Annotated in this window: 102 protein-coding genes and 2 pseudogenes; 46 read left to right on the top strand and 58 right to left on the bottom strand. The window is 68.5% G+C overall.

Going from position 1 to position 104,317, the window contains the following annotated elements; genetic code table 11:
* Nucleotides 1-149 precede the first annotated feature (149 nt).
* The 10 genes from Q7W02_00975 to Q7W02_00930 all read left to right on the top strand — a co-directional run bounded on the left by Q7W02_00975 (nt 150) and on the right by Q7W02_00930 (nt 5,713).
* Nucleotides 150-1,100 carry a transposase gene (locus Q7W02_00975; GenBank protein MDO8474763.1) on the top strand — a complete coding sequence of 317 codons (951 nt, stop codon included), beginning with the start codon at nt 150-152 and terminating at the stop codon, nt 1,098-1,100.
* 265 nt (nt 1,101-1,365) lie between these two features.
* Entirely contained in the window at nt 1,366-1,515 is a 150-nt protein-coding gene (locus Q7W02_00970) for a hypothetical protein (GenBank protein ID MDO8474762.1), read from the top strand.
* On the top strand, nt 1,515-2,009 hold the full coding sequence (locus Q7W02_00965) for a hypothetical protein (GenBank protein MDO8474761.1): 495 nt from the start codon (nt 1,515-1,517) through the stop codon (nt 2,007-2,009). Before Q7W02_00970 ends, Q7W02_00965 begins: the two co-directional genes overlap by 1 nt.
* Nucleotides 2,010-2,028: 19 nt before the next feature.
* Entirely contained in the window at nt 2,029-2,367 is a 339-nt protein-coding gene (locus Q7W02_00960) for a hypothetical protein (GenBank protein MDO8474760.1), read from the top strand.
* 102 nt (nt 2,368-2,469) lie between these two features.
* Nucleotides 2,470-2,832, top strand: coding sequence for a hypothetical protein (locus Q7W02_00955; protein ID MDO8474759.1), 363 nt, complete (start codon nt 2,470-2,472; stop codon nt 2,830-2,832).
* 9 nt (nt 2,833-2,841) lie between these two features.
* Nucleotides 2,842-3,309: a hypothetical protein gene (locus Q7W02_00950; GenBank protein ID MDO8474758.1), complete on the top strand. Its 468-nt coding sequence runs from the start codon at nt 2,842-2,844 to the stop codon at nt 3,307-3,309.
* Nucleotides 3,302-3,913: a hypothetical protein gene (locus Q7W02_00945; protein ID MDO8474757.1), complete on the top strand. Its 612-nt coding sequence runs from the start codon at nt 3,302-3,304 to the stop codon at nt 3,911-3,913. Before Q7W02_00950 ends, Q7W02_00945 begins: the two co-directional genes overlap by 8 nt.
* A gap of 12 nt (nt 3,914-3,925) precedes the next feature.
* Complete coding sequence (locus tag Q7W02_00940; protein ID MDO8474756.1) at nt 3,926-4,186, top strand: hypothetical protein; 261 nt, start codon at nt 3,926-3,928, stop codon at nt 4,184-4,186.
* A gap of 52 nt (nt 4,187-4,238) precedes the next feature.
* Nucleotides 4,239-4,847, top strand: coding sequence for a DsbA family protein (locus Q7W02_00935; protein ID MDO8474755.1), 609 nt, complete (start codon nt 4,239-4,241; stop codon nt 4,845-4,847).
* A 707-nt stretch (nt 4,848-5,554) separates the two neighbouring features.
* Nucleotides 5,555-5,713, top strand: a complete 159-nt coding sequence (locus Q7W02_00930; protein ID MDO8474754.1) for a hypothetical protein — start codon at nt 5,555-5,557, stop codon at nt 5,711-5,713.
* Between the two features lie 533 nt (nt 5,714-6,246).
* Here Q7W02_00930 and Q7W02_00925 read toward each other — a convergent pair.
* Nucleotides 6,247-7,212, bottom strand: a complete 966-nt coding sequence (locus Q7W02_00925) for a DMT family transporter (GenBank protein ID MDO8474753.1) — start codon at nt 7,210-7,212, stop codon at nt 6,247-6,249.
* A 381-nt stretch (nt 7,213-7,593) separates the two neighbouring features.
* Here Q7W02_00925 and Q7W02_00920 point away from each other — a divergent pair, with 381 nt between their 5' ends.
* The 3 genes from Q7W02_00920 to Q7W02_00910 all read left to right on the top strand — a co-directional run bounded on the left by Q7W02_00920 (nt 7,594) and on the right by Q7W02_00910 (nt 9,668).
* Nucleotides 7,594-7,914, top strand: a complete 321-nt coding sequence (locus Q7W02_00920; GenBank protein ID MDO8474752.1) for a hypothetical protein — start codon at nt 7,594-7,596, stop codon at nt 7,912-7,914.
* 212 nt (nt 7,915-8,126) lie between these two features.
* The gene (locus Q7W02_00915) at nt 8,127-8,471 is read left to right on the top strand and encodes a hypothetical protein (protein MDO8474751.1); all 345 of its coding nucleotides are present in this window, start codon (nt 8,127-8,129) and stop codon (nt 8,469-8,471) included.
* A gap of 24 nt (nt 8,472-8,495) precedes the next feature.
* Nucleotides 8,496-9,668 carry a cation:proton antiporter gene (locus tag Q7W02_00910; GenBank protein MDO8474750.1) on the top strand — a complete coding sequence of 391 codons (1,173 nt, stop codon included), beginning with the start codon at nt 8,496-8,498 and terminating at the stop codon, nt 9,666-9,668.
* Between the two features lie 796 nt (nt 9,669-10,464).
* On the opposite strand, the gene Q7W02_00905 is transcribed toward Q7W02_00910, so the two are convergent.
* From Q7W02_00905 to Q7W02_00870, 8 genes are read right to left on the bottom strand one after another with little or no spacing between them, the layout of a single operon-like run.
* Nucleotides 10,465-11,256, bottom strand: coding sequence for an SDR family oxidoreductase (locus Q7W02_00905; protein ID MDO8474749.1), 792 nt, complete (start codon nt 11,254-11,256; stop codon nt 10,465-10,467).
* Complete coding sequence (locus Q7W02_00900; GenBank protein MDO8474748.1) at nt 11,256-12,113, bottom strand: amidohydrolase family protein; 858 nt, start codon at nt 12,111-12,113, stop codon at nt 11,256-11,258. Before Q7W02_00900 ends, Q7W02_00905 begins: the two co-directional genes overlap by 1 nt.
* Nucleotides 12,110-13,741: an AMP-binding protein gene (locus Q7W02_00895; protein MDO8474747.1), complete on the bottom strand. Its 1,632-nt coding sequence runs from the start codon at nt 13,739-13,741 to the stop codon at nt 12,110-12,112. Before Q7W02_00895 ends, Q7W02_00900 begins: the two co-directional genes overlap by 4 nt.
* Before the next feature lie 12 nt (nt 13,742-13,753).
* The gene (locus tag Q7W02_00890) at nt 13,754-14,449 is read right to left on the bottom strand and encodes an ABC transporter ATP-binding protein (protein MDO8474746.1); all 696 of its coding nucleotides are present in this window, start codon (nt 14,447-14,449) and stop codon (nt 13,754-13,756) included.
* The gene (locus Q7W02_00885; GenBank protein ID MDO8474745.1) at nt 14,449-15,204 is read right to left on the bottom strand and encodes an ABC transporter ATP-binding protein; all 756 of its coding nucleotides are present in this window, start codon (nt 15,202-15,204) and stop codon (nt 14,449-14,451) included. The genes Q7W02_00890 and Q7W02_00885 overlap by 1 nt, the downstream gene beginning before the upstream one ends.
* Nucleotides 15,185-16,111: a branched-chain amino acid ABC transporter permease gene (locus Q7W02_00880; protein MDO8474744.1), complete on the bottom strand. Its 927-nt coding sequence runs from the start codon at nt 16,109-16,111 to the stop codon at nt 15,185-15,187. Before Q7W02_00880 ends, Q7W02_00885 begins: the two co-directional genes overlap by 20 nt.
* Nucleotides 16,111-16,956: a branched-chain amino acid ABC transporter permease gene (locus Q7W02_00875; protein ID MDO8474743.1), complete on the bottom strand. Its 846-nt coding sequence runs from the start codon at nt 16,954-16,956 to the stop codon at nt 16,111-16,113. The genes Q7W02_00880 and Q7W02_00875 overlap by 1 nt, the downstream gene beginning before the upstream one ends.
* Nucleotides 16,957-16,983: 27 nt before the next feature.
* Nucleotides 16,984-18,207, bottom strand: coding sequence for an ABC transporter substrate-binding protein (locus Q7W02_00870; protein MDO8474742.1), 1,224 nt, complete (start codon nt 18,205-18,207; stop codon nt 16,984-16,986).
* Between the two features lie 324 nt (nt 18,208-18,531).
* On the opposite strand from Q7W02_00870, the gene Q7W02_00865 reads away from it, so the two are divergent.
* Genes Q7W02_00865 through Q7W02_00850 form a run of 4 tightly spaced genes read left to right on the top strand, consistent with a single transcriptional unit; the run spans nt 18,532 to nt 21,846 of the window.
* Complete coding sequence (locus Q7W02_00865; protein MDO8474741.1) at nt 18,532-18,975, top strand: tripartite tricarboxylate transporter TctB family protein; 444 nt, start codon at nt 18,532-18,534, stop codon at nt 18,973-18,975.
* Nucleotides 18,976-20,505, top strand: coding sequence for a tripartite tricarboxylate transporter permease (locus Q7W02_00860; protein MDO8474740.1), 1,530 nt, complete (start codon nt 18,976-18,978; stop codon nt 20,503-20,505).
* The gene (locus Q7W02_00855; GenBank protein MDO8474739.1) at nt 20,502-21,497 is read left to right on the top strand and encodes a tripartite tricarboxylate transporter substrate binding protein; all 996 of its coding nucleotides are present in this window, start codon (nt 20,502-20,504) and stop codon (nt 21,495-21,497) included. The genes Q7W02_00860 and Q7W02_00855 overlap by 4 nt, the downstream gene beginning before the upstream one ends.
* A 4-nt stretch (nt 21,498-21,501) precedes the next feature.
* Entirely contained in the window at nt 21,502-21,846 is a 345-nt protein-coding gene (locus tag Q7W02_00850) for a DsrE family protein (protein ID MDO8474738.1), read from the top strand.
* Nucleotides 21,847-22,013: 167 nt separating this feature from the next.
* Here Q7W02_00850 and Q7W02_00845 read toward each other — a convergent pair whose 3' ends face one another.
* Nucleotides 22,014-22,145, bottom strand: a complete 132-nt coding sequence (locus tag Q7W02_00845; GenBank protein MDO8474737.1) for a hypothetical protein — start codon at nt 22,143-22,145, stop codon at nt 22,014-22,016.
* Here Q7W02_00845 and Q7W02_00840 point away from each other — a divergent pair.
* Nucleotides 22,144-22,551 (top strand): hypothetical protein, encoded by a 408-nt coding sequence (locus Q7W02_00840; GenBank protein ID MDO8474736.1) that lies wholly within the window; start codon nt 22,144-22,146, stop codon nt 22,549-22,551. The genes Q7W02_00845 and Q7W02_00840 overlap by 2 nt on opposite strands.
* 43 nt (nt 22,552-22,594) lie before the next feature.
* On the opposite strand, the gene cysK is transcribed toward Q7W02_00840, so the two are convergent.
* Both cysK and Q7W02_00830 read right to left on the bottom strand, forming a co-directional pair.
* On the bottom strand, nt 22,595-23,527 hold the full coding sequence (gene cysK / locus Q7W02_00835) for a cysteine synthase A (protein ID MDO8474735.1): 933 nt from the start codon (nt 23,525-23,527) through the stop codon (nt 22,595-22,597).
* A gap of 79 nt (nt 23,528-23,606) precedes the next feature.
* The gene (locus tag Q7W02_00830; GenBank protein ID MDO8474734.1) at nt 23,607-24,482 is read right to left on the bottom strand and encodes an MBL fold metallo-hydrolase; all 876 of its coding nucleotides are present in this window, start codon (nt 24,480-24,482) and stop codon (nt 23,607-23,609) included.
* Between the two features lie 196 nt (nt 24,483-24,678).
* Here Q7W02_00830 and Q7W02_00825 point away from each other — a divergent pair, with 196 nt between their 5' ends.
* Entirely contained in the window at nt 24,679-25,305 is a 627-nt protein-coding gene (locus Q7W02_00825; GenBank protein ID MDO8474733.1) for a periplasmic heavy metal sensor, read from the top strand.
* A gap of 319 nt (nt 25,306-25,624) precedes the next feature.
* Here the strand turns inward: Q7W02_00825 and Q7W02_00820 are convergent.
* The 12 genes and pseudogenes from Q7W02_00820 to Q7W02_00765 all read right to left on the bottom strand — a co-directional run bounded on the left by Q7W02_00820 (nt 25,625) and on the right by Q7W02_00765 (nt 41,356).
* Nucleotides 25,625-29,056: pseudogene (locus Q7W02_00820) on the bottom strand (type I restriction endonuclease subunit R).
* Between the two features lie 6 nt (nt 29,057-29,062).
* Entirely contained in the window at nt 29,063-29,929 is an 867-nt protein-coding gene (locus tag Q7W02_00815) for a nucleotidyl transferase AbiEii/AbiGii toxin family protein (protein ID MDO8474732.1), read from the bottom strand.
* A 2-nt stretch (nt 29,930-29,931) separates the two neighbouring features.
* Nucleotides 29,932-30,735 (bottom strand): hypothetical protein, encoded by an 804-nt coding sequence (locus Q7W02_00810; GenBank protein MDO8474731.1) that lies wholly within the window; start codon nt 30,733-30,735, stop codon nt 29,932-29,934.
* A 66-nt stretch (nt 30,736-30,801) separates the two neighbouring features.
* Nucleotides 30,802-31,890, bottom strand: a complete 1,089-nt coding sequence (locus tag Q7W02_00805; GenBank protein MDO8474730.1) for a restriction endonuclease subunit S — start codon at nt 31,888-31,890, stop codon at nt 30,802-30,804.
* Between the two features lie 205 nt (nt 31,891-32,095).
* Nucleotides 32,096-33,118: a PDDEXK nuclease domain-containing protein gene (locus Q7W02_00800; GenBank protein ID MDO8474729.1), complete on the bottom strand. Its 1,023-nt coding sequence runs from the start codon at nt 33,116-33,118 to the stop codon at nt 32,096-32,098.
* Entirely contained in the window at nt 33,115-35,238 is a 2,124-nt protein-coding gene (locus Q7W02_00795) for an N-6 DNA methylase (protein ID MDO8474728.1), read from the bottom strand. The genes Q7W02_00800 and Q7W02_00795 overlap by 4 nt, the downstream gene beginning before the upstream one ends.
* Nucleotides 35,239-35,442: 204 nt before the next feature.
* Nucleotides 35,443-37,158: an AIPR family protein gene (locus tag Q7W02_00790; protein MDO8474727.1), complete on the bottom strand. Its 1,716-nt coding sequence runs from the start codon at nt 37,156-37,158 to the stop codon at nt 35,443-35,445.
* Between the two features lie 107 nt (nt 37,159-37,265).
* Complete coding sequence (locus tag Q7W02_00785) at nt 37,266-37,574, bottom strand: hypothetical protein (GenBank protein MDO8474726.1); 309 nt, start codon at nt 37,572-37,574, stop codon at nt 37,266-37,268.
* A 112-nt stretch (nt 37,575-37,686) separates the two neighbouring features.
* The gene (locus Q7W02_00780; protein ID MDO8474725.1) at nt 37,687-38,058 is read right to left on the bottom strand and encodes a calcium-binding protein; all 372 of its coding nucleotides are present in this window, start codon (nt 38,056-38,058) and stop codon (nt 37,687-37,689) included.
* Nucleotides 38,059-38,191: 133 nt separating this feature from the next.
* Complete coding sequence (locus tag Q7W02_00775) at nt 38,192-38,554, bottom strand: VOC family protein (GenBank protein ID MDO8474724.1); 363 nt, start codon at nt 38,552-38,554, stop codon at nt 38,192-38,194.
* A 72-nt stretch (nt 38,555-38,626) separates the two neighbouring features.
* On the bottom strand, nt 38,627-39,406 hold the full coding sequence (locus Q7W02_00770; GenBank protein ID MDO8474723.1) for a maleate cis-trans isomerase: 780 nt from the start codon (nt 39,404-39,406) through the stop codon (nt 38,627-38,629).
* A gap of 393 nt (nt 39,407-39,799) precedes the next feature.
* Entirely contained in the window at nt 39,800-41,356 is a 1,557-nt protein-coding gene (locus tag Q7W02_00765; GenBank protein MDO8474722.1) for an ABC transporter substrate-binding protein, read from the bottom strand.
* A gap of 168 nt (nt 41,357-41,524) precedes the next feature.
* Between Q7W02_00765 and Q7W02_00760 the strand changes: the two genes are divergently transcribed.
* Together Q7W02_00760 and Q7W02_00755 are read left to right on the top strand one after the other, a co-directional pair.
* Nucleotides 41,525-43,792: a xanthine dehydrogenase family protein molybdopterin-binding subunit gene (locus Q7W02_00760; GenBank protein MDO8474721.1), complete on the top strand. Its 2,268-nt coding sequence runs from the start codon at nt 41,525-41,527 to the stop codon at nt 43,790-43,792.
* 29 nt (nt 43,793-43,821) lie between these two features.
* Nucleotides 43,822-44,625, top strand: a complete 804-nt coding sequence (locus tag Q7W02_00755; protein ID MDO8474720.1) for a PIG-L deacetylase family protein — start codon at nt 43,822-43,824, stop codon at nt 44,623-44,625.
* A gap of 138 nt (nt 44,626-44,763) precedes the next feature.
* Here Q7W02_00755 and Q7W02_00750 read toward each other — a convergent pair whose 3' ends face one another.
* Both Q7W02_00750 and Q7W02_00745 read right to left on the bottom strand, forming a co-directional pair.
* A complete protein-coding gene (locus tag Q7W02_00750) occupies nt 44,764-45,036 on the bottom strand; it encodes an HU family DNA-binding protein (GenBank protein MDO8474719.1) in 273 nt (90 codons plus the stop codon).
* A 12-nt stretch (nt 45,037-45,048) separates the two neighbouring features.
* Entirely contained in the window at nt 45,049-49,329 is a 4,281-nt protein-coding gene (locus Q7W02_00745; GenBank protein MDO8474718.1) for a GAF domain-containing protein, read from the bottom strand.
* A 61-nt stretch (nt 49,330-49,390) separates the two neighbouring features.
* On the opposite strand from Q7W02_00745, the gene Q7W02_00740 reads away from it, so the two are divergent.
* Genes Q7W02_00740 through Q7W02_00725 form a run of 4 tightly spaced genes read left to right on the top strand, consistent with a single transcriptional unit; the run spans nt 49,391 to nt 52,923 of the window.
* The gene (locus Q7W02_00740; protein MDO8474717.1) at nt 49,391-49,900 is read left to right on the top strand and encodes a permease; all 510 of its coding nucleotides are present in this window, start codon (nt 49,391-49,393) and stop codon (nt 49,898-49,900) included.
* Between the two features lie 4 nt (nt 49,901-49,904).
* The gene (locus tag Q7W02_00735) at nt 49,905-51,356 is read left to right on the top strand and encodes a menaquinone biosynthesis decarboxylase (GenBank protein ID MDO8474716.1); all 1,452 of its coding nucleotides are present in this window, start codon (nt 49,905-49,907) and stop codon (nt 51,354-51,356) included.
* A complete protein-coding gene (locus Q7W02_00730; protein ID MDO8474715.1) occupies nt 51,356-52,207 on the top strand; it encodes a UbiA-like polyprenyltransferase in 852 nt (283 codons plus the stop codon). Before Q7W02_00735 ends, Q7W02_00730 begins: the two co-directional genes overlap by 1 nt.
* A gap of 47 nt (nt 52,208-52,254) precedes the next feature.
* Entirely contained in the window at nt 52,255-52,923 is a 669-nt protein-coding gene (locus Q7W02_00725; GenBank protein MDO8474714.1) for a ubiquinone/menaquinone biosynthesis methyltransferase, read from the top strand.
* A 98-nt stretch (nt 52,924-53,021) separates the two neighbouring features.
* Here Q7W02_00725 and Q7W02_00720 read toward each other — a convergent pair whose 3' ends face one another.
* The 3 genes from Q7W02_00720 to Q7W02_00710 all read right to left on the bottom strand — a co-directional run bounded on the left by Q7W02_00720 (nt 53,022) and on the right by Q7W02_00710 (nt 55,451).
* A complete protein-coding gene (locus tag Q7W02_00720; GenBank protein MDO8474713.1) occupies nt 53,022-54,545 on the bottom strand; it encodes an aldehyde dehydrogenase family protein in 1,524 nt (507 codons plus the stop codon).
* Nucleotides 54,546-54,909: 364 nt separating this feature from the next.
* The gene (locus Q7W02_00715; protein MDO8474712.1) at nt 54,910-55,248 is read right to left on the bottom strand and encodes a DUF5615 family PIN-like protein; all 339 of its coding nucleotides are present in this window, start codon (nt 55,246-55,248) and stop codon (nt 54,910-54,912) included.
* A complete protein-coding gene (locus Q7W02_00710) occupies nt 55,245-55,451 on the bottom strand; it encodes a DUF433 domain-containing protein (GenBank protein MDO8474711.1) in 207 nt (68 codons plus the stop codon). The genes Q7W02_00715 and Q7W02_00710 overlap by 4 nt, the downstream gene beginning before the upstream one ends.
* Before the next feature lie 964 nt (nt 55,452-56,415).
* Between Q7W02_00710 and Q7W02_00705 the strand changes: the two genes are divergently transcribed.
* Nucleotides 56,416-56,565, top strand: a complete 150-nt coding sequence (locus tag Q7W02_00705; GenBank protein MDO8474710.1) for a hypothetical protein — start codon at nt 56,416-56,418, stop codon at nt 56,563-56,565.
* 289 nt (nt 56,566-56,854) lie between these two features.
* Nucleotides 56,855-57,733, top strand: a complete 879-nt coding sequence (locus tag Q7W02_00700) for a metallophosphoesterase family protein (GenBank protein MDO8474709.1) — start codon at nt 56,855-56,857, stop codon at nt 57,731-57,733.
* A 600-nt stretch (nt 57,734-58,333) separates the two neighbouring features.
* Here the strand turns inward: Q7W02_00700 and Q7W02_00695 are convergent.
* The 3 genes from Q7W02_00695 to Q7W02_00685 form a co-directional block, all read right to left on the bottom strand.
* Complete coding sequence (locus Q7W02_00695) at nt 58,334-59,377, bottom strand: IS110 family transposase (GenBank protein MDO8474708.1); 1,044 nt, start codon at nt 59,375-59,377, stop codon at nt 58,334-58,336.
* 246 nt (nt 59,378-59,623) lie between these two features.
* Nucleotides 59,624-60,166 carry a chalcone isomerase family protein gene (locus Q7W02_00690; protein MDO8474707.1) on the bottom strand — a complete coding sequence of 181 codons (543 nt, stop codon included), beginning with the start codon at nt 60,164-60,166 and terminating at the stop codon, nt 59,624-59,626.
* A gap of 117 nt (nt 60,167-60,283) precedes the next feature.
* On the bottom strand, nt 60,284-60,559 hold the full coding sequence (locus Q7W02_00685; protein ID MDO8474706.1) for a hypothetical protein: 276 nt from the start codon (nt 60,557-60,559) through the stop codon (nt 60,284-60,286).
* A gap of 91 nt (nt 60,560-60,650) precedes the next feature.
* Between Q7W02_00685 and Q7W02_00680 the strand changes: the two genes are divergently transcribed.
* The 5 genes from Q7W02_00680 (at nt 60,651) to fdhF (ending at nt 67,392) form a co-directional block, all read left to right on the top strand.
* On the top strand, nt 60,651-61,079 hold the full coding sequence (locus tag Q7W02_00680) for a 6-carboxytetrahydropterin synthase (protein MDO8474705.1): 429 nt from the start codon (nt 60,651-60,653) through the stop codon (nt 61,077-61,079).
* Nucleotides 61,076-61,753: a 7-carboxy-7-deazaguanine synthase QueE gene (locus Q7W02_00675; protein ID MDO8474704.1), complete on the top strand. Its 678-nt coding sequence runs from the start codon at nt 61,076-61,078 to the stop codon at nt 61,751-61,753. Before Q7W02_00680 ends, Q7W02_00675 begins: the two co-directional genes overlap by 4 nt.
* Complete coding sequence (queC, locus tag Q7W02_00670) at nt 61,753-62,442, top strand: 7-cyano-7-deazaguanine synthase QueC (GenBank protein ID MDO8474703.1); 690 nt, start codon at nt 61,753-61,755, stop codon at nt 62,440-62,442. Before Q7W02_00675 ends, queC begins: the two co-directional genes overlap by 1 nt.
* Before the next feature lie 715 nt (nt 62,443-63,157).
* Entirely contained in the window at nt 63,158-64,714 is a 1,557-nt protein-coding gene (locus Q7W02_00665; GenBank protein ID MDO8474702.1) for an NADH-ubiquinone oxidoreductase-F iron-sulfur binding region domain-containing protein, read from the top strand.
* A gap of 5 nt (nt 64,715-64,719) precedes the next feature.
* Nucleotides 64,720-67,392, top strand: a complete 2,673-nt coding sequence (fdhF, locus tag Q7W02_00660; protein ID MDO8474701.1) for a formate dehydrogenase subunit alpha — start codon at nt 64,720-64,722, stop codon at nt 67,390-67,392.
* On the opposite strand, the gene Q7W02_00655 is transcribed toward fdhF, so the two are convergent.
* Nucleotides 67,389-68,240 (bottom strand): alpha/beta hydrolase, encoded by an 852-nt coding sequence (locus Q7W02_00655; GenBank protein MDO8474700.1) that lies wholly within the window; start codon nt 68,238-68,240, stop codon nt 67,389-67,391. The two genes, fdhF and Q7W02_00655, sit on opposite strands and share 4 nt — an antisense overlap.
* Before the next feature lie 74 nt (nt 68,241-68,314).
* Here Q7W02_00655 and Q7W02_00650 point away from each other — a divergent pair, with 74 nt between their 5' ends.
* Nucleotides 68,315-69,730 (top strand): putative glycoside hydrolase, encoded by a 1,416-nt coding sequence (locus tag Q7W02_00650; protein ID MDO8474699.1) that lies wholly within the window; start codon nt 68,315-68,317, stop codon nt 69,728-69,730.
* A gap of 2 nt (nt 69,731-69,732) precedes the next feature.
* Nucleotides 69,733-70,686 carry a polysaccharide deacetylase family protein gene (locus Q7W02_00645; protein MDO8474698.1) on the top strand — a complete coding sequence of 318 codons (954 nt, stop codon included), beginning with the start codon at nt 69,733-69,735 and terminating at the stop codon, nt 70,684-70,686.
* 7 nt (nt 70,687-70,693) lie between these two features.
* Here the strand turns inward: Q7W02_00645 and Q7W02_00640 are convergent, their stop codons facing one another.
* Nucleotides 70,694-73,018, bottom strand: a complete 2,325-nt coding sequence (locus tag Q7W02_00640; protein MDO8474697.1) for a DUF1343 domain-containing protein — start codon at nt 73,016-73,018, stop codon at nt 70,694-70,696.
* A 73-nt stretch (nt 73,019-73,091) separates the two neighbouring features.
* Between Q7W02_00640 and Q7W02_00635 the strand changes: the two genes are divergently transcribed.
* Nucleotides 73,092-73,994, top strand: coding sequence for a complex I NDUFA9 subunit family protein (locus Q7W02_00635; protein MDO8474696.1), 903 nt, complete (start codon nt 73,092-73,094; stop codon nt 73,992-73,994).
* A complete protein-coding gene (locus tag Q7W02_00630) occupies nt 73,991-74,458 on the top strand; it encodes a hypothetical protein (GenBank protein ID MDO8474695.1) in 468 nt (155 codons plus the stop codon). The genes Q7W02_00635 and Q7W02_00630 overlap by 4 nt, the downstream gene beginning before the upstream one ends.
* On the opposite strand, the gene Q7W02_00625 is transcribed toward Q7W02_00630, so the two are convergent.
* Nucleotides 74,455-74,733, bottom strand: coding sequence for a hypothetical protein (locus Q7W02_00625; protein MDO8474694.1), 279 nt, complete (start codon nt 74,731-74,733; stop codon nt 74,455-74,457). The two genes, Q7W02_00630 and Q7W02_00625, sit on opposite strands and share 4 nt — an antisense overlap.
* Nucleotides 74,734-74,948: 215 nt before the next feature.
* On the opposite strand from Q7W02_00625, the gene Q7W02_00620 reads away from it, so the two are divergent.
* From Q7W02_00620 to Q7W02_00600, 5 genes are all read left to right on the top strand, one after another.
* Nucleotides 74,949-75,875, top strand: coding sequence for a chromate resistance protein (locus Q7W02_00620; protein MDO8474693.1), 927 nt, complete (start codon nt 74,949-74,951; stop codon nt 75,873-75,875).
* Nucleotides 75,872-77,041: a chromate transporter gene (locus tag Q7W02_00615; GenBank protein MDO8474692.1), complete on the top strand. Its 1,170-nt coding sequence runs from the start codon at nt 75,872-75,874 to the stop codon at nt 77,039-77,041. Before Q7W02_00620 ends, Q7W02_00615 begins: the two co-directional genes overlap by 4 nt.
* A 79-nt stretch (nt 77,042-77,120) precedes the next feature.
* Entirely contained in the window at nt 77,121-77,522 is a 402-nt protein-coding gene (locus Q7W02_00610; protein MDO8474691.1) for a hypothetical protein, read from the top strand.
* Entirely contained in the window at nt 77,519-77,953 is a 435-nt protein-coding gene (locus tag Q7W02_00605) for a chromate resistance protein (protein MDO8474690.1), read from the top strand. Before Q7W02_00610 ends, Q7W02_00605 begins: the two co-directional genes overlap by 4 nt.
* Complete coding sequence (locus tag Q7W02_00600) at nt 77,943-79,094, top strand: MFS transporter (protein ID MDO8474689.1); 1,152 nt, start codon at nt 77,943-77,945, stop codon at nt 79,092-79,094. Before Q7W02_00605 ends, Q7W02_00600 begins: the two co-directional genes overlap by 11 nt.
* Nucleotides 79,095-79,109: 15 nt before the next feature.
* On the opposite strand, the gene Q7W02_00595 is transcribed toward Q7W02_00600, so the two are convergent.
* The 10 genes and pseudogenes from Q7W02_00595 to Q7W02_00550 form a co-directional block, all read right to left on the bottom strand.
* Nucleotides 79,110-79,886, bottom strand: coding sequence for an SDR family NAD(P)-dependent oxidoreductase (locus tag Q7W02_00595; protein MDO8474688.1), 777 nt, complete (start codon nt 79,884-79,886; stop codon nt 79,110-79,112).
* A 16-nt stretch (nt 79,887-79,902) separates the two neighbouring features.
* Entirely contained in the window at nt 79,903-81,258 is a 1,356-nt protein-coding gene (locus Q7W02_00590) for an aspartate aminotransferase family protein (protein MDO8474687.1), read from the bottom strand.
* 20 nt (nt 81,259-81,278) lie between these two features.
* A complete protein-coding gene (locus tag Q7W02_00585) occupies nt 81,279-81,668 on the bottom strand; it encodes a gamma-glutamylcyclotransferase family protein (protein MDO8474686.1) in 390 nt (129 codons plus the stop codon).
* Nucleotides 81,658-82,479 (bottom strand): alpha/beta hydrolase, encoded by an 822-nt coding sequence (locus tag Q7W02_00580; GenBank protein ID MDO8474685.1) that lies wholly within the window; start codon nt 82,477-82,479, stop codon nt 81,658-81,660. Before Q7W02_00580 ends, Q7W02_00585 begins: the two co-directional genes overlap by 11 nt.
* 171 nt (nt 82,480-82,650) lie before the next feature.
* A pseudogene (locus Q7W02_00575) lies at nt 82,651-82,866 on the bottom strand (thioredoxin family protein).
* A gap of 12 nt (nt 82,867-82,878) precedes the next feature.
* On the bottom strand, nt 82,879-83,304 hold the full coding sequence (locus Q7W02_00570; protein MDO8474684.1) for a hypothetical protein: 426 nt from the start codon (nt 83,302-83,304) through the stop codon (nt 82,879-82,881).
* Between the two features lie 14 nt (nt 83,305-83,318).
* Nucleotides 83,319-84,959, bottom strand: a complete 1,641-nt coding sequence (locus Q7W02_00565) for a thiamine pyrophosphate-binding protein (protein MDO8474683.1) — start codon at nt 84,957-84,959, stop codon at nt 83,319-83,321.
* Nucleotides 84,959-85,393, bottom strand: coding sequence for a MaoC/PaaZ C-terminal domain-containing protein (locus Q7W02_00560; protein ID MDO8474682.1), 435 nt, complete (start codon nt 85,391-85,393; stop codon nt 84,959-84,961). The genes Q7W02_00565 and Q7W02_00560 overlap by 1 nt, the downstream gene beginning before the upstream one ends.
* Nucleotides 85,390-85,887 carry a MaoC family dehydratase N-terminal domain-containing protein gene (locus tag Q7W02_00555; protein ID MDO8474681.1) on the bottom strand — a complete coding sequence of 166 codons (498 nt, stop codon included), beginning with the start codon at nt 85,885-85,887 and terminating at the stop codon, nt 85,390-85,392. The genes Q7W02_00560 and Q7W02_00555 overlap by 4 nt, the downstream gene beginning before the upstream one ends.
* Nucleotides 85,888-85,895: 8 nt before the next feature.
* The gene (locus Q7W02_00550) at nt 85,896-87,065 is read right to left on the bottom strand and encodes a pyridoxal phosphate-dependent aminotransferase (protein ID MDO8474680.1); all 1,170 of its coding nucleotides are present in this window, start codon (nt 87,063-87,065) and stop codon (nt 85,896-85,898) included.
* Between Q7W02_00550 and Q7W02_00545 the strand changes: the two genes are divergently transcribed.
* Complete coding sequence (locus Q7W02_00545) at nt 87,064-87,756, top strand: SUMF1/EgtB/PvdO family nonheme iron enzyme (protein ID MDO8474679.1); 693 nt, start codon at nt 87,064-87,066, stop codon at nt 87,754-87,756. The two genes, Q7W02_00550 and Q7W02_00545, sit on opposite strands and share 2 nt — an antisense overlap.
* On the opposite strand, the gene Q7W02_00540 is transcribed toward Q7W02_00545, so the two are convergent.
* The 9 genes from Q7W02_00540 to Q7W02_00500 form a co-directional block, all read right to left on the bottom strand.
* Complete coding sequence (locus tag Q7W02_00540; GenBank protein MDO8474678.1) at nt 87,757-88,164, bottom strand: hypothetical protein; 408 nt, start codon at nt 88,162-88,164, stop codon at nt 87,757-87,759.
* Between the two features lie 63 nt (nt 88,165-88,227).
* Nucleotides 88,228-88,617: a Rid family detoxifying hydrolase gene (locus Q7W02_00535; GenBank protein MDO8474677.1), complete on the bottom strand. Its 390-nt coding sequence runs from the start codon at nt 88,615-88,617 to the stop codon at nt 88,228-88,230.
* 14 nt (nt 88,618-88,631) lie between these two features.
* The gene (locus Q7W02_00530) at nt 88,632-89,189 is read right to left on the bottom strand and encodes a DinB family protein (GenBank protein ID MDO8474676.1); all 558 of its coding nucleotides are present in this window, start codon (nt 89,187-89,189) and stop codon (nt 88,632-88,634) included.
* 11 nt (nt 89,190-89,200) lie between these two features.
* The gene (locus Q7W02_00525) at nt 89,201-90,547 is read right to left on the bottom strand and encodes a hypothetical protein (protein MDO8474675.1); all 1,347 of its coding nucleotides are present in this window, start codon (nt 90,545-90,547) and stop codon (nt 89,201-89,203) included.
* A 4-nt stretch (nt 90,548-90,551) separates the two neighbouring features.
* Nucleotides 90,552-91,340 carry an enoyl-CoA hydratase-related protein gene (locus Q7W02_00520; GenBank protein MDO8474674.1) on the bottom strand — a complete coding sequence of 263 codons (789 nt, stop codon included), beginning with the start codon at nt 91,338-91,340 and terminating at the stop codon, nt 90,552-90,554.
* 22 nt (nt 91,341-91,362) lie between these two features.
* Entirely contained in the window at nt 91,363-92,781 is a 1,419-nt protein-coding gene (gene pyk / locus Q7W02_00515; protein ID MDO8474673.1) for a pyruvate kinase, read from the bottom strand.
* Entirely contained in the window at nt 92,778-95,546 is a 2,769-nt protein-coding gene (gene uvrA / locus Q7W02_00510) for an excinuclease ABC subunit UvrA (GenBank protein MDO8474672.1), read from the bottom strand. Before uvrA ends, pyk begins: the two co-directional genes overlap by 4 nt.
* A gap of 12 nt (nt 95,547-95,558) precedes the next feature.
* Nucleotides 95,559-97,094, bottom strand: a complete 1,536-nt coding sequence (locus Q7W02_00505; GenBank protein MDO8474671.1) for a hypothetical protein — start codon at nt 97,092-97,094, stop codon at nt 95,559-95,561.
* Nucleotides 97,091-97,270 carry a hypothetical protein gene (locus Q7W02_00500; GenBank protein MDO8474670.1) on the bottom strand — a complete coding sequence of 60 codons (180 nt, stop codon included), beginning with the start codon at nt 97,268-97,270 and terminating at the stop codon, nt 97,091-97,093. The genes Q7W02_00505 and Q7W02_00500 overlap by 4 nt, the downstream gene beginning before the upstream one ends.
* A gap of 66 nt (nt 97,271-97,336) precedes the next feature.
* On the opposite strand from Q7W02_00500, the gene Q7W02_00495 reads away from it, so the two are divergent.
* The 4 genes from Q7W02_00495 to Q7W02_00480 are packed head-to-tail and all read left to right on the top strand — an operon-like array spanning nt 97,337 to nt 101,550.
* Nucleotides 97,337-98,038, top strand: coding sequence for a PIG-L deacetylase family protein (locus tag Q7W02_00495; GenBank protein ID MDO8474669.1), 702 nt, complete (start codon nt 97,337-97,339; stop codon nt 98,036-98,038).
* Nucleotides 98,039-98,086: 48 nt separating this feature from the next.
* Nucleotides 98,087-99,691 (top strand): AMP-binding protein, encoded by a 1,605-nt coding sequence (locus Q7W02_00490; protein ID MDO8474668.1) that lies wholly within the window; start codon nt 98,087-98,089, stop codon nt 99,689-99,691.
* A 3-nt stretch (nt 99,692-99,694) separates the two neighbouring features.
* Nucleotides 99,695-100,612: an LLM class F420-dependent oxidoreductase gene (locus Q7W02_00485; GenBank protein ID MDO8474667.1), complete on the top strand. Its 918-nt coding sequence runs from the start codon at nt 99,695-99,697 to the stop codon at nt 100,610-100,612.
* Nucleotides 100,613-100,626: 14 nt separating this feature from the next.
* The gene (locus Q7W02_00480; protein MDO8474666.1) at nt 100,627-101,550 is read left to right on the top strand and encodes an LLM class F420-dependent oxidoreductase; all 924 of its coding nucleotides are present in this window, start codon (nt 100,627-100,629) and stop codon (nt 101,548-101,550) included.
* A 69-nt stretch (nt 101,551-101,619) separates the two neighbouring features.
* On the opposite strand, the gene Q7W02_00475 is transcribed toward Q7W02_00480, so the two are convergent.
* From Q7W02_00475 to Q7W02_00460, 4 genes are all read right to left on the bottom strand, one after another.
* A complete protein-coding gene (locus Q7W02_00475; protein ID MDO8474665.1) occupies nt 101,620-102,333 on the bottom strand; it encodes a 2OG-Fe(II) oxygenase in 714 nt (237 codons plus the stop codon).
* Nucleotides 102,330-103,043 (bottom strand): methylated-DNA--[protein]-cysteine S-methyltransferase, encoded by a 714-nt coding sequence (locus Q7W02_00470; GenBank protein ID MDO8474664.1) that lies wholly within the window; start codon nt 103,041-103,043, stop codon nt 102,330-102,332. The genes Q7W02_00475 and Q7W02_00470 overlap by 4 nt, the downstream gene beginning before the upstream one ends.
* Nucleotides 103,040-103,528, bottom strand: coding sequence for a sigma-70 family RNA polymerase sigma factor (locus Q7W02_00465; protein MDO8474663.1), 489 nt, complete (start codon nt 103,526-103,528; stop codon nt 103,040-103,042). Before Q7W02_00465 ends, Q7W02_00470 begins: the two co-directional genes overlap by 4 nt.
* Before the next feature lie 284 nt (nt 103,529-103,812).
* Nucleotides 103,813-104,317: transaldolase family protein (locus tag Q7W02_00460; protein ID MDO8474662.1), on the bottom strand; the 505-nt coding region annotated here is incomplete at its 5' end.

Genomic DNA, 104,317 nt, shown 5'->3' with positions numbered 1-104,317 from the left:
CTCGCCATAGAGCGGATGAACTGGCAACCGGATCGTCGCCATCGGCCCGCTCGCGAGCTCACCCGTCCGAGGCCGAAGGGGCTTCGTCGCGTTCTGCTTGGCCTTGGTAGTGCGCTTTGTCTTAGTTTGTCTGGTGCTTCGGCAGCGGGTTGAACGTGAACCTGCATTTTCACACCCTCGTGCTGGACGGGGTGTTCACCGAAGCGCCCGGGGGCGCGCTGGCGTTTCATCCGGCGCCGGGGCCGAGCGACGCTGAGGTCGCGGCAGCGCTGGCCATGATCCGCCAGCGGGTGCAGCGGCTCCTCGTGCGCCGGGGCCTCGAGCCCGGTGATGACGCGACGGGCCCGGCGGATCCCCTCGCGGACGAGTCCCCCGTGCTGGCGGGGATCGTCGGGGCCTCGGTGCAGGGGCGAGTGGCGCTCGGCCCACGCGCGGGGGCGCGGGTGCGCCGGCTCGGCGATGCGCGCGACACGCCGACCGTGACGTCGCGCGGGCCGCGGCAGGCGCACCTGGACGGGTTCGATTTGCACGCCAACGTGTGGGTGTCGGCGAACAATCGGGCGGGGCTGGAACACCTGAGCCGCTATGTCTTGCGCCCGCCCTTCGCGCAGGAGCGCCTGCGGCTGCGGAGCGACGGCCGCGTCGCGCTGGAGCTCAAGAGGGCGTGGCACGACGGCACGCGGGAGCTGGTGTTCGAGCCGCTGGAATTCCTGGAACGCTTGGCGGCGATGACGCCGCGGCCGGAAACCAACCTGCTCATTTGCCATGGCGTGTTGGCCCCGCGCGCACGCTGGCGCACGCGAGTGGTCGTCTATGGACGGCGCGTGACCGAGCCCACGGCCTCGACGGCGCCGCTGATCGCAGGTCCGGACGATGCCGGGGTGAAGCCCACCCCGCGCGCCTGGACCTGGGCGGCCCTGATGCACCGGGCGTTCGGCATCGACGTGCTGGCGTGTGCCCATTGTGGGGGCCGGCTACGCCTGATCGCCACGCTGCACGATCCCGCGGTCATCCGGAAGATCCTCGCGCACCTCGCCCTGTGCCTCTCGGGGCCGAGTCCCGGCCCCGCCCCACCCGAGTCCGGCACCGCCGCGTCCTGATCGGATCGGCTCGGGAGCGCGGCGGACGCCGTCGTGCCTGCGCCGCCAGGGGCATTCGTGCTGATTCGCCGGTCCGCCGGCCGATTGACGGCGGCGGTGTGTCTGGCCTAGCATGTCGCTCACCCGGGTCGGTTCGCTCGACCCGCGAGGAGGCCGCTGATGTGCGCTGTGGCAGCGGCTCCTGGGGCGGCCAGTGTCTGAGTATGGGCGATTATGTCACGGGAACGGGGGCCCCGAGGGGGGCGGGCGGTGCCGGAGGGGGCTAGTGTTGGCTATCCTCAACGAGCAGGCCGCGCGCGTGCTCAAGTCTGAGCGTGAGGTGAAGGCGGCGGAGCAGGCCGGCGACGTCGTCATCGAGCGCCCGGGCGTCGTCGTGAACATGCCGCTCGTGACGTGGCCCGGAGGCCGTCGGTGATGCCGACCGAGTTGCGACGGCTCCTCATCATCGCGCTGCCGGCGTATTTCGTCTGGGAGATGCTCCAGGCTCCGGCCTTCACGGGCATGCCCCCGGGCTGGTGGGCGGCGACGACCGTGTGCGCGCTGGCGGCCGCGGGCGACGGCGTGATCGTGCTGGCGGTGTTCGCCATCGGCGCGGGACTGTACCGGGACTGGCGCTGGTTCGCGCCGCCCAGACCAGGACGATTCGCCGTCGTCGTGCTGGCCGGAGTCATCGTGCACGTGGCGATCGAGTGGGTCATGGTCCATCGCCTGGGACGCTGGGGCTACCAGCCGTGGCATCCGATCGTGCCGCTTCTCGGCATCGGTGTCGTGCCTCTCCTCCAGCCGGTCGTGGTGTTGCCGCTCGTGTTCTGGGCGCTGGCCCGCACCGAACCGCGTGGCAGGGTGGCTGCGGCAGGGCCTCGGAAGAGCGATCGAATGAATTGCGCCCCCGCAAGGACTGGCATATAGTGGCGCCATGGGTCGTGTCGTGAGATCGGTCCGGTTCCAGACACGCGCGATCGCCGTGATCCTCTTGGCGTTGACCGCGTTGGCGTGCGTGGCCACTGTCGCCCACGCCGGCATGGGCGTGATGCCGGGGCAGGATTGCTTCGGGCCCGCCTGCACCCAGCAGATCACCTGCAATCGCACCGATCAGGTCCCCGCGCCGTCCTCGAGACAGCTCGCCGGCCCGCTCGCAACAGCCGTCTCCTTCGCGATCGAGGTGGCGCTGCCGCAGAGCCGGGCGACGACCCCGGCACCGACCCTGGCCGCGCCCGACCAACGACCCGTCAGCCCGCTCGCTCCGCGTTCGCCTCCCGCCGCCTGACCTCCGCCTCGTCCCGCTAAAAACCTAAACCCGACAGGCACACGTCGCATTCGTCTCGGGACCAGCGTCCCGGGATGAGGAGCGGCGTGATGGAGGATCTCGATGAACAAGGCGATGACACGCGCATTGATTGGCATTTGGGCACCGCTGTTGCTGGCAATGGGGGCGGTCGCCGATGAGAAGACGCCTGACGCCCGACCCGGCGACCCGATGGTCTCGTGCGCCCAGATGATGCCGGGCACCGGGGTCACGGAGGAGGGGAAGAAGGCGATGCAGGAGTTCATGCAGTCTCCCCGCGCGCCCGAAGCGATGAACAACATGATGGCAATGGCGCGCCGGATGGGCAACGGCGACGTGATGCTCGGCATGACCCGGATGATGGAGATGATGGGCTCGATGGGCGGCGGCATGATGGGTGGCAAGGGCGGCATGATGACGCCCGGTGCCCGCCAGCCGGCAAAGTGAGGTAGCGCCATGACAACGAGATCGATCGAGACGGCCACTCGCTGCGCCTACTGCGGGCATCCGATCCACGGTGATGCGGATGCCCCCGAGCGGTTCGGCGGGCGCTTCTGCTCGGACACCCATGCCGAGGAGTTCGTGGCCGGGGTGCGCGCCGCGAGAATGGACAGCGCGGCGCGCGCCCAGGATCGAGCCGTGGAAGAGACCGCGCGTGGAGCCTGCGCGCTGATGGCGCCAGGTCAGCGGAGCCGGCGCAACTCGCTGGGGCGCGCCGTCGGCTGGGGCGCGCCATTGCTTGCGCTGGTCGCGATCCCGCTGTTCTGGAGCGGCGGCTTGGCGGCGACCGGGGGCTCGCTGCTCACCGGGCTAGCGCTCCTGGCCTGCCCGCTCGGCATGTACTTCATGATGCGTTCGATGACGGGCATGCGCCAGGACGGCGGGTCCGCGGCTGAGCGCTCCAAGGGGGACCGCCATGCGTAGCCCTAAAACAGCAGCCGTTCTGGCCTTCGTCGCGGCTGCGCTTGGCCCGGCACTCGCCCTCGGACAGCAGCCCGGCGGCGCCACACCGGGGTTCGTCCACGTCCACGCGCTCGCCTTCGACGCGGAGGGCCGGACCCTCTGGCTCGGCGCGCACACCGGGCTCTTCCGCTCTGAGAATGGCGGGCAGACGTGGGAGAAGGTCGCGCTGCCTGCCGCCGGCGGTCATGGTCCGGACGTCATGAGCGTGACCCCGCACCCGGCGGAACCGGACGTGCTGTACGTGGGCACGCACGAGGCCGGCGTGCTCAAGACCAGCTCGGCAGGTAAGACCTGGACCGCGGTGAATACGGGCCTCCGCGGCCTCGACGTGCACGGCCTCGCCATCGATCCCAGCATCCCGTCGAAGCTCCACGCCCTTGTGCGCGAGGCCGGCGCCGGGCTCTACCGGACGACCGACGCCGGCCAGAAATGGGTCCGCGTCGATGACGGGCCCGCCGGCGAGACGAAGGTGCTCGCTTCGGTCAACATCCCCACGGGTATGGGTGGGATCTTCCTCTACGCGGGCACAGGGGATGGGCTCCAGCTCAGCCCCGACTGCTTCTGAGGGTGGCGCGCCGTGGGCGGTCTGCCCACCGGGACGATCAACGGGTTCATCGTGGATCCGAAGAATTCGAAGGTGATGTACGTCGCGCTCCGGGACGGAGTCTTTCGCAGCGACGACGCGGGCAAAGCCTGGAGACGGGTGGCAGGCGGCCCGAAGAACGTCGCCGCCCTCACCATGAACCCTAAGAGACCGGGCGAGGTCTTCGCCATTACGGCAGACGGGAAGCTCTACGTCAGTAGAGACGCAGGCGGTCAGTGGGGCGAGGCGCGCTGATGCAGAACCGGCCGGAACGACGGTGATGCAACGGGTAAGGAGCGGCGGTCCCATGGTCCGATACGTTGGCCTGTCGTTGGCCGTCATGGTTCTTGCGAGCATGGACCAGGCGTGGGGCCAGTCAGTGCCCGTCACCCGGCAGTCGTTGGTCAGGGCAGTCGAACGGGGCCCAGGGCCCGCGAAAGGTCGTGAAGACGCGCCTATCACCATCATGGAGTTCTCGGACTTTCAATGCAGCTTCTGCTGGAAGTTCTGGAAGGAGACGTTGCCGAGGATCGAGGCCGAGTACATCAATACGCGGAAGGTGCGGTTCATCTACCGTCACCTGATCGTGTTCGGGCCGGCCTCGGAGCACGCCGCCGAAGCGGCTAGCTGCGCGGACGAGCAAGGGAAATTCTGGGCTTACCATGATGCGCTCTTCGAGCGACATGGCCGCCTATCCCCCGACGCGGGGCTTTGGGAGCAGCTGCGGTTGGATCCGGCGGCGTTCACTGCATGCGTGGATTCGGGCCGACACAAGGAGCGGATCCTCGGCGAGTCGACCGTGGCCCGCGCGCTCGGGGCAAGCGGGACGCCAGCGTTCTTGATCAACGGCAAGCTCCTGGTCGGGGCGCAACCGTTCGAGACCTTCAAGCAGATTCTGGACGGGCTCGCGAAGTAGCTGCCGGGTCCGACAGCCTCCTGCAAGGCGTGACGCGGGCGAATATGCTCCGGCAGCCCTGCCCCGCAGGCTCGCGCCGCAGGGAGTCATCGATCCGCACTCGGTTTAGACCCCTGGAATACGCGGCCATCTGCGCAGCCCGGGGCGTGCTCAATGCGACGGGACGTGCCCGCCGACTTCGCGCTGAACGATCTGAAAGGTCGGGCTCAGGTCGAATTCACGCGAGAGGTCTGGGAGTAGTGGCGCATCATAAGGCGGTAGGGTTCATCGTTTGAGGCCTTGCCACCGCCGGCTGGACACTCGCGGCGCGCTCCGCATGCACGCGCTCGGCGGCGCCCGTACGATCGGGAATAACGACATCGGGCACCGTGTTCACGTGGCATAGGGGGGACAACGGGGCCGTCGGCGCGAGGGCGTTGCCCACTCTCGCGATGGTCCGGTCCGAGGCCGAGAAGGCCAAAGCCCCGTGAGACCGTCAACCTGCGAGCCTCGTCTCCGCGCTGCGAAGACGCCGGTCGCCTTGGAGATGGAACCATGAGCCACGAGCTAGACGTCCGAGAGCACAAGCCCCCGTCCGATTCGCGGTGCGGCACCTGACCGACTACCCTTCTTGCCCTTCTCGTGTGGAAGGGAATGCGGGGGATGTGGCGACATGGCCGCGCGCTTGGCGCTCGGTTGCTCACCGCTTCAAAGGGAGGATCCGCAACATGACCTGGCTGAGCTTGCTGCTTCTGTTTGGCGGGCTCATGGCCCTCTTCGTGATCTGGGACCTCGCTTTTTGCGGTGGCCGGCGTTGCAGGGAGCTGGGCTCGCGCACGTCGAATCTCTTCCAAGAGCCCGGCGGCCAGCGGCCGCCGTCGGACTGACCCGGGCGCCGCCCTCCCCCACGCTTTTCACACCCAGGGCATTCCGCGGCGAGACCGACTCCATGGGGATGGTCTCGATGAACGGCACCTCGTCTGATGGCCATCTGCGCGTCATCGCCACCGTGCAAGATCCCCTTGCCATGCAGGCCATCCTCGCCCACCGTGCCCGCGCCGCCCGGCCCCGCCCCACCCGCGACGGCCGCCCTCACGTAACCCGCAGCTCAGTTGTTCTGTGGAGGCTGCCCCTGCCAGACGGCGGCGGCCCCCGTTCGCGCAGCAGCGCCCCTCCACCCACCTCTGACCGCGAGCCCGGCGCGGTGCAGGCGGTCTGGGACTGGGTGCAGGTCTACAACTGCCTTCGCTTCTTGATGGCCCTCCACGACCGGACGCTAGCTGAAAACCTCGCCGCCGTTCTCCCGGCCGCCTGAACCATGTCGAACGTCATTTCACTCACCGTCCACAACGTTCACCGGGGTTCCACTCTTGACTACGCATTACATGGGCGCGAGACGGCTCGACGGTATGAATCGGGGCTACGGTTTCGATTCCGTCGGCGCGAAACGGCCAGAGGGGCCGCTTGCGGAGCAGTCCGCCGCCTGTGGCGAAGACGGAGGTGGCGCGGATTTCCACTGCACAAGAAGGACTCCCAGGACGGCGACCACCAGGCCTGTCACCTGCAGCACCGCCAGCTGTTCCCCCAGGAAGAGGCTCGCGAGCAGCGCCGTCCCCAGCGGAGAGAGGCTCAGCAGCACGTTCGACTCCAGGGCGGTGAGGATCCGGATGCAATGGTTGTAGAGGACGTAGGCGAGCGCGGTATTGACCGCCGCCAGCCAGAGGACGACCACCCAGCCTTCGAGAGACGGCGATGCCGGTCGCTCCAGCGGCAGGGCGACCAGAAGGAGCAGGCCCCCTCCAAATCCCAACGGAAGGGCGGTCAAGGGCACCGTGGGCACGTGCCCCGCCCGAGCAAGAGCGCGGCTGAGGACGACGAAAACGGCGAACGCGAGGACGCCGAGGCTGATCACCGCCAGTGCCAGCGGATTCCCCGCGCTCAGGCCCGGCGAAAAGAAGAGGGCACTGCCTGCCAGGGTGACTGCGAGTCCAACGACCTGCAGCCGAGTGGGAACCTCGCGCAGCCAGACCAGAGCGAGGAACAAGCCCGGCAGCGGGAGCAGGCTGAACAGGAAGGCGCCAGTGGTCGCCGTCACGTACTGGAGCCCCCAGAAGAGCGCACCGTTACTCAAAGGGTAGGCGCAGAGCCCCATCAGAAACAGCTGACACCAGTAGCCGCGGGCGGAGTTTCGTGTGAGGCCGCCGTTCAGGGCCATCGCCGGGAGGAGCAGCAGGAAGGCGGCGAAATAGCGCACGCCCGCCAGGGTCAGCGGCGCCATGTGGGCCAACCCGACCTTGATGATGACGAAGGAGGATGCCCAGATGGCGCTGACAAGCAGCGCCTCACCGATGGCCAGCAGGCGGGTCCAGCTTCTGTCCCGTCGCATCCCTCACCTTCTCACGAACTCGCCCGCCTTCTTCACCTCAGCCACGCAGGTCAGAGCGTAGAACGTAGACAAAATCTGTTCTCGGACACGGCCGCCCACGGCGACCTTGTCACAGCGCGGATGAACCGTGGAATCTCGCGCCAATCCTGTCAGACCGCGCCTGACGAGTCAACCTGACGCGGCTCATCTGACGCGGCTCATCCGACTGCGCCGTCAATCGCAATCCCTGCATCCCTACCTTCCCGGAGTTGGGCGAGGCCCGGTGACGCGTCAGTCAGGTCGTTCGGGGACGCCGCGAAGCAGCTTGACCCAGAGTAACTTGACCAAACACGCCCACTCAAACCATTGGAAGATCGTCGTCCCATCGGGTAGAATCCGCGCATGAAGTCTCGTCGCGGAATGCTCTTGGCCATTCTCCTCTACGTCACGCTTGACCTTTCGGTGCCCACGATACCGGGCGCCTTCGTGTTCGAATCCGCCGATTCAGTTGAGATCAATAGTGGCCGCGCCGGTCAGGGCAAGGTCGAGCTCTCTGTGCTGCCAGCGCTGGCCAGAGAGTCGATCGGCGTGTCGCAGCCCCCTATCGATCTCAGGGATCGCTCGGCAACGAATAGCACGGTCGCGGTTCTTGGTCACCCAGCACTGAACCGGCTGCCACGGGCGACCCTCGATCCGGCTCCACCCTCCGAAGACCCTCACTAAGCCCCCTCCGCTCAGTTGATTCCCGACGGCCCCGCTCTTGGGGGCCGCTCCGTCCATCTCACGGTCGCGTCTCGCGGAGGGCGAGCCATGAAAGAAGGTTACGAAGGCGTCACCATCAGCGTGGTGATGCTGTTGATCGCCTGGGTGCTCATCGCCATCGCCAAGCTCCTCTCCTGAATCCACCACATCGCACACGGTCACAGGAGGCGACTATGGCCAAAGTCGGACGGTTCGTCACCGATCCCAAGGCTGGCGCGTACTGCCAGATCACTCTCGACAGCGGGGAGAAGATCCTGGTGAATCACGAGGGGAGTGGCTTCAAAGACGGTAGGGTCACGATAGATGCCTTGAAGTTCCTGGGCTTTAGTTCCGACCGCATCTTTACCTGTGACCTGGACGGCCCCGAGGGCAGGGCCGCGCTCAGTCACCTGACCCGCGATGCCCGGCCGGGAAGCGCCGAGGCGACGGCCCTGGGGGCTTTCGTGGCGCACGTCAGGAGCTGCACGTCGGTCGCTGAAGTGAAGGCCACCTGTGCCGCGCTGATGTCGATCCGATAGGGCAGCGGCAAGAGGAGCCCAGCGATGGAGTTCCGCGAGCTGTTGGTGGGCCTCGTCCTCGTGTGGGTTGCGGCCAAGGTGGCCGGCGAGGGGATGGAGCGCATCGGCCAGACAGCCGTCCTTGGCGAACTGCTTGCCGGGGTGCTCATCGGGCCTGGGGGCCTCGGACTCGTGCACGAGTCGGACGCTCTGCACGCGCTGGCCGAACTCGGCGTCCTCATCCTCCTGTTCGAGGTTGGGTTGGAATCGGACCTCAACCAGTTGCTGCGGGCTGGCGCCCAAGCGACGCTTGTTGCAGTGGTCGGAGTGGCACTGCCGTTGGCCCTCGGCTTCGGCGTCATGCGCTGGTTCGGCCACTCGGCGCTCCTGGCCGTCTTCGTCGGCGCGACGCTCACCGCCACCAGCGTGGGTATCACGGCTCGTGTGTTCGCTGATCTCGGGTGTCTGCAGGACGCCGCCGCCAGGGTGGTGCTCGGGGCGGCGGTCGTGGATGACATCCTGGGCTTGATCATCCTGGCCGTCGTCACCGGGATCGCGCAGACCGGAGGGGTGTCCTTTGCCGCCGTCGGCCTGCTCACCGGGAAGGCTGTCGTCTTCCTGGTGGTCGCGATCCTGGTTGGGATTCGCCTGGCCCCGATCATCATCGGTTGGATAGGACGGATGAAGGCGCGGGGCACCCTGATCGTCTACTCGGTCGTCTTCGCGGTGGCGCTTGCCGCGCTCGCGGACCTGGTCGGTCTGGCGACGATCATTGGGGCGTTCGCCGCCGGGCTGGTCTTGGCGACGACTGAGCGGCGCGAACACATCGAGGATCGCATCAAGCCGGTCGCTGACCTTTTCGTCCCGATCTTCTTCGTCAGCGTGGGGATGAAGGTCCAGCCCGGGATGCTGAACCCGTTCGCGGAGCACGCGCAGTTCGGTATCGCGATGCTCCTGACCGCCGTCGCAGTCGCCTCGAAACTGGCAGCCGGCCTTGCGGTCTACCAGAAAGCCGTGCGTCGATGGGTGGTTGGGGTGGGCATGGTGCCCCGCGGCGAAGTCGGTCTGATTTTCGCCGGGGCCGGTCTGTCGGCGGGAGTGATCGCTCAGGACCTGTACTCGGCACTCGTTGTCGTGGTGATTCTCACGACGTTCGCGGCTCCCCCAGCTCTGAAGGCTCTCTACCGCGAGAAGAAGGCGAGGCGTCGGCGCGAGTGAATACAGGAATGCAGCCACTGGGCGCTTCGAGGACCATCCAAAGACAGGTGCATCTCCCCAGTACGAGAATGGCACTCGGTTGCGGAGCCTGGCGGAGTACCGGGCGATGCTTGGGTGAGCCAGCGGCCGGTCGGTGTCCGCTGGGGCGCCAGCAGGTAGAACGCAGCGCCGCCGAGTTCAGGATCTCGCTGCCGTCGTCGAAGATGCGCCCGTCGGGACCCACGCGGGGCCGCGTGAGCGGCGCAGACGGCTGCCCTGGCGCAGTCGCCGTCGATCGAGGAGGACTCTGAGCGGACCGTGAGAGGCCCGCCTGGCCCCCGGGCGGTGGTTACCCGGGGGCCGCGGCGGGGGTGTTCGGGCTGGGGCGCGGCCGGTCCGGGGGGGTCTGAGGCCGGCGCCAGCCCAAGGTGGGCGAGGACCGCGCCCACGACACCGGGGTCGTGCGCGGCGGCGATCAGACGCAGGCGACCACCACAGCGCGGGCAGGCCAGCAGGTCGAGCGCGAACGCCCCGTGCACCAGCGCGGCCAAGGCCCAGGAGCGCGGGGGGCGTGGGCCCCCGGCGTTGCGCGGGCCGCCGTCGCCTTGGCCGGCGTCTGATTCTCCGGCCACCGTGCGGCCGTAGCCGACGACCTGTGAGCGCCAGCGGGCATGCGGAGCAGCAGCACGATGGATCATGCGCGGGTCTTCCTTGCGCTTGACCTCGGCGCCCATGAGCTTCGACGGCGTGATGGCGGCAGTGGTAGGAGGTGTCATGCCGGCCATGGTAGCAGGCAGCGACAAACTCGTGCCGGCCGCTACAGCAGGCTGCTGCGCGACCCGCCGTCCACTTGGATGGTGGTGCCGGTGACGAACGATCCGCGCGGCGACACGAGCAGCGCCACCATCGCCGCGATGTCGTCGGGCGTGCCGAGGCGCCCGAGCGGGATCGAGCGCGCGAGGTCCGCGATGAACGCGTCGAACGGCCGGCCCTCCGCTTCCGCCTGCTGGCGGAACACCTTGTCGAGCCGGGTGGTGTCGATGAAGCCCGGGCAGATCGTGTTGATCGTGATGCGGTCGGGCGCCAGCTCGAGCGACATCGTCTTCGCGAACCCGATCAACCCGGCCCAGGTGGCAACGGAGAGGCCGAAGCCGCGCATGGGCTGGACCACCGACAAGCCGGTCATGTTCAGGATGCTGCCGCCGCCCGCCGCGCGCATGTGCGGCGTGACGAGCCGGACCAGGCGCACCACGCTCATGAGATTTTGCTCCACCGCCTTGCCCCACGCCACGTCGTCGAAGTCCGACAGCGCGCCGATCGGAGGGGCGCCGTCGTTGTTGACGAGCACGTGCACGGTGCCGAAGCGGCGCACCGTCTCCTCCACCACGCGCACGCCGTCCTCTGCCTTGCGCACGTCCGCGGGCACCGCGTGCACCTCGGCGCCAGTCTTCTCGGCGATGCGCGCCGCCGCCTGCGAGAGCGCCGGCTTACGCCGCGCGGTGATCACCACGCGCGCGCCCTCGGCGGCGAGCGTCTCCGCGATCCCGTAGCCGATGCCCGCGCTCGCGCCGCCCACGATCGCCACGCGACCCTTGAGCCCCAGGTCCATCAGCGCGCCATCCCGGCAAAGTACGCTTCCGCGTTGCGCCAGAACACCTTCTGCAAGATCTCCTCGCTGTAGCCTTCCTTCTGCCAGTCGCTGACGAGGCGCTCGTAGCCGATCAGCGGATAGTCGGCGCCGAACATCACGCGGTCCTGGAGGCGGCCGCGGATCTCGGCCTTGAGATCGGCCGTGAAGTAGCGCGGCGACCAGCCGTGCACCTCGTACACCACGTTTGGCTTGTGCAGCAGGATCGCGATCATCTCCGTCTGCCACGGCCACGCCGGGCGCGAAGCGACGATCTTGAGATCCGGATAGGTCGCCGCCACGTCGTCGAGATGGCGCGGGTGGCTCGCGTCGAGGCGCACGCCGGCGCCGCCGGGCCGCCCCGCGCCGAGGCCCGTGTAGCCCACCATGATCAGCGCCGGCACGCCGGCGTCGATACAGAGCCGGTAGAGCGGCGCGTAACTCGGATCGTTCGCGGGGACGTTGAAGCCGGCGCCGGGCACCCCGAGGCCGACGAAGCCTTTGCCCACGCGCAGGCAGCGATCCAGCTCCGCAACCGCGTCCCTCCCCGCGCGCGGATCGACGTGGAGCCAGTTGCCGAAGATCGCGTCGGGGTGCTGCTGCTGCGTCGCAAACGCGTAGTCGTGCAGCGCGGTCACCTCCGCAGCGGGCGCCGGCTCGCGCACGCCGAGGTCGAGGATCACGCGCGCCTCGTGCGCGCGGAAGTGATCCGCCATCTCCTGCTCGGTGTGGTAGCGCGGCTTCGACTTGAAGACCTTCTCCTGCTGCGCGAGCTCCTCCGGGGTCTGGAAGGGATAGCCGCGCGTGGTGCCCCAGTGGGAGTGGACGTCGAAGATCACCGCGTCCCTCCCTCGCGCCGCGCGAGCACCTGGCGCGTGAGCGCGTGGCGCTGGATCTTCCCCGTCGCCGTGAACGGAAACTCCTCGAAGAGCTCGAGCTCCTCGGGCAGCTTGTAGGTCGCCACGGAGTCGCCGAGGAATTTCAGCGCTTCTTCCAGCGAGAGCGACGCGCCCGCGCGCGGGATCAGGCAGAGGCAGTTGCGCTCGCCGAGCCGCGGGTCCGGCACGCCGACGATCGCGGCGTGCAGGACCTTGGGATGCGTGTAGAGGATCTCCTCGATCTCGCGCGGGAAGAACTTCTTGCCGCCGCGGTTGATCATCTCCTTGAGTCGGCCCACGATCCGCACGTTGCCGGCGGGATCGATCCGGCCGAGGTCGCCGGTGCGGAACCAGCCGTCGGCGGTGAAGAGCTCGGCGTTTGCGGCGGGGTTCTTGTGATAGCCGAGGTGGACCGATGGGCCCTCGGCCGCGATCTCGCCTTCCCCGCCCGTCGGCACGTCGCGCCCGTCGCCGTCGATGATGCGGAGCCCCATCCCTTTCGCGACGCGCCCGATCGAGCCGGCCACCGCTTCGGGATCGTCGGTGAAACGCGTGAAGGTGTGAAAGCCCGTCTCCAGCATCCCGTAGAGCTCGATGAGGTGGCCGGGGAAGCGCCTGCGATAGGCGCGGATCGTCTCCACGGGACACGACGCGCCGCCCGTGATCACGACGCGCAGCGAGCGCAGGTCGAAGCGGTCCAGCTCGGGATCGTTCAGCATCGCGATGATCGACGCCGGCGCGCTGGGGATGAACGTCACCCGCTCGCGCTCGATGAGCTCGAGCGCGGCGCGGCCGCTGAAGCGGTCGAGCAGCACGGCACGCGCTCCCACCATGATCGACTGGAGCAGCGTGAGGTAGCCCCAGTTGAGGCCGAGCGGCAGGTAGACGAGAAAGACCTCGTCTCCTGTCACCTCCATCGCGTCGTTCAGGATCCGGCACGCGGGGAGCGTGGTGTTGAAGCTGTGCGTCACGCCCTTGGGATTGCCGGTCGTGCCCGAGGTGAACGCCGTCCGCATGACGTCGTTGGCGCTCATGGTGCGCGGCACGAGCGGCGGCAGCGTGCGGGTGCCGTCGATGATCGGATCGAGGGCGACGCTGCCCTCCGTGCGATCGCCGCCGAGCACGAGCACCGACGTCAGGTCCGGAAGCTGCGGCCTCAGCTCCTGAATCATCGCCACGTAGTCGAAGTTCTTGAACGAGGCCGGGCACACGAACGCGCGGCTCTCGGAGAACCTCAGGATGTATTCGACTTCGCGGCTCCGGAAGTCGGGGCCGATCTGGTTCGCCACCGCGCCGATCCGCTCGCACGCGAAGAACACGTAGGCGAACGCCGCCCAGTTCGGGAGCTGGATCGTCACGACGTCGCCCGCCCCGATCCCCAGTGCCTGGAACCCGGCCGCTACACGGTCCACGCGCGCGCGCAGCTCGCCGTACCTCACGCGCTCCCCGCGGTCGACGATCGCCACGCGGTCGGGATGGCCCTCCGCCCGCCGCGCGAGGACCAACGAGAACGTCTCCGTGCCCCAGTGACCGGAGCGCGTGTAGCGCTCGATCAGCGCCGGGGTCAGTCGTGTCTGGAACGTCGGCATGAGAGCCTCCTGCTAGAGAGTCAGGTAGCGGCGGCGCACGTCGTCTTCTTCCGCGCGTAGCCGCTCGGGCGTCGCCGCGTAGACGACCCGCCCCTTCACCATGACGAAGACCTGATCCGCGATCAATTCGGCCAGCTTCAGGTTCTGCTCGACGAGCAGCACGGTGACGCCTTCGGCGGGCAGCGCGCGGATCACGCGCGCGAGCTCACGCACCACCATCGGCGCCAGACCCTGTGACGGCTCGTCGAGGAGCAGCACCGCGGGGTCGGACACGAGCGCGCGCGCGATGGCGAGCATCTGCTGCTCGCCGCCGGAGAGCTGGCGTCCCCGGTGGTGCAAGCGCCCGCGCAGCGGCGGAAACAGCTCGAGGAGGCGCTCGAGCGGCCAGCGCGCGGCGGGCCGCCGCTCGGCCACGCGGATGTTCTCCAGCGCGGTGAGCGCGGGGAAGATCTGGCGCCCTTCGGGCACATACGCCACGCCGGCGCGCGCGACCTTGTGCGGCGCCCAACCCGTCACGTCGCGGTCGCCGATCAGCACGCGCCCGCCCCCGGCGCGCGCAAGCCCCATGATCGTGCGCAGCGTGGTCGTCTTGCCGACGCCGTTGCGGCCGAGGATCGTCCCCACCTGCCCGGCAGCGAGGTCGAGCGTGACGCCGTGGAGCACGTGGCTCACGCCATAGTAGGTGTGCAGCTCTTCGAGCCGCACCATCAGGCGAGGCCCCCCAAGTACGCCTCCTGCACGCGCGCCTCCTGCCTCACCGCCTCCGCCGGGCCGTCGGCGATCACGCGCCCCTGATGCAGCACGGTGATGCGCTGGGCGAGCGAGAACACGACTTCCATGTCGTGCTCCACGAGGAGCACGGTGAGGCCGCCGCCGGACAGCAGCGCACGCAGGATGTCGACGGTGCGCGCCGTCTCCTCCACCGAAAGCCCCTGCGTCGGCTCGTCGAGCAGCAACACCTCCGGACGTTGCGCGAGCGCCATCGCGACTTCGAGCAGGCGCTGGTCGCCGTGCGAGAGCAACCCCGCCGGTGTGTCGGCGAGCGCAGTGAGCCCGAGTCGCTCCAGCCACTGCCTCGCCTCGCGCACGGTCTGGTCGCTCGCCGGTCCGCCGGGAAGGATGCGCCAGCGCCGCGCACTGCGCGCCTGCGCGGCGAGGCGCACGTTCTCCAGCGAGGACAGTCGCGAGAAGAGCGCGGTGATCTGGAACGTGCGCGAGAGGCCGCGCGCGCACACCTCGTGCGGCGGCAGCCCCGTCAGCGGCTCGCCCTTGAAGCGCACGGCGCCGGCGGTGGGCGCGAGCACCCCGGTGATCACGTTGAACAGCGTCGACTTCCCCGCGCCGTTGGGGCCGATCACCGCGCGGATCTCGCCGGGCTCCACGCGCATCGTCACGCCGTCGAGGGCCGCGAGCGCGCCGAAGTGGCGGCTCAGGCCCTCGCACTCAAGGTACGGCGCGGCCACGGACCATCCCCCACAAGCCTTGCGGCGCGAAGAGCACGACGGCGATGAAGACGAGGCCGAGCACCAGCGCCCACGAGTCGGTGAAGACGCTCAGGTAGTGCTCGAGCGCGAGAAAGAACGCGGCCCCGAGGATGGGACCACTCAGCGTGCCCGCGCCCCCGACGACCACCATGATCAGCACCTGCCCCGACAGCACCCAGAAGAAGAGATCGGGCGACGCGAAGCCGGCGAACGGCGCATAGAGCGCGCCCGCGAGCCCGCCGAGGAACGCGGACAGCACGAACACGAGGATCTTGTACGCGCGCGGGTTGTAGCCAAGCGCCTGCGCCTTGCGCTCGTTGTCGCGGATCGCGAGCAGCGTGGTGCCGACGGCCGAGGCAACGAACGCGCGGCAGAAGAGGTAGGCTGCGATGAGGCAGCCGGCCGCCAGGTAGTAGTAGCCGATCTTCGACGTAAACCAGCTCATCCCGAGCGGCCCCGCCGTGCGCGGCACGCCGGCGAGCCCGTCGGAGCCCCCGGTGACGCTTTGCCACTTGTAGGCGACCGCGTAGAGGAGCTGCGCGAAGGCGAGCGTGAGCATCGCGAACGCGACGCCGGTCGCGCGCGTGCAGAGCCACGCCATGGGGACTGCGATCGCGGCGGTAAAAACGGCGCCTCCGAGGATCGCGACGGGCAGCGACACGCCGGTGTGCAGGAGCAGCAGGGCGGCGCTGTATGCGCCGAAGCCGTAGACGGCGGCGTGCCCGAAGGAGTCGAGGCCCGTGTAGCCGACGAGGAGGTCGAGGCTCATCGCGAAGAGCCCGAGGATCACCATCTCCGTCAGCGCGGTGAGCAGGAACGTGGGGAGCACGAGAGGCGCGACCGCGGCGGCCACGAGCAACACGGCGCGCAGCGCGGTCCGCGCCATCACTCTTCGTGGCCGAACAGCCCGCGCGGGCGCAGCACGAGCACCGCGATCATCGTGAGGTAGATCGCCGCGAGGGCGAGATCAGGGAGATAGAAGTTGCCGAACGTCTGCACGAGCCCGACGAGGAGGCTGCCCACGATCGACCCGCCGAAGCTCCCCATGCCGCCGATGATCACGATGACGAACGCGTCGACCACCACGTTCACGCCCATGCCGAGATGCGCCGACACGAGCGGCGTCGCCATGACGCCCCCGAGCGCGGCGAGGCCGCAACCGAGGCCGAAGACGCCGGCGCGCACCACCTGCACGTCCACGCCGAGCGCGTGCACCATCTCGGCGTTCTGCGAGGTCGCCCGGATAAGGAGCCCCAGCCGCGTGCGGGCGAGGAACTGCCAGAGCGCCACCGCGACCACCGCGCCCGTGACCGCGAGGAACAGCCGGTACGTCGGGAATGGCGCGCCAAGGATCGTGACGGAGCCGGCGAGCGCGGGAGGAATGGGGAGGCGCCGCGGATCGGGTCCCCAGCCGAGCCGGATCGCCTCGCCGATCACCAGCGCGAGGCCGAATGTCACGAGCAGGAACGCACCGTGCTCGCGGCGGTAGAGCGGGCGCAACACCACGGCCTCGAGCACGATGCCGATGGCCGCGACGGCGAGCGGCGCGAGCGCGAGCGCCAGCCCGTAGCTGCCGGTCCACGCGGCGATCGTGAACCCCGCGTAGGCGCCGAGCATGTAGAGGGCGCCGTGCGCGAAATTCACGATCCGCATGATCCCGAAGATCAGCGTGAGGCCGATCGAGATCAGGAACAGCAACGCCGCCAGCGCGACGGCGTTGAGTCCCTGGATGACGACGAAGGTCGAGAAGCTCAGGGTCTAGCTGTAGGAGGACTTGCGGCAGGGCGGCGTGACCACGTCCGCCGGATAGGTCTTGATGACCTCGGGAATCGGATGCGCGAAGCCGCTGCGACGCACCGCCTTCACGACGAGCCCGACCTGCGCGCCCTGGTGGTCGCACTCGCGCATGACCACCTTGCCCTTCACGCTCGTGACCTCGAGCCCTTCCATCGCCTTGATGAGCGCGGCGGTGTCGGTGCTCTTGGCTTTCTCGATGGCGCGGAACAGGATCTGGAGCGCCTGGTACTGCTCGCCGTCGAACGTGTCCGGCACTTCCTTCACCTCGTTCTGGAAGCGCTGCACGAACGTCTTGTTCTCCGCGTTCTCGTACGTGAACGCGTAGCGGCTGGAGCCGATCAGCCCGAGCGTGGCGTCGCCGGCCGGCTTGAGGTTGAGGATGTCGACCAGCTCGGTGACCATCTGGATCTTCTCGCCGAGCTTGAACTGCGCGGCCTGCTGATAGAACGCGGTGGCGTCGTCGCCGGTCATCGCGACGTACAGGCCCTGCGGGTTCGCCTGCTGGATCTTCGTGATGTAGGTCGAGTAGTCCTTGGTGCCGGTTGGCGCGAAGACCTTGCCCGTGAACTCCTTGCCCACACGCTTGATCTCCGTCTCGAACACGCTCACGCTCGAGTGACCCCACGCGTAGTCGAGCCCGATCGCGTAGAAGGTCTTCTGCGGCGCGTCCTTCAGGTAGAGCGCGATGGTGCGCGCGCCCATGGGGCCGGAGGTATTCGCGCGGAAGAAGTTCGGCACGTACTTCTCGGCCGTGAGCTCACCGGCGCCGTTGATGGCGGACAGGAAGAACGCGTTCCACTCGGCGAGCTTCGCGCTCACCGCGAGCGCCTCGGACGACGCCATGATGCCGGTGAAGAGGTTCACCTTCTGGCGCTCCACCATCTCCTGGGCCTTGCGCACGCAGTTGGCGGGGTTGCCCTGCGTGTCCTCGATGATGAACTCGACCTTGCGTCCGAGGATGCCGCCTCGCTCGTCCACTTCCTTCTGGACGAGCTTGCACGTGCGAACCACCTGCGCGCCGAGCGCCGCCCACGTCCCGGTGATGGCGGTGGGGACGCCGATGCGGATCGGCCCGCTGCCCTGCGCCCACGCGTAACGCAGCACGCCGGGCGCGCCGAGCGCCGCCGCCGCGGCCACGCCGGTCTTGAGAAACCTCCGTCTGCCGATGCCGTGTCCTGGTCTCATCGTGCGTCCTTCCTCCTCTACGAGGCTCTGACCGCCGTGGGCGGGAGCCCATAGGAAACATTAACGCCAGTTCGCATCACACGGCCCCATACAGCGGGTATCCAGGACCCCCTGAAAGACCCCAGCGTCGTCGAGCCGCCGGCCCCGGAGCCCTCCCTGGAGCCGAGACCGCCCGGCTCTGATCCGGCTCCTGCGGCGATCCTGCTCCCGGGACAGGGGCGTCGTCAAGTGCCGCGTGAGCGGCTGCTGTTGCGCCGCATCGACTCCTCCGGGGCCGCGTGATATTCTTGCGCGGCGGCGAGGGCATGCCCTCGCCACCATTCCATGCTGACGACGGATCGTATCGGCGGGAGCGCGCTCTGCCTGCTTGCCCTCTTCGTCATGTGGGAGAGCCGGACGCTCCCGCTCGGGACCTGGCGGCAGCCGGGCCCGGCATACTTCCCGGTGCTGTTGGCGGCGCTCCTGCTCATCCTGGGCGCGCTCGTCTGGGCGATGGGCGGAGGCGCCGCGCCCGTTGCCGGCGTGGGCTGGGGCGAGGCGCGCCAAGCCCTGGTGATCCTCGCTGTCAGCGCCTTCATTTGTTTCGGCCTCGAGCGCCTCGGCTATCGCCTGACCATGCTGGCCGCCCTCCTCTTCCTCGTCTGGCTGGTGGAGCGCAAGAATCTCCTCGCCGCCGCCGTGTTCGCCTTCGCGCTGTCCTTCGGCTCCTACTATCTCTTCGATACCCTCCTGCGCGTGCCGCTGCCGCGCGGGCCCTTCGGGATCTAGATGGCCGAGACGCTCCAGAACCTGGCGTTGGGCTTCTCCGTCGCGCTCCAGCCGTCCGTCCTGCTCTACGCCTTCGTCGGCTGCGTGGTGGGGACCCTGGTCGGCGTGCTGCCGGGCGTGGGCCCCCTCGCCGGCATCAGCCTGCTGCTGCCCGCCACCTTCGGGCTCACCGCGACCAACGCCATCGTGATGCTGGCAGGCATCTACTACGGCGCCATGTACGGCGGCTCGACCACCTCCATCCTGATGCGCATCCCGGGGGAGGCCGCCTCGGTGATGACGTGCATCGACGGCTACGCGATGGCGCGCAAGGGGCGCGCGGGAGCGGCGCTGGCCATCGCCGCGATCGGCTCCTTCATCGCCGGCACCGGAAGCGTGATCGCGCTCATGCTGCTGGCGCCGCCGCTCGCCAACTTCGCGCTCCGGTTCGGCCCGCCCGAGTACTTCACGCTCCTCCTCCTGGGCCTGCTCGTGCTCGCGTACATGAGCGGCGGCTCCATGGTCAAATCCCTCGCGATGGCCGTGCTGGGGCTCCTCCTCGGCATGGTCGGCATCGACCAGATGTCCGGCTACTTCCGCTTCGCTTACGGTGTTATGGAGCTGGGCGACGGTCTCGGCGTGGTGCCGATCGCCGTCGGGCTCTTCGGCATCGCCGAGGTGCTGGCGACGGCCGGGCAAGAGGTGCCGCCCAAGGTCCTCAAGCCGAAGCTGCGCGAGCTCCTGCCGTCCCGCCAGGAATGGCGCGATTCCGTGATGCCGATCGGCCGCGGCACCGTGCTCGGCTTCCTCATCGGCATCATTCCGGGCTCGGCCCACATCATCTCGAGCTTCGTCTCCTACGCGGTCGAGCGCCGGTTGAGCCGCCATCCCGAAGAGTTCGGCCAGGGCGCCGTCGCCGGCGTCGCCGGCCCGGAGTCGGCGAACAACTCGGCGACGTCCGGCGCCTTCGTGCCGATGCTTGCCCTCGGCGTCCCCTCCGGTCCCATTCCCGCGGTGATGATGGCCGCCCTCATGGTCCACGGCGTCTCGCCGGGTCCGCTCCTGATCACGCAGCAGCCGGAGCTCTTCTGGGGCTTCATCGCGTTCATGTACGTCGGCAACCTGATGCTCCTCGCGCTCAACCTGCCGATGGTGGGCATCTTCGTGAACGTGCTCCGCGTCCCCTACTCGTTCCTCTACCCGTCCATCATCATGTTCTGCGTCGTCGGCGTCTACGCCGTGAACGGCAGCGTGGTGGACGTGTGGATCGCGCTCATCATGGGCGCCCTCGGCTATATCTTGAGAAAGCTCGGCTTCGAGACGGCGCCCATCGTGCTCGGCGCCATCCTGGCGCCCATGATCGAGCTCGCGTTGAGACAATCCCTCGCGATGTCGGACGGGCAGTACACGATTTTCATCTCGCGGCCGATCTCCGGCACGCTCCTGGCTTTCGGCGCCGCCCTGCTGCTCCTCAACCTCGTGTCGTGGATGGTGCGCGGGCTGGACTGGCGCCGGCGCATCCCACTCGACGAAAAGGGAGAAAACCTATGACTCGACTCCGGCTCATCCTGTCCGTGCTCGCCCTCGTCGTCCTCGTCGCGGGCCCGTCGATTCAACCGGCCGCGGCGCAGGAGCCCTACCCCTCGCGGCCGATCAGCCTCGTCGTGCCCTTCCCGCCGGGCGGCGTGGCGGACCTGACGGCGCGCCCGGTGGCGGCCGCGATGGAGAAGGCGCTGAAGCAGCCCGTCGGCGTGGTCAACAAGACGGGGGCGGCCGGCGCCGTGGGGATGCAGTTCGTCGCTACGAGCAAGCCGGACGGCTACACCCTGCTCCTGGCGCTCTCAAGCATCTCGATCATCCCGGAGGCCGACAAGCTCTTCGGCCGCCCGCCCGCCTTCACCGTGGACCAGTTCGCGCCGGTGGCGCTGATCTCGGCCGACCCGACCATCCTCGTCGTGCGCGCCGAGAGCCCGTGGAAGACGGCCAAGGAGTTCATCGAGGACGCGAAGAAGCGGCCGAACCAGATCTCGTACAGCTCGTCGGGGATCTACGGGACGCTCCACATGGCGATGGAGCTCCTCTCGCACGGGGCGGGGATCAAGCTGCGCCACGTGCCGTACGCCGGCGCCGGCCCCGCGCTGACCGCGCTGCTCGGCGGCCACGTGGACGCCCTCGCCTCGGGGCCCTCGGTGGTCCTGCCGCAGATCAAGGCGGGGAAGCTCCGCGCGCTCGCGGGCTGGGGGGACAAGCGCGTGGCCTCGCTCCCCGACCTCCCCACCTTTAAGGAGCTGGGCTACCCGGAGGCCGAGTTCTATATCTGGGCGGGGCTCTTCGCGCCCAAGGGCACGCCCGAGCCCGTGCTCGCGAAGCTCCGCGAGGCGGCGCGCGCGGGAGTGGCCGATCCCGACTTCAAGTCGGCCATGGACAAGCTCGAGACCCCGATCGCCTTCAAGCAGGGCGCGGAGTTCCAGAAGTTCTTCGAGGCGGACGCGCTCCGGCTCGCCGAGGGTGTCCGCAAGGTCGGCCGCGTCGAGCAGAAATAGCGTCATGAGCGCTCGCTCGACGGCGTATCTGTTCATGCGGTTCGGCCTCGGCCACGCGACCGAGGAGCTCCAGCTCCGGGTGGTCGGCAACTTTCTAACGCTGCTCCGGGGCACCGAGGAGCTGCCGGCCGCCCTCCTCTTCTACACCGACGGCGTGAGGCTCGTCTGCGAGGGCTCCCCAGTGCTGGACCAACTCCGCGAGTTCGAGTCACAAGGAGTGGACGTCATCAGCTGCCGCACCTGCGTGGAGTATTTCAATCTCAAGGAAAAGGTGCGAGTCGGGACGGTTGGCGGCATGCCCGCCATCATGGAGGCCATGGCGCGCGCCGACAAGGTCGTGAGCGTCTAACGGGCTATGATGCTCGGCTCGCGTCCGATGCCTCGACTCCACAACCGATTGGGGGGATCCATGTTCGGCACTCGCATTACGGCGTTCGGTGTTGTGCTCGCAGTCATGGCGGTGCTCCTCGGCGGCTCCGCGACAGGCGACGCGCAAACGCGCCCCCTCCCCCCGAGTCATCCGCCCACGGGCGAATCGCCCGCGCCTCCGGCCGTCCCCGCGCCGGCCCCCGGAAGCGGCACCGCGAGGCAGGCGCTCACGTGGACCTTGCCCTCCAGCTGGACGGAAGAAGCGCCATCGTCTTCCATGCGGCGCGCCCAGTACCGCATCCCGGGCCCCGGCGGCCCGGCCGAATGCGCGGTCTTCTATTTCGGGCCCGGGCAGGGCGGCGACGCCAAGTCGAACGCGGCGCGCTGGGCTTCCCAGTTCCACCGCGCGGACGGCGGCCCGGTGGGGGACGCCTTGAAGACGCGCGAGATCAAGGTGGGCGACATCGCCGTGGTCCTCGTGGAGGTCACGGGTACCTACGCGGGCGGCATGGGCAGCGGCCCCGCTGGCCCCGAGCGGCCGAACTACATGCTGCTCGGCGCCATCGCCCAGGGCCCCGACGCGAACTGGTTCTTCCGGGCGACGGGACCGCGCGCGACGCTCGAGGCCCAGCGGGCGGCCTTCGACGGCCTCATCCGCTCCCTGAGACGCGGCCAGGGCTCGTGACGAAGCGGTCGTTCGCCGCCCAGCCGTCCCCGCGCCGGGTACCCTAGTCCGCCAGGTCCGCGAAGAGCGCGGTACTCAGGTAGCGCTCGCCGAACGAGGGGATGATCACGATGATGAGCTTCCCCGCGCTCTCGCTCCGGCGCCCGACTTCCACGGCGGCCCAGATAGCCGCGCCGGACGAGATGCCGACGAGGAGGCCTTCTTCGCGCGCCGAGCGGCGGGCCGTCGCGAAGGCGTCGTCGTTCTTCACCCGGACGATCTCGTCGCAGATCTTCATGTTGAGCACGTCGGGGACGAAGCCCGCGCCGATGCCCTGGATGGGGTGCGGGCCCTTCTGCCCTCCGGACAGGACCGGGGAGGCGTCGGGCTCCACCGCCACGCACCTGAACGCGGGCTTGCGCGCCTTGAGGACCTCTCCCACCCCGGTGATGGTCCCCCCGGTGCCGATGCCCGCCACCAGGATGTCCGCCTTGCCGTCGGTGTCGCGCCAGATCTCCTCCGCCGTGGTCTTGCGGTGGATCTCAGGGTTCGCCGGGTTCTGGAACTGCTGGGGGATGAAGTAGCGCGGGTCGGTCGCCGCCAGGTCCTCGGTCCGCTTGATGCACCCGGCCATGCCCTCGCTTCCCGGCGTCAGGATCAGCTCGGCGCCGTAAGCCTTGAGAAGCAATCTCCGCTCCTTACTCATAGTATCCGGCATGGTCAGCACCAGCTTGTAGCCGCGGGCGGCGCAGACGAACGCCAGGGCGATGCCCGTGTTGCCGCTGGTCGGCTCGAGGATGATCGTGTCGGGCTTGATTTTGCCCGCCTTTTCGGCGGCGTCGAGCATGGACACCCCGATCCGGTCCTTGACGCTGTGGGCCGGGCCGTAGAACTCGAGCTTGGCCACCACCTCGGCCCGACAACCCTCCGTCAGGCGCCGCAGCCGCACCAGGGGTGTGTTGCCCACGAGCTCGGTGACGTCATTCGCGATTCGCACGGGTGTTCTCCTCTTGGCTCACGTGCCCCCAGAAACCGCAGGAGCCGCTATGGTAACCCAACGGAACCGGAAGCCCGGCCTACGCCGCGAGCCACCGGAGCTCGAACCCGCCGCCCTTGTCGCGCACGTGGCCGCCGTGAGGCGCGGGGAAGTGCGCGGGCAGCAGGAGCGCCCCGCGCTCGCAGCACGTCTCGAGCAGCCGGCGGCGGGAGGCGGCGGAGGCGGCCGGATCGATGCACGCGACGGTGCTCCAGTCGGGGCGGTACACCTGGATCGGATGGTGGACCACGTCGCCCGCGAACACCGCCTCGGACCCTTTCGACGCGAGCCGGATGTGGACGTTGCCTGGCGTGTGCCCGGGTGCGAGCTCGACGTGGAACGTCCCGTCCACCTCGTGCCCGTCCTCGATCATGTCGGCGCGCCCCGCCTCCACGATGGGCAGCACGCTGTCGTTGAACGCGTTGCGGCGGATGGGGCTCGGGTCAGGGTGCGCCGTCCAGTGCTCGTACTCTATTCGAGAAAAGAGGTAGCGAGCTCTCGGGAACGTCGGAACCCAGCGGCCGTCCTCGAGCACGGTGTTCCACCCGATGTGATCGGCGTGCATGTGGGTGCACATCACGTAGTCGACATCCTCCGGCGAGGTGCCCGACGCCCGCAGGCGCTCGAGGAACGGGGTGTTCAGCCGGTGCCAGTGGGCGCGCGGCATCCGGTCCTTGCCGTTGCCGATGCAGGCGTCGATGAGCACGGTGTGGCGGCCGGTCTTCACGATCCAGCTGTGCATGCTGAACACCAGCGCCCCGCGCTCCGCGATGTAATAGCGCGGCGCGAGCCATGCCATGTGCGGGCGCAGCACCTCCGGGTCGAAGGCGGGAAAGAAGCCCTCGGCGGTGAAGCTCGTGTCCACCGTCTCCTCGATGCGGTCGAGGACCGCGCCGCCGACCGTGAGCCTGTCCATTCGGGTCCTCCCCGTCAATTCGGAATCCGCCCGTCTGCCCCGTCGCGGCCAGATTCTACGCGAACCGCCCCCGCCGCTTCACATTCGTTTACACTCGCCACATACGGCCTTGACATGCCCGCGGCACGCTTGGGTCCGAGCAGACCCGAACAGATTCGGGCGGCTGCGATGCAAATTCACGATGAGGAGGGACGTCATGCGAACGACAGGGATGCTCGTAGGGTTGGCGTTGATGCTTGGGCTGGCCATGCCGGTGGCGGCGGAGCCGCCCGACATGGCGCTGGCGGCTTCAGAGACGGTGCAAGCCGTCCCAGAGATACTGCTGGCAGACTATGACGGGATGGGCAGCGGGGGGAACCGTCCGGGGATGCAGGCCCCGGGACGCCCCGGCGGGTGGCAGCGGAGCTTCGGGCACCGCCACGGTCACCACAGGCCCTCGTTCGTCGGGATGGTGCTGATGAACCGGGAGAAGCTCGGGCTGACGACTCAGCAGGTGGACTCGTTCCGGAAGCTCGGGATGGATTCACGGCGCGCTTCGCTCCGGCGCAAGGCGGACGTGCAGATTGCCAAGCTCGACCTCATGGGCCTGCGCTTCAGCGATCCCGTGGACATGGGGAAAATCGAGGCCAAGGTACGCGAGATCGAGAAGCTCAAGGGTGACGGGAGTATCGCCCGCATCCGCGCGGCCGAGGCCGCCAAGGCGCAACTCACGGCCGAACAGCGCGAGAAGCTGAAGAGCCTCCGGCCGACGCGGGGGGGACAGCGCAGAGGCTCTGGCGAGGGCGGCGCGGAAGACTCGGCCGCGTCGGAAGAGGACTCGTAGGCCGCGGCAGCCGGCGTCGGCGTGAGCGCCGGCCCAGGGCGCTCGCCGACGCCGGCTGAGCTTAATGCGGATTCGTGACGGGACGCAACCCTTCCGGGCTATGCGGGACAAGGTACTGAACGCTAACCCTGTTGTAGGCGTTCCACAGAAACTGCCGCGCATGAAACCGAGGCGAAATGAATGCGTGGTCCGCCAAGCCGACGGAGATCGAGCCATCGGGTTGTAAGCTCACCCACCCAATCGTGTGCTTGGAGCCCGCTGATACGGCGTTGACCATCACAAGCATGTCGCCGTCAGGACACTTGCCTTCCAATCCACGTTACGCCGCCGCCAGGTCATGCCCGCTCGCGCTCTGCTGCCAGACGAAGTCGTACACGCGATTGGCGACTACCTCGGTCTCCTCGTCAGTGAAGGGCGGCCTTGGCAGCGCCCGCCAGAGGTTGTCGAGAATGAACACCTTCACTTCGGCTTGGGTAGTCGTGTTCTGCGTCCAGTCGTGCATGGGTCGGAGCAAGTCTCGTAGCGAGGCAAGCAGGCCCTTGCTCGCCTGCTTCAGCCGCTCCCGGTCGGCCTTGCTGATGGTGTCCTTGAACAGAAGATCGAACAGCGCAAGCTCGGCATCGCTGAGGCCTTCGTCGGCAGCACGCCGCTGTTCGACATCGAGACTGGATGCGAGTTCGACCAGCTGCGCGAAGGTCGCCTCGACCGTCACCCGGTCCTTCTCGCGGTTGTAGTCCGCGATGATCTCCTGGTACTTCTTGTAGTAGTCCATCCGCAGCGGGTTCCGGGCGAGCATCTGCGCCAGCTTCTCCTCGACGACCTCGCGGATGTCCTGCAGCGCGGCGTGCTTCCGCCTGACCTTGCCGGCGAACTCATCTCGCAGCTTCGCGAAATCGATCCGGCTCAGGTCCACCGTGAGCCCCTCCGCGTGGTCGGCCCCGGGCGCTGCCGCGCGGATCGCCTCGTTGACGATTCTGTGCAGCTCCTTGAGCACCTCCGTCACGTCCGCCGTGTCGCGCTTCTCCTGGAGCTTCTTGTAGATGGCCTCGATGTTGTCGTGGCGCTCCGCGTAGGCGAGGGCGCTCGGCTCCATCAGCAGCGCTGTGAAGCGGATGAACACCTGGCGCGCAATGATCTCGAATCGGCGCTTGGCCTCGTGGGAGGTGTAGAGCGCGTCCACGCCATCTCTCAGCGCTTCGATCCGCGCAAACCCCGTCGCGCCGCGCAGCCGGTCCGGATCGAACCCAAGGCCCCGGAGGTGCGTTTCGGCCGCCTCGATGGACTGCAGCAGGGCCGCCACCAGCTCCTCGATTGGCGCCACGATGCCGCCGCCACCCTTGCCGTCTTCCTCCTCGTCCCCGAGCGCGTACTGCGCCAGCGCCTCGCGCAGGCTCTTGAGCATGCCGTTGTAGTCGACGATCACGCCACAGTCCTTGCCCGGGTAGACGCGGTTGGCGCGGGCGATGGCCTGCATCAGGTTGTGGGCTCTCATCGGCTTGTCGATATAGAGCGTCGCCAGACACTCCACGTCAAAACCCGTCAGCCACATCGCACAGACGATGGCAATGCGGAAGCGATGCTGCGGGTCCTTGAAGGCATCATCCACGCTCACCCGCTTGCCGTCGGGCGTCTGGAAGCCGGTCTTCATCACGACGCGGTGCGGGATGATGTCGAAGCCCCACTTCTGGAAGTCGCGGACCTCGTTCTGTGCCTCGCTGATGATGATCTCGATGAGGGTGCTCTCCATCCACTGCGCGCGCCCGCGTAGCTCGTCGAGTTGCTTGCTCAGGCGTTCCCGCGCGTCGGGATCGCCCGAAGCTGCCAGCTCCGCTTCCTTCGTCGGGATGATCGTCTTCAACTGGGCGAGCTTGGCCTTCCAGCGTGGCTCGATGCGCTGGAACATCCGCGCGCAGGTCACCCTGTCGATGCACAGCAGCATTGACTTCCCGCTCTGCCAGCGGGTGGAGCAGTGCTCGACGAAGTCGGCGGCCAGCTTGTCGAGGCGATCGTCCGCAGTGATCACCTCGTAGTCCTTGCCGAGGAGCATCTCCAGCAGCGCGGTCTGGTCCGGGTCCAGGTCGGCCTTCTCGACCGCCTCGGCGATCCGGTCATTCAGGTCGAGCCGGGCGATGCCCAGCTTCTCACCTCGGCTCTCGTAGACCAGCTTCACCGTGGACTGGTCTTCCTCGGAGCGCTTGAAGTCGTAGCGCGAGACGTAGGACCCGAAGATGCGCCGGGTCAACTCGTCGTGCTTGAAGAGCGGTGTCCCGGTAAAGCCGATGAAGGAGGCGTTGGGCAGCGCGAGGCGCATGTTGCGCGCGAATCTTCCGGCCTGCGTTCGGTGCGCCTCGTCCGAGATAACGATGATGTCGTCACGCTCGCTGTAGGGCTCGGCGACCGATTGATTGAACTTGTGGACCAGACTGAAGACGAAGCGGTGATTGCCGCGCAGAATCTCCTGAAGCTCCTTGCCGGAGCTGGCGCGCGGCGTCTTCTCGTCGGCGACCCCGCAGCCGATGAACGTACGCCAGATCTGGTCGTCCAGGTCCTCCCGGTCGGTCATCACCAGGAAGGTGAAGTTGCCGGGCACGACCCGCCGTACCTTCTCGGCGAAGAACGCCATCGAGTAGGACTTGCCGCTGCCCTGGGTGTGCCAGAACACGCCCAGTCGTCCGAGGTCCGCGTGCGCTCTCTTCAACAGCGGCAGATCATCGCCGTCCGCCCGTTCTGCGGCTGCCTGCGTGGCGTAGGCTGAGTCCGTCGGCGGCGCCTCGGCGACTTTCAGCAGCTTCGGCTTCGGTACGCGGTATTCAATGATCCGTTCCTGGGGCGGGAACTGCCGCTTCAACGCCTCCTGCCGCAGGGCGGAGGCGACCGCGTTGTTCACGCCCAGCACCTGATGGTTGCGAGCCACGATCTTGCGCGTGCCCCCGGCCCGGCTGTCATCGAGCAGGATGAAGTTCTCGACCAGATCGAGCAGCCGCTCCCTGGCCAGCATGCCGTTCAGAAGCCCCTCGGCGTCCACGCGCCCCTTGTCCTTCTCCGAGTTGCGCTTCCACTCGACGAAGTGCTCCCACTTGCTGGTGATCGAGCCGTAGCGGGCCTAGTCGCCGTTGCTCACCACGAGGAACGCATTGTGGTGGAAGGCGTGGGCGATGCTGTGCTCGCTCAGGTAGTCAGTCAGGTTGCCGTCGAAGCCCGCGCGGATGTTCCGATACACGGCCTTCAGCTCGATGAAGACCAGCGGCAGGCCGTTCACGAAGCAAACCAGGTCGGCGCGGCGGTTGTAGTGCGGCACGCGCACGCCCTGCAGCTTCAGCTCACGCACGGCGAGGAAGCGGTTGTTGGCCTTTCCATCCGGACCAATGCCGTTTCGGAAGTCGATCACCTGCGCCCGCTCGCGGCGCGTCTCGCCTGCTGCGTCGCGCCACTCGACGGGCACGCCCGTGCGGATGAAGCCATAGAACTCGCGGTTGTGCTGCACCAGCGATCGCGCGAAGTCGATGCGCGTGAGCTTCTCGATCGCCTGCTCGCGCGCCGAAGCCGGCAGGTCCGGATTGAGCCTCTCCAGCGCCGCGCGCAGATCGCGCACCAGCACGACATCCCGCTCGGACATGCGGCCCAGCGTGCCGTTCGGCCCGAAGGTCTCGGCGTTGTAGGCATAGACGCTGTTCCAGCCGAGCACCTTCTCCAGATGTGCGGCGAAGGTCTGCTGGACCAGCCGGTCTTCGCTGTTGATGTCGGTGATCATCGCCGGCTATCCGAGCCCTTCTGCCACACCGCGAACGATCCCGAATGCGCGATCCACGTCGAACTGAGCGAACTCACGGGGCCGCAGGACCGGACGCAGCTGCGCGTCGACCTGCTGCCGGAGGTCGTCCAACCGCTCCGGTGAGACGTTCACCGCACCGGTGCCGGGCACGGCGAGCTTGGCTCGCAGGAGCCGCACGAGCTCCGCGCCGGTAACATCGAGCCCCGCGACACGCACCGCGTGGTCGATGTCGAAGAAGTCGCGAATTGCCACCTCCTGCCGCGACAGAGCCGCGCGGAACTTCTCGGCCATCGCCTCGGCGTACGTCAGGCACCGCGCCGGAAACGTCTCGAGGAGGGCGCCGCCCTGCACCCAGTGGAGTACCACCGTGTGCACCTGAGCGCGCTCGGGTGGCGTCAGAGTCGGTTCGCGCAGGCCGATCTCGAGCTGGATCGTTTCGGTTCCCGAGACCAGGAGCGAGCGATAGCCGAGGGTCGCGTTGTACTGGGTCGATGCGTTGTGGCCTTCGAGGGGAACCAGCAGCTCGAACCCGGGAACTCTGTTCGGAAGCCCATCAACGATCGCCTTGACCGGAGCGATGGCGCGCCTGCGAACACCCCGTGTCGAGTCCGGCGCGGTCGGAATGCTAAAGTCGAGATCCTCGCTCAGCCGGAAGAAGCCCGAGTGTACCTTGGCCAGGCAGGTACCACCCTTGAAGATCAGCGGAACATCGGCCTCCGCGAGGGCCTCGAGGATCACGCTGCAGAAGTAGTCCTTCTCGATCAGGCGTGGGGCGAATCCCGTCTCCTCGCCGGTGAACCGGATCGCCTCGCGCAGCTCCTCCGGCGCCTCTTCGTGCCAGCGGATCGGCATGCTCAGGCCTCGCCGTTCCAGACCACGCCCCAGCGGCGCGCGACGGGGCCACGCTTGGCGCGGCGCGGAATCCAGGGAATCGGGCTGCTGGTCGCGGGAAGCGCTCGGTCGAGCTTGCCCAGCAACGTCTCAGCGATGCCTTCGCGCTCGAGCAGGGCCCCGATCCGGCGGATCGTTCCCCTGTCGCCGTAGCGCAGCGTGAGTTCGACGAGATCGGCCGCCTTGACTCGCTTCGCCTCGAGCTCGCTCCGGATCCAGCGGTATCCCCGCGGGAGGCTCCCGAAGCGGGACCAATCGTAGACGGAGTCGACCAGGGACCGGGCGCGCGAGGAGTAGATCGCCGGTGGGCCGCCCTCCGTACCGGCGGCCTCCTCGGTCGCTCCAAGGCGGGCGTCCGCGACCTTGATGAGGGTCAGTTGGACCGAGCCGATGCTCCGGTCGCCGGAAAGTCGGTTGTTGTAGGCATAAACGCGGTTCGGCATCTGCTCGTCGAAGCCGTACCGGTTGAACGCGTTGAGGCCGCAGATCTGGTAGCGTCCGCCACGGGCGGCCATCAACGTCGCCAGGGCGAGGCCCTCGTCGGGGCTCCACATGCCGCCCAGAGGCAGGCGCGGCGGCACGAGGTAGAGACCGCGCCAGACGCGTGCGATCATCCCGGCGCGCGCCAGGCGACTGAAGAGCTTGCGCTCCTGATCGGCACTGAGGCGCATCGGCTTGCGCAAATCGCCGGTGCGCACACTGGTCCAACGGCGCATCTGCGCGTATGCCAGGAATTGCGTCTCGAGCCGGCCAAGGTTCCGCTTCACGTCCGTACTCTATTGTTGGGATAATCCCCCGTCAAGGGATTTACCCAAGTCTACGAGACGGCCCATCTACGCCGCGATCTCCCCGCTCATCAGGCGCGGTAGCAGCAGGTCGCGGGCGGCGCGGAGTTGCTGGTTCTCGAGATGCAGCACACGGATTTGATCGTCGCAGGGAACCGTCATCTCCTCAAACGCCCGCCTCAGGCGCTCGGGAGGCTCCAGCAGCGCCTGCGCTGAGAATTCCTTCTTTGTCACAGAGGCGAAGATCGCGCCCCCGCCAATGAGATCCTCCTTGAAGAAGTGCGCGCGAAGTTGCTGTAGCAGCAAGGACTGGTGTCCGGTCTTGCTCCGCAATGCAGCAAGACCGCGGCCGATCACGATCTTGTCGAGCGTGACATTCAGTCGACCGACGGGAGCCCGGACGCTGCATAGAATGTCGCCGGCCTCGGCGACGCGATTCAGCGCAGTCGAATAAATGCGGTGGGTTACGAACCGATCGCCGAAATCACTGACGCCTTGGTGAAACGGCAGACCTTCACCGTCCTCGTTATAGTGCTTGGACTCCGGGCTTTGCCCCATCGTGATCTCGGACAACTCACCAAGCTGCCCCCGCTCCCACCCCTCCGGCACGCCTTTGGTGATGCGGGTGTGCTCGTGCCCGGGGAAGCGGAGGCGGACGAACCACTCGCGGTAGAGCTGCCGCGCCGCCTCCTCCAGCAACGCCATCCGCCGCCGGTTGTTCTCGATCAGGTCGTCGTAAGCGGAGAGAACGCCGGCGATCCGCTGTTGGACGTCCAGCCTGGGCAACGCGGCTGGGAAGTTCGGGAACTTCTCAAGCGGGACACGATCGACGGTTGCACCGGTGATCACGCTGCTTTCAACAACGTTCCGCCAGTTACGCGAGAAGAAGAAGTAGAGGAGGTAGCGGCTATCAGCCTGCCCCGGATTGGGACGAACGAGCGCTATCCGTCGGCCCAGGCATCCGCGAAATCCTTCCGGGATGATGGCGTAGCGATGAAGCGTCGCTTCGTAGGTGAAGACAACGTCACCGGGCTGAGGAGTTACGCGCCGAGTCCATCTCGGGTACTCCTCCTCGGAGACGTGACGGATCTCCGACAGATCTAGCTGGCCATCCTCAGTGATGTTCTTGATGCCCAAGAATATCGGGCCATCATGCGATTCCTTCGGCGTGGCATGCGGACCGTCGAAGATGCCAAGACAGTAATCCTTGATTGGCCGGGGCTCGGCGAGCTTTACACTCCCAACTCCTCGAAGTTGGTCTGAATCTTCGCCGCCAGCTCCGACGCCTTCTGATTGAGGTCAGCCAGCTCGGTGCGGACATCGCAGAATCTTTCGATCGCGCTCATTCTGTCGCCTCCAGCAGCTTGGCGATCTCTTCCGGTGAGGGAAGCATGCCTTTGAGTTCCCTGGGCAGGCGCTTCACCAGCCGGTAGGTGGCCACGCCGATGGGTTTGCGGGCGTCGTACAGGGCGTACTCGACGACCGTGCGGTTCTTCTCCTTGCACAGGATGATGCCGATGCTGGGGTTCTCGTCCGCTTCGCGCACCTGCCGGTCGAGGGCGGTCAGATAGAACTGCATCTTGCCGACGAACTCGGGCTGGAACTTGCCGATCTTCAGCTCGATCGCTACAAGGCTCTTCAAGCGGCGGTGGAACAGTAGCAGATCGATGAAGAACTCCTCTCCGTCCACCTCCAGCCGAAACTGGCTACCGACGAAAGCGAACATGCCCCCCATGGCACGCAGGAAGTGCTCGATGCGGGCGATGAGCGCGCGTTCGAGTTCGCGCTCGCTGTGCTCGTCGCCGAGTTCGAGGAAGTCGAAGGTGTATTCGTCCCGGACGGCCAGCTTGGCCTGGGCTCGGATCGCCGGGGTGACGGCGCGGTCAAAGTTGGTCTGGCCCAGCAGGGTCTTCTCGTAGCTCTGATTCTCGACCTGGTGGATCAGGACGTTCTTGGTCCAACCGAACTTCTTCGTCATGCGGATGTAGAACTCGCGTTCGAGCGGATCGGCGCACTGCTCGATAATCACAAGGTTGTGGCTCCAACTGATTTCTCGCACCAGTGGTGCGAGTTTTCCGGATGAGGCGTAGGTCTCGTAGAAAGCCTTCATCCGCCAGAGGTTGGAGGCCGAAAACCCGCCGATGCCCGGGAATGCCGCCTGCAGATCGCCGGCAAGGCGTTCGACCACGGTCTTGCCCCATGAGCGGCCCTTCTGACGCCTGACGATCGTCTGCCCGATATCCCAATAGAGAACCACTAGCTCCTTGTTGACCGCCCGCAGCGCAGCGTACTGGGCGCGGTGGATGCGCTCCTTGATCTCGCCGAGCAGGGCACCGTAGTTCTCTGGCAGGCGGCTGTCGTTCATGCCCCCAACTCCTCGAAGTTGGTCTGAATCTTCGCCGCCAGCTCCACCGCTTCCTTGTTGAGGTCGGCCAGCTCCACATGGATGTCGCGCAGGGTCTGCTCGAAGTCGAAGCCCTCGTCCTCTTCCGGCGGGGCCACGCCGACGTAGCGGCCGGGGGTGAGGCTCCAGTCGGCGGCCGCGATCTCCGCCCGGTCGACCAGCTTGACCAGCCCCGGCACGGCCTGCAGCTCGGCATTCGGGAAGCGGTCCTGCAGCCACACCACCTGCCGGTGGAAGTAGACAGCGGCTTTGAGCTGCTCGACGGCAACCTTGCGCTCCTCGTCGAGCTGCTTCACGAGTTTGGCCGTGGCGCGGCGGTCGTAGGCGGCGGAGATCGCTTCATCGACCGCAAGCTCGGCGCCCAGGTCCGCGATGCGCGCGGCGAGCTTGTAGAGAAGGTCCACCTGTTTGATCAAGCCGCGGATCGCTTCGGCGTTACCCTCGAACGCCGCGCGCGCGGCGTGCTGCTTGTCGTTCTCGCCGGGCAGGGCCTTGGCGTACTTCTCGCCGAAGGCCCGCAGGCTCGCGAGGAGCTTCTTCCGGTCCGCCTCGTAGAGCGCGGACGCCTCGCGCAGCTCGGTCGTCGCGTCGGCAAGCGGCGCCTTCGTGTCGGCTTCGAGCGCGCCGTGCTTCGCCGCCGCGTCGGCGAGACGGCCGAACCGCCCGCGCAAATCCGCGAGGATCGTCTCGAACGTGGCGAGCGCCACCGGGATCGCCGCGCTCTCCCCGCCCACGCGCCCAAGGTAGGTCTTCACCAGTGCCAAGAAGCGCTCCCGCTGGCCGCGGTAGATCCAGACGATGGCGGCGAGGTTCCGCATCTGCTCGGGCGAGAAGTCGTAGATCTTGCGCGTGACCTTGCGGTAGACGTTGCGGGCGTCGAGCATCAGCACCTTGTCCTTGCGCGCCACTGGCTTCGCCCGGTCGAAGTGCCACAGCTCGCAGGGGACGGTGCGAGTGTAGAAGAAGTTTGAGCGGATGGAGATCATCACGTCCACATCGCCCGTCTCGATGATCTTCTGCCGCACCTTCTTCTCGTCGTGGCCGGCGCTCGACGCCTGCGAGGACATGACGAAGCCGGCGCGGCCCTTCGCTCCCAGGTAGCTCCAGAAATAGGAGATCCAGAGGTAGTTGCCGTTCGAGACCTTCTTGCCCTTGTTCACGCCCGGCAGGCCAAAGGGCAAACGCGGGTCGGTCTTGATGCGCTCGGCGTCGACCAGATCGACGTTGAAGGGTGGATTGGCCATCACGAAGTCACACTTGGCCGCGAGGGTGTGCTCGTCCTGGTAGTAGGTGATGGCCTCGGCGATCTTCCCCTCCAGCCCGTGGACCGCGAGGTTCATCTTGGCGAGGCGGATCGTATCGCGGTTCTTCTCCTGACCGTAGAAGACGACCTTCTTCGCCGTGTCGCCGCCCTCGTGCTCGATGAAGTGGCTGGACTGCACGAACATGCCGCCCGAGCCGCAGGCCGGATCGAACACCACGCCATGGTCGGGCTCGATGACGTTGACGATGGTCTGCACGATCGAGGACGGGGTGAAGAACTCGCCGTTGTCGTGCGCCTTCTGCATCGAGAACTTGGCGAGGAAGTACTCGTAGATGCGGCCGAAGACATCACCGGTGGCCAGCTTGATCTGCTCGCTGTTGAACAGGCGCATCAGGTCTTCGAGCACCTTGGGCTCGAAGATGCCGAAGTCCTTGGGCAGGACGCCCAGCAGTGGCTCGAACTCGGCCTCGATTGCCGTCATGGCGTCGGTGATGAGCTTGGGCAGGTCGGCTCCGCTGGTGGCCGCCCGTTGCATGATGGCGTCGTAGCGGGCCGACTCCGGCAACCAGAGCGCGCGGCGTCGCAGGTAGTCGGCCGGGAGCACCTTGCGCTTGGGCATCCTGCCGGTTGCCTGCTCCTCCTCGATCTGCCGATGGGCAGCCTCGAAGCGGTTGGCCGCATGCCGCAGGAAGATCACGCCCAGCACGGGCATGAAGTAGTCGCTGGAGGTGAGCTTGGAATTGGCGCGGAGGTTATCCGCGGTCTCCCAGAGGTCGGTTTCGAGCTTCTCGATGTCTTTGAAGGTGTCGTTGGTCATGCGGCTCAGGAGTTCCCGTTGTCCTTGGCTAGGGTTTTGCGATCGCGCACGGCATTATCCCAAGCCTTGGCGACGACGATGCCGTGGGGCAGCTCTGCTTCGCTCCCGGCATGACGCACCGGTGTGTCGCCGGGAGGGCTAACGCATTGGCGTTCACACGCGGCCACTCGGCCTTGCGCTGGGGCCGACGGGTGCAACGCCTTGTTAGGCAGCGGGCACCAATTCCCGGCAACGACGCAACACTTGGTCGGTAAAGGGCTGCGTTCTTATGTTGTCGCGGTGTAAGTTACCCGCCGCCACCTCGTTGACGACGTCCACAGCGCGCCGAACAAGCGCTGATGCGTCTACAGGGCTCCAAAGAATGTGAAGGAGTTCGTCGCAGAAGCGGGCCATTTCGTGAGAGTTCGGCCTAGGCGGCTGCCGGGGTGACCCGAGCAATCTCGTCGCAAGAAGAATGTGGTAACGCGCGGCCTTGAATCTGGCGTCTACCTCGCCGTTTCGGAATAGGTATTCCAGTCTGTACAGGGCTGAAGCCGCCAGGTAGTAAGGCTCCAAACGATGATCCGGGGCAAAGATATTCGTGCCGACCGTGGCCAGAAGCGCGCGAAAATTCCGCGTCGTCCTGTGCGGTTCCTCCAGGACTAGCGCCGCGTACGCCCTGATGAGATTTGGCAGCGTCACGACCCTTGTCTTCTCGATTCCAGGCACAGTGTTGTACTGACGCGAGCGACGTTCGTAGTAGAGGCGCCTGGCTTCTTCAAAGCTGCCAAAGAAGACCTCCAGCTTCTTCTGAAAATCGTTTAGGGCAAGCAGTTGTTCTTCCTTGACTTGTGTCTGACGATTGGTGGCCTTGACGATAGACGCAATCAATTCTTCGTCTTGGGTCGCAATGAGCCTCAGCGGAATCAGAACTGTGTCGTCGATCTGGCCCCGCTGGTCGAACAGCACGTGGCTCGTCTGACATCCGTTCACGATCTGGTAGTCCTCGATGTGAAATCTGTTCCCTGTCGCCCGCAGGGTCTTGGCAATAATCGTCACACCGTTGTTCATCAACGCGAATCGAGGTCTCTGCTGTACTGACTCGAGCGTGCCTCGAATCTCAGTGTTCACAGCGTTGTAGTCCTGCCAATCTCTGACGTTCTCGTAGAAGATGCTCTTGACCAGTATGCCCGTCTCGTCTTGGAGCAACGAGAGAAACTCCGAAGCGGGCAGTAACCCGAGGTAAGCCTCGGCTACGCCAGGGATTTCTGGCAAAGCCGTTCTCGCGCTGAATGTGATATCCCGAGAGATCGCGTTCTTGGTTTGGTTGTACAGCCGCTGAATTGCGTCTGCATCGAGGTCAATGAACTCCACATCACGAAAGAGTCTCGTCCCTCGAAGATCATCGACGACCACCTGTTGGCGGGCAACAAGGTTTGCATCGTTGACCCATCTTCCAGTCGTAACGTAGTACAGGCGGCAGGTTGGATTCCCTCTTGTGAACTTTGGGCTGAGCGCGTAAATCGCGCTCATAACTGCCGCTGCGTCCCTAACGGCGTCGTTCCTTGGCAGTTGCGGAGTATCCCGAAAGAAGTCGTTGACGCCAAAGCCAAACGTGCCGATCTTGGCCCCGTCGAAGGCCGCCGACCGTTCCGCTTGCACGAACACGAACGTCACGTCCAAGTATCCATTCGTCTCGGCGAGTTCATTCACAAGCTCGGAGTCGGTCACGAGCGAGCCATTGACAACGATCGCTATCGCATCGATCCCAGTGTCGCCCCCGGCGCCAGTTACGAGGTCGGCGGTATCAAAGGTATCGGCCAAGTGCCGCGACGTGGCTAGGTAGGCCGCGAAGTGCTCAAACCGGGTTTCCTCGGGCAGTTGATCAAGCTGGTTCTCGCTGGAGAACTCCGCCATCAGTGCCGCCGTGATGCGATCCATTCTGTGTGCCCTCATCTGAGAGAGAATCCTCGCTTCCGCTGCCTAACGCGCGCGGTCAGTGGCCGGAGGGCGAGCAACGCGAGCCCCCGGCCCACTGCACTGCGGGGTTAGAAAGCCTGCTGCCACAGGCCATCATCGTACGACTCCATCTCGCGGCGGAGCCGAGCATAGAGCGCGTCGAGCTCTTTTCCAAGCTTCTTGTCCGTTGCGTGATTCGCCTCGGCCGCCACGTAGCCCAGTAGCTCATCGAGATCGCCGAGTGTGTATCGGACCACGCGCCTCCCACCGACGAGCTGCGCCCGGCGGAGCGCAGCTGTCAGGTCGGGACCGGCAAACGTGTGCTCGAGCACCAACTGCCGGTCACGCGGCCCAAAGCTCACCGCGACCTTCTGGCCTTCCTTGATCTTCTTCCGCATCACCACAGCTTTCAACGCTCCGAATCAGGCGAGGCGGGCGCCGAGATACTGCCGGCTGGGCTCGCGCGCCGCGCCCGCCGTCGCCTGCATGCGGGGGTTAGGCTCGCCGCCCTCACAGCTCGTATCCCATCTTGACCCAGTAGCGCCAATCCTCCACCCCTTGCTGCGTCCGCTTGTGCGTGGCGCTGATAGGTCTTAGTTGGGCCAGCGGCACCGCCAATCTATCCTTCTCCCAGCGGATGGTGACGAACATCTCGTGCTCGCATTCGTCCTCGCTGGGCATCCCGACGACCTGTACCTCATCCTTGACGCGCAGGGGGGAGATCGCACGCTTGGCGGTACACGTCGCCGTGAACGGAACTTTGAGCTGCTCTTGGAGGTAGTAGTACCAGCCCATCGCCCGCTCGTGAGTATCGTAGGCATCGACGACGATCTCCATCGCGATGCGGCGCTCCCGCTCCCGCTCACACCTCGGCTTGACCACGAGATCCTCCAACGACCAGGGGAACCACGAGCCTAACAATCTTGGCGTTCAGGTGGCGACCCGAGCGCTAGCGAGGAACGTGTCAGGTGCAACGCCGCAATCGGCAGCTTCACGCCGACGAGGAACATCGCACTCACCCGAGTGGCTCCATCAGCTCAAGTCGATTCCCGAAAGGATCGGCGACGTACACCCGATCATAACCCTCAAGTGTGTCGTCGAGGACATCGACGCCGGCCTGACGAAGACGCTCCACCAAAAGCCCAAGGTCGCGCACGAGCAGGGCCGGGTGCGCCTTCCGCGCAGGACGACAGTCTGCCTCCACGCCAAGATGGATCTTCACTGCGTCGCCCTCGAACCAGACCCCACCGCGTTTGGCAAGTTCTTCAGGCTTGGTCCTCTCGGGGATGCCCAAGAGCCCAGAGTGAAACTTCCTCGCCTCCTCCTCGCGGCCGCTCGGCATCGCGAGCTGAACATGGTCGATTCCCACGATCGTCATTGTTTCCATCTCTCGTCTGCCGAACGCCGGGTATCAGCCGCGGCGCGGAGCGCCGTCGGCTGCATGCCGTGGTTAGGCGCCCTCCGGCAACTGACATCCAAAGATCTGACCGTAGCGCACGATAGGCTCATCAACGCGGGCCAAGCGCAGAGCATGCCAGGAGAGGACTTGGTTCGCCGTGAGAACCGGGCGCCCGAGGGCTTCTTCGAGAGCCTGGATCGCGCCGATCGCGCGCAACCCTCCCCCGCCAATGAATACCACCTCGGCCGTATCCGGCACGTGCGTGTATACCCATTCGTACACGTGGACCGGCTGCACACTCAGCTGGTCCCGTGATAAGCCTGCTGCAGCGGTACTGTAAACGACCTCGAGGCCCGCTCTCCGAAAGTAGTCGGCTCCCAACTGGTCGAGTTCCGCCGGGAACCACGGCGGATGGATCAACGCTAGCCGCCGCACCTGGAGCGCACGTAGCGCCAATGCGACTGACGGACACGGGATGACCACAGGGATGCCGTGCGTTCGCGTCTCCAAGCGCCTTTTCAGCGACGCGTCGCCATCTGGGCCAACGAGATAGCTGCTGCTTGTGAAAGCGTAGGCGATCACGCTCAACGGAGCAGCTGCAAGTAGTTCGGCGGCCTCATCGACGTGCGGTGGCTCGGCGAAGGCGCGGACTGCGTCAAGGCCGATCGGAGGCGGCTCTGACCCGCTGCGCCAGCCCAGCGGGACGCGGGCGGCATGAATCGAAACGCTTTCCGGCGCCATCGCCCGAAACTCACCCTCGGGCACGATATCGTTGTGCGGCGTGAGGAGCCCGACTCGGCCGCGCGACCCCCACCCGTCCGGCTGCCACATAGTAACCGCCTGTGTCACCTCAAAAGCGCCCAACGCTCAGTATCTTGAACTGCGTTATCTGACTGCGTAGTTCTGTATAGCACGACGAACGAGGCCGGCCGAGCTCCGTCGGCACCCGCGTTTCCGCGAATTTGCAGGGCACGCCATCGTTCCCTTGCCGTGATACACCGCGAGGCGCTGCACGATATCACCTGGGCCTCCGCGGCCAGCCCGATGTGTTTCCCGGCCTCTGGGCCGGGATTTCCGATATGGACCCATTTTCTCTTCCCTCTTACGCTGCTGAGTGAGCCGCGCGCCCTCCGAACCAGCCAGGAGCCTCGGGGGCCGCGTCTTGTCGCGGCAGTTGAGCCATGATCCCTCGCTGCGTTGACCCGTGATATCGGATACCCGGGCTCAGTTCTTCTTGAGGCGCACGTCCTCGAGGGGCGCCGACCAGGGGTAGGGATCGATCAGCATGAGCGCGGGCTCCGCGACACGCGGGCCGACACCGCTCGGCCAGATGTACTCGTAGATGGGCCCGAAGCGGACGCGCTCGTGGAGGAGCCGCTGGATCTGGTGCAGGATCGCCTCGCGCTTCTTCCGGTCGGTCTCGCGGGCCTGCTGCTTGTAGAGCGCGTCGATGTCGGGATAGCCGCCGTAGGCGAAGGCGCCGTCGCTCGGCACGAGCTCTGCCATACGCGAGGCGGCGTTGCCGTACACCGCGTTGATGCAGACGCACAGCCCGTGAAGCTTCTTCGAGGCCAGCGCCGAGTAGAAGGCCGCGCGCTCCATCGTCCGCAGCTTCGTCTTGATCCCGACAGTCCCGAGCATTCCCCCGATCGCCTCTGACATCGAGAAATAAGGAGGCCACGGGTACAGATCGCCGGCGTCGAAGCCGTTCGGGTAGCCCGCCTCGGCCAGGAGCTGTTTCGCCTTGGCGGGATCGTACGCGTAGGGTTCGAGGGGAAGCGCGAAGTCGAACTTTCTCGGCACGATGCTGCCGGTGAGCCGCGAGGCTCCGAGATTCTCCGCCTCGTTCAGCGCGCGGCTGTCGATGGCATGCATGGCGGCCAGCCGCACCCGCCGGTCGTGCCAGGGTGACTTGGGATCCCACTGGTCGAGGAAATCCACGTAGAAAGTCCCGATGCCTCCGGAGAAGGCGAGCTTGAGAACGGAATCGCGCTTCACATCCTGCGCCTGCGGGCCATCCAGGAGATACGCGAGATCCACCTCGCCCCTCTTCAGCATGGCCATCCGGGTGGTGGCCTCCGGGACGCTCTTGTAGACCAGCCGCTTCACCGAGGGGACTTTCCGCCAGTAGCCTTCGTACGCTTCCATGACAAGCTCGACGCCGGGCGTGTTGCTCACGAACTTGTAGGGCCCGAGGCCGATCGGGTGCTTCTTGAAGCCGTCGGCGCCGACCTGCTCGAAGTACTTCTTGGGCACGACCCAGCCCGCCCCGGTCGCCAGCGTGCCGTAGTAGGCCATGAAATCCGGAAAGGGCTCGTGCAGCTGAAAGCGGATCCGGTAGGGATCCACGATCGTGACGTCCCGGACTCTCTCCTGGAGGGTCTTGGCGCCTGCGCCCCTGGTCCGATGGAAGCTGAACTTCACGTCCTCGGCAGTGAAGGGATCACCGTTGTGGAACCGGAGGCCCTCGCGCAGCTTGAACTCGTAGACGCGCTGGTCCGCGCTCACCGTCCACGACTCGGCCAGGCTCGGCGTCAACTGGTTGCCGGGCATGGGCTTGACGAGCGCGTCGTGGAGCGCGTACAGGACCCAGAAGGGCGTGATCACGCCCACGACAGACTCGCCCGGGTCGAACCAGGCCGGCGCCAGCGTCACATACAGCGCCCAGCGCATCTCTCCCTCCGGCTTGGCTTGGGCCGACGCCGGGGCGACGGAGCCACCCGCGGGGAGCACGCACAGCAAGAGCAGACAAGACAGGGCGAGCGTCCGTTTACCTTTCATGTCCGAGCCTCCCTTTCATGGCGCCGCGGCGATCCTGCCAGATCGCGGCGGCCGCGTCAAACGCGAAGCTCGGCGGGTCCCCTTTTCTTCCATGGGCGGCCATGCTATAGGTTCCGGACGGTCCACCGCCGACCTCTCAAGCGGGCGCACATCTCACAGGAGGGCACGATGATCGGCGCTTCCCACTACCGCATCGGCGGCGATCGGCTCGCCGCGGGAGCTGGACACTTCGTGGCAGACGTTCGCGCGCCCGGCATGCTCCACGCGGCGGTGCTTCGCTCGCGCCACGCCCACGCCCGGCTGGTCGGGATCGACGCCAAGCGGGCGCTCGAGCTGCCCGGTGTCCGCGCCGTGCTCACGGTCGCCGACGTGCCCGAAGCCGCCGTCATCCCGAACCGCGTGGGAGCGCCGCCCGGAACCGAGCGCTATCTCCAGCCCGCGATCGCCCGCGGCGTCGTCCGGTACGTGGGCGAGCCGGTGGCCCTCGTCGTAGCCGATGATCGCTACGTCGCGGAGGACGCGCTCGAGCTGATCGACGTCGTCTACGATCCCCTGCCCGTCTGCGCAACCGTGGCGGGGGCGCTCGCGCCCGGCGCGCCGCTCCTCTTCCCCCGCACCGAGTCCAACAATGTCGCGGTGATCGCGATGCGGGTCGGCGACGTCGACGCGGCGCTCGCCGCGGCGGCCGTGGTCATCCGCGAGCGGTTCGTCTATCCCCGGCAGACCGCGGCGGCCCTCGAGACGCGGGGGCTCGTCGCCGTGCCGCCGGATCCCGCCGGCGGCGAGCTCCACCTCATCGGATCGACCAAGTGCATCCACATCAACCGGAGCATCCTGGCCCCGATCTTCGGGATCCCGCTCGGGGCCCTTCGCCTGACCGAGGTGGACGTGGGCGGCGGATTCGGCGTGCGCGGCGAGCTCTACCCGGAGGACATCCTGGTGCCGCTCGCGGCCATGAAGCTCGGCCGCCCCGTTCGGTGGATCGAGGAGCGCCGCGAGAGCCTGATGGCGACGAACCACGCGCGCCAGGTCGAGTACCAGGTCGAGATGGGCTTCGACGGAGCCGGGCGCATCCTCGGCCTGCGGGCCCTGATCTTTGCCGACATCGGCGCGTACGTGAGAACGGCGGCCCTGGTGCCCGCGGAATTCGGCGCCGCGCTCTTCCCGGGTCCGTATCGCGTGCCCAGCTATGCGTGCGATCTCTGGTCGGTCGTCACCAACAAGACGCCGGCGGGGACGCTCCGCTCCCCCGGGCGCCCCGAGTGCAACTTCGCCCGCGAGCGCCTGATGGACCTCGGGGCCGCCCGGCTCGGGCTCGATCCGGCGGAGATCCGGCGGCGCAACCTGATCCGCGCCGACGAGATGCCCTACGATTGCGGCACCAAGTCGTTCGGCGCGAACACCGTCTACGACTCGGGCGACTACCCGGCGCTCTTCGACGAGCTGCTGCGCCGCCTGGACTACGATCGGGCGCGCGCTACGCTGGCGGCGCACAACGCGCGGCCGGGGCCGCGGCGGGGGATCGGGCTCTGCGTATACGTGGAGAAGACCGGCCTCGGGCCGTTCGAGACCGCCCATCTCGAGGCACGGGCCGACGGGCGGTTCACCGTCGACACCGGCGCCTCGTCCATGGGGCCCGGGCTCGAGACGGTGCTCGCGCAGATCCTGGGCGAGACCCTCGGCGTGACAGCCGACCGCTTCGAGGTCCGCCACGCCGATACGTCCAACGTCGAGAGCGGCGTCGGCACGTACGGCTCGCGCGGCACGGTGACGGCGGGGAATGCCGTCGCCATGGCCGCGGCGAAGCTCGTCGACGAGGCGACGTCGAGGGCGGCCGTCAAGTGGGGCGTGCCGGAGGCCGAGGTCGGGTACGCCGCCGGAACGCTTGAGGCGCCCGGGCGACGCATGACGCTCGGCGAGCTGGCCGCCGAGCGACGGCTTGCCGTGGGCGCCTCGTTCAACGTGCCGAAAATCACGTATGCGGGCTGCGCGGTCGGGGTGATCGCCGACGTGGACATCGAGACCGGCGCCGTGCGCCTCGCGCGCGTCGTGATCGGCGCCGACGTCGGCCGCGCCGTCAACCCCGCCCTGGTCGACGCGCAGCTCGTCGGCGGCGTCGCCTTCGGCATCGGCAACACGCTGCACGAAACGCTCGAGTACGACGCCGGCGGGCAGCTTCTCTCGGGCACGCTCATGGACTACGCCCTGCCGTATGCGCAGGACGTCCCGCCCGTGGACGGCTTCTACCAGGAAGTCAGGGCGACGACGAACCCGCTCGGCCTCCGGGGCTTGGGCGAGTGCGGCAACCCGGGCCTGGGCGGCGCCATCGCCAACGCCGTCTGTGACGCGCTCCGCGACCGGGGAGTCGGCATCACGGTCCTTCCGCTGACTCCCGCGCTGGTGTTCGCCGCGATCCGGGACACGGTCGGCCCTTGACAGCCGATAGATAGTAGACGCTGGAGACCATGATGCCGGCCGAGCCAGAGAAAGACGCCCCCGCCCCCACCCCCGGCATCCCGGAGCGCGCCGTGCCGGCGAAACCGGATACGCGCGAGCCGGCCGCCCCTGCCCGCGTGCTCTCCATCCACGCGCATCCGGACGACCAGGAGTTCACCGTGGGCGGCACGCTGGCGAAGTGGGCGCGGGCAGGCAGCCATGTCGTCACGGTGTGCATCACCAGCGGCGGCGCCGGCTCCAACGAGCACACGCCGCCGGACATGACGCGGGAGGCGCTCGTGCCGATCCGCGAAGAGGAGCAGCGGCAGGCCTGCCGCGTGCTCGGCGTCTCCGAGGTGGTCTTCCTCGGCTACGAGGACGGCACGCTCGAGCCCTCGCTCGCGCTGCGGCGGGAGCTGACGCGGGTCATCCGCCGCCACCGTCCGGACGCGGTGGTGTGCGGCGATCCGACGGTGCGCTACTACGGCGCCATGTACATGAATCATCCGGACCATCGCGCCGCGTCCGACGCCGCCCTCGACGCCGTGTTCCCCTCGGCCGAGACGAGGCTCATCTTCCCGGAGCTTCTCGACGAGGGGCTCGCGCCGCACAAGGTCCGGGCGGTGTTCATCCACGGCTCGGAGTCGCCCGACACCTTCATCGACATCTCGGAGGTTCTCTCGGTCAAGCTCGCCGCCCTCAAGGAGCACCGCACCCAGATGGGCACGTGGGATCCGACCGAGATGATCACCGGGTGGGCGCGCATGCAGGGCGCCCCGCGGGAGCTGGAAGCGGCGGAGTCCTTCCGGCTCATGCGCCTCCACGAGCCGTGAGCCGCTCACCCCGCAGGCGGCTCAAAAAGGTCCAGATGCGAGGCGGCGCCCGACGGCCGCACGCGAGGCGTACTCCCCGTACGTTGAGCGTGTGGCCGAGGGCGTCAACGAAGCAGATGGGCCTTTTTCAGCCGCCTGCTAGAGAACGGCGGACTTCAGCGAGCGGCTCGACTTGAAGCGGGGCACGCGCGTGGCTGGGATCTTGATGGCCGTGCCCGTGCGCGGGTTCCGGCCGTTGCGCTCGGCGCGCTTGCTGACCATGAAGGTGCCGAAGCCGCCGATCGTGACGCGGCGGCCCCTCTTGAGCGCGTCGAAGACGCTCACGAAGAAGGCGTCCAGCGCCCGCTCGGCCGACACCTTGCTCCCGCCAGAGGCCTTGGCCATGGCGGACACCAGATCGGCTTTGGTCATGGCCCTCCCTCTCTACTCGAAAGCCCCGCGCGAAGTCAAGGTGGTTACCTGCTCCAGCACCCGGAAGAGGCTGTCGGCCGTGAACGGCTTCTCGAGCACCGGCACCTGCTCGGCCTCCAGGAACTGCCACGCCGACGGGTTGGCGGTATCCCCCGTCATGAAGACGAAGCGCTTCGCCAAAGCGGGCTGCTCGCGAACCACCGCGCGGTAGAAGTCCTCGCCGCTGCCGTCCGGCATCCGGATGTCCGTGAGCACGACGTCGAAGCGGGCCGCGCGCACGCGCTCGAGGGCCGAGCGCCCGGTGGAGGCAACCTCCACCTGCCAGCCCGTGTCCTTCAACAGCGCCATCACGAGGTCCACCATGCCGGGCTCGTCGTCCACGACGAGGGCGCGCCGGCCGAAGCCGTACACGCCGGCCTGGAGCGGCGAGACCGTCTGGCGCGCCGGCTCGGCCTGCGCGGCGGACGGCAGCTCGACGGTGAACACGGTGCGGCCGGGCACACTCTCGACGGTGAGCCGCCCGCCGTGCTGCTGGACGATGCCGTAGGACACGGAGAGCCCGAGCCCCGTCCCCTCGCCCACCTTCTTCGTCGTGAAGAAGGGCTCGAAGATGCGCGGCATGACCTCGGGCGCGATGCCGGAGCCGTTGTCCTCGAACTCGACCACCACCCACGACCGGCCGCTCTCCGTCCGCTCGCGGGCCCGGACGCGGATCGTGTCGCCCGCGCCGCCCGTCATGATGGCGTGCTCCGCGTTGAGCAGGAGATTCAGGAACACCTGCTGGAGCTGGTGCACGTCGCCTTCCGCGGGCGGCACGCCGGGGGCGTGGTCGAGCTCGAAGCGGATACCCGAGAGACGCAGCCGCGTCGCGCGCAGCGTCATGGTCTGCTCGATGACGGCCGGCAGGTCCACGGGGGCGCGCTCGGGCTTGCGCTGGCGCGAGAAGAGCAGCAGGCCCTGGACGATCTTCGCCATGCGCTCGCCCTGCGCCACCATCATCTCGAGGGGGCCGCGGACATCGGCGGGCAGCGGCTTGCCCTTCAGCAGCTGGCCGTAGCCGATGACGACGGACAGCGGATTGTTGAGCTCGTGGGCGACGCCCGAGACGAGCTGGCCGACGGCGGACAGCTTGCCCGCCTGCACCAGCTGCGCCTGCGTCTCCTGCAGCTGGCGGACGCGCGAGGCCAGCTCGTCGTAGAGGCGGCTGTGCTCGATGGCTAGCGCCGCGGGCGCCGCCAGCGTCGCCAGCCGGTCCAGGTCGTCGGGGACGAAGCGGCGCTCCTCCTTCCCGAGGTAGGCGACCGACAGCGCGCCGATGACTTCCCCGCGGATCATCAGCGGATAGGCGATCGTCGCCCCGAGCAGGTCGCGGCGCTCCGGCGTGAGCATGCGGCGCATGCGCCCCGACCACGAGGCGTAGTCGTTGACCAGCACGCCCTCGCGCTTCGCCGCCGCCAGCCCCAACGCCCCCTCGCCCATCGCGATGGACTGCCCGAGCTCTCCCGCGACGAGCCGGTGGCCCGCGCGAATGACCAGGCGATCCTCGCCTTCGGCCCGCAAGCCGACCAGGGCCAGGTCGGCGTCGAACATCTCCGCCGCGTTGCGGGCGATCAGGTTCAGCCGCTCCTCGAGGGTGAACGGCACGAGGATCTGTTCGACGACTTCGCGGATGCTTTCGACATGGCGCAGCCGCTGACGCGTCTGCTCGTACAGGCGCGCGTGGTCGAGCGCCAGCGCGGCCTGGTCCGCGAAGGTCTGGAGCAGCGCCGTCTCGACGTCCGTGAAGCGCCGGCCCGTCCGATCCGCGATGGAGAGCGCCCCGATGACCCGGCCCTCGACGCGGAGCGGCACGGTCAGGAACGCGCCGAGGCCGGAGGTTTCCGCCCGGCTGCGCATCTCCTCGGTCAGGAGGATGCGCGAGTCGTGCAGCACGTCGGCCGTCACGACCGGGAGCCCATCGGCCACAGCCCGGCCCGTGACGCCGTAGCCGGCCGGCACGACGTGGCCGTAGGGAGCGTGGACCCCGCCGGCCTGTCCCTGTGCGATCACCATCAGCGAGCCGTCGGGCTGGACGAGACGGAAGCCCGAGGAGCGGCCGCGGAGGACCGGCAGGACGCTGCCGACGATCCGCTGGGCGATGTCGCTGACGTCCAGGCTGCCCGTGAGCGTCTGGGCGACGCGCGCGATCTCCTCGGCTTCGTGCTGACGCCGCGTCGCCTCGCCGTAGAGCCGCGCGTTCTCCATCGCCAGCGCTGCCTGGTCCGCGAAGGCCTGCAGGAGCGCCGCGTCGGCGTCGGAGAATTCGCGGACGACGCCGGAGGCGATGAGCAGGACCCCGATCAACTCCCCCTTGGCGCGGAGCGGCACTGCCAGGAGCGCGCGCGTGCCGGACTGCTCGAGCCGCAACCTGAGGTCGTCGGTCAGCGCCAGCGCCGGGTCCGCGAAGATATCGCTTGTGGAGACGGCCCGCCCCTCGGCGATCACGCGGACCGCGAGGCCGATGCCGGGCTCGATCACGTGGCCGGGCTTGAAGTGGGCCGCCGCCGGGCCCGTCCAGGCGATGGCCTCGAGCGTCCCGTCGGGGCGCAGGAGGCGCAGGCCTGCCGAGTCCACCCCGAAGATGGGCAGGACGCTCTTCACGACCCGGTCGGCGACCTCGGAGATGTCGAGGCTCTCGGTGAGCATGCGGGCGCCGTCCGCCAGCTCCTCGGCCTCCCGGCGGCGGCGCGTCGCCTCGGCGAAGAGCCGCGCGTTGCGCACGGCCACGGCGGCCTGCGAGGCGAAGGACGTCAGGATCTCGCGGTCGTCCTCGGCCGGCAGGTCCTCGCGGGGCAGGTTGAGGGTCAGCACGCCGAGGAGATCGTCGCCCGACACGACCGGGACGCCGACGAAGGAAAAGAGCCCGTGCGCGGCCGCCCACTGCTGGGACTGGATGCGCGGGTCGCGCGTGACGTCCTCGATGAACAGAGCCTGCCGGTGGCTGGCAACCCAGCCCGTGCCCCCCTTGTCGAACGGCAGCGCCGACGGCAGATCGTCGGCGGAGATGGACGGGTCGGATGACCAGGCGCGGCGCACCAGACACCCGCGCGCGGCGTCCACCTCCCAGAAGACCACGTTGCGCGCGCCGGTCAGCTGGGCGAGGGCGAGCGTAATCTGCTTCAGGAGCGGCTCGAGGTCGAGCTGCTGCGAGAGCGCCGCGTTGACGTCGGCCAGCGCGCGAAGGCGCCGCTGGCGCGCGTCGAGCTCCATCTGGGCCTGCCGCCGCGCTTGCAGGGCGCGGTTGAAATGCTCGGCGAGCTCCGCCAGCTCGTCCCCCGTGGACACCGTGATGGGCGGCCCTTGCGCCGACTCGAGGTCGCGGGTGCCGCGGATGAGCGCGCGCACGGAGCCGTGCATCCGGTTGCCGATGAGCCAGGCGACCAGGAGCGCCACCATCGTGGCCGCGCCGAGGCCGAGCAGGTCACGCTTGAACCGACCGGCCGCGGGCGAGTAGGCGACGCGGCTCGGGACCGCGGCCATGACGAGCCACGCTGCCCTGTCCATTCCGGCCGCGCCGGCCAGGTGAGGCGCGCCGCTCGGCGAAGTCCACTCGGCCGTGCCGCTGGTCCGGCGGAGCAGCGGCCCCGCCTCGGGAACACCGCCCAGGTGGCGATCGAAGAACTTGTCCGGGCTGGCCGAGCGGGCCAGGACGGCGCCGCCGGGGGCCACGATGGCGACCGACTGCCCACGGCTGAGCGGCAGCGCGGTGAGATAGCGAGAGAGGGTCTCGAGGTCGATCCCGGCGCCGACGACCCCGACGATCCTGCCCCGGCGGTCCTGAACGGGGACCATCAGGAGCACCACCTGCCGCTGGTCCGTGGAACTCCTCTGCGGTGCCGTCACCTCCGGCTCGCCCCGCCGCAAGACCGCGTCGAGGACATCTCGGGCGATGAATGTCGCCTCGGGCACGCGCGGGCCGCTCGCGGCCAGCACGCGCCCGTCGACGCCGGCGGCGACGAAGCGATGCATGAAGGGGTGCTGCACCCGGACGCGGACGGCGAGGGCCTCGAGGTCGGAGTCCTGGATACGGTCGAGCGTCCGAAAACTGGCGAGCGCGAGGAGGCTCTCGGTCTCACCGCTCAACACCTCGTCGAGCTGGGCGGCGACGAGGCGTGCCACGTCGAGCTGGTTCTGGTGGGCCAGGCGGCGGCCCTCCGACAGATCGCTCCAAAACTTGAAGGCCGCGGCCGCCAAGAGCGGCAGCAACACGGCCAACACCAGGACCGCGAGCTTCGTCCGGATCGTCAGGCGCATGAGCGAGCCCGCTCTCGGGCCCTCGGCTAGTATAGCGCAGAGCCTGTCGTATAATGCCTGCATGCCGCGCGGTCTTTCGCTCGATCTGTCCGCCTTCGTCCTGATCGCGCTGGCCGTGGTGGCCACCGGCGTCGCCTACTGGAAGGACCCCGGCCTGCCCCTGCTCGGGGCGAAGAGCGGGCTCAGCATGGTCTGGTTCATCCTGCCGCGGCTCATCCCGGCCCTGATCCTGGCCGGGATGCTTCAGGTGATCATTCCCGAGGAGACCGTGGCGCGCTACTTCGGCCGGCAGTCCGGCATCGGCGCGATCCTCATGGCGTCGGCAGCCGGCGTGCTGACGCCCGGCGGCCCCATGGTCAGCGTGCCGCTCCTCGTGGTGCTCGCGAACTCCGGCATGGCGCTCGGCCCGCTCGTGGCCTACATGACGTCCTGGTCGCTCTTCGGCGTCCAGCGGATCATCGCCTGGGAGGCGCCGCTCATGGGGTGGCGCTTCGTCCTCGTGCGCACCATCCCGAGCCTGGCCTTCCCGGTGATCGCGGGCTGGCTGGTGAAGCTCTACTACCACGAGTAGCCGCGTGGCCTTCGACGATCTCCGCGAGTTCGTCGCCCACCTCGACAAGACCGGGCACCTCAAGCGCGTGCGCGCCCGCGTCTCCCGCGACCTCGAGATCGCCGAGATCGCGGACCGCGTCTCGAAGGGCCCGGCGGAGCGCAACCAGGCCCTGCTGTTCGAGAGCGTCGAGGGGTTCGACACGCCGGTGCTCATCAACGCTTTCGGCTCGCCGGATCGCATGGCGGCGGCGCTCGGCGTCGAGCACCTGAACGAGCTGTCGGCGCGGGTCGCGAAGCTCTTCGACATGAAGATGCCGGGCACGCTCGTCGACAAGCTCAAGAAGCTCGGCGACCTCTTCGACGTCGCGAAAGCCGGCCCCAAGCGCGTGCGCTCCGCGGCGTGCCAGGAGGTCGTCGAGACGGAGCGTCCGAGCCTGGCGACCCTGCCCGTGCTGCGCTGCTGGCCGGGGGACGCGGGGCGCTTCATCACGCTTCCGATGGTCTTTACGAAGGACCCTGTGAGCGGGGCGCGCAACGTGGGCATGTACCGGCTCCAGGTGTTCGACGATCGCACGCTCGGCATGCACTGGCAGATCCACAAGGGCTCGGCCGAGCACCAGCGGCTCGCGGAGGAGCGGAGCAAGCCGATGGACGTCGCCATCGCGCTGGGCGGCGACCCCGCCTCGATCTACTCCGCCTCGGCCCCGCTGCCTCCGGGCATAGACGAGATGGTCTTCGCGGGGTGGCTGCGCGGATCCGGCATCCCCATGGTGCAGGCCAAGACGGTGGACCTCGAGGTGCCCGCCGAGGCTGAGATCATCCTCGAGGGCACAGTGGATCCAGCCGAACGGAGGATCGAAGGGCCCTTCGGCGATCACACGGGCTACTACTCGCTGGCGCGGGACTACCCGGTCTTCCACTTGAAGGCCGTCACGCGCCGCAAGCAGCCGATCTATCCCACGACCATCGTGGGCCGGCCGCCGCAGGAGGACTACTGGCTCGGCAAAGCGACCGAGCGCATCTTCCTGCCCATCATCCGGCTCATGCTGCCCGAGGTCGTGGACATGAACATGCCCGCGGAGGGTGTCTTCCACAACCTCGTCATCGTCTCGATCAAGAAGCGGTATCCCGGCCAGGCGCGCAAGGTCATGTACGCCCTCTGGGGGCTCGGGCTCATGATGCTGGCCAAGAACATTCTCGTCGTCTCCGACCACGTCGACGTCCAGAACCTCTCCGAAGTCGCCTGGCGCGCCACGGGCAACGTGGACGCCAAGCGCGACATCGTCATCGTGGACGGGCCGATGGACGACCTCGACCACGCGGCGCTCCGCCACCGCTTCGGCGGCAAGATGGGCATCGACGCGACGGAAAAGACCGCGGACGACGGCATCGGCCAACCGTGGCCCGAGGAGATCGTCATGAGCGAGGAGATGCGCTCGCTCGTGACGAAGCGCTGGCAAGAATACGGCCTGTAGTGCCCAGCACGTTTCGCAACTTCCTGGACGCGATCAAGTTCGAACACACCGTCTTCGCCCTGCCCTTCGCCTACGTGGCGATGGTCCTGGCGGCGGACGGCTGGCCGGCTTGGCGCGTGGTGGTGTGGGTGACGCTGGCCATGACGGGTGCGCGGACGCTCGCGATGAGCGTCAACCGTCTGGCCGACCGGCTGGTCGACGCGGCCAATCCGCGCACCGCGCGGCGCCACCTGCCCACGGGGCTCCTGGCGCCCTGGCACATGCTGCTGGCGGCCGTCGCCTCCGGCGCGCTCCTCGCCCTCTCCGGGTGGATGCTCAACCCGCTCTGTCTCAAGCTGGCGCCCTGGGCCGCCCTCTTCCTGATCGGCTACTCCTACACCAAGCGCTTTACCTGGACGAGCCACTGGATCCTCGGGTTCACCGACGGCATCGCGGCCGCGGGAGGCTGGATCGCCGTGAGCGGGGTGTTCGCTCCGCCCACGTTCGTGCTCTGGTTCGCGCTGACGGTCTGGATCGCCGGCTTCGACCTGATCTACGCCTGCCAGGACGTGGACTTCGACAGGCGTGCCGGGCTCCATTCCTTCCCCGCGCGCTTCGGTATCGCCCCCGCGCTTCACGCCGCCAAGGTCTGCCACGTGCTGACGGTCGTCGCCTTCGGCGCGCTCGGCTGGACGATGGGGCTCGGCTGGCTCTACTGGGCGGGCGTGGTCGTCGTGGCGGGCCTGTTCGTCTACGAGCATTCGCTGGTCTCGCCGACGAATCTCTCGCGGCTCGACGTCGCCTTCTTCAACGTCAACGGGTATATCGCGCTGATCCTCTTCGCCGCCGTCCTGGGCGGGAGGCTCTTCTGAGCGTCGGACTCGGCGAGGGCCCGGGCAAGGCGCGCTTCGTCAGCGAGATGTTCTCGCGCATCGCGGGACGTTACGACCTGATGAACGGCCTGATGACCTTCGGCATGCACCACGCGTGGCGGCGGGCAGCCGCGCGCGAGACCATCCCCTCTCCCGACGGGCCGGGCCTGGACCTGGCGACGGGCACGGGCGACCTGGCGCTCGAGCTGGGCCAGATCCACCCTCACCGGACCATCGTGGGCGCGGACTTCGCCCACGGAATGCTGACGATCGCCGAGGAGAAGCGCCGCGCGGAGGACACGGGCAGCCGCATCCGGCTGGTCGAGGCCGACGCGCTCTCCCTGCCCTTCGAGGCGCGCACCTTCGCGTTCGTGACCTCGGCCTTCCTCCTGCGAAACCTCGCCGATCTCCGGCAAGGGCTCGCGGAGATGCGCCGCGTTTCGCGCCCCGGCGGCCGCGTCGTCGCGCTCGAGATCACGCAGGCCGACCTGCCCGGCTGGGCGCCCCTCTTCCGCGCCTACTTTCACCACGTCGTGCCGCGCGTGGGGGCGCTCGTGGGCGGCGACCGCGAGGCCTACACCTATCTCCCGCAGTCGGTGGACCGCTTCCTCACGCCGCCCGAGCTCTCCGCGCTCATGGAGGCAGTCGGCCTCCGCGGCGTCAAGTACCGCCGCCTCGGTCTCGGCACCGTCACCATCCACACCGGCATCGCGTGAGACGGGGTCAGGTTGACCCCCGACGTCGCGACCGCCGCGTCCAAGTTGCGCACGACGGCCGACGGCTCGACGATGTCTCCAAGCATCATGGGCACCTCCTACTCCTTGATCACCTGGCCATACGCTGGCTTCATCGTGAGACCGGTGCCGTCGGTGAAAATCTGCTTGACCTCGATGAAGTCGTTCAGCCCGTGGTAGCCAAGCTCCCGCCCCATGCCACTTTGCTTGTACCCTCCCCAGATACCCTCGACCGGCTGGGCGTAGTTGTCCCAGATCCAGATCGTCCCCGCGCGAATTCGGCGGGCCACCCGCATCGCGCGTGGGTAGTCGGCGCTCCAGACCCCGGCCACCAGCCCGAACTCCACCGCGTTTGCCAGGTCCACCGCCTCGCTTTCATCCCTGAAGGTGGTCACCGTCACCACCGGGCCAAAAATCTCCTCCTGGCCGAGCTTGGACGCATTATCGACTCGATCGAAGATGGTGGGCTCCACGTAATAGCCGTGGTCGTAGGCGTCACCGGAGAGCTTGTGGCCGCCGGTGACCAGATCGAATCCCGCGTCCAGTCCGAGCTTGATGTAACCCTGGACCACGCGCTCCTGGCTGCCGGAGATCAGCGGCCCCATGTCGGTGGACTGTCTGGATGGATGCCCGACTTCGATCTTCCGGGTCAACTCCACCACGCGGGCAAGGAGCCGGTCGTGGATCCCATCCTGGACGAGCAGCCGAGTCGTGGCGCCACAGGCCTGGCCTGCATTGCGGAACATCCCGAGGACGGCGGCGCGGGCGGCAGCTTCCACGTCGGCGTCGTCGAAGATCAGGTAAGGGGCTTTGCCCCCCAGTTCCAGGCTGATCCGCTTCACCTCGATAGCCGCCTGGGCCGCAATCGCCTTGCCGGTGCCTGTTTCGCCGGTGAATGAGATCTTGTCCACCTTCTTGTTGACGATGATCTCCGAGCCGACGACATGCCCGGGCCCCGGGACCAGGTTCAGCACACCTTTGGGTAGCCCGGTCTGGAGCATCAGCTTCACCAATTCGTAGCCAGCCGCCGGGGTATAACTCGCCGGCTTGATTACGACGGTGCACCCGGCGGCAAGGGCCGGGGCCACTTTCCTGGCGGTCTGAGTCAAAGGGAAGTTCCAGGGGGTTATCAAACCCACCACGCCCACCGGTTCCTTGACCACGTTGATCATGGAGCCACTGGGCAGGGTGAAACTTTCTCCGTAGATCTTGCCCGCCAGCCCGGCATAAAACTCGAAGATGTCGGCCGCGGCCGCGACGTGGGGCACCGCCTGCCGTATCGGCATGCCCACTTCCAGGCTCACCACCCGTGCCAGCCGGTCAGCGTTGTCGCGGATCAGGCGAGCCGTGCGAAACAACACCTGCTCTCTGAGCTTGTAGTTGTAAATCCAGTTGCCGACATTGCTGTCGAAGGCGACGCGGGCGGCGTCAATGGCGGCGCGCGCGTCCTCCGGCGTCCCCTGCTCGGCGATGGTGGCTAGCTGGCGGATGTCTGCTGGGTTCTCTCTCTTGAATTGCTGGCCGTTCGCGGCCTTGCCCTCTTCACCGTTGATGACCAGTGGACAGTACAGTGGCAACCGAACAGAGTCATCGTCTGCGGCCATGGGTCGCTCCTTGAGTCGGTCGTGCTCGGCGCGTCCGCGGGCGTCTTTCAGCCTTGTCGCAGGGGAGATGGACTCCCCTCCCGTCTCGCGCCGATCCTGCCAGAGCGCGTCCGAAAGGTCAAACCGGAGCCTCGAAGCTGCTGTTGGTCTATGAACATGTCACCCCGTAACTGTTCCGTGAAAGTGTCACCCGATGAAGACATGGGAGACACTCACGATGAGTCAGAAGGAAACCCCGCGGATCGGGTTGCTCAAGGCCTTGGTGGCGAGGCGGGTGACGGGACGCGAGGTCGCACGCTCCAACAGCGGTACTGCGTGTCAGGCTGCGAGGCCAGGCTTTCCACAGCACGGCGAAGCCCCTGCGTCAGGGGGAACTCGGCCACTCACGCACGGGTCCAGCGATAGCCCAGTCCGTAGAGGCAAAACTCGCCATGAACGCGGCTACAAATTGAGCCTCTGGCTGCTGGGGTATAACCGTGAGGATCACCCTGACCGGAGCGGGCTCTGCCAGGGTGCTGACTCGATTGGCAAACTCGCGGTCCTTCGTGAAGAAGAGATCGTAGGCTGAGGCAACCTCCCCGTAGAGCCGACCGTTGTCCAGACCCTTCAGGCGAAGCGACGCGACTGAGTCGACCGTGTGCCCAAGGAGTCTGAGCGGTTCGACGAGACCCTCGGGGAGGTTCTCATCGAGAAGTACTCTCACGAGATGGTGAGTTCTTTCGACTGGGCCAGCTCCTCCAGGGCTCCCCGCACCGCCTCTTCGGTCAGCGTCGGATACGCGCGCACGATCTCCGGGATCGTCATGCCAGCGGCGAGCGACTCGAGAAGGAACGCGATCGATATGCGGGTGCCGTCAACGCGGGGCTTGCCCCCAAGGTGTTCCGGATCGGCCACGATCCACTTCATAGTGTAGTTCCCTCCTCTGTCCGCCTGACCCTATCTTACTGCTTGATGAGGGGTTGGAGATAGGGCCTGCGGCGGTGATCGACGAGGAACCGATAGCCGTCGGATGGATGCCGTCTGGGTGCCGGCCGGCGACCGCGCGGGTCTGGAGCGCCTCTGCCGCTTATGCGGAGCTCCGCATAAGCGGCACTATGCGGCCCTCCGGGACCATTTCGTCGTCCCCTTCATGGGTTGACCGCGTCGGGGCTCCGCATAACCGTGGAGGCGCGCAGCGCGGCACGCCGCGGCGCGCGGCCCACTGCCCAGGTGGTCGGCGGCTTGCCGGTACGAGCCGCTCGTCTCGGACGAGTAGCCCTTGGCACACATGGACTCCGCAAACCCGTCGAGAAACGGCCCCGCAGGTCCGCTGTGGAGACGGTGGAGGGTGAGGGGGTTCTTGAAGCAGCGCTCGAGCATGGTGTCCTCCTTGGGCCGAAGCCCGGTGAATGGGGACCCCAGCGTGCCCGAATTATGCGGACCGGGTCATACCCTCCGAGGTGACCGAAGCCGCGGCATTCTCAGCGTTCCTCCCGACCACGTAGGCGCCTGGTCCGCATAACTCCCCGCTCCGCATACTGCCTGCTTCGCCCGCCGCTGGCCCAGGAGCGGCTGCGACGCCGCGCCGATGGGTGCGTGCTGGTCGAGCTGCGGAAGGCGTGGCGGATGGCACGACGCATCTGCTGTTCGAGCCCGTCGAGTTCCTGGAGAAGCTGGCCGCGCTGACGCCGCGGCCCGAGGTGCACGTGCTCCTCTCCCACGGGGTCCTGACGCCGCATGCTCGCTGGCGCCGGCAGATCGTCGGTTTTCGCAGGTCGCCGGCGAGCGAGGAGGCGGCCGCCCGGCGGGTTGAGCGCGGAGCATCACGCTGCCCGCGCTCCTGGGCCTGGGCCACCCTGATGCGCCGGGCCTTCGGGATCGACGTGCTCGCGTGCCCACGCTGCGGCGCATCGCCACGGTGGAGGACCCGGCCGTGGTGGGCACGATCCTCGCGCACCTGGGCCGGCTCCACCCGGCGGACTATCCGGGGGCGGCCCCGCCGTCGGCCGACCTGCGCGCTGCAGCCACCTCCCGCCAGTAATCCCTCCCCGCCTCGGGGTGGGACTCTGCCCCTGCAGGACGCGTCTTGACTGCCCCGCGGGCGCCGGCGCAAGATCGCCGTTGATGACTGGCCCGGCTGCAGGATCACCGATGCGCTCCGCGTGGCTCTCTCGGCGCCAGCCACCCCGCCGTCGGTGCCCGCCGGCCCTGGCCCGGTCTGATCATGGCCTTTATGTTGCCTACGCTCTCCTACGGAAGACCGCTGAGGCATGAACGCAGACATATCGGCGTCGATTCACCGAACACGACGACTAGGTCCGGCGCGTCTCATGACTGGCAAGGAGCGGCGCTGGATCAACCCGAACAAAGGCTTGGTGAAGATATTGGAGCGCAACCTGGACATAATCGTGTCGCGCTTCTTGTATCCTCATATGAGCCGAGTGTGGAATCCGTACAGCTGGTTGCTCGAGAGGCGCTTCGTTTTGACCGAAACGTCGGTCTCACCGGCCGGCTGGCCACGAGAGCTCCATCCGCTTCGGGTGTTGCTGATCTCAGATATCCATACCGGCATATTTCTCAAACCACAGACGCTGGCCGACCTCATTCTGTCGTTGATGGAGCTCAAGCCTGACCTCGTGACGATCGTAGGAGACATCGTGACAGGCCATTCGAATGAGGTGCGCCCGTTTCTCGATGCCTTGGCGCCGCTGTCGCGGGCGCCGCTCGGCGCCTGGTATGCCTACGGTAACCATGACTATTTTGGCGGAGACCCGGAAGAACTTCGCAAAGACCTGAGCTCCATCGGCATCACGACGTTGAAGAACGAATCCGTGGCGCTCGCGCATGGCCAGGGACGGTGTTTCCTCGGCGCCATCGACGATCTCATCTTCGGCAGGCCCGACTGGCAGCGTCTGGTCTCCCAACACGGCGCACCTCATCTGCTCCTAGCCCACAATCCTGATCACTTTTACGAGGCCGAAGGCCACGGAGTGCCCCTAACCCTCTCAGGCCACACTCATGGCGGCCAGATCCGCTTCCCAAACGGACCACCAATTATCCGCCACAGCCAGTTCTGCCTCGATGAAGGACTCTTTTCATTCCGTTCTTCGCTCCTCGTGGTGACGCGCGGGTTGGGGAGTGTCGGGCTCCCCTGGCGCTGGGGCGCCGACCCAGAAGCGATTCTGATCGAGGTCCTGCCACGGGAATAGTGCGGGCTGTGCCAAGGCGAGAGCCTGTGCCACGATCACGCGAGGACCGCGCGTGCCGTTGGGCTTCACGGTGGTTGCTCGAGCCACCTGCAGAGACGGAGCCTGTAACTGCGACGGTTGATCATCCTGATATCCGTGGGTTGGGTACCACCGTACTTGTGTCCGTCGCGGCGCCTGCTTCGCTCTATGGGTGAGGATCGTAGCCTCCTAACGCCGTCGAAGATTATGCCGATCCTGTGACAAGGCAGACCCCGGGGGGAAGACCCTCGGGCGAGGCGGGCCATGACTGAGAATGGCCTTTATGTCGCCTTCTATGAAGCGGCTGGCCGTGTCAACTCCTCATGTCCCTCCTCCATGCCCTGCCGTGTTCTTGCCGCTGTGCATCGCGCACGCGCCGCGTCCGGTCTCGCGAGGTTTCGTCATCCTTCTATTCGCGCTCTTCAGGGGCGAGCGATTGTGCTCGCCGGCGCACGAGGGGATTCGAAGGGTGGGGGCGCCATCTATGCGACGGCCCTCGAGGGCGGCCAAGGCGACACTCGCGCTCACCCACCCGTCGAACCTGCGAGAGACCGGGACAGTCACGCGCGCTACTCCAATCCTTTAGACTGGGAGCGTGGCCGTGACCACGCGTCGGGGCGAGCGTTGGGAGTCGAACGTCGTGCCGTCCCGGAGGAGCGCATAGAGGATGCCGGCCACCCGGCGGGCGAGGGCCACGACGGCGATGTGCTTGCCGCGCCGCGCCGCAATGTGCAGGGCCCACGCGTGGAGGGCCTCCGCCTCCGGCGGCCGGCGCCGCAGGATGGAGACGGCGACTTGCACCAGGAGCCAGCGCATGCGGGGAGGCCCCGCCTTGGTGATGTGGCCGCGGTGCTGGCTCTCACCGGAGCTGTACTCACGCGGCACCAGGCCGAGGTAGGCTTCAACCTGGTGCGCGTGGCGGAAGCGCTGGGCGTCATCGAGGGTCGCGACGAAGGCGGCGGCGGTCACGGGCCCGACGCTGGGGACGGTGCGCAGGCGCTGGACGCGCGCATCGTGCGCGGTCACGCGCGCGATCGTCTCGTCGGAGTACGCGAGCTGGGCGTTGAGGTGCCGCATGACGGCCAGCAGCGGCGCGATGGTGGAGACCAGGCGGCCGGGCAGGGGCATGGCGCGCACCCGGTGCAGGAAACCCTCGGCGCTGCCCGAGGGCACGCGGTAGCCCTGCTGGCGGAGGAGCGCGCGGATGAGGGAGATGTATCGGCTGCGGGTGCGCACGACCGCGTCACGGACGGTGAGGCGGCCGCGCACGTGGCGCTGGGGATCGGAGAGCCGATGCGCCCGGCGGTAGGCGCCGAGCAGGCAGACCTCCGCCAGGGCGCGGGCGTCCCGCCGGTCGGTCTTCACCTTCCGCGTGCGCGTGGCATACATGGGCGCGAAGTTGGGATCGGCGACGATGACCTCGTGGCCCAACCCCTCCAGGCAGCGGGCCACCCATTCACTCTCGGTCGAGGCCTCGATCACGATCCGCGCCCGGGGCCGCTCGCCGAGCACCGCTGCGAACCGCTCGGGCTCGGTGCGGATCCGCTGCTCGATCAGCTCGCCCCCCTCGGCCAGGGTACAGAACTGGCTGTCCTTCTTGTGGACGTCGATGCCAATATGGTCCATGGCTGGCCTCTCCTCCCTGCGGCGTTGACCGCGTGAGTGCTCGTGTGGGGCAGCTATGCCACCACGTCAAGCGAGAGGCCAGCCGCTTCATCCTATCTACGCTCCGTGGACACCGCCCGGGTGGACGTTGAATTCCAGACGCGTGTACGCATCGATGCCGTGCTGCAGGTCAAGGACGCAGATCATGACGGGTCGATGCGGGTCAGCTTGGTGGCTCCAGTCAGACCGCATCCTCACTCGGGGACGCTAGCCGCAGGCGCCGCCGAGCAGCCCGCTCTTCATCTCTGGATTCGGCGGATCGCCACCCAGCCAGATCGAGAGGAACGCCTTCGCGAAATCATCGCCTTTGATCGTGCCCTTCACCGTCCCGGTCACATCGACTTGGATACCGGCACCCGGCTTATGAATGAAGGTCAGCCGTTGGCCCGCTTTCACGTCGACCATCCAGCCATTCAGCGTCGTGATGCGCTCCCTCAGGGCAGGCAACTGCTCCTTGGCATTTTTTGCGAAGCCTTCGTCCCAGGCCTTCCTGAGGTCGTCGGCGCCCACGTTGCGCACGAATTGGAGGATCAGCTCACTCGGAGCTCCGGATCCGAGGATGGCGGCCGGATCGCTCGACGGTTTGGCCACATAGAGCGCGGCGACGTAGACATTGACCTTGAACATCGTCGCCTGGCGTAAGCCAAGGCCGTTGAGCGTCAGATTGCCGCCTTCGACCTGGGCCTGCTCCGGGAAGTTGATACCCTTGCATTCCTTGCCATGCGCAACACCGACCCCCAGCACAGCCATCACGCATGACAACAGCAGAGTCCGTCTCATATGTGTCCCCATTGACTGGAAGATGAGGAAAGGCCCCGGGAGGGAGTCCCGGGGCCTTGGTGAGTTCAGCGCGCGGTCAGGCGCGGGTTACCACTCGGGGCTGGAGTACTCGTCGAAGACGCGGCGGACGACACGGATTTCATTCGCCTTGCCGTCCTTGTGCTCGAGCATGATGATGTCGCCCGGGTTGATCTCGTCGAGGTCCCGGGTGCGACCCTCGTCCGTGACGATCTCGGCCTCCCCGCAGGCGAAGTCCGTGCACAATGCGGCTTCGCTCTTGATGCGCAGGCGGCCCGCGGTCTTGTCCACCGCGACGACGCTGTAGCGGTCGTGCTTGAGCGAGTCGGTCAGGCTCATAGCCATAGGAGGGGCCCCCTTTCGAATTCGTACCATTAGATAGCAGAGGTGCCCAGGGGCCGCAAGGCGTTTCTCATGCTAGGATTTCCAGTGGCCTATGGACCTCACCACCAGCTACGTCTTTGACGCAGCGCACCGTATTGCCGGGCACCCGGGCAAGTGCGCGTGGCTCCATGGCCACACCTATCACCTCGAAGTGACGGTCAGCAGCCCGACGCTGAACCCGCTCGGCATGGTCATGGACTTCGACGACCTGCGTGACGCGGTGCGAAAGGCCGTCCTCGATCTCTGGGACCACTCGACCCTCCTGGCCGCCGACGACCCGCTCGGTCCGGCCATCTCAGCCGTCCAGCGCGAGGCGCCCGACCGGGTGGTCCTGCTCCCCGGCCAGCCCACGGCCGAGGTGCTGACGCGCGAGGCGTGGACACGGCTCGAGCCTCAGCTGCCCGCGGGCATCGCGCTCGAGCGCGTCGCCATCCGCGAGACGCCCAGCTGCGGCAGCGCCATGTCGCGGCCGCAGGCGTGACCAGCCGAAACCTGGCCGGGCGCGTCGCCGAGGTCTTCTATTCGATCCAGGGCGAGGGCGTCACGGCCGGTCTGCCGGCCGTCTTCGTGCGACTCCAGGGCTGCTCGGTGGGCTGCGCCTGGTGCGACACGAAGTACTCCTGGGACCCCGAGGCCGGGAGCGCCGTCGAGCTCGACACGCTCGTGGAGGAAGTTTCGGCTTATCCCTGCCGCCGTGCCGTCGTGACCGGCGGTGAACCGCTCGAATCAGCGCTGTTCGTTCCCCTGCTGCGGGCACTCGGCAGCCTGGGCTTCTCCATCGAGGTCGAGACTTCGGGCATCCTGCCGCCGCCACCCAGCGTCGACCGGGCCATCCAGTGGAACGTCTCGCTCAAGCTTGCCGGCTCGGGGGTGGACGAGGCGCGCCGACTGAGCCCCGAAGCCATCCGGAGCTTCCTCGCGAGGGATGCCTGGTGGAAGTTCGTGGTCACGAATGACTCCGACGTGAGTGAGGTGCTCCAGCTGGCCGAGCGCTTCGCCCTGCCACGCCCCCGCATCCTCCTCCAGCCGGAAGGCGCCCGTCGCGAAGATCTCCTCGAGCGCTCGCCCGGGGTCGTCGAAGCCTGTAAGCGCCACGGCTTCGGCTTCTCGCCCCGTCTGCACGTGCTGCTCTGGGGCGCCAAGCGGGGCGTCTGATGACAGGGCGCGCGGTCGTCCTCCTCTCCGGCGGGCTCGACTCGGCGGCGACGCTCGCCGTCGCGCGCGAAGAAGGGTACGAGTGCTTCGCTCTCTCCTTCGACTACGGCCAGCGCCACGCCCGCGAGCTGGAATCGGCGAAGCAGGTCGCGGCGTCTCTCGGCGCCGTCACGCACCTCACGCTCCGCCTCGATCTCCGCGCCATCGGCGGCTCGGCGCTGACCGGCGACATCGAAGTGCCAAAGGGCAGGAGCCACGAGGCCATCGGCGCCGGCATTCCGGTCACCTACGTGCCCGCGCGCAACACCATCTTCCTCAGCCACGCGCTCGCCTGGGCCGAGACGCTCGGTTCCCAGGACATCTTCATCGGGGTCAATTTTTTGGACTACTCCGGATATCCCGATTGCCGGCCCGAGTTCGTCGAGGCCTTCGAGCGGCTGGCCAATCTCGCCACCCAGGCGGGCGTCGAGGGCACGAGCCGCTTCCGCGTGCACACGCCGCTGATCACGCTCTCCAAGGCCCAGATCGTCGCCCGCGCGTTCGAGCTCGGGGTGAATCTCTCACTGACGTGGTCGTGCTACGAGCCCGAGCCGGACGGCCGAGCCTGCGGCCTCTGCGACTCGTGCCTCCTGCGCAAGAAGGGCTTCGCCGAGGCGCGAATCGCCGATCCGGTTCCCTCGGCGCACTGATCCCACTGCCGTGAGCGACTGGCACGCTGCCGTCCGAGCCTTCCCCAGAGAGCGCACCTGGCTCCTGCCCGCGCTCCACGCCGTCCAGCACGAGCTGCGCTGGATCCCGGCCGATGCGCTGGGAGAGATCGCCTCGCATCTGCGCGTGCCGCTGTCCGAGGCGTACGGCGTCGCCACGCACTACCCTGAATTCCGGCTGGCCGAGCCGGCCAAGCGGATCGTGCGAGTCTGCACGGGGGTGTCGTGCAGGATCCGGGGCGGGCTCGATCTGCTGAAAGCGATGGACGCCGTCGCGGACCCCGACGTCACGCTCGAGCCCTACGACTGCGCCTTCAACTGCTCGGTGGCGCCGGTGGTCGAGGTGGATGGCGCCTGTCACGGGCGCGTGGGCGTCGGCGACGTGGAGCGAGTGCTCAACACTCCCCCTCACCCTGCCCTCTCCCCCTTCGGGGGCGAGGGTTCTGCAAGACCCCCTCTCCCCTCCGGGGGCGAGGGTTCTGTTGGACTCCCTCTCCCCTTCGGGGGCGAGGGTTCTGCAAGACCCCCTCTCCCCTCCGGGGGCGAGGGTTCTGTTGGACCCCCTCTCCCCTCCGGGGGCGGGGGTTCTGTTGGACCCCCTCTCCCCTCCGGGGGCGAGGGTTCTGTTGGACTCCCTCTCCCCTTCGGGGGCGGGGGTTCTGTTGGACCCCCTCTCCCCTCAAGGGAGAGGGTTGGGGTGGGGGGGGGTTCATACACCGACCTGCTGCGCCACGCCGAGTCCCTCGCGCGCCCCGGCCTGACCCTCATCCTGGCCGTGGGCTCCTGCAGCCTCGCGGTTGGCGCCGCCGAGACTCTCGCGGCGCTTCATGAGGAAGTCGTGCGGCGGAGCTGGAGCGCGCGCATCGTGACGGCCGGCTGCGGCGGGCTCTGCTGGGCCGCACCGGTCGTGACCATCGTCGCCCCAGACGGCGAGAGCCGCCTCCTGCCTCACGCGACGGCCGATCGCGTCCCGGCTCTCCTCGACGCGGCGGCAGCCGACCGGCTCGAGGTCCACCCAGGCGCCGGCGACTTCCTCGGCCACCAGCGCCGGGAGCTGACGGCGCGCTGCGGCCTGGTGGACCCCGGCGACATCGCCGACGCGATTCGCCGCGGCGGCTATGCCGCGCTGGCCGACGCGCTCGCGAGCCGCGATCCTCTCGCCGTCATCGAAACGGTCAAGGCGGCGGGCCTGCGGGGGCGCGGCGGCGCGTACTTCGCCGCGGCGCTCAAGTGGGAAGGCGCCCGCAGCGCGCGCGGCGCGCCCACGTACCTCATCGTCAACGCCGAAGAGGGCGAGCCCGGCATCTTCAAGGACCGCCACCTCATGGAGGGCGACCCGCACCGGCTCCTCGAAGGCGCGCTGCTCGCGGCGTACGCGTCGGGGGCGTCCCGCATCTACCTCTACATTCACGGCGAGGCGCATCTCTCCGCCCAACGCATGGCTCACGCGGTGGAGGACGCCCGGCGGTGGGGACTCGTGGGTGATCGCATCCTCGCCAGCGACTTTTCGGTAGAGGTAGAAATCAGGCGAGGCGCGGGCGGCTTTGTGCTGGGCGAGGAGACGGCGCTCATGGAGTCGCTCGAAGGCCGTCGGGCCATGCCGCGCCCCAAGCCCCCCTTCCCGACTGAATCGGGGCTCTGGGGGAAGCCGACGGTCATCAACAACGTGGAGACGCTCTTCGCCGTGCCGCTGATCGTGGCCCGCGGCGCCGAGTGGTGGGCTGCCCTCGGCCGCGGCCACGGCACCAAGTGCTTCGGCCTCTCGGGGCACGTGGCGAGGCCGGGCCTGGTCGAGGTGGATATGGGCGCAACGCTGCGCGATCTTCTCGAGCGTATTGGTGGCGGAGCGGCCGGGGGCGGCGTGGCCGGGGCTCGCGCGCTCAAGGGCGCGGTCCTGGGCGGACCCTCGGGCATCATCGTGCCGCCGCGAGATTTCGACGAGCCTCTCCTGCCCGGCGGCCGCGTGAACCCGGGCACAGGCGGCATCGTGGCCATCGACGAAACGGTCTCGGTGCATGACGTGGTGAGGACGCTGCTCGACTTCAACACGCGGGAATCCTGCGGCAAGTGCACGCCCTGTCGCGAGGGCACGGCCCGGCTCCGCGACATGCTCGATGCCGAGGCCTCCCTCGATCACGCCGCCGTCGCGGAGCTCTCCGAGGTTGTGCGCGTGGCTTCGCTCTGCGGCCTGGGCCAGGCCGCCCCGCTGTCCATCCTGTCCGCCCTGCGCGAGTTCCCGGTGGAGCTAAGATAGACACCGTGAAGCTGACCATCGACGGGACGACGGTCGAGGTCGCGGCCGGGGCGACGGTGCTGGACGCCGTCAACCGCCTGCGTATCCCCCTGCCCCAGCTCTGCAAGGACCCCGACCGCGCGCCGCTCGGCGCCTGCCGCACCTGCCTCGTCCACGTCGAGGGCCAGCGCGGCCTGCCGGCCTCTTGCCACCTGCCAGCGCGCGACGGGATGGTCGTCGACACGCGCCACCCGGACGCGGTCAAGACGCGCAAGGCCGTGCTCGATCTCACTTGGTCCATGCTCACGCCGGGCGAGGGTCGCGACGGCTTCGGCCAGGTCGGCGAAGCGGCCGGACACCATGCGCTCGCCGCGCCGAGCCATGCGGCGCGGCACCGATTTGCGGTGGACGAGTCGAAGAGCTTCTTCGTCCTCGACCGCGAGGCCTGCATCCTCTGCGGCCGCTGCACCACGGCCTGCGACGACGTCCAGCTGATCGGCGCCATCTCGCTCCTCGGCCGCGGCCACGACATGCGCGTGGGCGTGGCGGGCGACGGCCTGATGTCGTCCTCCGTCTGCACCTCCTGCGGCCAGTGCGTCGCGACCTGCCCGACGGGCGCGCTGAGGCCGAAGGAGTCGCCGGCGGTCATTGAGCGGGAGGTTGAGACAACGTGTCCCTACTGCGGCGTCGGCTGCGGCATCACGCTCAAGGTCAGACAGGACGGCAGGCTCGCGGTCATGGCCGACGACGTACCGCAGAACCGCTCGAGCCTCGGGACCTTGTGCGTCAAGGGACGCTTTGGCACCGGCTTCGTCCACGCGGGCGACCGAATCACCGCGCCCATGATCAAGCGCGACGGCGAGTGGCGCGAGGTGACGTGGGACGAGGCGCTCGACGCCGCGGCCGATGGCCTGGCGAGGAACCACGGGCGCTTCGGCGCCTTCGCATCGGCCAAGGCCACCAACGAGGACGGCTACATCATCCAGAAGCTCGCACGCGTGGTCATGGGCACCAACAACGTGGACCACTGCACGCGGCTCTGCCACTCGCCCTCGGTCGAGGCCATGCTGACGTCCATGGGCTCCGGCGCGACGTCGAACTCCTACCAGGACTACGAGGAGGCGGGCTGCCTGATGGTGGTGGGGGCGGACGCCTCAGCCAACCACCCCGTCATCGCGATTCGCCTGCGCCGGGCCGTGAGCCGCGGCGCCAAGCTCATCGTGGTCAATCCTAAGCGCATCGAGCTCTGCGACCAGGCGGACCTGTGGATCCAGGAGCGGCCGGGCACCGACGTCGCGCTCTTCAACGCGATGGCCAAGGTCATCCTCGACGAGGGCCTGGCCAACCTCGACTTCATCCGCTCTCGCACCGAGGGGTTCGAGGCCTGGGCCGCCTCCCTCGAGCCCTATACGGCGGACTACGCCGAAGAGATCACCGGCGTGCCGCAGGCGGCCATCGCGGAAGCCGCCCGCTGGTACGCGCGGCCGGCCTTCTCGGGCTCCTGCCTCATCTGGGGCATGGGCATCACCCAGCACGTGAACGGCACGGCCAACGCGCATGCGCTCCTGAACCTGTCGCTGGCGGCGGGCCAGATGGGCTTCACGGGTTCGGGCATCTCGCCGCTCCGCGGCCAGAACAACGTCCAGGGCTGTGGCGACGCGGGCGCGATCCCGACGAATCTCCCCGGCTACGCCGACTACTCGCCCGCGAGCCTCCAGCGCTTCGAGAAGGCCTGGGGCGTCAGGCCGCCCGCCACGCCGGGGCTCGTCGTCACGGAGATGACGGAAGGGTGCTTCGACGGGACGATCCGCGCCATGTACGTCGTCGGCGAGAACCCCATGCTCGCTGAGCCGGACCTCAATCACGTCGCGAAGGCTCTCAACCAGCTCGACTGCCTGATCGTCCAGGACCTTTTCATGCACGAGACGGCCGACCTCGCCCATATCTTCCTGCCGGCGGCGGCCTTCGCCGAGAAGGACGGCACCTTCACCAACTCCGAGCGGCGGGTGCAGCGGGTGAGGAAAGCCATCGAGCCGCCCGGTCAGGCCAGGGCTGATTGGTGGATCACCTCCGAGCTGGCGAAGCGCGTGGCGCGGCGGCTGGGCGCGCCGGCTCCGGGCTTCGACTTCGCGCATCCCTCGGAAATCTTCGACGAGATGGCTCGGCTCTGGCCCGCGATCGGCGGGCTCTCCTACGCGAGGCTGGAAGCAGGCGGCATCCAGTGGCCCTGCCCGACGGCGGATCACCCGGGCACTCGTTTTCTCTACGGCGAGGACTTTCCGACGGGGCGCGGCCGCTTCGTGCCTGTCAGCCAGGGCGAGACGGCGGCCGAGATGCCCGACAGCGACTATCCCTTCGTGCTCAACACGGGGCGACTGCTCTACCACTGGCACGGCGGCACGCTGACTCGGCGCGTGCAGGGTCTCCTCGAGCTGGCGCCGCGTCTCGAGATCGCCGTCAACCCGGCGGACGCGCGGCGGCTGGGGTTCGACGAGGGCGGTGCGCTCAGGGTGATCTCGCGCCGCGGCGAGCTCCACGGCTACGCGCACGTGACCGAGGCGGTACGTCCGGGGGCGATCTTCGTCCCCTTCGTCAAGCTCGCCGACTCAGCCGCCAACTTCCTCACCAACTCCGCCCACGACCCCACGTCCAAGATTCCCGAATACAAAGTCTGCGCCGTGAGGCTCGAGAGGGTCTAGTCGGGGAGCTCGCGGAGGAAGTCGTCGAGGATACGGGAGAAGGCGTCGGGGGCGTCGAGGACGAGGTGGTGGTAGACGCCCAGCATCGTCACGAGGGTGGCGTTCGGGATGGCCGCCGCCATCCGCTCGGCCATCTCCTTCGGCATGATCGGTGAGAGCTCTCCGCGCACGAGGAGCGTCGGCGCCTTGATGTTGGGCAGGAGCGCCCAGCCGTCCACCGGCTTCCGGCCGCCGTTGCACTGGGGGTCGAAGCGGTAGAGAAATTTCCCTTCGCGCTCGGCAATGCCTTCGCGGCCCAGGTGTTCGAGGAGGTCGGGCGCGGCCAGCGTCTCGGCCGGCAGGAGCCTGAAGCTCCGGAGCGCCAGGTCGAGCGTCTCGTGGCGCCGCGGCCCTCGGTGCCCGCGCTTGTGCATGGCCTGGAGGCGCTCGGCAGGCAGCGCCGGGCGGCTGTCCACCACGCAGAGCGCCCGCACCCGGTCCGGGTGCCAGGCCGAGAAGCCGATCGAATTGTGGCCGCCCATGGAATGCCCCACCACCACCATCCGCTCCCAGCCCAGGTGGTCCATGACGCCGACCAGGTCCGAGGCGAACTGCTCCGTGCCATAGCGGGCATCGGGCGCCCAGTCGCTCTGCCCGTGCCCCCGCTGGTCGAGAGAAATGATGTGGAACCTGTCAACGAAGGACGGCACCACGGCGTCAAACCAGTGTGAGTGGGCCGAGCCGCCGTGGAGGAAGCAGAGGGCAGGCCGGCCGGGCTGCCCCCACTCGAGGGCCCGGAGGGTCATGCCGTTGACGGTGAATGAGCGCCGCGCGGCCGCGTCACACGCATAGGAGGGTTGGGAGGTCATGGGCAGCATTGTAGCGCGGCGTGCAGAAAAAACTTTGGGCTGATCGCGCTTACCCCGTAGATTCAGGAGTGCGAATGGATCCTGTCCCGGTACCGGCCGACCACACAGAGCGCCCCGTCCTCTACGGAGCCCTCGTGGTGGGCACGCTCGTCGCGATCGTCGCGACGGGCTGGGTGCTCCTGTCGCCCTCCCTGCTCCTCCAGCGCCAGGTCGCCGCGGCGACCACCCAGCCGGCCGAGACGGCGCCCTCCGCCGAGCCCGCCGAGCGCGCGGTGCGCGGGCGGGTGCTGGACGCCGAGAGCGGCGCGCCGTTGGCGGGCGCGTCGGTCTGGGTCGGCCCCACCGAGGTCCGGACCGACGACGAAGGCCGCTTCACCACCGAGCCGCTCAGGCCCGGCGCCTCATTCCTCGTCAAGGTCCCGGGCTATGAGCTTCGCCGCCTGGCGGCGGACACGGACCAGGTGACCGTGGCGCTCGCGCCCAAGGTGGTGCGCGCCGCCTACCTGACCTACTACGGCGTGGCCGACAAGGGCATCCGCGGCCGGGTGCTCGAGCTCGTGGCGCGCACCGAGCTGAACGCCGTGGTGATCGACGTCAAAGGCGATCGCGGCCTCATCCCCTACCGCACCGCCGTGCCGCTGGCCCTCGAGGCTGGCGCGCAGGGGCCGGTCATCATCAAGGACTTCGACGGGCTCATGGCCTCGCTCAAGGCGAAGAACGTCTACACCATCGCGCGCATCGTCACCTTCAAGGACAACGTGCTCGCCCAGCGCCGCCCCGACTGGGCCGTCATCGACACGCGTACGGGCAAGCCCTGGCTCGACAACGAGAAGCTCGCCTGGGTGGATCCCTTCCGCGAGGAGGTCTGGGACTACGCCATCGCCGTGGCCAAGGAGGCCGTGGCGAAGGGCTTCGACGAGGTCCAGTTCGACTACGTCCGCTTCCCGACCGACGGCAAGCTCTCGGCGGCCAAGTACTCCCAGCCCAACAACGCGCAGACGCGGCTGCCCGCCATCGCCGGGTTCCTCGCCAAGGCGCGCCGCGAGCTCGGGCCGACAGGAGCCTTCCTCGCCGCCGACGTCTTCGGCTATACCGCCTTCAACGACAACGACACCGACATCGGGCAGCGCGTCGAGGAGCTCGCCCGGCACCTCGACTACATCTGCCCCATGGTCTATCCCTCCGGCTATCACCGGGGCATCCCCGGGGTGCGCAACCCCGTGGCCCAGCCCTACGAGATCGTCAAAGAGAGCGTGAGGCTGACGCGGAAGCGTGCTGCCACCCACACCGTCCAGGTCAGGCCGTGGCTCCAGGACTTCCGCGACTATGCCTTCGACAAGCGCATCTTCGGCGTCAACGAGATCCGCGCTCAGATCCGCGGGGCGCGCGACGGGGGGGCGGTGGGCTTCATGCTGTGGAACCCCAAGAACGACTACACGGGCGGCGCGCTCGCCCCAAAAACGACGGCCACGGCGAAGGCCATCCCCTAGGCGTGTCCCGCCACCTCTACGCCATCGCGCTCGCGGCCGCGGTGCTCCTGCCGGCGGCTGCCTCGGCCGGGTCGCTTCAGCCGAACGAGCTCGGGCGCGTGATGATCCTCGAATACCACAAGGTGGATCAGCCCGAGGAGCGCTGGACCCGCACCCCCGCCAATTTCCGTGGCGACCTCGACCGCCTCTGGGAGCGCGGCTACCGGCTGGTGGCGCTCAACGATCTCCTTGACGGCCGGATCGCCACCTCGCGGGGCACGACGCCCGTCGTCCTCACGTTCGACGATTCGTCACCCGGCCAGTTCAGGCTGATCGAGCGGAACGGCGACTGGGTGCCGGACCCCGACTGCGCCGTCGGCATCCTCGAGGCCTTCGAGCGGCAGCACCCGGAGTTCGGCCGCGCGGCGACCTTCTTCGTCCTGCCGGGGGCCGATCCACCCAACCGCCTCTTCGACCAGAAGGACCTGGCGGGGCGCAAGCTCCAGTACCTGGCGGCCCACGGTTACGAGATCGGCAACCACACGCTCTGGCACGCGAATCTGGCGAAGTATCCCGTACGCGTGGTGCGCCGGCAGCTCGCGACGGCGCAGGAATGGATCCAGCGCCACGTGCCCGGCTACCGCATCCGGACGCTGGCGCTGCCCATGGGCGCCTACCCCCAGGATATTCGCTGGGCCATCGAGGGAGCGGAGGGACAGGTCGCCTACCGCCACGACGCCGTCCTCAGGGTCGCGGGCGGCGCGGCGCCGTCGCCGCACGCGCGCGGCTTCGACCCGTATCACCTGCCGCGCATCCAGGCGCTCGAGAGCGAGCTCGCCCACTGGCTGGGCTACTTCGAGCGGAATCCACAGGAGCGCTACGTCAGCGACGGCGATGCGTCGGTGATCACCGTACCGCCGGGCACGCTCGACAAGGTCCGGCGGTCACCCGGAGCGAAAGTGGTGGAGCGGCAATAAAGGAGGGCTACTTATAGATGAGGTACGACGCGCGCCGCTGGAGAAAGCTCGCCCGATCCGCTTCAGCCCACTGCTTCAGGCGCGCGAGAGAGTCCCCTCGCAGGAGAGCCCAGATCGTCGAGCGGTTGACCAGGAGGTTCTGGATGGACGCCGCCCGGAACTCCCTCGGGTAGCGCTCGAGCAGCGTCCGCCCCATGGTTAGGCCGACCGTCACCGGGCGAAGTGCGTCGCGGTCAGTGACCACGAGCCGCACGCCGCCCAGCATCTGCCCCGAGTAGACGCTGGCGTCGGGCTGGAAGTTGACCGGCTGGAAGGTCACGCCGGGCATGGCCGTCGCGTTGAGGGCGTCAGCCAGACCGCTGGGGTCGGTGATCCAGGGCGCCCCGACCACCTCGAACGGTGTCGCGGTGCCCCGCCCCACGGCAAGATTCGTTGCTTCCAGAAGCCCGACGCCTGCGTACAGGAGCGCCTCAGTCAGCGAGCGGATATTCGGCGAGGGATTGACCCAGGGCAGCCCCGTCTGGTCGAACCACATGCTCCGCTTCCAGTGCTCGAGCGGCACCACCGTCAGCCTGACGGGGATCTTCCGCTCGCCGGCGACCATCCTGGCAAACTCGCCGAGAGTCATCCCGCTGCGGACCGGGATCGGGTGCGGGGCCGTGAAGGAGCGCAGGTCGGCGTCCATCACGGGGCCTTCGACGATGACCCCCGTGAGCGGGTTCGGCCGGTCGAGCACCACGACGGAGATGCCGTGGTTCGCCGCCTCCTCGAGGATGTACACGAGCGTCGTCAGGTAGGTGTAGAAGCGCACCCCCACGTCCTGGATGTCGAAGACAAGAGTGTCGAGCCCATGGAGCATCGTTGCCGTGGGCCGCCTGTCGCTGCCGTACAGGCTCCAGACGGTCAGGCCCGTGGCAGGGTGCGTGCCGTGGGGCACGCGCGCGTCCAACACGCCGTCGAGCCCATGCTCGGGCGAGAAGACGGACTGAAGCCTCACGCCCTGGGCCTTCGCGAGGAGATCGACGTTGCGCCTGCCCTCGGCGTCCACCCCGGTCTGATTCGTCACGAGCCCGATGACCCGGCCCTTGAGCTGCGCCCAATCCTCGATCGCGAGGACGTCGAGGCCGGTGCGGGCCCTGATGCGCGGCAGCCCGTCGGCCGTCACGCCGCCGGCGGGCTGTATCTCGCCCTCGCCGGCCGCGGGCACGGTATTGGGCGCGAAGAGCTTGGCGCCCACGATGGCGCTCACGCGCCGGCGAAGCTCGACAACGGAGCCCTTGCCCGCCGGGTGCACGCGGTTCGTCAGGATGATGGCATACGTGCGAGTCGGCGGATCCATCCAGATGGACGTGCCCGTGAAGCCCGTGTGCCCGACCGAGCCCACCGGAAAGAACGAGCCCAGGGTGCGCGAGTAGCCCGAGGCCATGTCCCAGCCGAGCCCGCGCGTGGCTTCGCCCGCCCCGTTCGGCGCGAACATGGCGTGGACCGAAGCGCTGGAGAGGTAGCGGCGGCCGCCGTCCATGCCGTCGCCGAGCAGCATCCGGCAGAAACGCCCGAGGTCGTCCGCCGTCGAGAAGAGCCCCGCGTGCCCGGCGACGCCGTGGAGCTGGCGGGCGCGCGGGTCGTGAACCACGCCGCGCAGCATCTGGCCCTGGAAGAACTCGGTCGGGGCGATGCGGGCGCGCCAGGCGGCCGGCGGGTTGAAGGTCGTTTCCCGCATGCCGAGCGGCTGGTAGAAGCGCTTCCGTGTGAAGCGGTCGAGCGGCTCGCCGCTCACCCGGCGCACGAGCTCCGCGAGCACGATGAAGCCCGTGTCGCTGTAGCGGAAGGGCGCCGTCGGCGACGGCTCCGACACGCCCGCGGCGAGCAGCCGCATGCCATCAGGGAAGCCGTTGGCGATGGCCTCGCTGGACGGCAGGTCGGCGAAGCCCGCCGTGTGGGTCAGCACCCTCCGCACGGTCAGCCAGGCCAGCTGCGGGCCCTGGAACTCCTTGAGGTAGCGGCCGAGAGGCGCGTCGAGGTCGAGCTTGCGGTCATCCACGAGGGCGAGGATCGCGGGGGCCGTCGCCACGACCTTGGTCAGCGAGGCGATATCGAAGATGGTGTCGGTCGTCATCGGCTCCACGGCCGGTGTCACGGCGCGCAAGCCCAGGGCCTTTCGGTAGAGCAGGCGGTTGCCCTGGCCGACCAGGATGACGGCGCCGGGCGTGTCGCCCCCGGCGACCGACTCGCGCACGACCCGATCGAGGTCCGACCAGTCGAGGCTCTGGGCCGCCGCGGCGGCAGGGAACAGGAGGAAGGCGGCCAGGAGGGCCGCGGCGCGCCTCAGCATGGCTCCATGATAGCGGCGCGCCCGGGGCGACTGCCGGAGAAAATCGCCGCCCCCGTGCTAGGATTCCACCGTCATGCAGCGGATCTTCGTTACGGGCGCCACGGGCTTCGTGGGGCACGCCGTGGTGCGGGCGCTCGTCGCCCACGGCTTCCTCGTGCGGTGCCTGGTGAGACCGGGCTCCGAGGCGGCGCTCAAGGGCTTCGAGTCCATCGACCGCGTCCCGGGCGACGTGCTCGAGCCCGACAAGCTCGCCGCCTCCGTCGAAGGGTGCGGAGCGGTCGTCAACCTGGTCGGCATCATCCGCGAGCACCGCGCGCGCGGCATCACCTTCGACCGCCTGCACACGCAGGCGACGGCGAACATGGTGGCGGTCGCCCACGAGGCAGGCGTCAAGCGTTATATCCAGATGAGCGCCGTCGGCACGCGGCCGGGCGCAACGTCGCGCTACCACCAGAGCAAGTGGCAGGCCGAGGAGATCGTGCGCGCGAGCGCGCTCGACTGGACGATCATCCGGCCCTCGCTGATCTACGGTCCGGGCGACGAGTTCGTCTCCGTGCTGGCCCGCATGGTCCGCCGCCTACCCGCCGTGCCCGTGCTGGGCGACGGCCAGTACCGCGTCCAGCCGGTCGCCGTCGAGCACGTCGCGGAGGGCTTCGCGCGCGCACTCCGGCTCGCAACGGCCGCAGCGCAGACCTACGAGATCGGCGGGCCCGAGCCCTGCCGCTTCGTGGATCTCCTCGATCTGATCGGCGCGGCGCTCGGACTGCCGCGGGTCCGCAAGGTCTACGTGCCGCTTGGAGTGGTGAAGGCGATGACGCGGGCGCTGGGCTGGCTGCCCTTTTTCCCGGTGACCACGGACCAGCTGATCATGCTGGAGGAGGGCAACGTCACCGACTCCAGCCGCTTCTACACCGACTTCGGGATGACTCCCGAGCCGCTGGCCCAGGGGCTCAAGCGCATGCTCGAGACGCCGTGACGGACCACCCCTTCAAGACCACCGGGCTTCGCCACGGCACGGACGACCCGCGCGGCCTGATCGAGCGCATCGACGGGCAGCTGGCGGAGCGCATCGAAGAGGCGGTGGAGATGGCCGCGCTCCACCTGCTCGTCGAGCTCCGCAAGCGGCACAACCGCCCGGCGCCGGAGACAGACAGCCGTGCCGACCGTGAGGAGTTCCAAACCCTGGCTGGCGAGCTCCTCGCGCATCTCGGACGGGCCTTCGAAGCTGGTCTCGATGCGGAGCGCCGCCCGGACCTGGAGCGGGCGCGGGCCGGGGGCGCCGATCCGCGCGCGCGTGAGCTGCGCGGCCAGATCTTCCTCGCCCGGCAGCTGCCCGACTACTGGCAGCGCCTCGAAGTCTACCGGGCGGCCCATGCCGAGGCGTACCTCGCTTCGCCGCCTCCGTCAACGGGCTTCCTGAAGCGCCTGTTCAACCCCTAGGCGGCCCTCAGCGACCCGGCACCCGTCTCCTCGAGTTCGAGCTGGGTGACAGCCCAGAGGTCCTCGCAGGAGTCCAGCGCCTCTTGCCAGCCGGCGTATTGCTCCAGCAGCGCCTGGCGCATCGCGGCGAGCCGCCCCTCAGCCTCATCGAGGCGGGCACGGAGCTCGGGCAACTGTCTGGCCGAGACCTTGACGACCCCGGCCCGGGTCGACGAGGCGATGCGGTCGAGCAAGCGGTTCAGCTCATCACGAAGCAGACAATCCAGCGGGTTCATGTGTCCCTCCTGTCCCCTATCTAATGATGGGCTTTGATACTAAACATACGACGAGTAATACGTCAAGCCTTTTCGACTTCCGCCTCACCTGCCCGCGCTTCGCTACATCCATGTCATTGAGACGGTAGACTCGGGCGAGAGCTTCGGTCCGAGCGTCACGACGCTGAGGTTTTCCCCTCGCGCTTGAGTTGAACAACTGTTATGGTCAGCAACACATGTTACAGCCATGGCTGCTTCTCCTGCTGAGCCTGCCGCCCCGCCCATCGAGCCTGCGGGTACGCGCATGGCGCAGGCTCAAGGCGCTGGGCGCGGTCGCGCTGAAGAGCGGGGCCTACCTCCTGCCCTTCTCTCCCGACCGCTACGAGCAGTTCCAGTGGCTCGCCCAGGAGGTCCAGAAGGACCGGGGCGAGGCGACCCTCCTCAAGGTGGACCGCGTGGAGAACATGAAGCAGCCCGAGGTCGTCCGGCTCTTCCATGAGGCCCGCAACATCGACTACGCGTCCCTTACGGATCGCTACAGGAAGCTCGGCTCGGCCAAGCGGCCACGGGCGGCCGAAGAGCTGGCGCGGCTGGCGCGCGAGCTGGATCGCCTGGCCGACATCGACTTCTTCGAAGCCCCCGGCCGCCAGCAGGCGCTGCGTGCCCGGGAAGCGGCAGAGCGGCGGATGACGGGACTGCCCAAGGCCGGCGCTCGGCCGGCCGGGCGGCTGGACCTCGAGGCCCTCCAGGGCCGCCGCTGGGCCACCCGCCCGCGGCCGCACGTGGATCGCATCGCTTCGGCGTGGCTCATCAAGCGCTTCCTCGATCCGGCGGCTGAGTTCGTCTTCGCCGCGGCCGACGAGCTGCCGGTCGACGCCATCCCCTTCGACATGGCGGGCGTGGAGTTCGGCCACCAGGGCGATCACTGCACCTTCGAAACCCTGCTTCACCGCTCGGGGCTTCGCGATCGTCGCCTGGCGGCCATCGCCGAGATCGTCCACGAGGCCGATGTCCACGACGCCAAGTTCCAGCGAGAAGAAGCGCGCGGCCTTGATCTGGTCCTGCGCGGGCTCCTCGCCGCGATCAAGGACGACCACGAGGCGCTGGCACAGGGACTGACCCTGTTCGATGGACTCTACTCGACGATTGGAGAGCGCCGATGATCCAACAGCGAACCACGTCGGGCCTCATACACTACTTCCTCTATCTCGGGAGTCTGGGCTTCGGCGGCCCTGTGGCCCTGATCGGCTACATGCAGCGCGACCTCGTCGAGCAGCGTGGCTGGTTCACGAAGGAGGAATACCTCAAAGGCCTCGCGCTTTCTCAGCTGGCTCCGGGGCCCCTCGCCGCCCAGCTCGCGATCTGCCTCGGCTACACGCACGGCCGGGTGTGGGGCGCCACAGCGGTCGGAGTCGCCTTCATCGCACCGTCGTTCCTCATGACCGTGGCCCTGGGCGCCCTCTACCTCGCCTATGGCGGGCTGTCCTGGATGCAGGCGGCCTTCTACGGCGTGGGCGCAGCCGTGATCGGGATCATCGTCCGCTCGGCGTGGAAACTCGGCACCATGACCATGGCGGGAGATCGGCTGCTCTGGGGCATCTTCGCTGTGATGGCGCTGGTCACGGCGTGGACCGAGTCCGAGATCGGCGTGCTCTTCGTCCTCTGCGGCGTGTTCGTCCTGCTGGTCCAGGCGCCGCCGCGCCGCCTCTTGGGTCTCGTGGGCTCGCACAAGGCCCTCTGGAGCGCCCCGTGGCCGGCCCTGCTCCTCACCGGTCTCGGCGCCACCGCGACTTTCGGCGTCCTGCTCGACATCCTCTGGTTTTTTACCAAGGCCGGCGCCTTTGTCTTCGGCAGCGGGCTCGCCATCGTCCCCTTCCTCTACGGCGGCGTGGTCCAGGAGCACCACTGGTTGAACGACAAGCAGTTCCTCGACGCCGTCGCGGTTGCCATGATCACGCCGGGCCCGGTCGTGATCACGGTCGCGTTCATCGGCTATCTCGTCGCGGGGATGGGCGGGGCCATCGCGGCGGGCATCGGCGTCTTCCTGCCCGTCTATCTCTTCGTCGTCATCCCGTATCCCTGGTTCGACAAGTGGAGCGCCAATTCTCAAGTTAGGGCCTTCGTCAAAGGTGTCACGGCCGCGGCCGCGGGCGCCATCGCGGGCGCCTGCTTCGTGCTGGGCAAGCGCGCGATCTTCGATTGGCCGACGGCTGCGCTTGCGGTGGCAGCGCTCGCGCTCCTGTGGCGCTTCAAGGTCCCCGAACCGATCCTCATCGTCGGTGCGGGCCTGATAGGCTTTGCCATCTTCTGGCTGCGAGGCGCGGCATGAGGTCACCCCTAGGGACGTGCGTCTGGTCCAAGGCCGACAGCATCACGAAGTTCGAGCCCCCTCAATTTGGAGACAAGCCATGACACATCAGAAGGTCCTTTTCGTCTGTCTCCACGGCGCGGCCAAGAGTGTTCTGGCCGCAGCCGATTTCGAGCGCATGGCGAAGGAGCGCGGCCTGCCCATCGCCGCCGAGTCGGCGGGCACCGAGCCCGATCCCGAGATCGCGCCGCCGGTGCTGGCCGCGCTCCAGGCCGAGGGCGTGGACATGGCCGGGCGAACGCCCAGGCTCGTGACGCGCGAGATGGCGGCCGGCGCCACGAGAGTCGTCGCTTTCGGCTGCGGCCTCGGCGCCGCGGCGCCCGATGGCGACAGGATCGAGCAGTGGGAGGACGTGCCGGCTGTGAGCGACGGACTGCCGGCCGCGCGCGCGGTCATCCGGGAACACATCGAGCGCCTGCTCGACGGATGGAGAGCAACATGAAGTGGATCACCCGAGCGAAGGCCCGCGTGGACAGGATCGCCTGCCCATGGCTCATCCGCCGCTTCATTGACAAGCAGGCGGAGTTCCTCTTCGTCCCCGATGCCGAAGTGATGGCGACGGCCACGCGTGAGGGCGCGACACCCTTCGATGTACCGGGAGTCGAGCTCGGCCATCACGGGGAGCGCTGCTCCTTCGACGCCTTCCTCGACAAGTACCGCCTCACCGATCCCGCGCTCCAGGCGCTCGCCCTCATCGTGCGCGGCGCTGACACCGACGCGCGCGGCATCGCGAAGGAGGCCTGGGGGCTCTACGCCGTGGCGAGCGGCTTCCGCGAAATCAGCCGCGACGACTTCGAGAACATGGAGCGCCAGTTCCCCGTCTACGACGCGCTCTATGCCTACTGCCGGAGCGGGCTGCCGCGTGGGGCGTGACGCCCGGCTCGTCTTCGTTGCGAAGTCGGCCCGCACCTTCTGCTACGGCTTCCTCGGCGTTCTCCTGCCCGTCTACCTGACCCAGCTGGGGCTGGACGCGACCGAGCTCGGCATCGCGGTGACCCTGACCCTGCTCGCCAGCACCGCGATGACGTTCGCCATCCGCTGGCCGGCCGAGCGCTGGAGCCCCCGGGTCGCGTTGATGGCGCAGTCGGTGCTCATCGTCGGCTCGGCCGCGCTCTTCCTCTGGACGCGAAATCCATGGCTCGTGGTGCTCGCAGCCATGATCGGCAATCTTGCCGTGGGCACGGGCGAGACCGGGCCCTTCCTCGCGCTCGAGCAGGTCATCGTCACGCGCGCCACGCCGCGCGAGCGGCTGACGATGGCGCTCTCCCTCTACAACCTGACGGGCTATGCGGCGGCCGGCCTGGGGGCCGCCGCCGTCGCGCGCGCAGGCGCCTCGCCGCGCTTCCTCTTCGCGCTCTTCCTGCTGAGCGGGCTCGTCCAGATCGCGGCCTACGGTCTCATGGCGTCCCGGAAGCCGCCGTCGGCGGCGGCCCGGCGGGCGGCGGGAGCGCCGTCGCGGCCCTTCGTGCGGCGCGTCGCGGCCATCTTCGCCCTCGACTCCTTCGCGGGCGGCTTCGTCGTCCAGAGCCTCATCACCTACTGGTTCTACACGCGCTTCGGCTTGGGTCTCGCCGAGCTCGGCTGGATCTTCTTCGGCGTGCAGATCCTCTCGGGTCTCTCGCTGCTGCTGGCAGCCCGGGTCGCGCCGCGGCTCGGTCTCGTCAACACCATGGTCTTCTCCCACCTGATCTCGAACGTGCTGCTGATCTGCGTGGCGCTGTCACCGGTCGCCTGGATGGCCGTCGCCTTCCTGCTGGCGCGCCACCTCCTCTCGCAGATGGACGTGCCGACGCGGCAGACCTTCCTCATGCTGGCCGTCGAGGACCACGAGCGTGAGCATGCCGCGGCCGTGACGAACCTCAGCCGGACCCTGGCCCAGTCCGTGACTCCCGCCGCGACCGGCTGGATCATGCAGGGGCTGTCGCTGTCGGCCCCCTTCTTCCTGGGCGGCGGGCTGAAGATCGTCTACGATCTCCTCCTCTACGCGATGATCCGCAATGTGAAGACGAAGTAGCGTGCCGGGCGGCGCTCAGCGAAGTAGCCGGCGCAGGCCGGCGTCAACCAGGCGCGGGGCGATCACGCTCGCGACCGAGAGGATCCACGACGGCCGGAAGGGATAGACCTCCGCGCGCGGCCGCCTGACGCAGCGGAGGATGCACCGTGCGACGTGCTCGGAAGACTGGATGGGGCCGTGGGATCCCGGCCCCGCGCGCCGCGCCTCGACCTCGTGGAACTCCGTCGCCGTGCCGATCGGGTACACCAGGCTGACCGAGATGCCCGTGCTCGCGAGCTCCACCCGCAGCGCCTCGCTGAACCCGCCGAGCGCGAACTTGGTGGCGCTGTACGCGCCGCGATAGGGCACGCCGCGGCGCCCGACGATGGACGAGACGTTGATGATGTGCCCCCGTCCCTGCCGCCGCATCCACGGCAGCACGGCCTGCGTGGCCGTGAAGACTGCCATGACGTTGAGCTCGAGGAGGGCGCGGAACTCGTCAGGCTTGGTGTCTTCCACCGTGGCGGACAGCCCCCGCCCCGCGTTGTTGACGAGGACGTCGATCCGTCCCCAGCGCGACGCGACGTCGTCAACCATGGCGCGCACCGCACCCGCATCGGTCACGTCGACGCGGTAGACCGCCGCCTCGCCTCCGGCGGCCGCGATCTGCTTCGCCAGCCGGTCGAGGCGCTCGCGCCGCCGCGCGCAGACTGCCACGCGCATCCCCACCCCTGCCAGAACACGCGCCGTCGCTTCCCCGATCCCGGCCGACGCGCCGGTGACGATCGCCACCCTGCCGGCGAGCGAGCTCAACGCGGTCGGCCCGCGGCTACTTGCCGGTGACGGCCTTGACGGCTTCCTGGGTGACCGAGACCATCCGGTCGAGCTGCTCCTCGGTGATGACCAGCGCCGGAGAGAAGAAGATGTTCTCCATCCGCGCGCGCGTGATCACGCCGCGCTTGCTCATCTCCTGCATGAGCCGCGCGCCGATCTTTTGGTCCGCGCCGTAAGACTTCTTCGTCGCCTTGTCCTCGACCAGCTCGACGGCGGCCAGCAGCCCCTTGCCCGAGCGGATGTCGCCGACGTTCGGATGGCTGTCGAACGCCGCGTGCAGGGCCTTGTGCAGGCGCGTGCCGAGGGTGGCCGAGCGCTCCGAGAGCCGCTCGCGCTCCATGATCTCGACGTTCTTGAGGCCGACGGCGCAGCAGGTCGGGTGCCCCGAGTAGGTGAAGGCGTGCATCCACTTGTCCTCGGGCTTGACCGAGTCCATGGCCTCCTTGACGTCCTTGGAGACCATGATGCCGCCCAGCGGGAGATAGCCCGAGGACACGCCCTTGGCGAAGGACATGATGTCGGGCAGCACGTTCCAGTGCGTCATCGCGAACCAGTGGCCCGTCCGGCAAAAGCCCGTGATCACCTCGTCGGCGATGAAGAGGACCTGGTGCTTGTCGCACACCTTGCGCACCAGCGGGAAGTAGTCGTCGGTCGGATAGATGACGCCGCCGCCGCCGTGGATGGGCTCGGCGATGAAGGCCGCCACCGTGTCGGCGCCCTCACGGACGATCGCCTCCTCGAGCAGGCGCGCCGCGGTCTGCCCCGCCGTCTCGCCGGGCTTCGCGCCCTCCTGGCGGTACGGGTAGCAGGTCGGGATGTGGACGAAGCCCGGCACCCGGGGCTCGAACATCTTCCAGTAGGGCGGCATGCCGGTGGCGCTCATCGCCTGGAGCGTCACGCCGTGGTAGGCGTTGAAGCGCGAGATCACCTTGACCTTGTCGGGCTTGCCCTTGGCCTTCCAGTAGAAGCGCGCCGTCTTGAACGCTGATTCATTCGACTCGGCCCCGCCGCACGTGAAGAAGACCCCCTGCATGTTCGGGTACGAGATCGAGATGAGCTTCTCCGCGAGCTGCACCGCCGGGATGTTCGACGAGCCCGCGTAGGCCGAGAAGTAGGCCAGCTCGCTCATCTGCGCCGCGGCGGCTTTCGCCAGCTCCTCGCGGCCGTGGCCGACGTTGGTGTTCCAGAGCCCCGCCAGGCCGTCGATGTACTCCCGCCCCTGGATGTCGGTGATCGTGGCGCCGCGGCCCTTGACGTAGACCATGGGCTCGAGGTGATCGCTCGGGTGATGCAGCGGGTGGATCAGGTGATCCTGGTCGGACTTGATCAGCTCTGCGGCCTGCACGGCCATCGGATGCCTCCTCGAGTGGATCAGCGATGATAAATGGACTGGGCGGGCGAATGCGCCCGGTAGTCGCCGCCGGGGATCGGCACGGCCCGGCGGAGCGGCCCGACGTACCAGTAGATGTACGCCGTGACCTGCCTCCCTCCGGCCAACCGCACCCCAACCTCCCCGCGATGATACTGGCTGCCCTCGACGGAGTCCAGCGCCAACCAGAAGCCGGGGTCCTTGAGCCGGTAGACCTCGCCGCGGATCACGCCGCCTCCGTCCCGCAGCGCGGCCGGGTAGCGGCCCAGATCGAAGAGGAGGCCGGCGACCTCCCCGTCGCCCACGGAGTCGGCGCGGCCCTCGAGCAGCGCGTGGAGCCGGAAGCCGCGCATGAGCGTGCCGTACACGAAGAGCAGAGGCTCAGCGTCCACGGAGCAGGGCCTCGAAGTCACGCAGCGCGGCGGCGTAGCGGGCGCCCGCCACCCACATGAAATCGTTGTGATGCGCTCCCGGAATCACGACCAGGGTCTTGGGCCCCGTCACCCTCTCGAAGAGGCGCCGGCCGTGCCAGAGCGGCACGATCTCGTCGGCCTCCCCGTGCATGACCAGCACGGGGCATCGCACCCGGCGGATCTTGTCCACGTTGCGGAACTTGTCGACGGGGAAGACCGGGATCCGCGTCATCACCCGGAGGGCCGACAGGAAGGGGCTCTCCAGAATGAGCCCGCCGACGAACCTGCGCGCCGCCAGGTCCACCGCCGCTCCGGCGCCCAGCGAGCGGCCGTAGAGGATGATCCGCTCGGGCTGAACGCGCAGGTCACGCGTCAGGTAATCGTACGCGGCATCGATATCGGCGTAGACGTTCGGCTCCGACGGCCGCCCCTCGGAGAGACCGTAGCCGCGGTAGTCGTAGGCGAACACGCTGAAGCCCAGATCCCGCAGGACGGGCAGCAGCGGCAGCACCGAGCCCAGGTCTTCCCCGTTGCCGTGGCTGAAGAGCACCGTGTACGTCGCCCCAGGGTTCGGAAGGTAGACCGCGGCGATCCGCTCGCCGCCGGCGGTGGTCAGCCTGAGGACGTCGGGCGTGTCGCGGTAGCTCGGAGCGGGAGGCAGGAAGATCATACGGTCGGAGGCGACCCAGACCCACGCGCCGACGGCCGCGTAGATGAACGCCAGCGAGAGGACGATGCGGAGGAGTGAGAACTCGGGGATCAGCAAACGCCTGAGCCGGGCCGGGCTCACGATGCCCGACTACGGCAGGCGGGTCTCGGTGGCCTTCGGCGGCTCCTCACGGGAGCTGGTGGTGGGCGAGCCTCAGCCAACCTTGATGCCGAAGCGCGGGAGGACGAAGCGGACGAGGCCTATCCAGGCGCAAAGCGCGACAACCCCCGTGAGGATCGGTGCCCACTCCACCTAGACCTCCTTGGCGCTGACGGCCTGGAGCACGGCGTTGACGAAATCGCTCTCCGGGATGGCACCCTCGAACTCGACGCGGTCGTTGATCACGATCTTCGGCACCGCCATGACCTGGTAGCGCTGCGACAGCTCGGGGAACTCCGTCGCCTCGACGCACTCGGACCGGACGTGCTCCGAGGCAATCGACATGTGCTGTGCCAGGCGCACGGCCCGCGGGCAGTGCGGTCAGGTCGGCGTGGCGAAGACCTTGATGGTGACGTCTTCGGTCAGCCCGGCCAGGGCCGCCTTCGTCTCGTCCTTGAGCTGCGCTTCGCCCGTGGAGACGGCGACGATGGAGTCGATCAGGTTGGAGAACTCGTAGCCCGCCGGGGTGCCCAGGAAGCGGATGCCGTAGTCCTTGGCGCCCTCGACCACGATCGCAGGCGTGACCGACACGCCGTAGGCTAGGGCCTCGTCCCGCTCGATGTGGGGATTCATCAGCTTGACGGTGATCTTCTCGGAGAGGGCGGCCACCTCCTTGATGAGCGAGACGGTCTGGGCGTTGTTCTCGGGCCCGAGCTCCGAAGCGAAGACCGTCAGCGTCACCGGTCCCGTGAGCTTCTCGAACTCCCGCGTGACCGCCTGCTCGTCCTGGGCCGTGAGGTATCCCATGGCTCAGTATACCCTCACGCCCGCGGCGCTCCCCGCACGATCTCGAGCATGCGGCGGTAACCGGAGGGATCGATGCGGGCGTCGATCAGGGTCGGCCCCGGCGCACCCTGCGCGGCGACGAGCGCGCCGGCGAAGCCCGCCTCGTCCGCCGCGGTCCAGGCCGTCACGCCGAACGAGCGCGCGAGGAGCGCCGGATCGGGCCCCGCGTAGCGCATGGACGCGCCCGCGTAGCCCTTCTGCTCCTGCTTGATCTCGATGAGCGACAGCGCCGCGTCGTTGAACACGATGACGGTGATGGGCAGGCGCAGTCGCGCGGCCGTCTCGAGCTCCGCCGCGACCATCATGAAGCCGCCGTCGCCCGTGAAGCACACCACCCGCTGCTCGGGGAAGGCGAGCTGGGCGGCGATGGCCGCCGGCAGCGCGAAGCCCATAGTCGCGAGCCCGTTCGAGATCAGGAACTCCCCCGGCTCCACAGCCTGCCAGTACTCGGCGGCCTGGAACATGTGGGCGCCGGCGTCCACCGTCGCGATGGTCCCGGCGGGAGTCAACTCGCGGGTGATCTGGACCACCCGGTGCGGCGCCAACCCCGGCACGCCGATCTCGAGCGCGCGCTGTCGCTCGCGGCGCAGCCTGTCCACCTCGACCACGTCCCAGTCGGCGTGGTGCTGGTGGAGCCGCGGCGCCAGCTCCTCGAGGATGACGCCGAGGTCGCCCACCACCTCGAGAGCCGGGGAGAAGTAGCCCCCGCCCCCAACAGCGGTGAGCGAAGGCGCTCCGGACGGCCCCCGCACCAGACTCAGCACGGGCGCGGTGTAGCTCCAGCGGCGCGGGATCAGCTCGACCGTGTCGAGGCCGAAGGCGATGATGAGGTCGGCGCGACCGACCACGGGCTCCTCGAGCGCGCCGCCCGTGAACACGCCCATCGCCAGCGGGTGAGGATCGGGCAGCGCGCCCTTGGCCTTGTAGGTGGTCAGGACGGGCGCGGGCAGCGCTTCGGCAAAGGCGCGCAGCCACTTCGCGTCGGCGGCGCGGCACTGAAGCCCCGCCAGGACCACGGGCCGCTTGGCCTTCTTGATCAACGCCACCGCGCCGTCGAGATCGGCGGCGGCCGGCTGTGGCAGCGGCGCGGGCGTCGCCGTCGTCGCGACCGGCACGGCGGGCTGGCTCGCTATGTCGGCCGGCAGATCCAGATGCACGGGGCCTCTCGGCTCCTTCATCGCGAGCTGGGCGGCATGGGCGACCCAGTGGCCGGCCGACTCCGCCGTGACGGCAAGGCTGCCCTTCACCACCAGCGCCAGGAAGGCCGCGTGGTCGAAGGCCTGGTGCGTGGCGAAGCCGAGCGTCGCCTCGGGGTGGCGGTCCGAGAGATAGATCAGCGGGCTCCGATCCAGGAAGGCGTGGGCGAGGCCGGTCGCGCTGGCGCTGACGCCGGGGCCCAACGTTGACAGCACCGCGCCCGGAGCGCCGCCGAGCTCGCCCGTCACGGCGGCCATGATGCACGCGGCGGACTCCTGGTGGCAGAGGACGAAGGGCAGGCCCTGCACACGCGCGGCCTCGAGCAGTTCGAGGTTTGAGCCGCCGCCCGGGACGCCGAAGATGCGCTGGACTCCGGCGCGGCGCAGGCCGTCGATCAGGATCTCGGCGACGGTGGGCATCAGGAACGGACGGGCAGGATCACGGTCGCGGTGCCGGGGACGGTCACCTCGCCCGCGTTCTCGAGCCACAGCTCGAGGTCGACGCGGCCGTCCGGGCCCTTCTTCTTGACGCGCCCGCGGGCCGCGATGGTCTCGCCGGCGAAGTTCGGCCGCCGCATCTGGAAGCCGAGCGACTTGACGAAGCCGTCCTCGCCCATCCAGTCGGTGACCACGCGGCAGAGGCAGCCGCGGATGAAGGCCGTGTTGATGAAGATGTCCTTGTGCCCGGCCTGCTGGGCGAATTCGCGGTCGTGGTGAATCGGGTAGAAGTCCTGGGTGCCCGAGACCTGGGCGACCATGCGCGTCGGCGTCAGCTCGAGCGAGAAGCCCTTGATCTCCTCCCCTTCCTGCACGTCTTCCCAAGCCGGACTTTCCCGGCGCGCCCCTTCGCTCATGCCCGGCTCACTCCCGTGGCGATCTCGTCGGGCGTGCGGTGGACGAGGATCTGGTTGGTCCGCTTGGCGACGACGTCCTGCTTCTGGTTCACGATCGTGGTCTCGGTGCGGATCCAGACCGAGAGCGGGTCGAGCTTGGTTCCGCGCTGGTGGATGGCGACCACCTTGTGGCTGGCGCCGAGGCGGTCGCCCACCTTCACGGGCTGGTGCCACTCGAACGCCTGGTTGAGGTTGATCAACCGGTCGCCGGGCGTCGGGATCTGGCGGACCACCGGGAAGATGTCGTAGTCGGCCGGCGGGTACGGCCCGAGGGAAGCGAAATAGTCCACCATCACGGGCGGGCAGTGCCCGTCCTCCAGAAAGCGCGGGTTCATGTCGTCGAGCATCTGGCAGTGGCGGCGGATGGGCTCGTGCTCCACCGGGTAGCGCCCCCATCGCAGCGGGGTTTCATACCCCTCCCACTGCTTCTTCACCGCCTTGACGTCGTAAGCCACGGGGGACGCTAGCCGGCGAGGCGGGCGAGGACGGGGCGCATCCGGTCGAGCGCCTTGCGGATGTTGGCCTCCGAGTTGGCGTACGACAGGCGCAGGTAACCCTCGCCGTACTGGCCGAAGGCCGTGCCGCCGAGGACGGCCACGCCGCCTTCCTGGAGGATGGCCTCGGCAACCTCGCTGGACGGCCGCTTGAGCGCCTTGATGTTGGGGAAGACGTAGAAGGCGCCCTTGGGTGTCCGGCACGTCACCCCCGGCAGCGCGTTGAGCCCCGCCACGATGATGTCCCGCCGCCGCTTGAACTCCGCCACCATCTGGCGCACCGGCATCTGGTCGCCCTGGAGCGCGGCGATGCCCGCCCACTGGGTGAAGGAGGCGGTGCAGGAGTTCGAGTTGACCATCAGCCGCGCCACGTGCTCCGCGAGCGGCACCGGCATGACACCGTAGCCCATGCGCCAGCCCGTCATTGCATAGCTCTTGGAGAAGCCGTCCAGGATGATGGCGAGATCGCGCATCCCGGGGAAGCGGGTGATCGACGCGAACTCGCCCTCGTAGAGGAACGCCTTGTAGATCTCGTCGGTCAGCACCGGGATCTGGTACTTCACGGCGATCTCCGCGATGCGGCCGAGCTGGTCCAGGCCCAGCACGCCGCCCGTCGGATTCTGAGGCGAGTTGATGATGATGAGCCTGGTCTTCTTCGAGGCGGCTTTCTCGAAGACCGCCATGTCGAAGCCGAAGTCGCTCTCCTCGCGAAGCGGGATGGGCACGGGGACGCCGCCCACGAAGTTGATGACTGACTCGTAGATCGGGAAGCCCGGGTTCGGATAGATCACTTCGTCACCCGGATTCACCAGGGCGGTGATCACGAAGTACATGATGGGCTTGGCGCCCGGCGTCACCACGATCTCCTCGGGCGCCACCGGGATGTTGCGCGTTCCGCCTATGTCCTTGGCGATCGCCTCTCGCAGCTCGGGCAGCCCGGCGGCGGGGCCGTAGTGCGTGGCGCCGTCATCGAGGGCCCGCTTGGCCGCCTCGCGGATGTGGGCGGGCGTGTCGAAGTCCGGCTCGCCGATCTCGAGGTGGACGATCTCCTTGCCCTGCCGCTCGAGGGCCTTGGCGCGGGCCAGCACCTCGAAGGCGGACTCGGTACCCAGCCGTGACATGCGCTCGGCGAAGTTCATGATGGCGACGATTATACTCGACGCCATGGAGCTGGTGGAGGTCGCGGCGGGCTGGTTCTGGATGGGTTGGGAGGAGGGGCATCCGGGCGAGCGACCGCGCCACCGGGTCTGGCTCGATGGCTTCGCCATCGCCCGCGCTCCAGTGACCAACGCCGAGTACGCCCGCTTCCTGGAGGCGGCGGAGGCCGCTCCCCCGCCCTGGTGGGACGACCCACGCTTCAGCGATCCGGGGCAGCCCGTGGTCGGCGTCAACTGGTTCGAGGCGTCGCTCTACTGCGACTGGCTGTCGAGTGCGAGCCGCGGACGCTACCGGCTGCCGACGGAAGCCGAGTGGGAGAAGGCGGCTCGCGGCGGGCTCGAAGGCGTGCGCTTCCCGTGGGGGGACGAGAGACCCGCGGCGGCGGGCTTCGACAGGCCGCCACAGGTCACCGAAACAGCCGCCAACCCGCTGGGACTCCACGCGCTCTCAGGCGTCTGCCACGAGTGGTGTCTCGACTGGGAGGACGAGGGGTACTACGCGGCATCACCCGAGCGGAACCCACTGGGACCGCCCCGCGGCACGCGGCGCGTCTCGCGTGGCGGCGCCTGGCGGCACCAGGATCCGTGGAGCCCCGTCGCCCACCGCTCGTCCCTGCCGCCCGACCTGCGCTACTCCGACTACGGCTTCCGGCTGGTTCGCGCTGCGGACTGACTACAGACTTGTGCGGAGGCCTTCGATGTCCCGCCGGACTTCCTGGAATGCGACACGAACGACGGCATGGGTCGCCGCGAAGCGCTCGTTCATCTCAGTGCGCAGGCCGGTACCCTGGCGATCCACGCGTTCAGAGAGGACGATCACACCCTCCGCAATGCCGCGTATGTCGTGACGAAGGTGCTCCGCCACGACGTCGAAATGGCGCCGGGTTTCGGCGGCGGTGTCTCGCACTTCCTGGCGGAGTGCCTCGAACTCCCCGCGCACGGTCCCGAACTCCCCGTGCAGGGTCCCGAACTCCCCGCGCAGGGTCCCGAACTCCTGGCGCAGGGTCCCGAACTCGCGGCTCAAATCGTCGCGGAAGCCGCCCAGAGCCTGGTCGAGGTAAGCGCGGGTCTCGGCGTCCACGGCGCTACTCTAGCCCTCCGCCCGCCTTCATTTCAAGTGTGTCGCGTCGGATACAGCGCCGTCCTACGTGTGAGCGATGACGTCGATCTCGACGAGCGCACCGGCGGGCAGCTTGGCCACCTGGACGGTCGAGCGGGCCGGCGGCTGCGCCCCCGCGTGCCGCTTGTAGACCTCGTTCATCTCGGCGAAATCTTCCATCCGCGCGAGGAACACCGTGGCCTTGACCATCCGGTCGAGTCTACTGCCGCAGCTGTCGAGGATCGCCTTGAGGTTGGCGAAGATCTGCTCGGTCTGCTCGCCGACGGATGAGCCCGTGAGCGCGGTCTCGCCGGGCTTGAGAGCGATCTGGCCGGAGACGAAGACGAGATTGTCCACCTTGATGGCCTGCGAGTAGGGCGCCCCCTGGAGGGGTTCGGGCGCCTTGTTTGTCTGGATCACGAACTTTTTCGCCATTGAGTTCTCCTTGACTACCAGAGGCTTGCCGGCAGCGGCAGCCCCTCGAAGTCCGATGTGGGTAGCGGTTCCGGGGGCGTGACGCCGAGGTCGGCGGCCAGGGCATAGAGCTGGCGGAGGTGCCGGGCCGCGTGCCATGTGGTGCGCTCGAGCAGCTCGTGGCCGTTCTGCGGGCCGTAGTAGACCTTGATGGTGCGAGCGTACTCGGAAGGGCCGGCGCCCTCGAACCAGCCGGAGACGCGCCCGCGCACGAGCGCGCCGTAGCGCGCGACCGCCGGGCCGTCGACGAGGTCCGGCGGCGCCTTCTCCTGGAGCCACGACTCGCGCAGCTCACCCATGTCCATGCCGTCGACATAGGCCAGCGACAGCCTGAAAACGTGGAAGGCCAGATCCCGCACGCTCCGGTCGCGCTGGGGCGGCTTGTGGTCGAGCGCGCTGACGGGGAGCGCGGCCAGCAGTGTTCCGGTACATGCCAGGATCCTGTCGAGCCGCGCGCCGAGCTCGAGCGGCGGCAGCTTGGGCGTTCTGCCCGCCGGATGACCCGATTGGCGATCCCCCGATTGACGATCCATGGCCGGCTGCCCTACCGCACGCTCAAGAACACGTGGAGCCCGCGACGGTCCGCGACGACGAGGTCAAGCAGGCCGTCGCCGTCGAGGTCTTCCACCAGAAGGTTGGACTGGACCGGGCCCGTGAGCTGGAGCGCCCAGCGCTCCTCCCAGCGGCGGCCCGTCAGCTCCAGCGCGGCCAGCACGTCGCGGCCCTGGCGCGGCAGGATGACCTCGAGCCGACCGTTGCCGCTCATGTCGGCGATCACGGCCTGGTCCTGATTGCGGGACCCGGCCGCATGCGAGGAGTAGCCCAGGGCCTTCCCCGACGGAATGAGGGACGCGGCCCTCCGCTCGTACGCCACCAAGACGCCGGCGAGATGCGGCGTGTTGACAGCGATGAGCTCGGGAATGCCGTCGCCCGAGACGTCCGCCGCGCCGATCACGTGCACCCAGCGGTTGCTCTGACCGAAGGCGGGCCCCTCGGCCAGGACCTCGAGCCCGCCTTCGCGCCAGCCGAGCACGAGGATCGAGGAGCCCTGGCGCGGCGCGCTCTTGACGACGACCGCCGCCGGGCGGCGGCCTTCGCCGATCGGCGCCATGATCGCGATCAGGTCCTCGAGGACTGCGGGCGCGCGGACGACGTAGCGGAACCGGATCGTGAGAGCGTTGGGCACGACGGCGATCACGGTCACGGCCGACGCCTCGAGCTTGTTTCCGAGGACGCCGTGCGGGTAGCGCTCGGTCGGGTCCGACAGGACCACAGCCTGGAGCCCGGAGGAGCCGTCCAGACTGCCGAGCGTGATCCGCGAGTCGGGCAGCGCCTGCGCGTCCACGCGTGAAACCACGCGGGGACCGGAGGGCAGGCTTCCGATGAGCACGAGGGCGCCGTCGGCGGCCACGGCCAGGAGGTCGTCCCAACCCTTTCCCTCGAGGGTGACGGGAACAGGCGAGGTCAGCCGGGAAAGGGCGCCACCAACGTCGAAGGCGCGAAGCGCGCCCTCGCTCCACACGAGGAGGCGGCCCTCGGGCGACACGGCGACGACCGCGCTCCGCCCCTCGCCGAGCGCGACGACGACAGGCGGGCCGTCGGGGCTCGCAACCTCACCGTAGCGTCCCAGCACCTGGAGCTCCGTCTGGCCGAGCTCGAAGATCCACAGGGTGCCGTTGGCGTCGATGCAGGCCAGCCGCTTGGGTGGCAGGGAAACGACCCAGCGAAACGGCGCTTCGCCAACGGCGGAGATCACGAGCAGGCGGGGGAAGGTCCCCTTCCCCGCGGCAACCCGGTTCGCGCCGGGCCCGCCGTAGGAGAGCGGCCACGCCTGCGCCGACGCCGCCAGCGTCAGAACCAGGAGCGCCGCGCCGGCAAACCGGACGATCACGCTCCTATCGGCCGTGGAAGACCACCGACTGCTTCTTGGCAAACGCCGCGACGCCGTTCTTGAAGTCTTCCGTGTGGCCGCTGGCGGCGATGGCCTGAGCCTCGAGCTCCATCTGGCTCTCAAGGCTTTCCTGCGTGGACTGGTGGAAGAGGAGCTTGGCCCGGCCGAAGGCGAGCGTCGGCCCTTGGGCGAGCTCTGTGGCCAGCGCCGCCACCGCTGCCGGGAACTCGGCGTCGGGATGGACGCGGTTGACGAGCCCCCAGTCCATGGCCTCGCGGGCCGAGAGGATCCGGTTGGTGTAGTGAAGCTCGAGCGCGCGCCGCAGCCCGATCATGCGCGGCAGGAAGTAGGAAGACGAGCCGTCGGGCGAGGCGGCGATCCTGGAATACGCCATGGTGAACTTGGCCGACTCGGCCGCGACCACGAGGTCCCCGGCCAGTGCCAGGCTCATACCGCCCCCGGCGGCGATGCCGTTGACGGCCATGACGACGGGCTTGGCCGTGCGGGCGAGCCGCGAAACCGAGCCATGGAGATACGTCGTCAGCTCCTTGATGAGGATGCCGATGCGGTCGGGACTGTCGTTGAAGTCCTTGACGTCGCCACCCGCGCAGAACGCCTTGCCCGCGCCCGTCACGACGATGCAGCGCACCGCGCGGTCCTCGTCCGCCTCGAGCGTGGCGTGGAAGAGATCGCGGCCGAGCGCCAGGTTCAGCGCGTTGTAGGCATCGGCGCGGTTCAGCGTGATGGTCGCGACCGCGTCCTTGACGTCATAGCGGATGGTCTCGTAGCCCATGCAGGTCTCCTTAGAGGGGTGGTCAGCGACGATCGCCGACGCGGTGCAGCTTCAAGAGATTGGTCGTGCCGGTGACCCACATGGGCGCGCCCGAGATGATGACGATCACGTCGCCGTTGCGCACCGTCCCGTCCCCGAGGAGCGTCGCCTCGACCTCGTGGACCATCTCGTCCGTGGTCTCGACTTTTCGGATGAGGCGGGAGCTGACCCCCCAGTAGAGGCCGAGCCGCCGCTGGACTTCCGGAAAGGGCGTGAGCGCCACCACCGGCACGTCGGGCCGCTCGGACGAGATGAGACGCGCGCTGAAACCCGACTGGGTAAAGGCGACGATGGCCTTGGCGTGGAGCACCTCGGCGGCGCGGCAGGCCGACTCCGCGACGGCCTCGGAAAAACCGTACGCCTCGGGACGGGGCGGCAGGGCCGCGGCCCGCGAGGTCTCGCGCTCGGCGCGGGCCGCCACGCGCGACATGACCTCGACCGCCTCCACGGGGTGCCGGCCCGAGGCCGTCTCGGCCGAGAGCATGATCGCGTCCGCGCCCTCGAAGATGGCCGTGGCGACGTCGGTCACTTCTGCCCGGGTGGGGCGGAGGTAGGTAACCATGGACTCGAGCATCTGCGTGGCGACGATGACGGGCACCTTGGCGAGCCGCGCCTGCCTGATCACGTCTCGCTGGATGATCGGCACTTCCTCGAGCGGCACCTCGAGGCCGAGATCGCCGCGCGCCACCATGACCGCGTCCACGAGGGCGAGAATGCCCGGCAGGTTGGCGACGATCTCCGCGCGCTCGAGCTTCGCGATGATGGGCAGGCTCGCCCGCTGCTCCAGGAGGAACTTGCGCACCTCCTGGATGTCGGAGGACGACCGCACGAACGACACGGCGACGTAGTCCACGCCGTGCTCGATCCCGAAGCGGAGATCGTCCTTGTCCTTGGCCGTGAGACAGGAGACCGGCAGCGGCAGCCCCGGCAGCGACACGCCCTTGTGGTCGGACACGACCCCGCCGGCCGTGATGCGGCAGTGCGCCTCGCGCGCCTCCACCCGCTCGACGACGAGCTGGATCGTGCCGTCGTCCATCCAGATCTGGTCGCCGGGCTTGAGCGAGGCGAAGAGCTTCGGGTCGTCGAGCGAGGCGCGCGCGGCCGTCCCCGGCACCGTCTCGGCCGTCAGCACGAAGAGCTCGCCCGCGAGGAGCATGGCGCGGCCGCCGACGAAGTTGCCGAGCCTGACCTTGGGGCCCTGGAGGTCCTGGATGATGGTGATCGGGTGACCCCACCCCGCCTCGCCCTCGCGGATGGCGCGGATCGCGGCCGCGTGTTCGTCGTGAGTACCGTGAGAGAAGTTGAGCCGCGCCACGTCCATGCCCGCCTCGACCAGCTTGCGGAGCATGAGCGGGTCCCGGCTGGCCGGTCCGATGGTGCACACGATCCGCGTGCGTCTCACTTGAGCGCCTTCTTGAGGACCTGCCCCGTGTAGGACTTGGACGCCTGCCGGGCGACCTCTTCCGGAGTGCCGGCGGCGACCAGGCGGCCGCCGTCGTTGCCGCCCTCGGGCCCGAGATCGATGACCCAGTCGGCCGTCTTGATGACGTCCACGTTGTGCTCGATGATCACCACCGTGTTGCCCTGGTCTACGAGCTGGTTCAGCACCTCGAGCAGCCGTCGGATGTCGGCGAAGTGCAGGCCCGTCGTGGGCTCGTCGAGGATGTAGAGCGTCCGTCCCGTGGCCCGGCGCGAGAGCTCCGTGGCGAGCTTGACGCGCTGGGCCTCCCCGCCCGACAGCGTGGTCGCCGACTGGCCGAGGCGGATGTAGTCGAGCCCGACGTCGTGGAGCGTCTGGAGCTTCTGCTTGATCGCCGGCACCGGGTCGAAGAACCCGAGCGCCTCGGCCACCGTCATGTCGAGGACCTCGGCGATGTTCTTGCCCTTGTAGCGCACCTCGAGCGTCTCGCGGTTGTAGCGCTTGGCCTTGCAGACCTCGCAGGTGACGTAGACGTCGGGCAGGAAGTGCATCTCGATCTTGACCAGGCCGTCGCCCTGGCAGGCCTCGCAGCGGCCGCCCTTGACGTTGAAGGAGAAGCGGCCGGGCTGGTAGCCGCGCATCCGCGCATCCGACGTCCGCGCGAACAGCGTCCGGATCAGGGTGAAGACGCCCGTGTAGGTCGCCGGGTTGGAGCGCGGCGTCCGCCCGATCGGCGACTGGTCGATGTCGATGACCTTGTCGAGGTGCTGGGCGCCCTCGATCCTGTCGTGCTCGCCGGGGCGCTCCTGGGCGCGGTGGAGCATCTGCGCGAGCGCCCGGTACAGGATGTCGTTGACGAGCGTGGACTTGCCCGAGCCCGAGACGCCCGTCACGGCCGTGAAGGTGCCGAGCGGGATCTTGACCGCCATGCCCTTCAGGTTGTGCTCGCGCGGGTTGTGGATGGTGACGTGCTTGCCGTTGGGCGCGCGGCGCTTCTTCGGGATGGCGATCTCCTCGACGCCGGAGAGGAACCTGCCCGTGAGCGAGCCGGGGTGCGCGGCGATCTCTTCCGGCGTGCCGACGGCGACCACGTGGCCGCCCAGCTCTCCCGCCCCCGGCCCCAGGTCCACGACGAAGTCGGCCGCGCGGATCGTCTCCTCGTCGTGTTCCACCACGAGCACGGTGTTGCCGAGGTCCCGCAGCCGCTTGAGCGTGTCGAGGAGCCGGCTGTTGTCTCGCTGGTGGAGCCCGATGCTGGGCTCGTCGAGGATGTAGAGCACGCCGACGAGGCTCGAGCCGATCTGGGTCGCGAGGCGGATCCGCTGCCCCTCGCCGCCGGACAGCGTGGCGGCGCCACGGTCGAGCGTCAGGTAGTCGAGCCCGACGTGGGCCAGGAAGCCCAGCCTCTCGCGGATCTCCTTGAGCACGCGGCGCGCGATCTGGGCGTCTCGCTCGGAGAGCGTCAGGGTGTCGAAGAACTGGCGCGCGGACTTGATGGAGAACCGGACGACGTCCGCGATGGAGCGCCCCGCGATCTTGACGGCAAGCGTCTCGGGCCGGAGGCGCGAGCCCTGGCAGGCGGGGCAGTCCCTGAGCGCCATGAAGTGCTCGAGATCCTGTCTCACCTCGGGGGACAGCGTCTCCTTGTAGCGGCGCTCGAGGATCTTCACGGCCCCCTCGAAGCCGTCGCCGGCCTCGCCGTGGAGGATGATGTCCCGCGTCTTTTTCGTGAGCTTCCCCCACGGCGTCGCGAGATCGAACTTGTAGCGGCGGGCAAGCACGTTAAGCGTCTGTTTGAAGGTGGAGGCTCCCGGGCCGGCCCAGGGGGCGAGCGCCCCGTCCTTCAGTGACCGGGCGGGGTTCGGCGCCACGAGGGCCGGGTCGATCTCGTACCGCGAGCCGATCCCACCGCACTCGACGCAGGCGCCGTAGGGGCTGTTGAACGAGAACATGCGCGGCGACACCTCCGGGAAAGAGATGCCGCACGCGGCGCAGGCCAGCCGCTCCGAGAAGACGTGGGACGGGCCGTCCGCCACCTCGACCTGGACCACGCCCTCGGCCAGGCGGAGCGCGGTCTCAAGCGAGTCGTTGAGCCGCGAGCCGAGCGTGTCACGGATCACCAGGCGGTCCACGACCACCTCGATCGTGTGCTTCTTGGTCTTGGCGAGCTCGATCTCCTCGCTGAGCTCGCGGAACTGGCCGTTGACGCGCACCCGGACATAGCCCTGGCGGCGCAGGTCGAAGAAGAGCTTGCGGTACTCACCCTTGCGCCCCCTGACGACCGGCGCCAGCACGATGAGGCGGCTGCCCTGGGGCAGCGCCATGACGCGGTCGACCATCTGCTGGACCGTCTGCGCGGAGATCACGACGCCGCACGAGGGACAGTGGGGCACGCCGATCCGCGCGAAGAGCACGCGGAGGTAGTCGTAGATCTCGGTGACCGTACCGACGGTCGAGCGCGGGTTCTTCGAGGTCGTCTTTTGCTCGATCGAGATCGCGGGCGACAACCCCTCGATCGAGTCGACGTCGGGCTTTTCCATCTGCTCGAGGAACTGCCGGGCGTAGGCGGAGAGCGACTCGACGTAGCGCCGCTGGCCCTCCGCGTAGATGGTGTCGAAGGCCAGCGAGGACTTGCCGGAGCCGGAGAGCCCCGTCAGGACCACCAGCTGGTCGCGGGGGATCTCGAGGTCTATGGACTTGAGGTTGTGCTCGCGCGCGCCTCGGATGACGATCCGGTCGTTGGCCATCGGAGCCCCATTCTAGCCCTTGCGCGCGCGCCGGGCGAGCCGGAGCACGAGCGCGGCGGCCGGGGCCGCAACCACGGCGGGGTAGGCCAGCGGCAGCCCCGCCCAGCCCGGCGAGCCGCCGCCCGTCCACTGCCCCAGGAGCGCCAGGGCGCCGAAGACCGCGAGCCCCACGAACCCCGCCCACGTACCCCAGCGGGCGCGCGCCGCGGGCGGCGGCAGCAGCACCGCCGGCGCGAGGGTGGACGCCGCGAGTCCCAGTGCTGTTAGAACGAGCACCCACGGCTCGGTAGGCCAGAGGCTCGCCACCGCCGCCGCGCCGATGATCGCCGACCAGAGCCCGAGATCATGGCCGATCTCTCCGCCTCCCGTGACATCGAGCCCGCCGATCCGCTCGCGAAGCGCCACGCTCGAGGCGAAGAAGCTCGCGAGCCCGGCCACCGGCACGAGCGCCAGGACGAAGCGCCCCGCGCCCGCGGCCCCAACGCCTGCAGCCCAAGACCCCGCGCCCGCGGCCCCAACGCCTGCAGCCCAAGATAAGGACGGCGGCCTCACCAGCCGCTCGAGGGCGACGCCGCCCAGGAAGATATCGGGAGCGCCGAGCGCGCAGTAGACGGCCCAGCCGATTCCCCAGACGAAGACCGCGAGGAGCCCCGCGCCGACGGCGGCCATCTGGCGGCGAGTGACCCTGGTCGTTGCGCCATACCCGATGAGAGCGAGCGCGCCGCCCGCCAGCGTGAGCAGAAGCCCCCAGCGCCGCGAGGAATCGCCACGCCGGCCGTCGGCCCAGGCGATCCCGGAAGACGGCGCTCCGGGGACGGCCTTGCCCGCCTCGAAGCGCAGCCGCGCGCCCGGAGGCCACGTCAGCTCGTCGCCGGGTCGGAGCGTCACCGACTGCCCGGCCTGGAGCTCCCAGTCGCTCTCGCTCACCCGCGCGCCGTCGCGCGCGCGGACGTGAATCTGGGCCGGGCCGGCCGTCGTGATCCGGTGCTCCTCCTCGAAGACCAGCACCCCGGGCCCGCGCCCCGCGCGCAGCTCGCGCCCGGCGCTGACCCACGGGCTCGAAGCGGGAAACCGGAACGCGGGCTGTGAAGCTACCCGCTCCCAGGCGCCCAGCGGGCCCACGGCGGCCCCGCGCGCGATGACCAACAAGGGCACGGCCAGGCCGAGCATACCGGCGAGGAGAAGCCACGGCACGAGGCGCCCGGCCTTGCGCCAGATCACGAGGAGCCATGCCCCGCCCGCCGCGATCCCGATGCCCTGCCAGCGCGGCGCGCCGAGCCACGCGGCCGCGTCACCCGCCAGCACCAGGCTGGCCCAGACGAGAAGCCCGGCGACGAGGAGGAAGATGACGACTGGGAAGAGAGCGTCGCGGGCGGGCTGGGCCGCCCGCGCATCGCCGCCCGCCACCGCGAGCGCCAGGAGCGGCGCGACCAGGAGCAGGAGTCCAGCCCAGACGCCGTCGGGCCCGCCCTCGAGGACGAGGGCCGGCACCGCGAGCCACGCGGCCGGGGTGAGCCAGACGGCCAGGGTGCGCGCGCCGGAGATCACCGGTGGAGGACCACCGCCGCCAGCCACGCGAGCGCGGGGGCGACGACGGCGCCGTACCACCACAGGAGGGCGAGGCCCGCGACGCGGATGCTGCCGGCCTCGGAGGGCAGCGCGCCAATGAGCGGGTAGGCGGCCAGCAGGAGCAGCAGGAGGACGGCGGGGAGCGCAGTTCTCACGACGGCCGCATCATAGCAAATCGGGGTAGAATGGCCGAAGCTCTCAACCCCGAACGAGGAGAGGACATGCCCGAGCGGATCAAGCGTGTGATGGTCGTGACCGCGCACCCGGACGATTCGGAGTTTGGCGCGGGCGGCACCGTGGCGAAGCTCACGAGGGAAGGCAAGACCGTCATTTACTGCATCCTCACGAACGGCGACAAGGGCTCGAGCGACCGCAGCATGACACCCGAACGGCTGGTCGGGATCCGCGAGGAGGAGCAGAAGAACGCCGCGCGCGTCCTCGGGGTGGACACGGTGGACTTCCTCGGTTTCCCGGATTGCGAGCTCGAGAACACCCGCGAGTCCCGGATGGCCGTCACGGCCGCCATCAGGCGCCACAAGCCGGACCTCATCATCTGCCAGAATCCGAACCGGACGAAGAATCTCGGCGGCTCCCACCGCGACCACCGGGCGGCCGCCGGCATCGCGCTCGACTGCGTCTACCCCTTGGCGCGGGACCACATGGCGTTCCCCGAGCTGCTGGCGCAGGGGCTCGAGCCGCACAGGGTCAAGGAAGTGCACACGATGTGGTGGGACGACCCCGAGGTCGTCGTCGACACCGCCGACACGATCGACCTCAAGATCAAGGCGCTCCAGTGCCACGTGAGCCAACTTCCGGATTTGGCGGGGATGGAGAAGCGCGTCCGCGAGCGCGGCGCCATGCTGGGGAAACCAAAGGGCTACGCCTACGCCGAGACCTTCGACCGCATCCTGATCGAGCGCTAGCAGCGGGCCCGGCCCGCGCGCGCACCCTGATCGCGGAGGACTCCCCTGATGGCGGGATCGACAACGACGCCGACGACGCTGACGGAGCTGATGGGCCGGAGCGTCTCGGCCGAGCCGGACGCGCCGTACTTCCACCTCTACGACGAAGCGGTCACGTACGGCCAGCTCTGGAAGGAAAGCGCCCGCTACGCCGCCGGGCTCCGCCGGGCGGGCATCGACCGCGGCGACAAGGTCTGCCTCATCTATCCCACGTGCAAGGAGTTCTTCTTCACCTTCTTCGGCGCGCTCCGGCTGGGCGCCGTCCCGGTGCCGCTTTACCCCACGCTGGGCGTCGAGGCGACGGCGGGCGTCTTCCGCGACTCCGAAGCCAAGGCCGTCGCCACCATCGGCTGGTTTCGCAAGGGCGTGGAGGAGAGCCAGGCCGCCGCGTCCAATATCCGGCACGTGCTCGAGCCCCAGGACCTCGAAGTGGACGGGCCCTCGCCCGCCTTCCCCACGCCTCACGAGACCGACACGGCCTTCATCCAGTACACCTCAGGCAGCACCGGCAATCCTCGCGGCGTGGTGCTGAGCCACGCCAACGTCACGCAGACCGTCGCCTTCATGGCCGAGGCGGCTCAGCTCACTCGCGAGGACGTGGTCGTGTCGTGGCTGCCGCTTTACCACGACATGGGGCTGATCGGCTGCGCCTTCACGCCGTCCTCGATGGGCGCAGACCTGTGGCTCCTGCCGCCCGACCTCAGGAACCCGCGCACCTGGCTCGAGCTCGTGACCAAGGTGCGGGCGACCTTCACCGTCTCCCCGGACTTCGGGTTCAGGAACTGCGTGCGCAACATCGGCGATGTCTCGGGCATCGATCTCTCGTCGGTCAAGCAGGCGCTCTCGGGCGCCGAGCCCGTGCGCGTCAGCACCATCGAGGCGTTCGAGAAGAAGTTCGGCGTCCAGAACCTGATCACGCCGGCTTACGGGCTGGCCGAGGCGACGCTGGCCGTGGCCATCTGGCCGCGCCGGACGCCGCTCCGCCCCGACCCCTCGGGCAGGTTCCTCTCGGTCGGGCAACCGTGCAGGGGCGTGTCGGTCAGGATCGTCGACGAGGCAGGACCGGTCGCGCCAGGGCTCGAGGGCGAGATCTGTGTCAAGAGCCCCGGCGTCATGCAGGGCTACCACAACAACCCCGAAGCGACGCGCCGGGTGGTCTCCCCGGACGGGTGGCTGCGCACCGGCGATCTTGGATTCGTCGACCGCGAGGGCTATCTCTTCGTCACCGGGCGGCTCAAGGACCTCATCATCGTGGGCGGTGAGAACATCGTGCCCGTCGACATCGAGGAGATCGTGGACCATATCCCCGGCGTGCGGTACTCGGCCGCCGTCGGCATCGACAGCGAGCGGACCGGCAGCCAGCGCCTCCACGTCGTCGCCGAGGTGCGCGAGGGCGCCGACGACACGGAGGCGTTGAGCGGGATCGTCCGCGAGATCGTCCAGCGCGTCCACCAGGGGCGCGGCCACCGCCCCGCCCGCGTCCTACTCGTCCGCCCGGGCACCATCCCCAAGACGTCGAGCGGAAAGATCCAGCACTCCCGCCTCGGCCAGATGATCGCCGGCGGGGAGCTCGGCGACCGCCTCGTCTACGCGTCGGGCGCCCACAGGGAGTAGCGCGTGGAATTCGGCTGCCACCTTCCCATCTTCGGTCCCGCCGCGACGCGCACGAGCCTGCTCGCCTTCGCGCGGGAGATGGAGCAGCTCGGCTACGAGAGCCTCTGGGCGAGCGACCACATCGTCATCCCGCACACGATCCGCTCCCGCTACCCGTACAGCGACACGGGGCAGTTCCCGCTGGCGCCGGACGCGACCTTCCTCGAGCCGCTGACGGCGCTCGCCATGGTCGCCGGGGTGACCGAGCGCGCGAAGCTCGGCACCACGGTCCTCGTCCTACCCCACCGCCACCCGGTGCTGGCGGCGAAGGCGCTGGCCACGCTCGACCACCTCTCGGGCGGCCGCGTCATCCTGGGCGCGGGCGTCGGCTGGATGCGCGAGGAGATCGAGCTCCTGGGCGCGCCGTTCGCTGAGCGAGGCGCCTGGTCCGACGAGGCGATCCGGATCATGCGCGCCTGCTGGCGGGACGAGCGTACCAGCTTTCACGGGCGCTTCTTCAACTTCGACGACATCGGCTGCTTCCCAAAGCCCGTCCGCGGCGACATCCCCATCTGGATGGGCGGGCACGCCAAGCCCGCGCTCAGGCGCATCGTCGCGCTGGCGGACGGATGGCACGCGGCCTTTCCCACCGCGGCCGGCCTCGAGAGCGGCCTCCGCGAGCTGCGCGAGGAGTGCGCCAGGCAGAAGCGGCGGTTCGACGAGCTGACCATCACGATGCGCGCGGGCCTCGCCATCCGCCCGGCCCCGGGCGGCCCGGACCGCAAGGCGCTCCAGGGCACGCCGGAGGAGATCGTGGAGGATCTCAGGCGCTTCAAGGCTCTCGGGGTGAGCCACGTGCTGATGGAGGCGAGCTACCGCGACCTCGCCCACATGGTGCGCACCTTCGAGACCTTCGCGCGCGACATCCGGCCGAAGGTGTAGGCCCGGCCGCCCCCGTGGACTTCGGCTGGCATCTGCCCTGCTACGGCCGCCTCGCCACTCGCGAGAACCTGATTCTGGTTGCGCGCGAGGCGGAAACGCGCGGCTTCGAGTCGGTCTTCGTCTCCGATCACGTCGCCCTGCCCTTCGAGCCGACGACGCCGTACGGCTCGAGCCGGACGGGCACGTTCCCGGTCCCGCCGACCGACGTCTTCCTCGAGCCGCTGACGGCCCTGGCACTCGTCGCGGCCGTGACGGAGCGGGTCAGGCTCGGCACCACGGTGCTGGTCCTCCCGCACCGTCACCCCGTGCTCGCCGCCAAGACCATCGCCACGCTCGACAATCTCTCGGGCGGGCGCGTCATCGTGGGCGCGGGCGTCGGCTGGCTGCGCGACGAGATCGAGCTCTTCGGCGTGCCCTTCGAGCGCCGCGGAGCGTGGAGCGACGAGGCGCTCGGGGTCATGAAGCGCTGCTGGGCCGACGAGCGATCCAAGCACGAGGGCGAGTTCTTCCACTTCGACGACGTCGGCTGCTTCCCCAAGCCCGCGCAGAAGCCGTATCCCCCGCTCTGGATCGGCGGCCGCACGGCCGCGGCCTACCGGCGCGTGGCGCGCTTCGGCGACGGCTTCCACGCCGCGTGGTCGGCTCCCGACGTCATGCGAGAGCAGATCCGCGAGGTGTGGAAGGCATGCGAGAACGTCGGCCGGCTCGGCACGGACTTGACCTTCTCCGTGCGAGCGGGCTACAGCATCCGCGAGGAAGCTTCGCCGCACCCGAAGGCGAGCCTCCTGGGCCCGCCCCAGTTCATTGCCGAGCAGATTCAGCGCTACGCCGACGTGGGAGTGAGCCACATCGTGCTCGAGGCACCCGCCCGCGACCTCGACGAGCACCTCACGCTCATGCGCCGCTTTACCGAAGACATCCGCCACCTCACCGAATAGAGAGCTTCCGCCGCCCGGCAGCAGGGGGGCCCGGGGCGCCCCGGGGGGCCTCTTCGCGCCCGGGCGGCGCTACGCGGCGTTGTGGAAGATGACGCCGAGGGTGTAGCGCTCGCCTGAGAGGACGCGGCTCACGCCGTGGCGCATGTTGACGCGGTGGTGGCCGCGGGCGCCCGCCGCGGGCCGGTATCGCGTCGTGAAGATCACCGCCTCGCCCTGCTCGAGGTGCACCACGCTGCCCCGCGACTGGGCGCGTGGGCGCTGCTCGACCAGGAGGAACTCTCCGCCCTCGAAGTCCTTGCCCGGCTCGCTCAGCAGCACCGTCAGCTGGATGGGAAAGACCACCTCGCCGTAGAGATCCTGGTGGAGGCAGTTGTAGCCCCCCGCGTCGTAGCGCAGCAGCAGCGGCGTGGGCTTCTTCTGGCCGCGGCGCGCACAGAGAGTCAGCAGTCCGGCGAGGTCCGCGGAGTAGCGGACCCGCGTCTTGAGCGCGGCCTCCCATCGGTTGGCGATGACCGCCAGCGGCGGGTAGGCGCGCTCGCGAATCTCCCGAACGCTGGGCGGCAGCGGCTCGGAGAAGTACTTGTACTCGCCCACGCCGAAGCGGTACCGCGCCATATCCACCCGGCTCCTGAAGCGCGCGGGATCCGCGTAGAGGACGCGCAGCTCGGCGCATTCGGCAGGGCTCAGGAGCGCGGGAGTCCGCGCATGGCCCCACTCATCGAGCGAAGCCCCGATCTCGGCCCAGTCGAGCCGGGTCAGCCGGTCGGCGATCGACGTGTTCACGCCGCTTGGGGCTTGCAGACTTTGCACGGGCGGTAGCCGACGGAGCGCGCGTCGTCCACCGACGCGAAGACCACGCGGTTGTCGGGGCGCATGTGGCGGCCGTGAACGCAGCCCACGCGGCAGACGATGCGGGTGCTGGCGCAGCCTTCGTAGACCGGCGTGGTCCGCTCGAGAGACAGGAGCCGGCGCTTCACGTCCGTGCCGAAGAGATAGCCGCCGAGCCCGCCGCCCGTCTGCAGCACGCGGTGGCAGGGCACGATGAAGGGCACGGGATTCCTTCCGAGCGCCGTGCCGACGGCCCGCACCGCGCGCGGGTGGCCGATGCGCCGGGCGACCCAGGCGTAGGGACGCACCTCGCCGAACGGGATGCGGCGGGCCGCGGCGAGGACCTTCTTCTGGAAGTCCGGCGCCTCGGAGAGATCCACCGGCACGGAGAAGAAGGCCCGCTTGCCCTGGAAGTACTCGGAAAGCTCCTCGCGCGCGAGCGTAGCCACTCTGCGCGCGGCCGCCGTGGCGGGCTTCGGGAGGCGCCCGGCGCGGATCAGCGAGACGCCGTCGGGGGTCGCCTGGATGGAGATCCTGTCGAGGAGCCGGCCGGTCTCCCGCGCCGACGCGCGCGCCGCCATGAGCACCTGCTTCGCCAGATCTCCCGGCTCGGCGTCGGGCTGGAAGTACCGCTTGAGGATGTCGTCGATGCGGTCCGTCTTCATGCCGGATCTCCTTTGGTGAGCGCAGTCTTGAGCAGGCTCTTGCCCCGCTGGAGCTGGCTCTTGACCGTGTTGATCGAGATGCCGCGGATGCGCGCGAGCTCGCCGTAGGAAAGCCCGTCCACGTACCGCAGCGCCAGGAGCACGCGCGCCTCGGTCGGCACGCGGTGGAGCGCCCGGCGGAGGTCGAGGTGCTCGCCCGGCGGATCGGGACGCGCCGGGGGCTCGAGCTCGCCCGAGCGGCTTTTGCGGCGCCTGAGCTCGTCCATGCAGACGTTGGTCAGGATCCGGTACAGCCACGTGGACACGGCCCACTCGGAGCGGTACGTCCCCGCGCCCAGGTAACACTGGAGGAGCGCGCGCTGCACGGCATCTTCAGCGTCGGCCCGCGACCCCAAGAGGCGCCGCGCCACCCCAAGCAGCCGCCCCCCATACCGCCCGACAAGCTCGCCGAAGGCCGCCTCGTCCCCCCGGGCCACCCGCCCCATCCACCGCCGCTCCTCCTCCAAAGCGCCCATACACCCAGGTATACGGCCAGCCGACAGCGAAAGGGCGGAAGCCGCACCGCGGATGGCACTAATAGAAAAGCTGGCACTGAGAGGAAACCTCAAGAAGGGTCAGGGCGGCGGTGGGGCCGGGGATGCCCCCCGAACCCCCATGGCCGTCGGGGGTAGCAGTTCGAGCTGAGCGGCGAAGCCGTGAGGCGAGGCCCGAGTTGATCGGCGCCCCGGCCGCGCCGCTGCCCGGCGCAGAGCGCTAAGACAGCAGCAGCCTAAATCTTCGCCCCCGACTTGTTCCAATCATCGAGGAACTTCTTCAACCCGATATCCGTCAACGGATGCTTCATCAGCATCTCCAGCACGGAGAACGGCATCGTGCACACGTGCGCCCCCGCCTTCGCCGCGTCCACCACGTGAAGCGGGCTGCGGATCGAGGCCGCGAGCACCTGGGTCTTGAAGCCGTAGTTGCGGTAGATCTCGCAGATGTCCCGCACCAGATCCATACCCACCGCGCCGATGTCGTCGAGGCGCCCGAGGAAGGGGCTGATGTAGGTCGCACCGGCCTTGGCTGAAAGCAGCGCCTGGGGCGCCGAGAAACAGAGCGTCTGGTTGATCCGTATCCCCTCGCCCGAGAGGTACTTGACGGCCTTGAGCCCGTCCTTGGTCAGCGGGCACTTGACCACGACGTTCTTCGCGACCTGCGCCAGCTCCTTGCCCTCCTTGACCATGCCCTCGAAGTCCGTCGCCACGACCTCCAGGCTGACGTCGCCGGGAACG

The sequence above is a fragment of the Candidatus Rokuibacteriota bacterium genome, assembly GCA_030647435.1.
Lineage (GTDB): Bacteria > Methylomirabilota > Methylomirabilia > Rokubacteriales > CSP1-6 > AR37.
This window is presented reverse-complemented; position numbering and strand designations above follow the sequence as displayed.

Coding starts and splice junctions, on each gene's coding strand:
- Q7W02_00965 (MDO8474761.1), top strand. CDS start 1,515: ATGCCGACCGAGTTGCGACGGCTCCTCATCATCGCGCTGCCGGCGTAT.
- Q7W02_00955 (MDO8474759.1), top strand. CDS start 2,470: ATGAACAAGGCGATGACACGCGCATTGATTGGCATTTGGGCACCGCTG.
- Q7W02_00950 (MDO8474758.1), top strand. CDS start 2,842: ATGACAACGAGATCGATCGAGACGGCCACTCGCTGCGCCTACTGCGGG.
- Q7W02_00945 (MDO8474757.1), top strand. CDS start 3,302: ATGCGTAGCCCTAAAACAGCAGCCGTTCTGGCCTTCGTCGCGGCTGCG.
- Q7W02_00935 (MDO8474755.1), top strand. CDS start 4,239: ATGGTCCGATACGTTGGCCTGTCGTTGGCCGTCATGGTTCTTGCGAGC.
- Q7W02_00930 (MDO8474754.1), top strand. CDS start 5,555: ATGACCTGGCTGAGCTTGCTGCTTCTGTTTGGCGGGCTCATGGCCCTC.
- Q7W02_00925 (MDO8474753.1), bottom strand. CDS start 7,212: ATGCGACGGGACAGAAGCTGGACCCGCCTGCTGGCCATCGGTGAGGCG.
- Q7W02_00920 (MDO8474752.1), top strand. CDS start 7,594: ATGAAGTCTCGTCGCGGAATGCTCTTGGCCATTCTCCTCTACGTCACG.
- Q7W02_00915 (MDO8474751.1), top strand. CDS start 8,127: ATGGCCAAAGTCGGACGGTTCGTCACCGATCCCAAGGCTGGCGCGTAC.
- Q7W02_00910 (MDO8474750.1), top strand. CDS start 8,496: ATGGAGTTCCGCGAGCTGTTGGTGGGCCTCGTCCTCGTGTGGGTTGCG.
- Q7W02_00905 (MDO8474749.1), bottom strand. CDS start 11,256: ATGGACCTGGGGCTCAAGGGTCGCGTGGCGATCGTGGGCGGCGCGAGC.
- Q7W02_00895 (MDO8474747.1), bottom strand. CDS start 13,741: ATGCCGACGTTCCAGACACGACTGACCCCGGCGCTGATCGAGCGCTAC.
- Q7W02_00890 (MDO8474746.1), bottom strand. CDS start 14,449: ATGGTGCGGCTCGAAGAGCTGCACACCTACTATGGCGTGAGCCACGTG.
- Q7W02_00880 (MDO8474744.1), bottom strand. CDS start 16,111: ATGGCGCGGACCGCGCTGCGCGCCGTGTTGCTCGTGGCCGCCGCGGTC.
- Q7W02_00870 (MDO8474742.1), bottom strand. CDS start 18,207: ATGAGACCAGGACACGGCATCGGCAGACGGAGGTTTCTCAAGACCGGC.
- Q7W02_00865 (MDO8474741.1), top strand. CDS start 18,532: ATGCTGACGACGGATCGTATCGGCGGGAGCGCGCTCTGCCTGCTTGCC.
- Q7W02_00860 (MDO8474740.1), top strand. CDS start 18,976: ATGGCCGAGACGCTCCAGAACCTGGCGTTGGGCTTCTCCGTCGCGCTC.
- Q7W02_00855 (MDO8474739.1), top strand. CDS start 20,502: ATGACTCGACTCCGGCTCATCCTGTCCGTGCTCGCCCTCGTCGTCCTC.
- Q7W02_00850 (MDO8474738.1), top strand. CDS start 21,502: ATGAGCGCTCGCTCGACGGCGTATCTGTTCATGCGGTTCGGCCTCGGC.
- Q7W02_00840 (MDO8474736.1), top strand. CDS start 22,144: ATGCGGCGCGCCCAGTACCGCATCCCGGGCCCCGGCGGCCCGGCCGAA.
- Q7W02_00845 (MDO8474737.1), bottom strand. CDS start 22,145: ATGGAAGACGATGGCGCTTCTTCCGTCCAGCTGGAGGGCAAGGTCCAC.
- Q7W02_00830 (MDO8474734.1), bottom strand. CDS start 24,482: ATGGACAGGCTCACGGTCGGCGGCGCGGTCCTCGACCGCATCGAGGAG.
- Q7W02_00825 (MDO8474733.1), top strand. CDS start 24,679: ATGCGAACGACAGGGATGCTCGTAGGGTTGGCGTTGATGCTTGGGCTG.
- Q7W02_00815 (MDO8474732.1), bottom strand. CDS start 29,929: ATGCCGATCCGCTGGCACGAAGAGGCGCCGGAGGAGCTGCGCGAGGCG.
- Q7W02_00800 (MDO8474729.1), bottom strand. CDS start 33,118: ATGAACGACAGCCGCCTGCCAGAGAACTACGGTGCCCTGCTCGGCGAG.
- Q7W02_00795 (MDO8474728.1), bottom strand. CDS start 35,238: ATGACCAACGACACCTTCAAAGACATCGAGAAGCTCGAAACCGACCTC.
- Q7W02_00790 (MDO8474727.1), bottom strand. CDS start 37,158: ATGGATCGCATCACGGCGGCACTGATGGCGGAGTTCTCCAGCGAGAAC.
- Q7W02_00785 (MDO8474726.1), bottom strand. CDS start 37,574: ATGCGGAAGAAGATCAAGGAAGGCCAGAAGGTCGCGGTGAGCTTTGGG.
- Q7W02_00775 (MDO8474724.1), bottom strand. CDS start 38,554: ATGACGATCGTGGGAATCGACCATGTTCAGCTCGCGATGCCGAGCGGC.
- Q7W02_00770 (MDO8474723.1), bottom strand. CDS start 39,406: ATGTGGCAGCCGGACGGGTGGGGGTCGCGCGGCCGAGTCGGGCTCCTC.
- Q7W02_00765 (MDO8474722.1), bottom strand. CDS start 41,356: ATGAAAGGTAAACGGACGCTCGCCCTGTCTTGTCTGCTCTTGCTGTGC.
- Q7W02_00760 (MDO8474721.1), top strand. CDS start 41,525: ATGATCGGCGCTTCCCACTACCGCATCGGCGGCGATCGGCTCGCCGCG.
- Q7W02_00755 (MDO8474720.1), top strand. CDS start 43,822: ATGATGCCGGCCGAGCCAGAGAAAGACGCCCCCGCCCCCACCCCCGGC.
- Q7W02_00750 (MDO8474719.1), bottom strand. CDS start 45,036: ATGACCAAAGCCGATCTGGTGTCCGCCATGGCCAAGGCCTCTGGCGGG.
- Q7W02_00745 (MDO8474718.1), bottom strand. CDS start 49,329: ATGCGCCTGACGATCCGGACGAAGCTCGCGGTCCTGGTGTTGGCCGTG.
- Q7W02_00740 (MDO8474717.1), top strand. CDS start 49,391: ATGCCGCGCGGTCTTTCGCTCGATCTGTCCGCCTTCGTCCTGATCGCG.
- Q7W02_00725 (MDO8474714.1), top strand. CDS start 52,255: ATGTTCTCGCGCATCGCGGGACGTTACGACCTGATGAACGGCCTGATG.
- Q7W02_00720 (MDO8474713.1), bottom strand. CDS start 54,545: ATGGCCGCAGACGATGACTCTGTTCGGTTGCCACTGTACTGTCCACTG.
- Q7W02_00710 (MDO8474711.1), bottom strand. CDS start 55,451: ATGAAGTGGATCGTGGCCGATCCGGAACACCTTGGGGGCAAGCCCCGC.
- Q7W02_00700 (MDO8474709.1), top strand. CDS start 56,855: ATGACTGGCAAGGAGCGGCGCTGGATCAACCCGAACAAAGGCTTGGTG.
- Q7W02_00695 (MDO8474708.1), bottom strand. CDS start 59,377: ATGGACCATATTGGCATCGACGTCCACAAGAAGGACAGCCAGTTCTGT.
- Q7W02_00690 (MDO8474707.1), bottom strand. CDS start 60,166: ATGGCTGTGCTGGGGGTCGGTGTTGCGCATGGCAAGGAATGCAAGGGT.
- Q7W02_00685 (MDO8474706.1), bottom strand. CDS start 60,559: ATGGCTATGAGCCTGACCGACTCGCTCAAGCACGACCGCTACAGCGTC.
- Q7W02_00680 (MDO8474705.1), top strand. CDS start 60,651: ATGGACCTCACCACCAGCTACGTCTTTGACGCAGCGCACCGTATTGCC.
- queC (MDO8474703.1), top strand. CDS start 61,753: ATGACAGGGCGCGCGGTCGTCCTCCTCTCCGGCGGGCTCGACTCGGCG.
- Q7W02_00655 (MDO8474700.1), bottom strand. CDS start 68,240: ATGACCTCCCAACCCTCCTATGCGTGTGACGCGGCCGCGCGGCGCTCA.
- Q7W02_00650 (MDO8474699.1), top strand. CDS start 68,315: ATGGATCCTGTCCCGGTACCGGCCGACCACACAGAGCGCCCCGTCCTC.
- Q7W02_00640 (MDO8474697.1), bottom strand. CDS start 73,018: ATGCTGAGGCGCGCCGCGGCCCTCCTGGCCGCCTTCCTCCTGTTCCCT.
- Q7W02_00635 (MDO8474696.1), top strand. CDS start 73,092: ATGCAGCGGATCTTCGTTACGGGCGCCACGGGCTTCGTGGGGCACGCC.
- Q7W02_00625 (MDO8474694.1), bottom strand. CDS start 74,733: ATGAACCCGCTGGATTGTCTGCTTCGTGATGAGCTGAACCGCTTGCTC.
- Q7W02_00620 (MDO8474693.1), top strand. CDS start 74,949: ATGTTACAGCCATGGCTGCTTCTCCTGCTGAGCCTGCCGCCCCGCCCA.
- Q7W02_00615 (MDO8474692.1), top strand. CDS start 75,872: ATGATCCAACAGCGAACCACGTCGGGCCTCATACACTACTTCCTCTAT.
- Q7W02_00610 (MDO8474691.1), top strand. CDS start 77,121: ATGACACATCAGAAGGTCCTTTTCGTCTGTCTCCACGGCGCGGCCAAG.
- Q7W02_00605 (MDO8474690.1), top strand. CDS start 77,519: ATGAAGTGGATCACCCGAGCGAAGGCCCGCGTGGACAGGATCGCCTGC.
- Q7W02_00590 (MDO8474687.1), bottom strand. CDS start 81,258: ATGGCCGTGCAGGCCGCAGAGCTGATCAAGTCCGACCAGGATCACCTG.
- Q7W02_00570 (MDO8474684.1), bottom strand. CDS start 83,304: ATGGGATACCTCACGGCCCAGGACGAGCAGGCGGTCACGCGGGAGTTC.
- Q7W02_00565 (MDO8474683.1), bottom strand. CDS start 84,959: ATGCCCACCGTCGCCGAGATCCTGATCGACGGCCTGCGCCGCGCCGGA.
- Q7W02_00560 (MDO8474682.1), bottom strand. CDS start 85,393: ATGAGCGAAGGGGCGCGCCGGGAAAGTCCGGCTTGGGAAGACGTGCAG.
- Q7W02_00545 (MDO8474679.1), top strand. CDS start 87,064: ATGATGGCGACGATTATACTCGACGCCATGGAGCTGGTGGAGGTCGCG.
- Q7W02_00550 (MDO8474680.1), bottom strand. CDS start 87,065: ATGAACTTCGCCGAGCGCATGTCACGGCTGGGTACCGAGTCCGCCTTC.
- Q7W02_00535 (MDO8474677.1), bottom strand. CDS start 88,617: ATGGCGAAAAAGTTCGTGATCCAGACAAACAAGGCGCCCGAACCCCTC.
- Q7W02_00530 (MDO8474676.1), bottom strand. CDS start 89,189: ATGGATCGTCAATCGGGGGATCGCCAATCGGGTCATCCGGCGGGCAGA.
- Q7W02_00520 (MDO8474674.1), bottom strand. CDS start 91,340: ATGGGCTACGAGACCATCCGCTATGACGTCAAGGACGCGGTCGCGACC.
- uvrA (MDO8474672.1), bottom strand. CDS start 95,546: ATGGCCAACGACCGGATCGTCATCCGAGGCGCGCGCGAGCACAACCTC.
- Q7W02_00495 (MDO8474669.1), top strand. CDS start 97,337: ATGCCCGAGCGGATCAAGCGTGTGATGGTCGTGACCGCGCACCCGGAC.
- Q7W02_00490 (MDO8474668.1), top strand. CDS start 98,087: ATGGCGGGATCGACAACGACGCCGACGACGCTGACGGAGCTGATGGGC.
- Q7W02_00470 (MDO8474664.1), bottom strand. CDS start 103,043: ATGAAGACGGACCGCATCGACGACATCCTCAAGCGGTACTTCCAGCCC.
- Q7W02_00465 (MDO8474663.1), bottom strand. CDS start 103,528: ATGGGGCGGGTGGCCCGGGGGGACGAGGCGGCCTTCGGCGAGCTTGTC.